General features: G+C 59.5%; 87 protein-coding genes and 5 pseudogenes. 33 read left to right on the forward strand and 59 right to left on the reverse strand.

Annotation, left to right across the window (positions count from 1 at the left end):
• Window positions 1–269: 269 nt before the first annotated feature.
• Window positions 270–725 carry a GNAT family N-acetyltransferase gene (locus SOP85_RS17705; RefSeq protein WP_323609257.1) on the forward strand — a complete coding sequence of 152 codons (456 nt, stop codon included), beginning with the start codon at window positions 270–272 and terminating at the stop codon, window positions 723–725.
• A 15-nt stretch (window positions 726–740) separates the two neighbouring features.
• Here the strand turns inward: SOP85_RS17705 and SOP85_RS17710 are convergent, their stop codons facing one another.
• The 4 genes from SOP85_RS17710 to SOP85_RS17725 all read right to left on the reverse strand — a co-directional run bounded on the left by SOP85_RS17710 (window position 741) and on the right by SOP85_RS17725 (window position 3,259).
• Complete coding sequence (locus SOP85_RS17710; protein ID WP_274076584.1) at window positions 741–932, reverse strand: hypothetical protein; 192 nt, start codon at window positions 930–932, stop codon at window positions 741–743.
• On the reverse strand, window positions 929–1,714 hold the full coding sequence (locus tag SOP85_RS17715; RefSeq protein ID WP_323627692.1) for a DUF2092 domain-containing protein: 786 nt from the start codon (window positions 1,712–1,714) through the stop codon (window positions 929–931). The genes SOP85_RS17710 and SOP85_RS17715 overlap by 4 nt, the downstream gene beginning before the upstream one ends.
• Window positions 1,715–1,901: 187 nt before the next feature.
• Complete coding sequence (locus SOP85_RS17720; protein WP_274076586.1) at window positions 1,902–2,219, reverse strand: NIPSNAP family protein; 318 nt, start codon at window positions 2,217–2,219, stop codon at window positions 1,902–1,904.
• 134 nt (window positions 2,220–2,353) lie between these two features.
• Window positions 2,354–3,259: a LysR family transcriptional regulator gene (locus tag SOP85_RS17725; protein ID WP_323627693.1), complete on the reverse strand. Its 906-nt coding sequence runs from the start codon at window positions 3,257–3,259 to the stop codon at window positions 2,354–2,356.
• A gap of 130 nt (window positions 3,260–3,389) precedes the next feature.
• On the opposite strand from SOP85_RS17725, the gene SOP85_RS17730 reads away from it, so the two are divergent.
• Complete coding sequence (locus tag SOP85_RS17730) at window positions 3,390–4,220, forward strand: oxidoreductase (protein WP_323609260.1); 831 nt, start codon at window positions 3,390–3,392, stop codon at window positions 4,218–4,220.
• Window positions 4,221–4,271: 51 nt separating this feature from the next.
• Here the strand turns inward: SOP85_RS17730 and SOP85_RS17735 are convergent, their stop codons facing one another.
• From SOP85_RS17735 to SOP85_RS17745, 3 genes are read right to left on the reverse strand one after another with little or no spacing between them, the layout of a single operon-like run.
• Window positions 4,272–4,628: a hypothetical protein gene (locus SOP85_RS17735; RefSeq protein WP_323627694.1), complete on the reverse strand. Its 357-nt coding sequence runs from the start codon at window positions 4,626–4,628 to the stop codon at window positions 4,272–4,274.
• A gap of 16 nt (window positions 4,629–4,644) precedes the next feature.
• Window positions 4,645–5,046, reverse strand: coding sequence for a cupin domain-containing protein (locus tag SOP85_RS17740; protein ID WP_323627695.1), 402 nt, complete (start codon window positions 5,044–5,046; stop codon window positions 4,645–4,647).
• Window positions 5,047–5,079: 33 nt separating this feature from the next.
• On the reverse strand, window positions 5,080–5,829 hold the full coding sequence (locus tag SOP85_RS17745) for an SDR family oxidoreductase (protein ID WP_274076591.1): 750 nt from the start codon (window positions 5,827–5,829) through the stop codon (window positions 5,080–5,082).
• Window positions 5,830–6,001: 172 nt separating this feature from the next.
• Here SOP85_RS17745 and SOP85_RS17750 point away from each other — a divergent pair, with 172 nt between their 5' ends.
• Complete coding sequence (locus tag SOP85_RS17750; protein ID WP_323627696.1) at window positions 6,002–6,385, forward strand: c-type cytochrome; 384 nt, start codon at window positions 6,002–6,004, stop codon at window positions 6,383–6,385.
• 116 nt (window positions 6,386–6,501) lie between these two features.
• Here SOP85_RS17750 and SOP85_RS17755 read toward each other — a convergent pair whose 3' ends face one another.
• The 10 genes from SOP85_RS17755 to SOP85_RS17800 all read right to left on the reverse strand — a co-directional run bounded on the left by SOP85_RS17755 (window position 6,502) and on the right by SOP85_RS17800 (window position 15,350).
• Window positions 6,502–7,386, reverse strand: a complete 885-nt coding sequence (locus SOP85_RS17755; RefSeq protein ID WP_323627698.1) for a ChaN family lipoprotein — start codon at window positions 7,384–7,386, stop codon at window positions 6,502–6,504.
• 30 nt (window positions 7,387–7,416) lie between these two features.
• Window positions 7,417–8,184, reverse strand: a complete 768-nt coding sequence (locus SOP85_RS17760) for a heme ABC transporter ATP-binding protein (protein ID WP_323627700.1) — start codon at window positions 8,182–8,184, stop codon at window positions 7,417–7,419.
• Window positions 8,184–9,167, reverse strand: coding sequence for a FecCD family ABC transporter permease (locus tag SOP85_RS17765; RefSeq protein ID WP_323627760.1), 984 nt, complete (start codon window positions 9,165–9,167; stop codon window positions 8,184–8,186). The genes SOP85_RS17760 and SOP85_RS17765 overlap by 1 nt, the downstream gene beginning before the upstream one ends.
• A 50-nt stretch (window positions 9,168–9,217) precedes the next feature.
• On the reverse strand, window positions 9,218–10,102 hold the full coding sequence (locus SOP85_RS17770) for a heme/hemin ABC transporter substrate-binding protein (RefSeq protein ID WP_323627701.1): 885 nt from the start codon (window positions 10,100–10,102) through the stop codon (window positions 9,218–9,220).
• Window positions 10,103–10,122: 20 nt separating this feature from the next.
• Window positions 10,123–10,272, reverse strand: coding sequence for a hypothetical protein (locus tag SOP85_RS17775; RefSeq protein WP_274076596.1), 150 nt, complete (start codon window positions 10,270–10,272; stop codon window positions 10,123–10,125).
• 207 nt (window positions 10,273–10,479) lie between these two features.
• Window positions 10,480–11,922 carry a catalase gene (locus tag SOP85_RS17780; RefSeq protein WP_323627702.1) on the reverse strand — a complete coding sequence of 481 codons (1,443 nt, stop codon included), beginning with the start codon at window positions 11,920–11,922 and terminating at the stop codon, window positions 10,480–10,482.
• Window positions 11,923–12,029: 107 nt separating this feature from the next.
• Window positions 12,030–12,410: a response regulator transcription factor gene (locus SOP85_RS17785; RefSeq protein ID WP_323627703.1), complete on the reverse strand. Its 381-nt coding sequence runs from the start codon at window positions 12,408–12,410 to the stop codon at window positions 12,030–12,032.
• A 153-nt stretch (window positions 12,411–12,563) separates the two neighbouring features.
• Window positions 12,564–13,094 carry a hypothetical protein gene (locus SOP85_RS17790; protein ID WP_323627704.1) on the reverse strand — a complete coding sequence of 177 codons (531 nt, stop codon included), beginning with the start codon at window positions 13,092–13,094 and terminating at the stop codon, window positions 12,564–12,566.
• 128 nt (window positions 13,095–13,222) lie between these two features.
• Window positions 13,223–13,927 carry an AraC family transcriptional regulator gene (locus SOP85_RS17795; protein ID WP_323627705.1) on the reverse strand — a complete coding sequence of 235 codons (705 nt, stop codon included), beginning with the start codon at window positions 13,925–13,927 and terminating at the stop codon, window positions 13,223–13,225.
• 46 nt (window positions 13,928–13,973) lie between these two features.
• On the reverse strand, window positions 13,974–15,350 hold the full coding sequence (locus tag SOP85_RS17800; protein ID WP_323627706.1) for a sensor histidine kinase: 1,377 nt from the start codon (window positions 15,348–15,350) through the stop codon (window positions 13,974–13,976).
• On the opposite strand from SOP85_RS17800, the gene SOP85_RS17805 reads away from it, so the two are divergent.
• Complete coding sequence (locus tag SOP85_RS17805) at window positions 15,340–15,498, forward strand: hypothetical protein (protein ID WP_274076602.1); 159 nt, start codon at window positions 15,340–15,342, stop codon at window positions 15,496–15,498. The two genes, SOP85_RS17800 and SOP85_RS17805, sit on opposite strands and share 11 nt — an antisense overlap.
• Before the next feature lie 180 nt (window positions 15,499–15,678).
• On the opposite strand, the gene SOP85_RS17810 is transcribed toward SOP85_RS17805, so the two are convergent.
• The 4 genes from SOP85_RS17810 to SOP85_RS17825 form a co-directional block, all read right to left on the reverse strand.
• The gene (locus SOP85_RS17810; protein WP_323627708.1) at window positions 15,679–16,881 is read right to left on the reverse strand and encodes an NAD(P)/FAD-dependent oxidoreductase; all 1,203 of its coding nucleotides are present in this window, start codon (window positions 16,879–16,881) and stop codon (window positions 15,679–15,681) included.
• 230 nt (window positions 16,882–17,111) lie between these two features.
• Window positions 17,112–17,486 carry a response regulator transcription factor gene (locus tag SOP85_RS17815; RefSeq protein ID WP_274076604.1) on the reverse strand — a complete coding sequence of 125 codons (375 nt, stop codon included), beginning with the start codon at window positions 17,484–17,486 and terminating at the stop codon, window positions 17,112–17,114.
• 98 nt (window positions 17,487–17,584) lie between these two features.
• Window positions 17,585–18,238 (reverse strand): response regulator transcription factor, encoded by a 654-nt coding sequence (locus tag SOP85_RS17820; RefSeq protein ID WP_274076605.1) that lies wholly within the window; start codon window positions 18,236–18,238, stop codon window positions 17,585–17,587.
• Window positions 18,239–18,341: 103 nt separating this feature from the next.
• Window positions 18,342–19,796 carry a sensor histidine kinase gene (locus SOP85_RS17825; RefSeq protein WP_323627709.1) on the reverse strand — a complete coding sequence of 485 codons (1,455 nt, stop codon included), beginning with the start codon at window positions 19,794–19,796 and terminating at the stop codon, window positions 18,342–18,344.
• Window positions 19,797–20,173: 377 nt separating this feature from the next.
• On the opposite strand from SOP85_RS17825, the gene SOP85_RS17830 reads away from it, so the two are divergent.
• The gene (locus tag SOP85_RS17830) at window positions 20,174–21,148 is read left to right on the forward strand and encodes a LysR family transcriptional regulator (RefSeq protein WP_274076607.1); all 975 of its coding nucleotides are present in this window, start codon (window positions 20,174–20,176) and stop codon (window positions 21,146–21,148) included.
• Here the strand turns inward: SOP85_RS17830 and SOP85_RS17835 are convergent.
• From SOP85_RS17835 to SOP85_RS17855, 5 genes and pseudogenes are all read right to left on the reverse strand, one after another.
• Window positions 21,124–21,552, reverse strand: a complete 429-nt coding sequence (locus SOP85_RS17835; protein ID WP_274076608.1) for a nuclear transport factor 2 family protein — start codon at window positions 21,550–21,552, stop codon at window positions 21,124–21,126. The two genes, SOP85_RS17830 and SOP85_RS17835, sit on opposite strands and share 25 nt — an antisense overlap.
• 54 nt (window positions 21,553–21,606) lie before the next feature.
• A pseudogene (locus SOP85_RS31410) lies at window positions 21,607–21,726 on the reverse strand (helix-turn-helix transcriptional regulator); the annotation flags it as partial.
• Between the two features lie 163 nt (window positions 21,727–21,889).
• A complete protein-coding gene (locus tag SOP85_RS17845) occupies window positions 21,890–22,459 on the reverse strand; it encodes a chorismate mutase (protein ID WP_274076609.1) in 570 nt (189 codons plus the stop codon).
• Between the two features lie 103 nt (window positions 22,460–22,562).
• The gene (locus SOP85_RS17850) at window positions 22,563–22,847 is read right to left on the reverse strand and encodes a DUF7693 family protein (protein WP_274076610.1); all 285 of its coding nucleotides are present in this window, start codon (window positions 22,845–22,847) and stop codon (window positions 22,563–22,565) included.
• Window positions 22,848–23,000: 153 nt separating this feature from the next.
• Window positions 23,001–23,363: a hypothetical protein gene (locus SOP85_RS17855; protein ID WP_323627711.1), complete on the reverse strand. Its 363-nt coding sequence runs from the start codon at window positions 23,361–23,363 to the stop codon at window positions 23,001–23,003.
• Between the two features lie 236 nt (window positions 23,364–23,599).
• Between SOP85_RS17855 and SOP85_RS17860 the strand changes: the two genes are divergently transcribed.
• Both SOP85_RS17860 and SOP85_RS17865 read left to right on the forward strand, forming a co-directional pair.
• Window positions 23,600–25,273 carry a hypothetical protein gene (locus SOP85_RS17860; RefSeq protein WP_323627713.1) on the forward strand — a complete coding sequence of 558 codons (1,674 nt, stop codon included), beginning with the start codon at window positions 23,600–23,602 and terminating at the stop codon, window positions 25,271–25,273.
• A 181-nt stretch (window positions 25,274–25,454) separates the two neighbouring features.
• Window positions 25,455–26,390 carry a Ppx/GppA phosphatase family protein gene (locus SOP85_RS17865; RefSeq protein ID WP_323627714.1) on the forward strand — a complete coding sequence of 312 codons (936 nt, stop codon included), beginning with the start codon at window positions 25,455–25,457 and terminating at the stop codon, window positions 26,388–26,390.
• Between the two features lie 35 nt (window positions 26,391–26,425).
• Here SOP85_RS17865 and SOP85_RS17870 read toward each other — a convergent pair whose 3' ends face one another.
• Together SOP85_RS17870 and SOP85_RS17875 are read right to left on the reverse strand one after the other, a co-directional pair.
• Window positions 26,426–27,118, reverse strand: coding sequence for an RES family NAD+ phosphorylase (locus SOP85_RS17870; protein ID WP_323627715.1), 693 nt, complete (start codon window positions 27,116–27,118; stop codon window positions 26,426–26,428).
• Entirely contained in the window at window positions 27,112–27,516 is a 405-nt protein-coding gene (locus SOP85_RS17875) for an antitoxin Xre-like helix-turn-helix domain-containing protein (RefSeq protein ID WP_274076683.1), read from the reverse strand. Before SOP85_RS17875 ends, SOP85_RS17870 begins: the two co-directional genes overlap by 7 nt.
• Before the next feature lie 234 nt (window positions 27,517–27,750).
• Here SOP85_RS17875 and SOP85_RS17880 point away from each other — a divergent pair, with 234 nt between their 5' ends.
• Window positions 27,751–28,194, forward strand: coding sequence for a hypothetical protein (locus SOP85_RS17880; protein WP_274076614.1), 444 nt, complete (start codon window positions 27,751–27,753; stop codon window positions 28,192–28,194).
• 182 nt (window positions 28,195–28,376) lie between these two features.
• Window positions 28,377–29,240: a sensor domain-containing diguanylate cyclase gene (locus SOP85_RS17885; RefSeq protein WP_323627717.1), complete on the forward strand. Its 864-nt coding sequence runs from the start codon at window positions 28,377–28,379 to the stop codon at window positions 29,238–29,240.
• 17 nt (window positions 29,241–29,257) lie between these two features.
• Here SOP85_RS17885 and SOP85_RS17890 read toward each other — a convergent pair whose 3' ends face one another.
• Window positions 29,258–29,683, reverse strand: a complete 426-nt coding sequence (locus SOP85_RS17890) for a hypothetical protein (protein ID WP_323627718.1) — start codon at window positions 29,681–29,683, stop codon at window positions 29,258–29,260.
• Window positions 29,684–29,828: 145 nt separating this feature from the next.
• On the opposite strand from SOP85_RS17890, the gene SOP85_RS17895 reads away from it, so the two are divergent.
• Window positions 29,829–30,494 (forward strand): TetR/AcrR family transcriptional regulator, encoded by a 666-nt coding sequence (locus tag SOP85_RS17895; RefSeq protein ID WP_323627719.1) that lies wholly within the window; start codon window positions 29,829–29,831, stop codon window positions 30,492–30,494.
• Between the two features lie 354 nt (window positions 30,495–30,848).
• Here the strand turns inward: SOP85_RS17895 and SOP85_RS17900 are convergent, their stop codons facing one another.
• The 3 genes from SOP85_RS17900 to SOP85_RS17910 are packed head-to-tail and all read right to left on the reverse strand — an operon-like array spanning window position 30,849 to window position 33,582.
• Complete coding sequence (locus SOP85_RS17900) at window positions 30,849–31,739, reverse strand: DUF2950 domain-containing protein (protein WP_323627721.1); 891 nt, start codon at window positions 31,737–31,739, stop codon at window positions 30,849–30,851.
• A gap of 29 nt (window positions 31,740–31,768) precedes the next feature.
• Complete coding sequence (locus tag SOP85_RS17905) at window positions 31,769–33,286, reverse strand: DUF3300 domain-containing protein (RefSeq protein WP_323627722.1); 1,518 nt, start codon at window positions 33,284–33,286, stop codon at window positions 31,769–31,771.
• Window positions 33,286–33,582, reverse strand: a complete 297-nt coding sequence (locus tag SOP85_RS17910) for a hypothetical protein (protein WP_323627724.1) — start codon at window positions 33,580–33,582, stop codon at window positions 33,286–33,288. Before SOP85_RS17910 ends, SOP85_RS17905 begins: the two co-directional genes overlap by 1 nt.
• A gap of 27 nt (window positions 33,583–33,609) precedes the next feature.
• Between SOP85_RS17910 and SOP85_RS17915 the strand changes: the two genes are divergently transcribed.
• The gene (locus tag SOP85_RS17915) at window positions 33,610–34,245 is read left to right on the forward strand and encodes a DUF502 domain-containing protein (protein WP_323627726.1); all 636 of its coding nucleotides are present in this window, start codon (window positions 33,610–33,612) and stop codon (window positions 34,243–34,245) included.
• Window positions 34,246–34,329: 84 nt separating this feature from the next.
• Here the strand turns inward: SOP85_RS17915 and SOP85_RS17920 are convergent, their stop codons facing one another.
• The 4 genes from SOP85_RS17920 to SOP85_RS17935 all read right to left on the reverse strand — a co-directional run bounded on the left by SOP85_RS17920 (window position 34,330) and on the right by SOP85_RS17935 (window position 36,847).
• Window positions 34,330–34,614 carry a hypothetical protein gene (locus SOP85_RS17920; protein ID WP_442967921.1) on the reverse strand — a complete coding sequence of 95 codons (285 nt, stop codon included), beginning with the start codon at window positions 34,612–34,614 and terminating at the stop codon, window positions 34,330–34,332.
• Window positions 34,615–34,978: 364 nt separating this feature from the next.
• The gene (locus tag SOP85_RS17925; protein WP_323627728.1) at window positions 34,979–35,299 is read right to left on the reverse strand and encodes an isochorismate lyase; all 321 of its coding nucleotides are present in this window, start codon (window positions 35,297–35,299) and stop codon (window positions 34,979–34,981) included.
• Between the two features lie 116 nt (window positions 35,300–35,415).
• On the reverse strand, window positions 35,416–35,850 hold the full coding sequence (locus tag SOP85_RS17930) for a GFA family protein (protein WP_323627730.1): 435 nt from the start codon (window positions 35,848–35,850) through the stop codon (window positions 35,416–35,418).
• Window positions 35,851–35,905: 55 nt separating this feature from the next.
• Window positions 35,906–36,847: a carbon-nitrogen hydrolase family protein gene (locus tag SOP85_RS17935; protein WP_323627732.1), complete on the reverse strand. Its 942-nt coding sequence runs from the start codon at window positions 36,845–36,847 to the stop codon at window positions 35,906–35,908.
• 106 nt (window positions 36,848–36,953) lie between these two features.
• On the opposite strand from SOP85_RS17935, the gene SOP85_RS17940 reads away from it, so the two are divergent.
• A complete protein-coding gene (locus SOP85_RS17940) occupies window positions 36,954–37,637 on the forward strand; it encodes a winged helix-turn-helix transcriptional regulator (RefSeq protein WP_274076625.1) in 684 nt (227 codons plus the stop codon).
• Window positions 37,638–37,678: 41 nt separating this feature from the next.
• Here the strand turns inward: SOP85_RS17940 and SOP85_RS17945 are convergent, their stop codons facing one another.
• Window positions 37,679–38,872 carry a Fic family protein gene (locus tag SOP85_RS17945; protein WP_323627733.1) on the reverse strand — a complete coding sequence of 398 codons (1,194 nt, stop codon included), beginning with the start codon at window positions 38,870–38,872 and terminating at the stop codon, window positions 37,679–37,681.
• 201 nt (window positions 38,873–39,073) lie between these two features.
• On the reverse strand, window positions 39,074–40,288 hold the full coding sequence (gene gltS, locus SOP85_RS17950; RefSeq protein WP_323608215.1) for a sodium/glutamate symporter: 1,215 nt from the start codon (window positions 40,286–40,288) through the stop codon (window positions 39,074–39,076).
• Window positions 40,289–40,511: 223 nt separating this feature from the next.
• On the opposite strand from gltS, the gene SOP85_RS17955 reads away from it, so the two are divergent.
• Together SOP85_RS17955 and SOP85_RS17960 are read left to right on the forward strand one after the other, a co-directional pair.
• A complete protein-coding gene (locus tag SOP85_RS17955) occupies window positions 40,512–40,970 on the forward strand; it encodes a metallophosphoesterase family protein (protein ID WP_323627734.1) in 459 nt (152 codons plus the stop codon).
• A 153-nt stretch (window positions 40,971–41,123) separates the two neighbouring features.
• A complete protein-coding gene (locus tag SOP85_RS17960; RefSeq protein ID WP_323627735.1) occupies window positions 41,124–42,332 on the forward strand; it encodes a patatin-like phospholipase family protein in 1,209 nt (402 codons plus the stop codon).
• 19 nt (window positions 42,333–42,351) lie between these two features.
• Here the strand turns inward: SOP85_RS17960 and SOP85_RS17965 are convergent, their stop codons facing one another.
• The 4 genes from SOP85_RS17965 to SOP85_RS17980 form a co-directional block, all read right to left on the reverse strand.
• Window positions 42,352–42,624, reverse strand: coding sequence for a hypothetical protein (locus tag SOP85_RS17965; RefSeq protein ID WP_323627736.1), 273 nt, complete (start codon window positions 42,622–42,624; stop codon window positions 42,352–42,354).
• A gap of 129 nt (window positions 42,625–42,753) precedes the next feature.
• Window positions 42,754–44,412 (reverse strand): arylsulfatase, encoded by a 1,659-nt coding sequence (locus SOP85_RS17970; protein WP_323627737.1) that lies wholly within the window; start codon window positions 44,410–44,412, stop codon window positions 42,754–42,756.
• Between the two features lie 314 nt (window positions 44,413–44,726).
• A complete protein-coding gene (locus tag SOP85_RS17975; protein ID WP_323608220.1) occupies window positions 44,727–45,179 on the reverse strand; it encodes a hypothetical protein in 453 nt (150 codons plus the stop codon).
• A 92-nt stretch (window positions 45,180–45,271) separates the two neighbouring features.
• Window positions 45,272–46,231 (reverse strand): LysR family transcriptional regulator, encoded by a 960-nt coding sequence (locus SOP85_RS17980; RefSeq protein ID WP_323627738.1) that lies wholly within the window; start codon window positions 46,229–46,231, stop codon window positions 45,272–45,274.
• Between the two features lie 163 nt (window positions 46,232–46,394).
• Between SOP85_RS17980 and SOP85_RS17985 the strand changes: the two genes are divergently transcribed.
• Window positions 46,395–48,431, forward strand: a complete 2,037-nt coding sequence (locus SOP85_RS17985; protein WP_323627739.1) for an alkyl/aryl-sulfatase — start codon at window positions 46,395–46,397, stop codon at window positions 48,429–48,431.
• Window positions 48,432–48,634: 203 nt separating this feature from the next.
• Here the strand turns inward: SOP85_RS17985 and SOP85_RS17990 are convergent, their stop codons facing one another.
• Together SOP85_RS17990 and SOP85_RS17995 are read right to left on the reverse strand one after the other, a co-directional pair.
• On the reverse strand, window positions 48,635–49,594 hold the full coding sequence (locus SOP85_RS17990; RefSeq protein WP_323627740.1) for an EamA family transporter: 960 nt from the start codon (window positions 49,592–49,594) through the stop codon (window positions 48,635–48,637).
• A 283-nt stretch (window positions 49,595–49,877) separates the two neighbouring features.
• Window positions 49,878–50,150: a hypothetical protein gene (locus SOP85_RS17995; protein WP_129442062.1), complete on the reverse strand. Its 273-nt coding sequence runs from the start codon at window positions 50,148–50,150 to the stop codon at window positions 49,878–49,880.
• A gap of 444 nt (window positions 50,151–50,594) precedes the next feature.
• On the opposite strand from SOP85_RS17995, the gene SOP85_RS18000 reads away from it, so the two are divergent.
• Complete coding sequence (locus SOP85_RS18000) at window positions 50,595–51,956, forward strand: MATE family efflux transporter (protein ID WP_323608223.1); 1,362 nt, start codon at window positions 50,595–50,597, stop codon at window positions 51,954–51,956.
• 214 nt (window positions 51,957–52,170) lie between these two features.
• Here the strand turns inward: SOP85_RS18000 and SOP85_RS18005 are convergent, their stop codons facing one another.
• From SOP85_RS18005 to SOP85_RS18020, 4 genes are all read right to left on the reverse strand, one after another.
• Window positions 52,171–52,599 carry a hypothetical protein gene (locus SOP85_RS18005; protein ID WP_323627741.1) on the reverse strand — a complete coding sequence of 143 codons (429 nt, stop codon included), beginning with the start codon at window positions 52,597–52,599 and terminating at the stop codon, window positions 52,171–52,173.
• Between the two features lie 93 nt (window positions 52,600–52,692).
• Window positions 52,693–53,106, reverse strand: coding sequence for a VOC family protein (locus SOP85_RS18010; RefSeq protein WP_274076639.1), 414 nt, complete (start codon window positions 53,104–53,106; stop codon window positions 52,693–52,695).
• Window positions 53,107–53,196: 90 nt separating this feature from the next.
• Window positions 53,197–53,856 carry a TetR/AcrR family transcriptional regulator gene (locus SOP85_RS18015; RefSeq protein ID WP_274076640.1) on the reverse strand — a complete coding sequence of 220 codons (660 nt, stop codon included), beginning with the start codon at window positions 53,854–53,856 and terminating at the stop codon, window positions 53,197–53,199.
• On the reverse strand, window positions 53,843–54,694 hold the full coding sequence (locus SOP85_RS18020) for a 3-hydroxybutyryl-CoA dehydrogenase (RefSeq protein WP_323608224.1): 852 nt from the start codon (window positions 54,692–54,694) through the stop codon (window positions 53,843–53,845). Before SOP85_RS18020 ends, SOP85_RS18015 begins: the two co-directional genes overlap by 14 nt.
• Before the next feature lie 165 nt (window positions 54,695–54,859).
• On the opposite strand from SOP85_RS18020, the gene SOP85_RS18025 reads away from it, so the two are divergent.
• From SOP85_RS18025 to SOP85_RS18050, 6 genes are all read left to right on the forward strand, one after another.
• Window positions 54,860–55,876: an AraC family transcriptional regulator gene (locus SOP85_RS18025; protein ID WP_323627742.1), complete on the forward strand. Its 1,017-nt coding sequence runs from the start codon at window positions 54,860–54,862 to the stop codon at window positions 55,874–55,876.
• 182 nt (window positions 55,877–56,058) lie between these two features.
• Window positions 56,059–57,285 carry an N-6 DNA methylase gene (locus SOP85_RS18030; protein WP_323627743.1) on the forward strand — a complete coding sequence of 409 codons (1,227 nt, stop codon included), beginning with the start codon at window positions 56,059–56,061 and terminating at the stop codon, window positions 57,283–57,285.
• Between the two features lie 89 nt (window positions 57,286–57,374).
• Window positions 57,375–58,289: a phosphoribosyltransferase-like protein gene (locus SOP85_RS18035; protein ID WP_323627744.1), complete on the forward strand. Its 915-nt coding sequence runs from the start codon at window positions 57,375–57,377 to the stop codon at window positions 58,287–58,289.
• Window positions 58,290–58,292: 3 nt separating this feature from the next.
• On the forward strand, window positions 58,293–60,299 hold the full coding sequence (locus SOP85_RS18040) for an ORC-CDC6 family AAA ATPase (protein ID WP_323627745.1): 2,007 nt from the start codon (window positions 58,293–58,295) through the stop codon (window positions 60,297–60,299).
• 2 nt (window positions 60,300–60,301) lie between these two features.
• A complete protein-coding gene (locus tag SOP85_RS18045) occupies window positions 60,302–61,213 on the forward strand; it encodes a hypothetical protein (RefSeq protein WP_323627746.1) in 912 nt (303 codons plus the stop codon).
• 92 nt (window positions 61,214–61,305) lie between these two features.
• Entirely contained in the window at window positions 61,306–63,120 is a 1,815-nt protein-coding gene (locus SOP85_RS18050; RefSeq protein WP_323627747.1) for an ABC transporter ATP-binding protein, read from the forward strand.
• Window positions 63,121–63,123: 3 nt separating this feature from the next.
• Here SOP85_RS18050 and SOP85_RS18055 read toward each other — a convergent pair.
• From SOP85_RS18055 to SOP85_RS18065, 3 genes and pseudogenes are all read right to left on the reverse strand, one after another.
• Window positions 63,124–64,075, reverse strand: a pseudogene (locus tag SOP85_RS18055) (alpha/beta hydrolase).
• Window positions 64,076–64,208: 133 nt separating this feature from the next.
• Window positions 64,209–65,207, reverse strand: a complete 999-nt coding sequence (locus SOP85_RS18060) for an NAD(P)H-quinone oxidoreductase (protein WP_274076645.1) — start codon at window positions 65,205–65,207, stop codon at window positions 64,209–64,211.
• Window positions 65,208–65,348: 141 nt separating this feature from the next.
• Window positions 65,349–66,563, reverse strand: a complete 1,215-nt coding sequence (locus SOP85_RS18065) for a YbfB/YjiJ family MFS transporter (RefSeq protein ID WP_323627748.1) — start codon at window positions 66,561–66,563, stop codon at window positions 65,349–65,351.
• A gap of 113 nt (window positions 66,564–66,676) precedes the next feature.
• Here SOP85_RS18065 and SOP85_RS18070 point away from each other — a divergent pair, with 113 nt between their 5' ends.
• Window positions 66,677–67,567, forward strand: a complete 891-nt coding sequence (locus tag SOP85_RS18070; RefSeq protein ID WP_323627749.1) for a LysR family transcriptional regulator — start codon at window positions 66,677–66,679, stop codon at window positions 67,565–67,567.
• A gap of 68 nt (window positions 67,568–67,635) precedes the next feature.
• Here the strand turns inward: SOP85_RS18070 and SOP85_RS18075 are convergent, their stop codons facing one another.
• A complete protein-coding gene (locus SOP85_RS18075; protein WP_323627750.1) occupies window positions 67,636–68,358 on the reverse strand; it encodes a pirin family protein in 723 nt (240 codons plus the stop codon).
• 278 nt (window positions 68,359–68,636) lie between these two features.
• Here SOP85_RS18075 and SOP85_RS18080 point away from each other — a divergent pair, with 278 nt between their 5' ends.
• Window positions 68,637–69,587, forward strand: a complete 951-nt coding sequence (locus SOP85_RS18080; RefSeq protein ID WP_323627751.1) for a GlxA family transcriptional regulator — start codon at window positions 68,637–68,639, stop codon at window positions 69,585–69,587.
• Between the two features lie 336 nt (window positions 69,588–69,923).
• Window positions 69,924–71,420, forward strand: coding sequence for an MFS transporter (locus SOP85_RS18085; RefSeq protein WP_323627752.1), 1,497 nt, complete (start codon window positions 69,924–69,926; stop codon window positions 71,418–71,420).
• A gap of 8 nt (window positions 71,421–71,428) precedes the next feature.
• Here the strand turns inward: SOP85_RS18085 and SOP85_RS18090 are convergent, their stop codons facing one another.
• Window positions 71,429–72,037: a DUF1062 domain-containing protein gene (locus SOP85_RS18090; RefSeq protein WP_323608231.1), complete on the reverse strand. Its 609-nt coding sequence runs from the start codon at window positions 72,035–72,037 to the stop codon at window positions 71,429–71,431.
• A 589-nt stretch (window positions 72,038–72,626) separates the two neighbouring features.
• Between SOP85_RS18090 and SOP85_RS18095 the strand changes: the two genes are divergently transcribed.
• Window positions 72,627–74,111: an ATP-binding protein gene (locus SOP85_RS18095; protein WP_323627753.1), complete on the forward strand. Its 1,485-nt coding sequence runs from the start codon at window positions 72,627–72,629 to the stop codon at window positions 74,109–74,111.
• Here SOP85_RS18095 and SOP85_RS18100 read toward each other — a convergent pair.
• Together SOP85_RS18100 and SOP85_RS18105 are read right to left on the reverse strand one after the other, a co-directional pair.
• Window positions 74,076–76,880, reverse strand: coding sequence for an ATP-binding protein (locus SOP85_RS18100; RefSeq protein ID WP_323627754.1), 2,805 nt, complete (start codon window positions 76,878–76,880; stop codon window positions 74,076–74,078). The two genes, SOP85_RS18095 and SOP85_RS18100, sit on opposite strands and share 36 nt — an antisense overlap.
• Before the next feature lie 130 nt (window positions 76,881–77,010).
• Window positions 77,011–77,424 (reverse strand): annotated as a pseudogene (locus tag SOP85_RS18105) (helix-turn-helix domain-containing protein); the annotation flags it as partial.
• Window positions 77,425–77,581: 157 nt separating this feature from the next.
• On the opposite strand from SOP85_RS18105, the gene SOP85_RS18110 reads away from it, so the two are divergent.
• The 5 genes from SOP85_RS18110 to SOP85_RS18130 all read left to right on the forward strand — a co-directional run bounded on the left by SOP85_RS18110 (window position 77,582) and on the right by SOP85_RS18130 (window position 82,948).
• Window positions 77,582–78,502 (forward strand): LysR family transcriptional regulator, encoded by a 921-nt coding sequence (locus tag SOP85_RS18110; protein WP_323627755.1) that lies wholly within the window; start codon window positions 77,582–77,584, stop codon window positions 78,500–78,502.
• A gap of 312 nt (window positions 78,503–78,814) precedes the next feature.
• Window positions 78,815–79,417, forward strand: a complete 603-nt coding sequence (locus tag SOP85_RS18115; protein WP_323627756.1) for an antibiotic biosynthesis monooxygenase — start codon at window positions 78,815–78,817, stop codon at window positions 79,415–79,417.
• The gene (locus SOP85_RS18120; RefSeq protein ID WP_274076655.1) at window positions 79,414–81,252 is read left to right on the forward strand and encodes an amidohydrolase; all 1,839 of its coding nucleotides are present in this window, start codon (window positions 79,414–79,416) and stop codon (window positions 81,250–81,252) included. Before SOP85_RS18115 ends, SOP85_RS18120 begins: the two co-directional genes overlap by 4 nt.
• A gap of 37 nt (window positions 81,253–81,289) precedes the next feature.
• On the forward strand, window positions 81,290–81,916 hold the full coding sequence (gene ycaC, locus SOP85_RS18125) for an isochorismate family cysteine hydrolase YcaC (RefSeq protein WP_323608234.1): 627 nt from the start codon (window positions 81,290–81,292) through the stop codon (window positions 81,914–81,916).
• 135 nt (window positions 81,917–82,051) lie between these two features.
• On the forward strand, window positions 82,052–82,948 hold the full coding sequence (locus SOP85_RS18130; protein WP_323608235.1) for a LysR family transcriptional regulator: 897 nt from the start codon (window positions 82,052–82,054) through the stop codon (window positions 82,946–82,948).
• A 126-nt stretch (window positions 82,949–83,074) separates the two neighbouring features.
• Here the strand turns inward: SOP85_RS18130 and SOP85_RS18140 are convergent, their stop codons facing one another.
• From SOP85_RS18140 to gspG, 3 genes are all read right to left on the reverse strand, one after another.
• Complete coding sequence (locus SOP85_RS18140; RefSeq protein WP_323627757.1) at window positions 83,075–83,611, reverse strand: hypothetical protein; 537 nt, start codon at window positions 83,609–83,611, stop codon at window positions 83,075–83,077.
• 150 nt (window positions 83,612–83,761) lie between these two features.
• Window positions 83,762–84,949, reverse strand: coding sequence for a type II secretion system F family protein (locus SOP85_RS18145; RefSeq protein WP_323627758.1), 1,188 nt, complete (start codon window positions 84,947–84,949; stop codon window positions 83,762–83,764).
• Window positions 84,950–84,963: 14 nt separating this feature from the next.
• Window positions 84,964–85,413 (reverse strand): type II secretion system major pseudopilin GspG, encoded by a 450-nt coding sequence (gene gspG, locus SOP85_RS18150; protein WP_046815462.1) that lies wholly within the window; start codon window positions 85,411–85,413, stop codon window positions 84,964–84,966.
• A 206-nt stretch (window positions 85,414–85,619) separates the two neighbouring features.
• On the opposite strand from gspG, the gene SOP85_RS18155 reads away from it, so the two are divergent.
• Together SOP85_RS18155 and SOP85_RS18160 are read left to right on the forward strand one after the other, a co-directional pair.
• Complete coding sequence (locus SOP85_RS18155; RefSeq protein ID WP_274076661.1) at window positions 85,620–86,228, forward strand: lytic transglycosylase domain-containing protein; 609 nt, start codon at window positions 85,620–85,622, stop codon at window positions 86,226–86,228.
• A gap of 205 nt (window positions 86,229–86,433) precedes the next feature.
• A pseudogene (locus tag SOP85_RS18160) lies at window positions 86,434–87,828 on the forward strand (hypothetical protein); the annotation flags it as partial.
• Between the two features lie 68 nt (window positions 87,829–87,896).
• Here the strand turns inward: SOP85_RS18160 and SOP85_RS18165 are convergent.
• Window positions 87,897–88,020 (reverse strand): annotated as a pseudogene (locus tag SOP85_RS18165) (hypothetical protein); the annotation flags it as partial.

The following is an 88,020-nucleotide window of genomic DNA, read 5'->3' on the forward strand; positions in this document are numbered from 1 at the left end:
CGGCGGATGTGCCGGTGGGGCTGGTGGAGAACTGGGAAAACAGCCAGCGCACGACATTGCCAGGGCGTAACGTGCGGGTCTAACTGCAACCCGCGATCCATTGTGGGAGCCAGCCTGCTGGCGATGAGGCCTTCAGGTTCAACAGTGATGTTGACTGACAGTCCGCTATCGCCAGCAGGCTGGCTCCCACAGGAGGCGCGGTGCTTTCAGGAATTTTTTCGTTGTGGTTGCTAGGCTGTAGATCCTTGAGACCGCAATGGAGCACCTTCATGCCTATCCTGGCCCTGCGCGCAGACGCCTCGCACATCGAAAAAATCGCCCCCTTGTTCGACGCCTATCGCGGCTTCTACGGCCAGCCGTCGAACCTGCCACAGTCGCGCAACTTCATCGCCGAACGCATCGCCCGCGACGAGTCGGTGATCTTTCTCGCCGAGGATACCGACGGCGAAACCCTGGGTTTCGTGCAGATGTTCCCGACCTTTTCCTCCATCGACGCACACCGCACCTGGCTGCTCGGCGACCTGTTCACCACGCCCGCCGCCCGGGGCAAAGGGGTTGGCACCCTGCTGATGAACACCGCCCGCGACTTTGCCCGGTTGATGGGCGCCAAGGGCATGACCCTGGAAACCGCCACCGACAACTTCAGTGCCCAGCGTCTGTATGAGTCCCTGGGTTACGTGCGCGATCCGGGCTACTACACCTACTGCCTGGACTTGCAGCGTTGATCGTTTTTCAAGCTGTCAATCGCGCCGCGCCGATCGCCTCGCGACGCCGGCAACACTGACCGGCGTCAGTGGACGCCCGACCACCGCCTCGGCTTGAGGAATAACACTGTGCACGCCGGGGATCGACAAGGTTTCTCCAAGCTCCAGCGCGCACACCGCTACCAATCCCATCAGCAGGAAGCCGCAGGATTTGATCAAGAGGTTCATTTGGTTTTTCCTCGCACAAAGTTGCTGGGCAGGTCCTCGGCGTTGGGCAGGTCTTTCAGTTCGATTTTCTGGGCATTGGTCGAATTGTTGAAAGCGAAATCATCAGCCGGTGCGGCATCGCCACTTTTGAAGTCGCTGAGCTGAATGCTGTACTGCGGACTGCCGGCAATGGTTTTTGAAGTGGGGGAATAACGGCAAGGGTAGGGATTGTCGCCCTGGGCGATCCAGATCTGCCAATCAACTTCTTTCTTCCTGAAAGCCAGGTGATCGCATTCGGTACCGCCGATAACGCCACTGCCCAGGTCCTTGATGTCGGTCACGCCGGCCATCAATTGATCCTGGGGATTGGACATGAACAGGTCTGCGCCGGGAAGCGGCCGGTTGTATTTATCCCGTAGCGTATCGAGCAGATGATCCAGCGTGCCCGGGACTTCGACCTGGGTGTAGATGTTCTTGCCTTTGCCCAATAGGGTCAGGGTCTTGCCATCAAACACCATCTCCAGGTCGGCAAAACCACTGGCGCGGGTACTGCGCAATTTGTCAGGCCGGGTGAGAGCGACTGTGCCGGAACCTGCCAGTGCCAGTCGTTGCTTATCTTTGGTGACCACTTCAAGGATGGTGTCGTAGTTGAACGATATATTTTTTTGCGCTGACATATAGTCGGACATCTTCTTGATCAACGTCTTGGCATAGGCCTCATCGGCCTGTGCTGTTGGTGTACTCAATCCGATGGTCAGGGCAAGAGCTGCTCCAGTGATGCGGGTGACAGAGATGTTTTCCATGGGAGGTCACCGCGGTAAGTATGCCGGGTTGGCAATGCGGACTTATAAAGTTAGTCCTACCAATGGCAACTCGCCCTGTATTGGCTGACCATTCATCTGACGTTTTATTGCGCAGTGACAGCCCATGTTCGAGAAATAAAAAATGCCGCCCGACAGGCGACATTTTCGTTGACTACGATCAAGCGGTTTACTGTTTCGGCTCACCGAACACGGGCCGGAAGAAGGAGCGTTCATAACTGAGGATGCAGCGGGTTTCTTCTGCGTACTTGAAGGCGGCGATACATTCAGCGTCGTTCATCGACTCTTGGCGATAGGTTTCGTAGGCCGCCAGGCTTGGGAAAGTGAACATCGCCAGAGCAATGTTATTGGCACCCTCGGACGGCAGGAAGTAGCCGTGATGCTGGCCACCAAATTTCTCCACCAGTGGAATCCACAGTTTGCCGTAGTGTTCGAATGCGTCGAGCTTGTACGGGTCCAGCACATATTTCAGGTAGCAGGTGACCATCTTTTTTCTCGCTGACTAGGTTTATGAAGTGCTCGCCGCCGATGGTAGACAACAGGCCTGGTGGACGCCATGGCGCAGAGCGATTTTGTGGGAGCTGGCCTGCCGGCGATGGCGGCCTGACAGACGACCTGATCTCAAGAGAACACATTCCCCCGTGCGGTACGGGCAAACTCGATGAAAGCCTTGAGCGCTGCGGGCACATGTCGTCGGCTTGGGTAGTACAGATGCAGGCCGGGGTAGTAGGGGCACCAGTCACCCAGCACCTGAACCAGGCTGCCGTCGGCGATCTGCGTCTTGACCATGTCCTCGAAGACGTAAGCCGTGCCGACACCCTGCAACGCCGGGCCGACCATCAGGCTCACGTCGCCCAGGGTCAGCGGGCCATCCACCTCGATTTCCTGGGTGATCCCGCCACGTTCGAACTCCCAGCGATACAAGGTGCCACTGGGGAAGCGATGGCGGATGCACGGCAGGCCATGCAGGTCTTCGGGTTTCTGTGGAACGGGATGCTTGCGGAAAAATTCCGCGGAGCCCACGACCACGGAGCGCAGGGTGCTGCCAATCGGCAGGGAGACCATGTCCGCCTCCAACCGAATACCGAAGCGCACTCCGGCGTCAAAGCCCTGAGCCACCACATCGACCAGCGCGTCGTCTGTCACGATCTCCAGTTTCACGTCCGGATAGGCTTCCAGGAACCGGCCGGCCATTGGCAGCAGCACCAATTCGGCGGCCTGGCGACCCGCGGTGATTCTCAGGTTGCCCGAGGGTTTTTCGCGAAAATGGTTCAGGTCTTCCAGGGCATCGTCGATATCGCGAAAGGCCGGTTTCAATCGTGCAAAGAGACGCTCGCCGGCCTCGGTCAGGCCGACGCTGCGGGTGGTGCGGTTGAATAGCCGCACGCCAAGCCGGTTCTCCAGGGTGCGCACCGCATGGCTCAGCGCAGAAGGGGTCAGCCCCAGTTCCACCGCCGCACGGCTGAAGTTCAGGTGGTTGGCCACGCACAGGAAAGTCGAGAGATCTGCTGCCGAAGGGGCCTTCATATGTGAATACCGTTCACAAAGTCATGCAAAATTACTGGGATTATCACATCAGTAATGCAGATTTAAAGTTGCGTCAACTCATCAAGAAGGCCCGGCAATAACGTTCGGGTCGATGCCAGGAGGAGTTGAAATGCGTACTTGGTTCATTACTGGGGCTTCCCGTGGTTTTGGTACTCTCATCGCAGAACGTGCTCTGCGTGCCGGCGACGCGGTCATTGCCACCGCCCGTAAACCCGAAGAAATCATCGCCAGACTCGGCGATCATCCAAACCTGCTGGCCGTGCGTCTGGACGTGACCCGCGAAGCAGAAGCGCATCAGGCCGTGGCAGAAGGCATCAAGCGTTTCGGCCGAATCGACGTGCTGATCAACAATGCCGGATTCGGTGTGCTGGGCGCGGTGGAGGAAACCAGTGCGAGCGAGACCGAGCGCCTGTTCGCCACCAACGTCTTCGGCGTACTCAACGTGACCCGCGCGGTGCTGCCGCACATGCGTCGCCAACGCGGCGGGCATGTCATCAACATTTCCTCCATCGGCGGCTACCAGGCCTACATGGGCTGGGGCGTCTACGGTTCCACCAAGTTCGCGGTGGAAGGCATCAGCGAGGCGCTGCACCAGGAACTGGCGCCGCTGGGCATCCACGCCACGGTGGTGGAACCGGGCTTCTTCCGCACCGACTTCCTCGACGAGCAGTCGTTGGTGAAGACCGCGCTGGAACTGTCGGACTACGACGACACCGTGGGCGCCATGCGCAAGCATGCCGAGGCCGCCAACCACGCCCAGCCGGGTGACCCGGTGAAATTCGCCGAGGCCATGCTCGCTCTGGTCAATGCGCCGAAACCGCCGCAACGGCTGGCGCTGGGCAGCGATACCATCGCGCGCATAGAGGCGAAAAACCGCTTTGTCGCCCAGGAACTGGCCGAGTGGAACGAGCTGGCGCTGTCCACCGATTTCAAGGACTGACTCAGGTGAAACCCTGTAGGAGCCAGCAAGCCGGCTCCTACAGGTTTTTGATCAGCGGCATTCCATACAGAAATAGGGCATGACGTCGGAGCTGGCATCGTAGCCATTGCTGCCATCTGCGTAATGGTTCTGCCGTAACCGGTCAGAGCCGCCTTCTGCAACCCGAGTACCGCGCATCGAGTTGTAACCGCCCGCGGCAACGCTGTTTTGCTTCAGCCGGTCGGAACCGTCCGATGCCAGTTGCCGCTCTCTCAAACGATCAGCACCACCCTCGGCCAGTTGCCGTTCCTTCAGACGATCAGCGCCACCTTCAGCGACCTGATCCTGCTTGAGGCGCTCCGCCCCGTCGGCGGCCAGTTGTCTTTCCTTGATGCGGTCGGTGGCGCCTTCTTGGCCCCTTATACGCAAGTATGACCAGCGACCGTCAATCGACCGGGAGGACGGGCGGCTTGCCCTGGTCCTTCAACAGAAAGACGACGAATTTCGCCGGCTTGTCCTTGCTCGCATTACGGCCCACGGTGTGGATGTCATTGGGGCCTTCGTGGAAGCTTTGCCCGGGCATCAGCGTGACTTCCTTGCCACCCTTGACCCCCATGACGATCGAGCCTTCGAGCACATAGATGAAACCGTGGGCGTCGTGCCGATGAACCGGGTCGGCACCGCCCGGCGGGTATTCGACGGTGAGCATCAGCACTTCCTTGCCGGGGTAATCGGCAAGCGCGGTGACCGACACCTCCTTGACGTCCGGGGGCGGTGCGTCGGCGGCCAGGACCTGGGGCGGCAGGGTGGACAGTGCAAGCAGGGCGAGGAGAACGTGGGTTCGCATGGGACGCTCCTGATGAAGTGGGCGGGCTGACTGTCAGGCGCCGGCGCTCTTGAGCCATTGATCGAAGTGAGTCTTGCCGACGATGGGATTGGCGCCCGGGGTCAGTGACTGGTCGTTGATGATCGCGCCGAAGTAGCCGGCGTTGTCGTCGGTAATCACTTCCCGCTGATCCTTGTTGTGTTGCAGCCAGGTCTTGGCGAACGAGACCAGCGGCTGCTTGTCTGGACCTGCCACTTCCGAGGTCTTGTTGGTGGGCGCCGCCACGGCAATCGTGGCCAGTGCCGAGGCCACGTCGGCCGAGGCGATCGGTTGCAGGGCGGCGGAAGTCAGGCGGATGCTGTCGCCTTGTGCACCGGATTGTGCAATGGCGCCGATGAACTCGAAAAACTGCGTGGCACGCAGGATCGAATAGGGCACGCCGGCTTTCTTGATCAATTCCTCCTGGGCCATCTTGGCGCGGAAGTAACCGCTTTCGAGCATCCGCTCGGTGCCCACCACCGAGAGTGCGACGTGGTGCTTGACCCCGGCGGCCTTCTCGGCAGCGGCGAGGTTGCGCGCGGATTTTTCGAAGAAATCGAGCACGGCGGCATCTTCGAACGAGGGCGAGTTGGCAACGTCGACCACCACGTCGGCGCCTTGCAGGGCAGCCTGCAAGCCTTCCCCGGTCACCGCGTTGACCCCCGATTTCGGCGAGGCGGGCAGGACATCATGCCCATCCTCGCGCAGCCGTTCGCAGAGCTGGGTGCCGATCAACCCGGTTCCGCCGATCACGACAATTTTCATGATGTTTGCCTCCGTCTGTTGGGTGTGCGTGAGCTTGGTGGAGATGGACTGACCTTCAAGTCTAGGCGGGGATAACAACGCGATGCATTGGCGGGATGGACGGCAGGCATTTATTTCGCAGGAAGCCGGATCATGATCAAATGGCGGCCATTTTTGCGTGGGTACTGGCTTGATGAACAAAACAGCGATGATGACCCTTGCCCTGAGCCTGAGTCTGTTCGGCATGCAGGCGCACGCACAAGGGGACGCAGAAGCGGGCGGGAAACTGTTCAAGCGGGTGTGCGGTGGCTGCCATCAGGTCGGTGAGGGCGCACGGGCGTTTTTTGGTCCGCAGCTCAACGGTATTGTCGGGCGCACCGCCGGGAGCACAACGGACTATCAATACTCCGATGCCATGAAGTCCTCCGGGATCGTCTGGACCCGGGATAAACTCGCCGCGTACATCGAGGATCCGAAGGCGGTGGTGTCGGGTACGCGGATGATTTTCTGGGGGATCAGCGATCGGGAAAAAATCGATGATCTGCTGGCCTACTTACAGACCTTCCAGACACCCTGATCCTGGCGGATGTACCTCGATCCCGTAGGAGCTGCCGCAGGCTGCGATCTTTTGATTTGCTTTCAAGGGCAAGATCAAAAGATCGCAGCCTTCGGCAGCTCCTACAGGGGGGCGTGTTAACGACGAAATTGCGCGCAGTGGTCCTGCTCCGGTTGCGCTGCGGTGTACCACACGTAATCCGCACTGTCGGCGTTGACCGTCTTGCCCACCTCGGCCAGCACCAACACCGCGTTACCTTCACCCGCGCCGAGGTCTTTCAGGTGCAACGGCACGCCCAGGTCCTTGCGCACATGAAACGCCCCGGCCAGCAACAGGGCCGGTGTCGGTGCCGCCAACAGGCGCTCGGCCATGCGTCGGTCACGCTGCTGTTGCACGGCGAGCATCGCCGGCATCTGCGCTTCGGGCAGCATGCCGCAATGGGATTCGCGGATGTCGTCCAGTAATGTCGCTTGCACCTGTCGGGTGGTGGACGCTTCGCCACTGAGCGTCGGCCGCTGTTTATAAATCTGCATTATCTGCGCCCGGTCCAGGTTGGCCGACAGCAGCGGGTAGGGTTGGCGCAGGGCGTAGGTCACCAGTGCGCCGTATACGCTCCAGTCCCAATTGGCTTGCCAGGACAGCGCCTGGTACGGGTCGGCCGGCGCTTGACCGGCACGGCTGTCGGCCTGTGCGGCATCGACTTTCGCCTGTTGGTCGGGGTTGAGCATTTCCAGCAACAGGCTGCCTTGCGGACGTTGCGCCTCCAGTTGGCGCAGCAGCCACAGTTGCAAGGCATGGTGGTCGGGATTGTCGTGTTGTTCACCGACCAGCACCCGCGGCGCAGCGGCCAGGCGCTCGACCAGCTCTTGCGGGGTGAGGGTGCGCCCGCTGGCGAGTTCGCGGATCACCCCGAGATCGGCGTGATCTCGCCCTTGCGAGGCGATCGCCGGCGGTGGCGGTGTGACGTCATGGGATTGGCAGGCAGCCAGCAGGCTGACCAGGCATAACAGCAGGATGCGCATCGGATCTCCTTGTTGGACGGTAGACGTCTATCAGCGCGCAATAATCAACGGGTGACCGCGCTCCGGGTGCCGCTGAATCAGTACTTGCAACCCGTACACCGTCTGCAGTGCTTCGGCGTTCAGTACTTCATCCGGTGGACCGTAGGCGTGCGCACGTCCCTCATGCAACAGCAGCAACTGATCGCAATACCGTGCCGCCAGATTCAAGTCGTGCAGGATTACCAGCACCGCCGCACCGCGCCCGGCAAAATCACGCACCGCCTGCAGAATAGTGTGCTGGTGCAACGGATCAAGCATCGAGGTCGGCTCGTCGAGCAGCAGGGTCTGCCCCTCGGCACCCGGCCACAATTGCGCGAGCACCCGCGCCAGGTGCACGCGTTGGCGTTCGCCACCGGACAAGGCCAGATAACTGCGCCCCGCCAGGTGCAAGGCGTCGGCGGCACTCAGGGCTTGGGCGACGATTTCGGCATCGCGCACACGCCCGCTGGCATGGGGCAAACGACCCATGCCCACCACTTCATTGACCGAGAAGGCGAAGTTCAGGCTCGAACTTTGCGGCAATACCGCCAGGCGCCTGGCCCGTTCCTGCCCCGGCCAGTCGGCGAGTGCACGCTCGTCGAGGCTGACCGTGCCTTCATTGGCCGGCAGCTCATCGCACAAGGCGGCGAGCAGGGTGCTTTTACCGGCGCCGTTGGGCCCCAGCACGCCAAGGACTTCACCCGGACGCAACTCGATATCGATGTCCGCCAGCACAGTGCGACTACCGCGCCGCACCAGCAAATTGTTGGCCCGCAGCATCAGGAACGCCCCCGTACCAGCAGATAAAGGAAGAAGGGTGCACCGATGAGTGCGGTGACGATGCCGATCGGTAACTCGGCCGGTGCCAGCAACAGGCGGGCGACCAGGTCGGCCAGCAACAGCAGGCTGGCACCGGCGAGCAACGACGCCGGCAACAACACCCGATGATCCGGGCCAACCAGCAGGCGCATCAGGTGCGGCACCACCAGACCGATAAAGCCGATCAGGCCTGCCGCCGCCACCGCGGCACCGACGCCCAGCGCCGTGCACAACACCAGTTCAAGCTTGATCCGCTCGACATTGAAACCCAGGTGACGGGCTTCGGATTCGCCCAGCAGCATCGCATTGAGCGCCGCCGCGCGCCGCGGCAACCACAACGCCACGCCCACTGCCACGATCAGCAACGGCCACAGGCGCGGGTAGCTGGCGCCGTTGAGGCTGCCCAGGTTCCAGAAGGTCAGGGTGCGCAACGTGGCGTCATCGGCCAGGTAGGTGAACAGACCGACGCCGGCCCCGGCCATGGCCGTCATCGCCACGCCGGCCAGGAGCATGGTGGCGACGTTGGTCTGGCCATCGCTGCGGCCGAAGCGATACACCACCGCCGTGACGATCAGGCCACCGACGAAGGCACTCACTGACAACAGGTAGGGTTCGATGGCCGGCGGCAGTCCGCCGAGCATGCTGCCGCCGACGATTGCGACGGCTGCACCCAGTGCCGCACCGCCGGATACACCGACCAGACCCGGATCCGCCAACGGGTTGCGGAACAACCCCTGCATCGCCACACCCGACAGTGCCAGTACCGAACCCACCGCGATGCCGAGCAGACTGCGCGGCAGGCGGATCTGGCCGAGGATCAGCTCCGCCTGTTGCGTGTCACCACCGTCAACCGGCATCCCGAGCAAGCGCAGCCCGGCCAGCAGAGTATCGCCCAGCGGCAGGCTGACCGGCCCGAGGGCCAGGGACAGCCAGAACACCAGCACCAACAACAGACCCAAAGTAATCAGCATCGACCGCGGCCGAACGATGGCCGTCATCGGTTGCGCTCGGCAGTCTGCACCTGTGCCGACGGATAGAATGCTTTCGACAGTGTGTTCAACGCGTCCGGCACACGCGGCCCCAGGCCACCGACCAGCAGCGTGGGGTCGATCACCAGCACCCGGCCTTCGCGACCGGCCGAGGTTTGCGCCAGGACCGGATTCTGCTCCAGCAGCGCTGCCCCCGCGGCATCGCCTTCAAGCTTGGCGCCGGCGAAAATGATCACCTGAGGGTCCAGGGCCAGCATGGCTTCGTTGGATACCGGCTTGTAGCCGTTGTGCTCGGTGAGGTTTTTCCCACCGGCCTGATCGATCATCCAGGCGGCCAGGGTGTCCTTGCCCGCGGCCTGGAGATTGGCGTCGGCATGGCTGAGCAGCAGCAACACCCGAGGGCTGGGGTTATGCTGTTGTACCTGTTTAACCCACGCCGCCTGCTGCTCCAGACGCTGTTGATAATTGGCCATCAGCGCCTGCGCTTCAGCCGGTTTGCCGAGCAGTTGCCCGAGCTTGGTCAGGTTGTGTTGCAACGAGGGGACGTCGGCCTTGGCCGAGAGCAGCTCAATGCGCACGCCGGCAGCCTTGAGTTGCGCCAGTACGGGTGGCGGGCCCATTTCGGTGCTGCCAACCAGGATGTCCGGTTTCAACGCCAGAATGCCCTCGGCCGCCAGCGCCCGCTGGTAACCGACGCTCGGCAGGCTGTGCAATGAGCGCGGTTGCTGGCTGGTGCTGTCGACACCCACCAGCTTGCCCTCGCCACCCAGGGCGACCACCCATTCGCTGAACGCGCCACCGGCGCTGACCCAGCGTTGGGGCAGGGCGTCGGCCATGGCCATTTGGCTCACGAGCACGCTGGCGCAGACCAGCAGTGATTTGATACGCATCAGGACGCTTCCTTAGTCGTTCAGGACGGTGGCGGTTTCGGCCAGGGCACGCCGAACAACGGAATGACCCGTTCACCGTCGGCATCGAAACCTTCGAAGCGGGTGATGATGCCATCGACGCTCGGCTTGCGCATCCGTGATCCCGATGCCACCTGTGGGAGCAGGCTCATTCCCACAGGTCATTTTGTTCACCAGCCGATGCTCGCCAGTGCTTCAAGCCTCCCAGTTTCGTGGCGCACTGAGGATTTGAATCCACTGATCATCCTGTGGGAGCGAGCCTGCTCGCGAAGAACCTGAGCACGCCTCGGGGTGTCAGGTTTCCAGCGTTATCGTTAGCGACCATCGCGAGCAAGCTTGCTCCTACAGGGTGTGTGTGTTTACCGGTCGAGTTCTGCCAACGCCCTGGACACCCCGGCCCCATAGAACGGATCTGCCTTGGTGCAGTGCGCAATATGCCGTTGCTGCACCTCCTGTGAAACGCCACTGAGCGAACGCGCAGTGTTTTCAAACAGTGCCTGTTTCTGCGCGTCGGACATCAGGCGGAACAGATTGCCCGGCTGCTCGAAGTGGTCTTCGTCCAGGCGATGATCCCAATGCCCGGCAGCGCCGGAAATCTTCAGCGGCGGTTCACGAAAGTCCGGTTGGTCGGCCCAGGCGCCCTCGCTGTTGGGCACGTACGCCAGTTGTTCGGCGTAGTTGCCGTCCACGCGCATGGCGCCGTCGCGGTGGAAGCTGTGCACCGGGCAACGGGCGGCGTTGACCGGGATCTGGTGGTGATTGACCCCCAGGCGATAGCGCGCGGCATCGCCGTAGGCAAACAGGCGCGCCTGCAGCATGCGGTCCGGTGAGAAGCCGATACCGGGCACCACATTCGATGGCGAGAACGCGGCTTGCTCGACTTCGGCGAAGACGTTTTGCGGGTTACGGTTCAGTTCGAAGTAACCCACTTCGATCAACGGGTAATCCTCGTGCGGCCAGACCTTGGTCAGGTCGAACGGATTCACCGGGTGGTCATGGGCCTGGTCTTCGGTCATGACCTGGATGTAAAAGGTCCAGCGTGGAAAGTCGCCCGCTTCGATGCTGTCGAACAGATCCCGATGGTGACTTTCCCGGTCGCGGCCAATGAGGTGTTGTGCTTGTTCATCACTGAGGTTCTCAACGCCTTGCTGGCTCTTGAAGGTGAACTTGACCCAGTGCCGCTCATTGTTGGCGTTGATCAGGCTGAAGGTGTGGCTGCCGAAACCGTGCATGTGCCGGTAGCTGCGCGGAATGCCGCGCTGGCTCATGACGATGGTCACCTGATGCAAGGCCTCGGGCAATGACGTCCAGAAATCCCAGTTGCTTTGCGCATTGCGCATGCCGGTGCGCGGGTCGCGTTTGACAGCGTGGTTGAGGTCGGGGAAGCGCAATGGATCGCGGAAAAAAAATACCGGGGTGTTGTTGCCCACCAGGTCCCAGTTGCCTTGTTCGGTATAAAACTTCAAGGCGAAACCACGGATGTCGCGCTCGGCATCGGCAGCGCCGCGTTCACCGGCAACGGTGGAGAAACGGGTGAAGATCGGCGTTTGCTTGCCCACCTGCGAAAACAGCCGGGCCTTGGTGTAGCGCGTCACATCGTGGGTGATGGTAAAAGTGCCGTAGGCGCCGGAGCCTTTGGCATGCATGCGCCGCTCAGGAATCACCTCGCGATCGAAGTGGGCGAGTTTTTCCAGCAGCCAGACATCCTGTAACAACGCGGGGCCACGGGGGCCGGCAGTCTGGATGTTGAAGTTGTCGACGACCGGTGCGCCGTTGATCGAAGTCAGTTTATTCCTGGGCATGGCACGGTTCTCCAAGTTGGGATTTTAGTTGAGTGGCAAGAGTGAACGGCTTAACTAACCGAAAGCTGAAAAAGAAAACGTTATTTGTTATGGCGGCGTCTTGCAGTTCACTCGGGAACCCGGCGCTTCAAGGCCCGTTCAATACACGCCAGCAGCGCATGGGTGCAGAAGGGCTTGGGGAAATAGCCTTCGGGTTTATGCACACTGGCACTGAATTGCGGCGGCAGGCCGGGCTTTCCTGTAATGAACAGCGTAGGGATGTGGATGTTTCTGCGCGCCAGCGTTTCGTACATTTCCACCCCGCACATGCCGGGCATCTGAATATCCGAAATCAGGCAGTCTGTCTGCGCAGGTCCGCTGGATTCAAGAAAGGCACACGCACTGTTGTAGGTGATTACCCTGTAACCGTAAGAACGCAACAAACTGTCCAGTGAGACAAGAATAAGTTCGTCATCATCAACAACCGAAATAATAGCTGAGTTGAACATGTAGAAACCTTGCGTTGTTGCGGGTGGCGCTAAGTGGCGCCCGCCATACTTGCAAGATACGCGCTGCAGAAAAGTGCAATAGTATACTTGGGTATGTTGGGTTGTTATTTCGCGTTAGTTGCGATGGGTATCAATATCATTGAGCGGTTTGCCTCACCCTGGTTGTTCATGGGGCAGGTTGTCCCCGATCACCGACAGAAAACGCGTGTTGTGCCGTGCGCATGCTTCGAAAAAGCGTTTGCTGGCGTTGTCCCTGTTGGCGATGGCGCGTTCAAGGCAATCACGGAGCAAGGCATCGACGGCCCGCAGTCGCAGCTTGCCCTGGCAAATACCAGTCAGGCAGTCGGCAAAACACTGCGGCTCGCGGGTGTCGTTCAGGCTGTAGAGCGCCGCGGTTTCGATGTGGCCGCCCAGGTCGGTGATGGCGCTGGCGAGGAAATCGGCATAGTCGGCATTGGCGCGCACCAGGCGGCGGAACAGCTGTTGCACTGGCAGGAAGCTGACATTGCGCAGTTGCTGCTGGCCCCGCTTGAGTTGCGCGAGCATGCCCAGGGTGGTGCCCAGCGTCTGCGTCAATGCATCGATGACCTCCACGCGCTCGGCGGTGGACAGGGAGGTATGCGCACCATAACGACTGATGCGCAGCGGATGACTGACGATGTACAGCTTTTGCAATGCGTTCATGGCAATCGTCCCCAGGTCAGCGCATCGGCGCGATGAGTTGATTCATTCGAGGTGACCAGCCTAAATCGACGGGTGCGCGATAACACTCCTACCTCAAGACAGCGCGCTAGCACATCGGGTCAGGCCCGTCATACCTGGGTATGAGCGGTGGGGTACTGCGAGCGCAACAGCGGGCTCCATTGTTCCTGGTTGTCCGGGCGTCGGTAGTACACCACCATGCGCCGGGCGACCTGCATCGCCACATCACGACCGTGATCGGCCTCGACCAGCGCCAGGGCCAGATCAATGCCTGCGCTGACACCGGCAGAGGTCCATATCGTCCCGTGCTGGACGAAAATCGCTTCGCGGTCGAGCTCGACCTGCGGGAACACGCGCTCGAACAGGTCGGCCATCACCCAATGAGTCGCCACACGCAAGCCATCGAGCAAGCCGGCCCGGGCCAGAAAAAACGAGCCGCTGCACACCGACGTGGTGCGCCTGGCCGAGCTGGAAGCGGCGCGCAACCAGTCCACCAGCGGGGCGCTCTCGACCATGGCCTGGCGGATGTGCGGGGAGCCTGGAACGATCAGCGTATCCATCGGGCTACCGGCGAACTCACTCAGGCGCCGGGTCTGTACCTCAAGCCCTTCGCCCGTGCGGATGGACCCGCCCTCCAGACTGGCCGTGTGCAAGGCATAACCTTGCAAACCGCGTTCGGCCAGGCTGCGGGTCGCCGCCCAGAACACGGTCTGGGCACCGGTCAGGTCCAGCAAGCCCATTTGCGGATAGGCCACGAAGATGATGCTGCGAGGTTGTGCCGTTCCAAGGTTGTCGCTCATTTCATTGATGGACACTGCTTGTCTCCAGGTCGCCGAATCGTGGCGTCAGGTGTGGATGAGGTTATTCATCGTGTACGGGGGGTGTCAGCGCAATCGCAAACAGCATCTGCGTGCCGACCCCTTCGGTGCTGCTGACCCAGATTCGGCCGCCATGAAATTCAATGATCGAGCGGCAGATCGAGAGGCCCATTCCCAGGCCGGTGGGTTTGGTCGTAAAGAACGGATCGAACAACGAGGGCAGAACGTCTTCGGCAATGCCGGTGCCGGAGTCGGCGATTTCGAGCACGGCCTCGTTGTCCTGTACCGAGGTGTGAATCCGTAGCGTTCGCGCGCGGTCATGCACGTTGGCCATGGCCTGGCAGGCATTGATGATCAGGTTGATGATGACTTGCTGCAGCTGGATCCGGTCGCCTTTTATGTGCGCGCCAGGTGCGCCCAGTTGCAGGTGTGGGCGAACCTGATGGTTGCCGATGTCATGTTGCATGAGCGTCAGTGAGTCGCGGACGATCTCGTCGAATGCTTCGGCCTTGCGTTGCACCTCGCTCTGGCGCGACAGCGCCCTGATACAGGCGATCACATCGGCAACCCTGGACGAGTTTTGTATGATCCGGTCCAGCGAGCGGCGGGCTTCTTCGAGGTTCGGCTCAGGGCGATTGATCCAGCGTTTGCACGATTCCCCGCTGGTGATCACCGCCGCCAGGGGTTGATTGATTTCATGGGCAATGGAGGCGGCCAGTTCCCCCATGGAGGTCACCCGGGTGACATGCGCGAGTTTGGCCTGGGAGTGAAACAGTGCTTCTTCGGCTTGCCTGGACGCGGTCACGTCCATCAATGCGCCGACGTACTCAATGCGTCCACCGTGGTTGAACAGCGGGTTGGCGAGCATCTGCACGTGCTTGATCCGCCCATCGGGCATGACCAGTCGATGTTCCACTTCGATCAGGTTTTCCCGGCGTGCGGCCTGCTCCAGGACACTGTCGATAATCGACAGGTCATCGGGATGAGTGCGCGCCCGAACCATGCCAAGCGTCGGCGTAACGTCCAGCGGGTATTCGAAAATGCGTGAAGACTCGTCCGACCACGACACGATCACCTGGTCATCGATGATCAAGCCGACACTGCCGGTATGGCTGAGTTTTTGCGCACCCAGGAAGAACGCTTCCTTGCGGCGCAACGTGTCGGTGGCGCGCTTGCTGCGCAGCGCCAGCAGGGTGATGGTGGTCAGCGCGATCAGGCAGCGCACGAAGCCGGCGATGAGCCGGTGATCACGATAGCCTTCATCGATAATGAAACTGGCGGTCAGGATGGCCACGCAACTGAAGGCGACGGCGAGGAAGACCGGCACGGAAAAGATGTTCGCCGACATGAACACCAGCGTGATGTACAGCAGCGTCGGTGCGACATCCAGGTCGAGCAACGAGTTGGTAATGAAGATCATGCTGCCGACCGCAATGGCGGCCAGCCAGGCGACCGGGTCTGAAAAAAAAAGTCTCTTGCAACGTTTGATGATAGACATTTGTTCTTCCGGATTTTTGCTATCGAACGGCAACTCGCAAGGCATCGCTGATGCCGGGCAAACTCTTTGAGGGATTGGTGCTTGATCGGACTGAAGAAAAAACGCCCGCCAGAAAAACCAGTGGCGGGCGCTTGGGAAAGGCCCCGGTCCAGCAAGGAGTGGGCTGGTCGGGATACAGGCGAAACTTCATATCACCCGGGCGGTGCCAGGGGAGTGACGGCCGTGGTTGCCACGGCCGCATCGATCGTCTTCAGGCCACCGGGATCAACGGGTCGGCTGCCGCCAGCGCCGCGGCGCGATCAGCCGCCGGTGGATAGATCCACATCGTGTTGATCTGTGTCTTGAGCTCCTTGGCTTCCTGCTTGACCAGTTTTACCTGGCGATCCCAGCCCTCGGTGAACACCGCGCCCCAGGCACCCAGGTCCAGGCAGGTGACGTACTTGGGTTGGCTGTAGGCCATTGGCTCGACCCCCAGGAGTTCGGCGGCGACGTTGTTGCCGGCATAACGCCCCAGGGCGATGGCGTGCTGGCAGGACATGGCCGCGAAGTTGCCCAGGTCATCGGTGGCGGCATAGGCCACGTCGCCGCTGGCGTACACATCGGCGTGACCGCGCACCTTGAGGTGCTGATCGACATGCAGGCGGCCCTGATGATCGCGGGTGCCTTGTACTTGCTCGGTCAGCGAGTTGGCACGAAAACCCACGGTCCAGATCACCGTGTTGGACTCGATGCGCTGGCCATCGGCGAGGGTGACGCCATTGGCATCGACGGCGGCAACGGTGGCGTTGAGCACCCACTGGATGCCCAGGTGCTCCGAGGCTTCGACGATCGAGGGGCGAATGCCATCGCCCAGGGCGGCGGCGACTTGCGGGGCACGGTCAACCACGATTACGCGGATGTCGGCGTTTTCACCGAGTACGGCACGCAGGCGCGCCGGCATTTCGGTGGCGGTTTCGATCCCGGTGAAACCACCGCCGGCCACCACCACGGTATTGCGGGCGGCACTGACCGGCTTGTCCTTCAGCGACTTGATGTGAGCTTCCAGACGTGTGGCGGACTCGATTTCATCGACATCGAAGGCGTGCTCGAGCATGCCGTCGACCGGCGGGCGCATCAGCTTGCTGCCGGCGGCCAGTACCAGGCGGTCGTAGCCCAGCGTGCCCTGGATGCCCGCGGCGTTGGTGTAGCTCACCTGTTTGCTGTGCTCGTCGATGATCTCGGCCGCACCCTTGACGAATTTCACCCCCACGGCGTCGAACAGTTCGTTCAGCGGTGCCTTCATGGTGTGCACGTTCGGCTCGTAGAAGCGCGGGCGGATGCGCAGCTCGGCCTGGGGAGCCAACACGGTGATCTCGACGTCGTTTCGATCGTGCTTGTCCAGCAGACGGGCAGCGCTCAACGCGCTCCAGACCCCACCGAACCCTGCACCAATAATCAAGATTTGCTGTTTCATTGTTTAGCTCCTGAAGAACAATCGAGGGCATGAAAAAGTTGTTGCCGCATAACCGCTGTGGCTGATCGTCTGCGATGTCGTTAAACAATGCGAAACAGTCGGCATCGGCTGGATCTGGAACAGATGTTATTCGAGGGGTTTGAAACTGGCACTGCTACATAGGGTCAGCGCGAGTATGACTAGGTATTAACCGGCTATACCAAAGTGTTAGTTGCTTGAATAAACAGATTTCAGTGGCTTCGATCGAGCACCGTTTCGATGCAGGCGAGCAACTTTTCGCTGGAGAAGGGTTTGGGAAAAAAGGCGATGGGTTTCATGGCGTGGCTGCCCGGCTGGCGCTGTGCACAGGGGTTGCCGGTAATGAAGATCACCGGGATATGCATGCCCCTGGTTGCCAGTTCCTCATACATGCTGATCCCGTCCATTTCCGGCATTTGTATATCGGAAATCAGGCAGGTGGTAATAAGCGGACCCTCTGAAATGAGAAACTCATGGGCCCCCGAATAAGTTCGCACGGTATATCCACTGGATCGCAATAAACTGTCCAGGGCCATTCGAACCGATTCATCGTTATCGACTACGGCAATCATTGCCTCTTTGTGCATAGCGGTGTCCTGCCTGGTAGCGCAGAGCACTTAGAGGCACCGCGCCATTATTGCAAGATACGCCGTCCTGAAAGGGTGCACAGTATACGTGGGTATAGTCAGCGGTTAGCGGGCTGGCACGAGATCGCCTCGGCCATGCGCACCAGATCGGCGAAGGAGCGCGCGCCCATCTTGCGCATGGCCTGGCCGCGGTGGATCTTCACGGTGATTTCGCTCAGGCCGATTTCCCCGGCTATCTGCTTGTTCATCAAGCCCGAGGCCGCCAGCGCCATCACCGTCTGTTCCCGGGCGGTCAACGTCTGGTGGCGCGCAAGCAGTTGTTCGGCATGTCGCGAGGACTCGCGACGCTGTTTGTCGCGGCCATGGGCGGCACACACCGCATCGATCAGGTCCTGTTCGCGAAAGGGCTTGGTGAGGAAGTCCACCGCGCCGGCTTTCATTGCCCGTACTGTCATGGCGATGTCTCCGTACCCGGTGATGAACACGATGGGTACGTTGATGCCGGCGGCGGCCAGTTCGTTCTGAAAGTCCAGGCCACTGCTGCCTTGCAACCGCACATCCAGCACCAGGCAACTGACCGTGTCCGGGCGCGGGTACTTCATGAAGTCGGCGACCGAGCCGAACAACTCGACCCGCAGGCCGATGGAGCGCAGCAGGCTGCCGAGGGATTCGCGCAGCGGCGCATCGTCGTCGACGATGAACACCAGGGACTCGTTGTGGTTGATCTTGTTGAGCGGGTGTTGTTCGTTCATGGCGGGTTCCCAAGGGTTGGACGTGCAGCCGCCCGGCGCTGTGCTCCTGGCGCGGGGCGCAACTTTTAATGCAGGTCGGGCTGGCGGCACTCATACCTGTGTATCAAATGGCCGCGGCGTACCCCGCATCGTTGGCGACCCGTATCGGCAGGGCAAACAGAAACGAACTGCCCTGGCCTGGTGTGCTGGTGGCCCAGATCCGGCCCTCGTGGAAATCGATGATCGAGCGGCAGATGGCAAGCCCCATGCCCAGGCCGTTTTCCCGGGTGGTGAAGAACGGCGTGAACAGTTGCGGCAGGACCTCGTCGGCAATGCCCGGCCCCTGGTCGGCCACTTCCAGCACGGCCTCGTTGTCCTTGACCCAGGTGCGAATCGACAAGGCCCGTTGCGCGCTGTTGATCGCGTCCATGGCCTGGCAGGCGTTGAGGATCAGGTTGATGATGACTTGCTGCAGTTGCACGCGATCGGCACTGACCTGGCCGCCGAACGCACTCAGCTCGATGTTCGGATTGATCTTGTGATGCGCCAGTTCATGGCGGACCAGGCTCAAGGTCTCGCTGACAATGTCGTTGAGCGATTCGTTCTGGCGCAGCGGCTCGCTCTTGCGCGACAGGGCCCGAACGCGGCGGGTGATCTCACTGGCTCGATGGGCGCTGGCGATGATCCGCTGCAGTGCCTGGCGAGCTTCGAGCAGATCGGGCTGCGGGCGGCTCAGCCAGTTGCGGCAGGCTTCGCCGCTGCTGGTGATCGCCGCCAGCGGTTGATTGACTTCATGGGCGATGGACGCGGCCAGTTCACCCAGGGAGGTCACGCGGGTGACATGGGCCAACTGGGTCTGGGCGCGGCACAGCGCTTCTTCGGCCTGTTTGCTGGCGGTCACGTCCATCAGCGCGCCCAGGTATTCAAAACATCCGTGTCGGGTGAAGAGCGGGGTGGCGAACAGGTGCAAATGCTTGATGCGCCCGTCGGGCATCAGCAGGCGGTGCCTGACCTCGATCAGGGTCGCATGGCGCGCCGCCTTTTCGAAACCGGCCAGCACCAGGGGCAGGTCATCGGGGTGGGTGCGCTCCAGGTACAAGGACGCAGAGGAGGGCATGCCCGCCGGGTATTCGAGCATGCGTGCCACCTGCTCCGACCAGCCCATGCGTGCGAGGTCTGCGCGAAAGCCGAAGCAACCGGTCTGGGTCAGGCGCTGGGCACCGGTCATGTAGACTTCCTTGTGGCGCAGGCTGTCGCAGACCCGCTTGCTGCGCAACGCCAGAAAGATGATCGCCGCCAGCACCGTCAGGCTGCGCAGCAAATCCATGGTCGACTCCCAGCGGTGAAAGCCACCCTGATACAGGCACATCGACGTCAGCACCAGCATGCAGAACAGCGCGACCACGATCACCGCGCTGATCGACAACAGGTTGATCGCCATCAGCAGCAACGCGATGTACAGCGTGGTCGTGGCGAAGTCGGTCCGGGTTTCGCAATTGAGCAGGATTCCGCAGGCCACGATCAGGCCCATCAACCACACCAGCGCGTTTTCCACTGGCTTGAGGCTGAAACCGAACAAGAGGCGAGAGATCCTTTGACCTGAGTTGAACAGCATTTTGCTGCAGGTTCCTTTTTGGTTGTCGATCATGCGCGCCTCGTTTTTGTTCGGGCTGGGGCGGAAAATCGGTTCAGTAATCCTAGAAGCACGGGGTCGCCTCCCGTTAGGACAAAAAACCCGAAAAAGCTGCCATGGCATCGAATCGCCGACTGCTCGAATGTGCGCATAAGTCATTAATCAAATTAAGGTTTTCCAGTGGGGGCTATACCGAAGTATCAAGTCGGTTATCTAACGCATGATCGCGCTGTCCCCTGGTACGACAGACGTTTTTCATTCGCTGCCATACCCTGTTCATACCCTTCCCGAACTCAATGGCCGCGTGCCGGGTAGTGAACCTCATGAACAGAAATGACCTGCGTCGTGCCGACATCAACCTGCTGGTGGTTTTCGAGACGATGATGCATGAGCGAAATGTCAGCCGCGTCGGCGAAAAGCTGTTCCTCGGGCAACCCACCATCAGCGGTGCCCTGGGCCGCTTGCGGGCACTGTTCGATGACCCGCTGTTCATTCGTTGCGGGCGGATGATGGAACCGACCGCACGTGCCGAGGAAATTTTCGCCAACCTGGCGCCGGCGCTGGACGGCATCGCCGCTGCATTGAGCCGTTGCCAGTCGTTTGACCCACGCACCAGCGAGACGACGTTTCATGTCGGCCTGTCGGACGATGTCGAATACGCGCTGCTGCCGCGGCTGCTGCGACAACTGCGAATCGAGGCGCCGAACATCGCCTTGATCGTGCGCCGTGTCGATCAACAGCAGATGGCGCAAAGGTTGGGCAATGGCGACATCTGCGTGGGCATCAGTCACACCCTCGACCTGCCGGCCAATGCCCGGCGCAAAGGCTTGCGGCCGATTCGCCCGATGCTGCTGCGGTCTGACACCCGGCCCGGGCCGTTGGGGCTGGACGCGTTTTGCCGGCGCCCTCATGTGCTGGTGTCGTCGATGGGCAATGCGTCGGATGACACCGACCATGCCCTGAGCCTGCTGGGCCGGCAGCGCAAAGTGGTGCTGACCGTGCCGCAGTTCAGTGCGTTGCCGGGATTGCTGGCGCAAACCGACATGCTGGCCATCGTGCCGGATTACGTGGCCAAGGCGATGGCCTCGGTGGCAGGCATGCGAGTCGAACCGGTACCGCTGCAATTGCCCGTGCCGGAACTGTCCATGGTTTGGCGCGCAGCGGTGCACAATGACCCCGGCCAGCGCTGGTTACGCTCGCGCTGCTGTGCGTTTCTCGGTGAGCCGGTCGAGTTGCAGGTGGTATCCAAGGTTCGACCGGCGCTGCACGACGATCAGGCTTTGCTGGCGGCCAGGTAGGCGCCCAGGCGCCGGCCCATTTCCTCGCCCAGCGCCTGCAGGCCACTGAGGGGGCGGACCATCACTTCGAAATCGACGATTTTTCCCTGTTCATTGAAGCGGATCATATCGATGCCCTTGAGCTGTTTCTCGCCGACCCTGGCGCTGAATTCGAGGACCACATTCAAGCCGTCGGCGCTCGCCAGTTCGCGGTGGTAGGTGAAGTCTTCGAATACGTTGAACACCGTGTTGAGAATCATCGAAACCACTGGCGCGCCTGGATACGGCGTATGTGCCATCGGCGAGCGAAACACCGCGTCCGGGTCCAGCAGCGCAGGCAAGGCCTGCAAATCGCCGGTACGAATCATCGCGTGCCACAGGCTCAAGGATTCTGCGGCTTTGGGGTGCAGTTGCAGCTCAGACATAGTCAACTCCTGTTTTTTGTTGTTGTGTGAAGCTTGCCTGGCGGGTGTGGTGAATCAGCCAGTGAATTCATCGTCGAAAATGCTTTCGATGGGCAATACAAACGTCCCGGCAATCTGAAATGCCAGTGGCAGACTTGAATCATAGCGGCCATTTTCGATGGCGTTGATGGTCTGTCACGAGACTCTGTAGGAGCGAGCTTGCTCGCGAAAAACCTGAGAGCACCGCGGGGTGTCAGGCTCCCGTGTCATCGTTGACCTCCATCGTCGGAACGCCGCCCGGAGCCGGCTCGCTCTCACAGTAGATAGAGTATGGCTGCGAGAAATGAGTTGGTTTCGATCATAGATCCGTGACGCACAATTCCCCGGTGGCGCGGATCAGCGCCTGGCCATGCAGGGCATCCTTGATCAGGCTGGCGCGCTGCTCAGCCAGCCACTGCGGGCATTCCGGGTCGACGCGATAGGGCACGAAATCAGCGTATTGCTGCAACAGGCGGGCTTGCAATTCATCCTGCTTTGCCCGCAGTTGGGTGAGGTCCGGGCGTGGCATGTCGGGCGCCTTGTGCGCCGCTTGCCATTGCGCGATCAGGCCGTACTGCACCAGTTTGTTGGCTTCGATCTGGGCGGCAATCAAGTCGGCGGCTTCGTCCGGGTCCACGTTGCTACCGGTTGCCTGCTTCCTGGCGTTATTGATCAGCAGGGTTTCCCGGGCGGTATCCTGGATCGGTTTGCCCGTGTCCCACTTGGTCAGCGCCACCAGATCGGAAACGTTCAGGCGCTCGTTGATGGTGTTCAGCAGTGGCTGCAGCGTTTCGGGTGCCGGGGAGGGCGCAGCGGCGTTGGCGACGCTGGCGAGTAAGCCGAACAGCGAGCAAGTCAGCGCTTGCGGCAAGCGTGGGCAGTGGAACATAAGCAACCTCTTGGTGACGGGATGCGCATCAAGTCTTATGTAACACAGCTGAGACAGATGAACGATAGTTGAACGAACACTTTCGCGATGCCTCGGTCCGAATTCAGTCGCCGGCCAACAGCCGCTCGATCTGCGCCAGCTCCCAGGTGCTGAGCAAACTCACCGGGTCGGTACCGAAACGCGGCCCGCCGTCGAACGCTCGGCCGTCCGGGCTCTGGCAATGCAGGCAGTGGTGCAGGCGGCTGTCGTCGACATCGAGGCTCAAACGCCAGCCCTCGATGTCCACCTGTACCGGACCGGGTCGTTCGTCAAGGCGCTTGAGCGGGCGCAGGCCCAGGGCGGCATCGCGCAGTTGCTGGTAAACCTCTCGGGCTGTCAGGGGTGGCACAGGTGTCTCCGGCGGCACGGGTAGAATCGGGCCCACAGGATAGACGATCACGAACCAGGGGAAGAACCCTGCAACGCCGTGGCTTGATTGCACCGACGAAAAAGCCCGGCTGATCAGGCCGGGCTTTTTCGTCGGTGCGGTGAAGCGATGGGGTCAGGCGACGGTGTTGCCTTGCAGGCGGTCGGAGCCGTCGGCGGCGACAGTGTTGCCTTGCAGGCGGTCGGAGCCATCGGCAGCGACGGTGTTGCCTTGCAGACGATCCGAGCCATCAGCGGCAACAGTGTTGCCTTGCAAGCGGTCGGAGCCATCGGCGGCAACAGTGTTGCCTTGCAGACGATCGGAACCATCGGCGGCGACGCGATTTTCGATCAGGCGGTCAGAACCACCCTCAGCCACTCGGCTTTCAATCAGACGATCCGAGCCACCTTCAGCGACAACCGGCTGAATAGAGGTAGCGGCAAAAGCGTTAACTGCAAAAACCGAGAAAGCGATGCTGAGGAGGGTTTGGCGTTTCATGATCGTGTGCTCCGGGGTGTTGTTGGTTGGTATGGAGCTGATGTTACGCCGCAGATTTTTTAAGAGAACTTCATTGACGTGATGGTGAACATCGACGGTATTGATGTAGCAAGCGCCACACCTGTGGCGAGCGTGATGACAGGGCGTAGCCTGTCGTCAGTTGCGGCGCCGGGCCAGGTGCGCAGGGGTATGCTGGTTTTTCGCAGGTTCCGCACTCTGATCGAGAGGATAAACCGATGCACGACTATTACGATCTGGGCACCTACAGCCGCCCCGTGACGACCAGTTCACCCCAGGCCCAGCTGTGGTTCGACCGCGGCCTGATGTGGTGCTACGGCTACAACCACGACGAAGCCATCCGCTGTTTCCAGAAGGCCCTGGAACACGACCGCAACTGCGCGATGGCCTACTGGGGCATCGCCTATGCCTCGGGGCCCAACTACAACAAGCGCTGGGACGCCTTCGTCGAACAAGAGCTCAAGGAGGCCGTGGCCCAGGCGCGCCTGGCGACGCAAATCGCCCTGGTGCACCTCGACGGCGCGACGCCGGTGGAAGAGGCCCTGATCCGCGCGCTGCAGCAACGCTACCAGGCCGAACAGGCGAGCAGCGTTGATGAACTCTTCACCTGGAACGATGCCTATGCGGCGTTCATGCGCGATGTCTACCACGGCTTTCCCGACGATCCCGACGTGGTGGCGCTGTTCGCCGAAGCGCTGATCGACCGCACACCCTGGCAGTTGTGGGACCTGAAAACCGGCGAGCCAGCAGCCGGTGCCGACACCCTCGAAACGGTGGCCGTGCTCGAACGGGCCCTGCACCGCATGGAGCAACACGGCGACGCAGCGCACCCCGGCGTGCTGCACATGTACGTCCACACTCTGGAAATGTCGCCGTACCCGGAACGGGCCTTGCGCGCCGGCGATGTCCTGCGCGACCTGGTGCCGGACGCCGGACACCTGCGCCATATGCCGTCGCACATCGACCTGCTCTGCGGCGATTATCGCGGGGCCATGATCACCAATCACCGGGCCATCCAGGCCGATAGCCTGTATCTGGCCGAGGAAGGGCCGATCAATTTCTACACCCTGTACCGCAGCCACAACTACCACTTCAAACTCTACTCGGCGATGTTCCTCGGCCAGTACCAGCCGGCCCTGGAAGCCGCCGAACAACTGGCCGATACCATCAAGGAAGACCTGCTGCGGGTGGAAAAACCGCCCATGGCCGACTGGCTGGAAAGCTTCGTGTCGATGAAGCTCCACGTGCAGATCCGCTTCGGCAGATGGCAAGACATCCTCGCCACGCCGCTGCCCGCCGACCAGGCGCTGTACTGCGTGACCACGGCCATGCTGCACTACGCCAAAGGCGTGGCCCATGCGGCCTGCGGGCAGGTCGCCGAGGCCGAAACCGAGCATCACCTGTTCCTCGAGGCCTGGGCCCGTGTGCCGGACACACGCTACCTCTTCAACAACCGATGCAACGATATCCTGGCCGTGGCCGCGGGCATGCTGCGCGGCGAAATCGAGTACCGCAAAGGCAACTTCGACGAAGCCTTCGCGCATCTGCGTGAAGCGCAGTCGTTGGACGATCACCTGCCTTACGACGAGCCCTGGGGCTGGATGCAACCGGTGCGCCACGCCCTGGGCGCACTGCTGCTGGAGCAGGGCAGGGTGGAAGAAGCCCTGCAGGCCTACCGTGCCGACCTGGGCCTGGACAACACCCTCAGTCGCGCGTCCTGGCACCTGGACAATGTGTGGAGCCTGCACGGCTACGTGGAATGTTTGAAGCGACTGGGTCGCGATGCCGAAGCGGCCGCTGGGCAGGTTCGCCTCAACCTGGCCATGGCCCGGGCGGATGTGGAGATTTCGGCATCGTGTTTTTGCCGGATCGGCAAACGCTGTTGCCTGTAGGCGCTTGAATGTCCGCCCCAGCCAGCGCTCTTCCTGGAAATCGATAACCCGTACTTGATCGACGGGCTACCCGAGCGTGCACCCTGTCATCAGGGTGTCACTGAACCCATGGCAACATCCGCGCAACCGCCATGGGCGACAGACCCGTCACGGGCCGATGAATTTGCCAGGAACCCCCACCATGAAAGGCGACGCCTCGCTATTTGCGGCCATTGACCTGGGCTCCAACGCGTTTCGCATGATGATTGGCCAGCAAGTCCGGCGCAGCCAGCAGATCGTGATCCAGGAAGTGAAGACCCTGCGTGAACCCGTGCGTCTGGCGGAAGGCTTGCAGGGCGGCGCGCTCGACGAGCTGGCGTTGGACCGTGGCTGGCAAGCGTTGGCGCGCTTCGGCAAGAAACTGCGCGGGTTCGAAGCCGGTCGCGTGCGGGCGGTGGCCACCAGTGCCGTGCGCGAAGCCGAAAATGCGCAACTGTTCCTCGCCAGCGCCGAGCGCCACCTGGGGTTTCGCATCGATGTCATCTCCGGGCATGAAGAGGCCCGGCTGGTGTACGCCGGGGTTGCGCATACGAATCCCGATCTGGAGCGCATGCGGCTGGTGGTGGACATTGGCGGCGGCTCCACCGAGTTGATCCTGGGCAAGGGCGCACAACCTCTCGTCACCGAAAGCATCGCCATCGGCAGCGGCACCCTGGGGGCGCGTTATTTTGCCGGCGGTGTGATCACGGCCAAGGCGCTGCTCGAAGCCGAGCGGGTCGCCACCCTGCAGTTCGAAAAGGTCGCACGGCGTTATCGTGCGCTGGGTTGGCAGCAGGCCATTGGCTCTTCCGGTACCGCGCGGATGCTGGCCAAGGTGCTCAAGGCCAACGGGCTGAACGACGACGGCCAAAACGGTATCACCTACAGCGGCCTGCTGCGCCTGTCATTGCGCCTGCTGGAAGTCGGGCATGTCAGGCAACTCAAGCTGGCGGGCCTGCAAGCCCATCGCCTGAGCATCCTGCCCGGTGGCCTGGTGGCGATGCTGTCGGCGTTCAAGGTGTTTGGCGTGTTGCACATGACGCCCTCCGAACCGGGGTTGAGGCTGGGCGTGCTGCATGGGCTGATGGCCAGGCATTGATATCGAGCTGCGGACGCAGGTCGTGGCTGCTGGCCTCAGGCCTCGTTGATCTGGCTGACGCTGGTGATCTGGCCGTTCCAGACCATCTCGTAATGGGCGGTCTGGATAATCGAAGTGACAGGCCGGGGCGTCATCAGCGCCCAGCAGACACTGCCCGGCAGGCGCACCGAACGATAACGCAGGCCAGGGCAACCGGCCTTCCTGATCGCCCGGCCCAGCACGCGGGAGTGGCTGTAATCGTCAGGCGCATACACCGGATCGTTGATCGGCAGGGCGGTGGCGTCTTTCATTCCCGTATCCATGAATGAACAGGTCAGGCCGCGGAACACAAACCGCTCATAGTTCAGGGCCGGCACCTTCGACCAGTACAGGCTCTGGTGATGCCGCACCTCGGCCAGGGCCGTTTCCATGGAGTCGGCCAGGTACAACACGCCAAAACTGCCATCGCTGAACCGCGAGCCCGCCGGGTTGATGTGAGTGAAGGGCGCGGTGGCGTACGAGCAGCCGGCAATCCCGAACGGGATCTCGCCCCGCGGGATCAACTCAAGCTGACCGACTTCATTCTTCAGTCGTGGATTGGTCAGCGCCTGAATCTCGAACAGCACCTCGAATTCATCCGCGCTCGCCACGTCATCGAACAACGCAATCGGTGGAAACTTCGAATTGACCAGCCGATAAGCCTGCAACGCCTGCCCGGCAAAATCCGCCAGCGCGCTCAACTTCACCATAACGCGCCCCGCAGCATATCGATGCGCCGAAAGGTCTCGTACAGCGAAACCATGTCGCCCTGGGCCATGATCGCCAGCGGCGAACGCCCATTGAAAAACTCATTGTCGTTGGCCATGGACACGAAGCCATAGACGTTGTCCGGGTTATCGAACACCAGGCGCAGCGTGGCGTGGATGTTCAGGACAAAACTGATGCGCTGCATCTGATCGGCATCCAGCGCCACCGACCAGTCGGGGTCAGGCTGCCGCGCGCGGGTGTAGGTGCTGCGTGAAATGCGCAGGATCTGGCAGGCCTGCTCGCTGCTCGCGCGCCACTTTTCCAGAATGCCCACGGCGGCGCGCAGGCCGGTGACGCACTGGTTTTTGCTGAAAGATCGGGGCTGGGCGGCGACGGCCATCTGCAATACCTGTCCTTGAATCTGTAGATTCAAAGATAGTTATCTTGCATCTACAGAACAATGTCGTTTCGACCAACGGCAGCTTTGCACCTGGCCTGTTAAACCACGTTAACGCTTTTCCCGGCCAATTCTCTCCAGCAATAACCACCCATCAGCCAGCGCCCGCGCCCGGAGCAGGCCACTAGACTTCACAGGGGGGATGACATCAACGCACCTCAAATCAGGAAACCTGTGATGAACAGAACATCTTGGCTGGCGTTGGTAGTGGCGGTTGGGACGATTTCAGCCTGCGCGAGCAGAAATGATGTTGTCGATGTCCCCCTCGATGCTACCCCGCAAAACGCAGAGCATATCGCTCGAGCCACCCTCAGCCCGGTGGGCAACCAAACCAGCATCTGGCTCACTGTCGGCGGGGTCCCCCACGACATGGCCGTATCCAGCCGCCTCGACACGGCTATCTACGCAGGCTCGTGCCAGCAATTGGGAGCACAACCGGCGTACCGGACCCGTCAGGCCAACAGTGTCGACTACCCATCGCTGGCCCCGCGTACCCAGCATTGGGCCCAGGCACCGGTGGCGCTGAGCGAACTGACCAAGGGCGGCTATGCCTTGCTGGTTCGCACCAGCCCGGCAGACGGCAGTCGCGAGCTGTTCTGCGGCAACATCAGCGCTGGCTAGGGACGCATCTGGCGAGCTGTTCGGTATTGTGGCCTGCGCAATTTGCGCAGGCCATCGCTGCTGGCCGCTTGCTGTCCCTGAACCGACTTTGCACACGCCAGCCAAAAGTCTGCCGGACGCCTAGCCGCCTCCCTTCGCGATCAGGCATGATCGGGCTATATGAACCGGGACTCCCCTGACCTATGCCCGTCGACCTGCAAGCGCTCTACCCCAAACTGATCCATCTGATGCTGGACACGGTCTTCGTGGTCGACAGGCATAACCAGATCGTATTCGTGAGCGATGCCTGCGAGGCACTGCTCGGTTACCGTGCCGACGAGCTGACCGGTACCGCGATCACCGACTACATGCACCCTGACGACCTGGCGATTACACGGGCCTCCATTGTCCGGGTCATGAACGGCCAGCCTCACGTCGACTTCCGCAACCGTTATGTCCGCAAGGATGGCGGCATCGTCCACATCCTGTGGGCGGCCTTCTGGTCCGAGGAAGTGGGGGCGCGCATCGGTGTCGCGCGCAATGTGACGGCCCTCTGGCAGGCCGAGGAGGAACTGCGTTTCCTCGCCCATCATGATCCGCTGACAGGCCTGGCCAACCGGGCGCTGTTCAATGATCGCCTGGACACGGCCCTGCGCACGGCGCGCCGGCACAACAGCACGCTGGCCTTGCTGTTCCTCGATATCGATGACTTCAAGGGCATCAATGACGTCCATGGCCATGCTGCGGGCGATCGTGTGCTGAGCACGATTGCACGACGGCTGGAGGGCTGCGTGCGTGAGACGGACACGGTGGCCCGAATGGGCGGCGATGAATTCACGGTACTGCTGACGGACATCCAGTCCGAGGGCGCCGTCAGCGAGACCGTGGCGCGGATTCTCGCGGTCATGGCCGAGCCGCTGGACGCTGAATCCGGTGCAGTCAAGATGCCGTCCTGCAGTATCGGCATCGCCTGTTATCCCGCGGACGGGGAGGACGCCGATACGCTGCTCAGCCAGGCGGATGACGATATGTACCGGATAAAACGGCAGCGTTCCGGGGCTGGGTGACGAGCCGGTCACCCGCGTCAGGACAGGCGCGATTCGCCTGTCCCGCGGCTCAAGTACCCGGCAGCCACGCCGATGCGCGAGAACACCAGCCACAGAAAAAGCAGCACGCTCAAGCCAATCAGGATCGATGCGACGCCAATCAGCGGTTCGACTGCCGGGAAGCCCTTCATGCGCAGGGTCAATGCGCTGAGCATCACCGGCACGCCCAGGTTGTAGGTCCAGAACTGCACGGTGGCAACGCGACCTTCGGTCATGCACGGGTGCAGTGTGGCGATGACGCCGAACAAAGCCATCGACACCCATCCCAACAGGTTGATATGGGCATGGACCGCGAACAGCGAGTGGTCGCCGGAGGCGCCCATGGCCACCCCCAGCAGCACGCCCATGGCAAAGTAAAGGGCCGCGAGTCGAAACCAGGTTCGCGAACGGGGAGTGTGATTCATGGCATTCACCTCAAGCGCCCTGAGGCGCGCTCAGTTGCTGGAAAATCCCTGAAATCGTGATGACCGCAAGTGCGGTGGCAGGTCCGGTGCCGTGGGTCTATCATGAGACAATAGTCTCATTACAAGACAAGGTATCATTTATTCCATGTCCAGCCCCAAGTCAAGATCCGAGCCAGGCCCGTCGGTCGGCGACGGCGATTCGCAAGGCCGCGTCAACCAGAAGCTGCGCACCCGCCAGGCGCTGATCGAGGCCGCCGTCGCCTTGCGCGACGAGGGCCATCAGCCCACGGTGGCGCAAGCAGCCGAGCGCGCCAAGGTCTCGCGCGCCACGGCGTATCGCTACTTTCCCACGGTTGAAGCGTTGATCAGCGAGACGGCGGCCGATCGCGACATGCCGCCGCTGGAGCGCGTCTGGCGCCCGGGCGACGATCCGGTCAAGGGCATCGGCCTGGCGGCGAATGCGCTGAACAAACTCTTGCTCGGCGACGAGGTCGGCCTGCACGTGATGGAGCGTTCGTTCATGACCGTGTGGCTCGAAAACGAGTCCCACGAGCCCCTGCGACCGGGCCGTCGCCTGAGCTACATCGAGCCGATTGTTGACTCGATGAAGGACGTGCTTGCTCCCAGGGTGCGCAAACGCCTGAAGCAGGCGCTGTCGATTGTGATGGGCACCGAAGCGTTGATTGCCGTGCGCGATATCAGTGGCGCGAGCTTCGAAGAGTCACTCGACGCCAGCGCCTGGGCGGCGCGGGCGCTGGTTCGCCAGGCACTGGCGGAGGCTGAAAAAAACCGACGAAAGCTTACTTCATGACATGGAGCCGGGACGAAGCAGGGGGGGCTGCCAATCAGGTACTCATGACGATGACCCTGTGGAGAGGGAGCTTGCTCCGGCTGCACACGAGCACGGGACGTTTGAACGGGAGCAAGCTCCCTCGCCACAGGGTCATCGTTTTGGGTTGGTTGAGGTGTGCATGCGAAATCGGGAAGAGAGTAGCTGTTTGCCATCACTCTGGAAGTGAGCGATGGCGTGGACAGCGAACAATGTCAGTTTTAGAGGCAACTAATGCGCATTTGGCGGGTAAGGGGCTTGAGGACAGGACACCGAGTACAAAAACGGGCGCCTGGCGCGCCCGATTTCATTGACTTCGCCCGCCCAAAACTGGAGTCAATCCGGCTTCTCCTGGTCGTCCGGCACTTCCTTCCAGCTGTCATCCGGATCAAAGCGTTTCATCGCCTGCGCCAACTTTTCACTATCCGGTCCCAGGTCCTTTTCGAAGACCTGCCCGTCATGACTGATCATGAAACTCATCACCCCGGTTTCACCGTATTTTGCCGGCCAGGCGATCAGGGCAAAGCCCCGGCTCATCTTGTCGCCGATCAGGTAACTGTAGGCCCCGCCCGGTGCCGAAGGACCCTGGCCCAGCAGGATACGGAAGTGGTAGCCATGCCAGGGCTCGCCGGCAATGGTCTTGCCGAACTCGGGGCCCAACGGGCTGATCTGGCCGCTATCGTCGTCGGCCCAATAGAGTCCGTCGTGCTGGCCGGGGGTGCTGTAGATGTTCTGCGCATACTCGAGTGCGCCGTCACCGTCACGATCCACCGAGGCGTAATCCATCTGGGCATCGTGATAGGCCAGTGCCGATTGCACCGCGGCCAGCTCGTTGCGGCCAATTTGCCGGGCACGGATTTCAGCACTGCCGCCCTTGGGGTCGAAGCGCCAACCGTTCGCGCTTTTGACGATGGGAATAGGCAGCGTCCAGTGGTCAGTTCCCACCGATAGAAGCGCCTTGTTGTCCGCGATTTTTTCGATCTCGTGTTGCTGGTGGTATTGCTTGAGGAACGCCTCCACGTCTTCGCGTTCCGCGCCGTCGCGAGGGATGTAGCTGCGCCAGTTTTCACCCAGCAGCTCGGTCAGGCGTTTCTGATCGGCGTTTTTCGTACCCAGCGCTTCGACGAACGCTTGAGCGGCCTTTTCCGGCGTCGCAAACTCCTGCTGCGCCGCTGCCAGGCACGACCAGGCCAGGCCGACAGTGATCGCCAGGGCCTGTACAAGCACGCCCCTTGCCTTTACTCGAGGATGATTATTCAACGGCGGCCCCCCCTTGAACGCGCTGGTGGACTGGATGGCCGACTGATCTGGTGGCCGGCGGCTCGTGAGGCGCTGGGGCGCTGATAGGATGCCTGGCTGGCCCGACCACGATTGGCTTGCATGTTGGCCTGGGACGGTGAACGCGCGCCGGCGAAGGCATTGTTACGGGCGCTGCCTCTATTGACGGCAGGTGCGGCCTGGCGTTTTTGCGTTGTCTGGCGCGCCTGTGTGCTGCCCTGTATGCGTTGATTCGCCTGATTCCTGGTTTGCTGAGTCCTCGGCTGCTGATTCTCCCGGGTGTTTCTGGCAGTGCCCTGGCTTCTGTCGGTAGTCCTCGGTCTGTCTGCACCGGCCTGCATCCGATTGCTGGCCGAAGCCCGGGACTGGGCTTCGCGCGCCCGATCACGGGCCTCCAGATTGCTGGTGGCGGGCCGTTCGATACCGGCCCTGTCCATTGAACTGCGGGCATTTTCACGCGCCTGGGCGCGCTGGGCGTTGTTGTCGCCGCGATAGGCCTGACGCTGATTGGCACCGTCCAGCTGCCGGCCGTACTGTTCACGGCTCCTGTTGTCCCGATAGGGCACGCCATTGCGATGCGCAGCGTTATGCTGCCACTTGTTCTGATTGTTGCCGATCCGGTTGTTGGCGTTGATGTTGTTGTAGCGATTGACGTCGATGTCGACGTCGTTATTGCCCCAGTCACAGTCGCCCCACAGCGCCCCGACGATCGCCACCCCGGTGCCAAACGCCAGCCCGGCCATCAGCGCCTGGCCGGGGTAATAGGCGGGCGGCGGTGGATAGTAGGCAGGAGGCGAGGCGGGGTAGGCCCAGGTGCCGTAGGTGGTTGTCGGGTTATAGGTGGGGACGTATACCACCTGCGGATCGGCGGGCTGGATGATGATGGTTGAGCTGCTGCTGGATGGGGCCTCAGCAGGGGCCGGCGCCGCAGTCGTGGTCGCCGGTGCTGGAGCCGCTGGCGCAGCATTCTGGATCGTCACGTTCTGATACTGGTTGCTCTGCAGGTTGCCGGCTGCCTGGGCCTGATGACGCAAGCGTTGCACCCCGTTCATGAGATCGTCGGGCTGCGCGAGGAAAGCATCACCCAAGCGCTGGACCCAGACCGGATCCTGCCCCAGCGTCGCCAACACCTGCGGGAAGGCAACCAGCGCCTGCACACTCGGGTCCCAGGGCTGGTTCGCCACTTGCTTGACCGCATCATCGCCCTTGGCGTCCGGGTGCGCCTTGGACCAGGTGACCGCCTCGGCGACTTCCCCGGGGTAGGTGGACGCCATCAGTATCTGTGCCAGCAGCGGGTCCGGGTAGAGCGCAATGGGCGCCAGCATCTGGTCCAGTTGTTCCTGGGTGAATACGGGGTCTTTGGTTGGTGCCGCGACGGGTGTCGTACTGGGAGGGTTGGGCGGCGGGGTAGCGGTTGTATCCGCTGACTGCGCCATGAAGGGGGAGCCGCTCAGTAAAAGGACCGCTGACAACGCGTAGAAAAATGGAATGCGCATCACAGCTCCCTGTGGTCAGGCAGATTTGCAATAAGTGCATCATTGCCGGGAAATGCAGGCCGCCTTAGCAGACCCCGGACCTCGGCGTCGACGCCGTGCATTGATAGTAGCAAACAAAAAAAATCTGCTCGCAATACCTTCGACTCCGAGCCCGATAGTCCCACCAAGCCAACTTTACCGGCCTGTGCTTGTGGGACCGCCGGGTGGGTACTATCGTCAAATATCACATTTGCAGTGCTGTTTTTCAGGGCGCCGGCAGCCAATTCAGCCCCCAGGCGCGAGAAGTCCTGAGCCATTCTGCCCATCCAGAAAAGGTAGCGCATATGAACCAGGCACTGGGGTATTTCACTAAACGGGTCATTGCCGGCTTGCTGGTGATCATCCCCATCTACCTCGCCATCCTGGTCTTGCTCAAGGGCATGAAATCCCTCGGACAACTGGTCCGACCGTTTACGAAGTTGCTTCCGGAATGGCTGCCGGCCGAGCAACTCCTGTCATTGATACTGGTGTTGGTGATCTGCTTCCTGATCGGGGTGGCGCTGCGCACCCGATTGGGCGAGATAGCCCGAAAACGGGTAGAGACGGGCGTGTTCGAACGCATTCCCGGCTATGGCTTGTTCCGCAGCCTGACCCAGCAGATAGCGGGGGATAGCCGCCAGACCGTGTGGAAACCCGCCCTGGTCGAGATCGAAGACGCCCTGGTCCCGGCGTTCATCATCGAAGTGTTCGACGACGGCCGCTACACCATCTTCGTCCCCTCGGTACCCACACCCCTGGCCGGCGCAATCTACATCCTCGAGCCGAGCCGCGTGCATCCCCTCGACGTGTCCTTCACCGATACGTTCAAAGTCATCTCCAAATGGGGCGCGGGCGCCAAGGACCTGGTGGCGGCCATGGAAAAAGCTGAAAACCGGGGTAGGCCTGGAGTGGCGGTGAACAAGATGGATGCAGTGCCTTGATAGACAGGTGAAACGCAGTGAACACGAAAAAGCCCGGCTGATCAGGCCGGGCTTTTTGTTGGGTACTGCGGTGTAGCGATGGGGTCAGGCGACGGTGTTGCCTTGCAGGCGGTCAGAGCCATCGGCGGCGACGGTGTTGCCTTGCAGACGGTCGGAGCCATCGGCAGCGACGGTGTTGCCTTGCAGGCGGTCAGAGCCATCGGCAGCGATGCGATTTTCGATCAGGCGGTCAGAACCACCCTCAGCCACACGGCTTTCAATCAGACGATCCGAGCCACCTTCAGCGACAACAGGCTGAACGGAGGTGGCGGCAAAAGCGTTAACTGCAAAAACCGAGAAAGCGATGCTGAGGAGGGTTTGGCGTTTCATGATCGTGTACTCCGGGGTGTTGTTGGTTGGTATGGGGCTGATGTTACGCCGCGGAGTTTTTAAGAGAACTTCATTGAGGTGATTGTGAACATCGATGGTATTGATAGGGCCAGCGGCCCACCTCTGGTGGGCGTGATGATCCATGTAATGCGTCGAAGTGAAAAAGATCTGTCCTCGGCACAAATGTCAGTGAAGACCCAATCCTGTAGGAGCCGGCTTGCTGGCGATTGCGGATTGTCAGGCGAAGACTTGGTCGACTGTACCTGCGCTATCGCCAGCAAGCCGGCTCCTACAGATCTGCTTAAGTCCCCAGCGTCCGTTTTTATTCACGCCGCTGATTAAAGGGGCATCCAATCCCTGAGAATCAGGTCTCGGGCAATTGCGACGACCAGTGTTTCATCTCCTCGGCAATAAAATGCTTCACCAGATCGCTATACATCTTTTCGATCGCATCCGGGCTCAGCCCTTCGGCCACAGCCCAATCCCGACGTGTCGCCAGCATCGAATCGAAACGCTCCCGGGCACGCACCGAAGCCGCAGAGGTCTTGAATTTCGAAGCCGCCAGCACGTACTGAAAACGCCGGCCCAGCAGCTTGATAACGGCCTGGTCGAGGGCATCGATCTCGCGTCTGATGTGCTCCATTCCTGTGCATTCTGCAGGTTGCAATGGGTTGGAAACTTCCATGTAGGTAACTCCGTCATGCCTATGTAGGAGCGAGCTCGCTCGCGAAAAATCCAAAGATGTCGCAAGTATCCGGTCACGTAATATCGTTCACGATCTTTTCGCGAGCAAGCTTGCTCCTACTCATCCACGCTAATACCCGGTCCCCCCAGTTCTTTCGGCACGTCCTTGAACTTGGGCAATCCATCTTTGATGCGCAGCACCGACTCCTGATAATGGACATGAACCCCGGGCGAATACTCAAGATCCGGGATGACCGCGGCATACACATCGATCAGCCCCATCCCCGGATGCTCGGTGAAGAGGTGCCCGCCGCACGTCCTGCACCACTTGCGATAACTCTGTGGTGTCTTGTTGTAGGTGCCAATGTTGTCAGCCCCCTGAGTCACGTGCACCGCCTCGGGCTTCCACAAGGTGAAGGCATTGACCGGCCCGGCTGACCAATGCCGGCACGACTCGCAATGGCAATAGCCCATCCCGGCGGGCTCTCCGCTGACGGTGAACTGGACTGCGCCGCAAAAACAACTGCCTTTGTACGTCCGTTCATTGTTCATGGCATGACTCCTTGATCAGTGGTCAGGCGAGCGCTCGCCTGAATGTTGCCTGTCTTTACCTGTCGATGTAGTGAACCGAGGTCGCCGGCGTGCGCCGCACCTGCAGTTCGAAAATATCCGGGCGCGCATAGTGCCCGGTGACGTCGAGCGCCCGCCGTGCTGGCGCCACGAGTGCGACGTCGATGTCCGCATACAGGATGCCTGCCTCGCGGTGCAGTGGACCGGCCACGATCCGGCCTTGCGGGTTGACCACCACCGAGTCACCGTCGTTGATCCACTCGTCCGGATCGGCAAACAGTTGCGCACGCGCCGGAAAGTCATCGGGAATGTCGCTGCCACGCAACGCGCTGCCACTGCCGAGCACCCAGCAACGGCCTTCGAGGGCAATGTGACGCATCGTGCTGATCCAGCCCTCGCCGGTGTCGTAGGTGGGGGCGACGTAGATTTCCACCCCTTGGGCATACAGCGCATAGCGCGCCAGCGGCATGTAGTTTTCCCAGCAGATGAGCGCACCCACGCGACCGACCGGTGTATCGACCGCACGCAAGCCGGACGCATCGCCGAAGCCATGCACCATGCGCTCGGGATTGGTCGGCATCAGCTTGCGGTGGCGGTTGAGCACGGCGCCGCTCGCGCCGATAACGACTACGCTGTTATAGAGCGTGCCGCCGCCATTGCACTGGTCGCATTCATTGATGCCGCACACGATCGTCACGGCGTGGACCCTGGCAGCCTCGCACAATTGGCACAGATCACCGTGGGTGATATCGACGGCGTTGGCCAGCAGCCGCGTGTGCAACTGACCCACTACAGCACCGTCCTTTCCCGCCGCCAGCCGCCAGATCCATGACGGGTAACCTGGAATGTACGATTCGGGCAAAACGATCAGCGAGGCGCCCGCTGCCGCAGCCTCGGTGACCGATTGCACGGCCCGGGCGATCGTCGCGCTGCGATCGAGCAGCACGGGCGGGCGCTGAATGATGGCGATCCTGGTCATGGCGTTCTCCTGGGACGGTTGGCTGTTAGGAGACTTGAGCGTGCGCGTGGCGAAGTCGCGCGGCTAGTTCAGAATCTGAAGCGTTGCAGCAGCGGGAGGGCAGGCGATGGACGAAAGCTACGGTCAGTTCTGCACGGTCGCCCGCGGTGCCGAAGCACTGTGCGAGCGCTGGACACCCTTGGTCGTACGCGAACTGCTGTGCGGCAGCAAACGCTTCAATGAACTGCACCGCGGCGTACCCCGGATGTCCACCAACCTGCTGGCGCAGCGGCTGCGCCATCTGGAAGAGATCGGCGTGGTGCATCGCACGGCGGTTGGCAAAGTCTGGGAGTACAGCCTGACCGAAGCGGGTGAGGAACTGCGCCCCATCATCATGGCGCTGGGGCATTGGGGCGCGCGCTGGATCGGCAGTCGCCTGCGCGACGACCAACTCGACGCGGGCCTGCTCATGTGGGACGTGCGCCGGTTCGTGCACATCGAGACGTTCCCGTCCCGGCCGGTGATCATCCAGTTCAAGTTTCGCGACGCGCGACCCGGCGAGCAGCAATGGTGGCTGGTGGTCGAGGAGGGCGTGGCAGACCTGTGCCGCGACGACCCCGGGCGCGAATTGACGCTCGTCGTCGATTCCAGCGTGCGCGCGTTGACCGAAGTGTGGGCGGGTGACCGTACACCTAAGGAAGTGCTCCAGTCGCAAGAGCTGCGGGTAGACGGCGCGGCGCAGGATGCGCAAAGCCTATGGCGCTGGCTGGGTACGAGTGCGTTTGCTGGTACCCGGAGTGCTGCGCGCTAGCCCTGGAGCTGCCATCGTGAAGCGTAAGCGGTCGATGAATTCTACTGAAACCGTCGATGCAAATCCGGAAAAATATCCTGGGCAAACCACGCAGGCAGTCCGGGTGTGACGATTCGCGATTTGGGCGTTCGGCTTTCCACCAGGCCGACTTTGATCAGTCGCGACAGCTCATCGATTGCCGGGCGTGGTGTCAGGCCGGTGAATGTCTTTATTTCGTTGCGCGGCAGGCTACCTTGGGTGATCAGCGCAATAATCGCTGGCGCACTTTCCGGGCGAATGCCTTGCTGTAGAAGTTTCTCGTTGAAGCGAAACGCACGTATCACGCGCTCTCGCAGCTTGGACGGGTCTACCGCTGCGGTCATGTAATCCACCTGATCGTGACAAACCTGCACCATGAACTCGATAAATTCGAAGTAGCGTCGCTGAGATAACTGGCCTCGTCCGTCCAAATCGCCTTCTCGTGGTCGGTCGGCCATGGTCAAGGCACTGTAGTAATCCTGATGCTGTCGTGCGAGTCCGCGAGACAGCGACCAGAGTGTCGGCTCCAGCCCCAGTTGCACCAACTGCAAATGAGTGATCAACCGGGCAACCCGACCATTTCCGTCAGCAAAGGGGTGAACCCATGCGAGACGATGATGGTAGGCAAGCGAAGAAACAAGCTGACGACGCGGGTCGGTCTGCCGGCCGAAGCCTGCCTGGAGATGTCGCAGCATCCCGTCAACTGTAGAAGCGTGCGGTGCATCATGATTGCCCACGACAACGTTCTGGCCTGTGATCGACCGGAGTGCGCCGGGCTGCATTACTGAGCCATCGGACAGCGTGCGTTCTGCATCACTGGCACCGCGAAAAAGCCGATCATGTGCAGTGCTTATCAGCTCAGGGGCAAACATGGCGCTCCAGGGAAACGGTCCACGCTGGCTTAACGTCCGTTCGAACAAAGCCTGGACCGCCATCTGATCAACCGCCAGGCTTTTAAGCCGCTTGCGATCCTTGACCGGGGCTGCCTGCGCTTTCTGCATATCGGCAGGCTCGGTGTACTGCCCTTCGATCAGGTTCGAATAGTACGTATTGGTGATTTGCAGGAGACGGCGAAGGCGTGCGGCGGTTTCAGGCGGTAAGCGTCCAGCAAGGAATTGCGTCTTTCTGGGCAGCGCATCCGCAAGGGCGATGATCGATGGGGGCAACGCATCGGGAAGTATCGGATCGAGCCAGGATTTTGATGTGATCAGGGACATAGCGGTTTGCACTGCGTGAAAAGACTTCACATTTTATTTCACATAGTTGACCGCTTAACAAGCGCTAAATTATTGGGTTTTTGGCTGTTTTCATCCGCTTTGAGAGAAATAATCTTCACATTTTATTTCGCATTATTTTTGTGTGGCTTCTACAAAACGGGCGCCCTTGCGAGGCGCCTGCCATTTGTGGAGCTTCACCCGCTACAGACCACTGAACATCCCAATAATCACGGCATTCACCAGATCAATGAAAAACCCACACACCAGCGGCACGATAAGAAACGCCTGGTGCGCCGCACCATACTTCTGGGTCACGGTGGTCATATTGACGATGGCGGTCGCGGTAGAACCGAGCGCAATCCCGCCAAAGCCTGAAGCGATCACGCTGGCTTCATAGTTGCGACCCATGAAACGAAACACCACAAAATACGTATAGAGCACCGTCAACAGAATCTGCAGGGTCAACGCACAAGCAATGAACAGCAACGCGCCGCTGAGCTGCCACAACTGCAAGCCCATCAGCGCCATGGTCAAAAACATGCCCAGGCAGACGTCGGAAATCAGCGCGAGGCCCTGGCTGGCACCGCTCCAGGACTTCAGGCGCTGCTCGCCAATCAGTGCCCGAACAAGGTGGTGAATGACGATACCGGCGAACAGGCAACTGACGAACTTGGGCAGGGTGATCCCGCTGTCGACCAGCACCAGGTTGAGCCCATAACCAAGCATCAAGGTCAGGTTGAGCCACATCCACGCCCAGAGCACGTCGTAGTAGTCCAGCGGCTTGCTCTGCTGTTGCTCGAGAATGCCGACTTCCAGCCCCTCATCCCGGGAGGGCGTGAGTTGATGGCGGCGGATCAACCGGTTGGCGATAGGGCCGCCGATCACACAAGCGGCAATCAGGCCGACGGTGTTGCTGGCGATCCCCAATTCGTGCGCGTTCTGAATGCCCAGCTTTTCGACGAACAGCGGTGCCCAGGCCAGGCTAGTGCCAATCCCACCGGTGAGGGAGATGGAACCCACCATCAGGCCTGCCTTGGGATCAAGCCCGAAGACCTCGGCCATGCCCATGCCCAGCGCGTTTTGCAGGAAGATGAACACTGTGGCGAGCACCAGCAGGATCATCAGCGGCCACCCACCCTTGATCAACTGGCGCATGTCCGACTTCAACCCGATGCCGGCAAAGAAGTACAGCAGCATGGTGTCGCGAACTTGCAGGTCAAATTCGACCTGGATGTTGAGACCGAAGTACAAAACACTGGTGACCGCCGCACAGACAAAACCGCCGACCACCGATTCGGGAATGCAGTATTGGCGCAGCAAGGTGCTGTGCTGGACCAGCGTCTTGCCCAGGAAGAGCAGCAGGATAGCGAGCGTGAAGCTCACCAGGCCATGAACAGCAAAGAGTTGGGCGGTCATCTATAGCCTATTGAAAAACCTGAAAAAAATATTATCCAGCGCTAATCGCACTGGTTTCAGACCTGAGTCAATGAAAGTGCAGATCGTGGATCAGGCCGGACTCGGCTAAGGTAGTGCTGGCGAACATCCCTGTCGTTGACCGTGTGCCGGAGTGAGTCAAGCAGCTGATCCCGGAACACGCAAACAACGCAATGGGGACCTGTATTCATTCCTGGAGCCTTGCATGAAAGTTGGCGTGATCTCCGATACCCACGGCTTGCTCCGCGCCGAAGCCCTCGCGGCGTTGCAGGGCTGTGAACGGATCATTCACGCCGGCGACATCGGCAAAGCGCAAATCCTCGAGCAACTGGCGGCGATTGCGCCGCTGCATGTCGTGCGCGGGAACAATGACCAGGCGGCCCCGTGGGCGGAGCACATCGCCGATCACCTGAGTTTCGACCTCAATGGGTGGTTGACCTTGCTGGTTCACGACATGGCTGACGTACCGGCGGTACTGGATGAAGGTACAAGGCTGGTGATTACCGGGCATTCTCATAAGCCGCGGATAGAGTGGCGTGGGGAGCGGCTATTCCTTAATCCAGGCAGCGCGGGGCCGCGGCGTTTCAAGCTGCCGGTGACGTTGGCATTGCTTGAAATTGAAGACAGTCTGATTGAGTCGCGGTTGGTTTCGTTGTTGGAATGAGTGTTGGATGGGTTCACAGACAACTTTGCAGCGCGGCCAGGTGCTTTCAAGTTTTTTTATCCTGTAAAGGAGCGCAAACTGAGCGACCTGGCGTTCGAATGAGCTGTCGCGCTCGGCTGGCGTGCAGCCGGCTCACGCACCGGAGGAAGCGTTGTGAAACCATTCCCGCTCAAACCCGGCGATTTGACCCTGGACATGTTTCTTCAAGCCTGTCTGCCACGCCGTGACGCCGTTCCGCAAACCTTGACGGACAAAGCGGTCATCCCGGGTATACCCAATGCCCGCTACCGGTTGGACCACGACCTGACTCCGTTCATCCAGGATGCGGTTCAGGCCAACAGACGTGAAAGCGAGGAGCTGGCCAAGGCCGGGAAGCCGAACGATATCCTGCCGCTGGCAAGCATGCTGGCCGTTTCCGGCGGCGGTGATGCCGGCGCATTCGCCGCGGGGCTGATTGCTGGATGGACTACCCATGGAACCCGGCCCGTGTTCAAGGTGGTCACGGGTATCAGCGCGGGTGCCCTGATCGCCCCGTTCGCTTACCTGGGGCCTGAGTACGACGGTGTGATTCGCTACGTCTCCAACGCAGTCGGGCCCAAAGACATCTTTCATTCGCGAAACGTGCTCACCCGTTTTGCCAGCGACGGTATCGCGGACAGCAAGCCACTGTCGCGGCTCATTTCCAGATACATCACTACGCGGATTCTTGCGGCGATAGCTTCGGAATACGCCAAAGGAAGAATCCTGCTGATCGGCACAACCGACCTTGATTCAGGGCGACCCGTCACCTGGAACATGGGCGCCATTGCCTCAAGCCAGGCACCGGGCGCGCTCGACCTGTTCCGCAGCATCATGCTCGCGTCGATGAGCATTCCCGGCGCGGTCTCACCCGTCATGATCGATGTGGAAGTAGACGGCCAGCAGTTCCATGAAATGCACGTGGACGGCGGGGTGATCACCCAAGTGTTTCTTTACCCGCCTGGCACTTTGGTGGGACTGAACCGTGCTGCCGGAGTCCCTTTGCGACGGGAACGGCATTTCTATGTCATTCGTAACGGGACATTGGAGCCGCAGTGGTCCGGGACGAAGCGCCGTACGTTGAGCATCGGCGGGCGGGCCATCAGTGCGTTGATCCAGACCCAGGGGATCAGCGACCTGGAGCGCATCTACCGTATGGCGCAGCAGGATGGAGCCGACTTCAACCTTGCCTACATTGGCGCCGATTTTGACTTTACGCGCACCCGCAAATTCGATGGCGAGTACATGAAGCGTTTGTTCGATTACGCCTTTCAACTCAGTTCGAAGGGCTATCCGTGGCATAAATCGTCGCCGAACGAAAGCCGGCCAATGCCCGAACTATGAGGCTGCCGACACAAGACCCTTACTTGATTTGAGTTTTGATTTCAGTTCCGGGCACGAAAAATTTACCGGGATCATCGACCTTCTTCAGGTCAACCAAGGCTCGGCAAACGCAATGCGAGAAATTTTCCTGCAAGGTGTCAGGGTCTATAGATGCCACTTGCGACAGTTGTATGTGTTGTCCATCGGGCGTTTTATAGCAGACACAATTATCAAGTTTGGTGATGCCGTAATCATCCGACTGACAAGCAGTGGTCAGCAAAGTGATGGTGATAAGCATGACGAAGTGTTTCATTGGCTCCCCTCCGAGGTTGTAGTGAAGAGCTCACTCCAGAGGAAGCTTAGCTGTCATTTGCCATCGCTCCATTCTCCGCTGCTTGCGAAGTGGCGACCCCCTGATGAAGCCGCCACGTATCGCGTCTGATCAGTTACCCGCTGGCATCGGCAGGTTGATACCTTCTTTTTTCAGGACGTCGCGCACGTACTGGAATTTCTGGTACTGCGACAGCTCGATCGGCCCGTCATAACCCATGCTTTGCAGTTTGCGGGGAGGGTAATCGACGTAGGTTTTCATCAACTTGATGATCGCGGCCGAGATCGGGACCATTGTCCAGGTGCGTTCGGTAAAGTTGTTCATGAACAGGTCATAACGCTCTTGCGGGTCTTGCCACAAGTCATAGACCTGCGGCACGACGGCCACATATTTTTCGGCGCCTTTCCATCCCAGGTTAGTGTCCACCGACAAACCACCGGTTTGCGCGCCATTGTCGCCGCGCAGGTTGAACACGGCCTTGTAGTTGCCGACACGGGCCGCCCCCGGTGACAGTTCGTTCTCGGTGAAGAAGAACCACTCCTTGCGTGGAGAAGGGCCGTTGCCGGTGAGTACCGGGGTCATGTCGTAGCTGTCGAAGATGATGGGCTGACCTTCGCGATCTTTCTCCGGCAACTTCACGCCAGCCACAGAAGCGAACGTCGCCATCAAGTCCAGGCCACCGAGTATTTCGTGGTTTTTGCTGTCCGGCTTGATCTTGTCTGGCCAGACGGCAATGGCCGGTACCCGGTTGCCGCCTTCACGCACCGTGCCCTTGGTGCCGCGGAACGGGGTGTAGCCGGCGTCCGGATAGACATCCTGCCAGGCCCCGTTGTCAGTGGTGTAGACCACCAGGGTGTTCTTATCCAGGCCAAGCGCCCTGAGCTTGTCCATGATGCGGCCGATGTGGGTATCGAGTTCGACGACGGAGTCGGCGTACTTGGACTTGGACATGGACTTGTGAACGAACTCCGGCGCCGGCATGTTGGGCTGGTGCACTTTCATGAAGTTGACGTTGATGAAAAACGGCTTGTCCGATTTGGCCGCCGTGTCGAGAAACTCCAGGGCGGCTTTTTCGACGTAGTTATCAAAGAACGGAATGCCGACCACGCCGGGTTTGCCGTCTACGACCGGCGTGTCCACGTACTGGCCATTGACCTTGAATTCCTCGACCGGTTTTTCCCCCGCCTTGCCGGACAATGCGCCCTTGGTGACCCTCTGGAACATCTCGCGGGTTTCCGGATCCATGTCCGGGAACCAGGTCGGGTCTGCGTAGGTGTAGGCGTTGAGGTGGTACAGGCCGACGTACTTCATCACGTCATAACCCTGGGCATTGGGCAACGCATAGTCGGCTTCGCCCAAGTGCCATTTGCCGGTGAAGTAGGTGTCGTAGCCGCCGGTTTTCAACACCGACGCCAAGGTCCACTCGGCTGCCGGCAAGCCACCGCCCTGGCCCTGGAAGGCCACGGTGGTCATGCCGCTACGATTGGGGATACGCCCGGTTTGCATGGCCGCCCGACCCGGTGTGCAGCTGGGCTGGGCATAAAACGAGTAGAAGGTGACCCCTTCTGCCGCCAGTTGATCGATGCTGGGCGTGGGCATGCCTCGACCGACCCCACCGCCGTAGGGGCCCAGGTCGCCATAGCCGGTATCGTCGGAGACGATAAACAGGATATTGGTCTTTTCCGTCTGGGCTGCGTGGGCAAGCCCGGTCAATGACAAAAGCGCGGCAAACACTATTGAGCGTCTGAAACGATCCGATAGCTGTTCCATACCAGGATTCCTCGTTGTTTCAAAGTGTTGGCAACCGGGTGATGAGTGCATATTTACATTGTCCCCTGATGCATTGACCACCGAGTAATTAGCCTAGGTACTGCGTACAGAATCATTTCCCCATTACTGCATGACCGTGCACGGATTAAGGCGCAGGAAGGAGTCTAGTGCGGTTTTTTCAAATGAACGGGCGATTGCAGTGCTTCAGTGGCTGATGTAACGCCAGTATTACAAACTGGATCAACACCAACCTGGAAACGGTAAACACAATCGCCACATACAACGCGACTCAACTACTCACGGCGATGGGTGTTTCATCGAGTCGCATGTACAACATCGCCGCAGAAAATATCGGCGCTGCCATCCTCGGGTGAAGTGCGCACGACAACGGCGTACTTGCCGGAAAGCAGGTCTGGCATGGCGATCGGCGCGCTCCTGTAAAACGTCCATCCACCGGTGCCTGCATTGGGTTCAGTGTTGACCTTGTCGTTCATTGCGAACGCGACTGCCCCGGGTTGCTGGCAACTGCCTTTGTTGATGAAGGTGTAGATGCGGGGCGGCAGGATGGTGCCGTTGGGAACGCCGGTCAGGTAGAAGTCAAAGTTGGTCTGATTGCCTTCGCCGGTCAATGTAGTCGTGGCGGTGTGACCGGGGTTTCGCTGGGTCGCTGCCAAAGGAAGATTCATTGACTGGTGGTGTGAAGAGCTGGAGCAGCCCAAGAGCGTTGCGGTCATCAATAGTGCTGAAAGGGAGAGACAGGGTTTCATTGCCAACCTCCAATAATGGAAGAAGTGCGTTGGGGGGACTATTGGGTATAGCTCAATAATGTCGCATTGCGTTCCTGGATATATAACTCAGTTCACTCGCTGCCCATCCGGGCCAGGATGCGCTCACGCTGACAAATTTCTGCTTCCACAACTCGCACCTCCCGCATGTAAATCTCTACCGCGGGTGGCAGTGAGCGCTCTTTCAGGTAAATGAAGCCATAACGGGTACGCAGGGCAGGGTCATGGGCGGGCAACGGCACGATTGCGCCTGCGCTGATTTCCTGCTCGAAAGTCGATAGATTGCCTAACGCAAGGGCATTGCTGTTCTCGACGAATTTGACAATTTGCATGGGCACGTCTATTTCGATCGCCGGTACGAAATCACCCGTCAAGGGATCGTAGGCGCCGGCACAGCCCAACGTTGCCGGAAGCAAATGGGTCGCCAACCGCAGCGGAATGCGCGAGGCCACCCAAGGGTAGTCGAGTGTTTGCGCCAGCGTTGGTGAACGTTTTTGCGATAGCAGGGGATGGCCGGGGCGACAAAACAGACGGCCCACATGCTCACCCAGCAACTCACAGGTGAACTCTTCCCGGCCTTGCAAGGTACTGATTTCGGCGATCCCCAGGTCCACTGCACCCGTGGCGACCTGATGAGCGACTTCGCGCCAGCCGGCGACATGGGCAGTGACCTTGATCTGCGGATGTCGGGCATGCAAACGCGCGATGCTGGCGTATCCGCTGGTGACACTCGGATAGGGACCCAAGGCCACTTTCAGCGCGCCGATATCGCCACCCGCCAACAGGGTGATGTCGCGGCGCAAATCCTCCTCGGCCACTAACAGGCGCTGGCTTTTTTCCCGTAGCAACTGACCGAACGCCGTCAATACGACGCCGTCTGAGCGTCGATCAAACAGCGTGACCCCCAGTTCGCTCTCCAGCAACTGGATGCTTTTGCTCAGCGCCGGCTGGGAAACCCCCAACGCTTTGGCCGCTCGACCAAAGTGTGCCTGCTCAATCAATGCCAGAAACTGACGTAATCGACGCGGTGTCATCTCATAACCTTTATGTTATCGAAAATGGCTAAAACGGAATTTTTCGTAATGAAATGAATATGCTATTCATGGCCAGGCGGGTCAAGGTGACGCGTACCCAATAAATACAATCGAGCGCAAATTTCCCCATTGACGCTCATGGCCCTCTGGCGCAGGAACCCCCATGCACAACAAGACCCTTCATCTGGCATTGGCAATCACCCTTGGGAGCGGCATCAGCCCCATGCTCTTTGCTGCCGTGGCAAACGACGCAAATCCTGAACCGGCAGCGACACAAAATTCGCACTTCGACAGCAAGGGTAAAGCGCCTTCGTCCTACACGATCGAAGCGCAAAATGCTGTACGCAAGACCCTTCCGTTCGCGGACAACCGTGATTTTGAAGAAGCCAGGAAAGGCTTCATCGCGGCACCGTCCTACAACAAGATCATGGCCGAAGCCGGAAATGTCGCCTGGAACATGGGCAGCTATGACTTCCTGCTCGGGGGCAAGGACTACGACAGTATCAATCCGTCCTTGCAGCGCCAGGCGGTACTCAACATGGCCTTCGGTCTGTATGAGGTCGTTCCGGAAAAGATTTACCAAGTGCGTGGGTTTGACCTGGCCAATATCACATTCATCAAGGGCGATACGGGCTGGATTGTGTTCGACACCCTGATGTCGAAGGAAACCGCCAAGGCTGCGCTGGATTTCATCAATGAAAAACTCGGCAAGCGCCCGGTCGTGGCGATAGTGATCTCTCACTCCCATGCCGACCATTTCGGTGGTGTCCGCGGTCTGGTCGATGAAGCCGATGTGCGCAGCGGCAAGATCCCGCTCATAGCCCCCACCGGTTTCATGGAGCATGCCGTGGCTGAAAACGTCTACGCCGGCAACGCCATGACCCGGCGCGCCTTTTTCCAGTATGGCGTGATGCTGCCGCACAGCCCTTATGGCCATGTCGACATGGCTATCGGAAAAAATGCCTCGCTAGGCAACATGGGCCTGATTGAACCCAATCGCTACATCGAGAAAGATTTCGAGTCCCTGACCATCGACGGTGTGGAAATGGAGTTTCAAAGCACTCCCGGCACCGAGGCGCCGGCAGAGATGAACACCTGGTTCCCGCAGTTCAAGGCATTCTGGGCAGCTGAAAACATCGTCGGCACCATCCATAACATCTACACCCTGCGCGGTGCTCTGGTCCGTGATCCACTGGTCTGGTCGAAAAACATCAACAACGCCCTGTATCGCTACGGGCAACAGGCCGATGTCATGTTCGCCTCCCACAGTTGGCCACGCTGGGGCAATGAGCGTATTCAGGACGTCATGCGCGCGCAACGCGATGCCTATGCCAACCTGAACAATGCCGTGCTGCACGCCGCCAACCAGGGCGTCACCATCAACGAGATCCAAAACGTCTACAAGTTGCCCGAAAGCCTGAAAAACAACTGGGCGACCCATAGCTACCACGGCTCCGAAGAGCACAACAGCCGTGCCGTGATAAACCGCTACCTGGGTTACTGGGACGCCAACCCGGCGACACTGATGCCGTTGTCTCCGAAAGATTCGGCACCGCTGTACGTGGAAATGATGGGGGGCGCGGACAAAATCATGGTCAAGGGCAAATCCCTGTTCGACCAGGGCAAATACCGCGAAGCCTATGAAATTCTCAATAAGCTGGTGTACGCCGAACCCCAGAACACCCAGGCCAAGGACTTGCTCGCGGACGTCTATGAGCAGGTTGGTTATCAGAAGGAAAGTGCGGGCGTGCGCAACAGCTTCCTGGCGGCGGCGTATGAACTACGCCATGGCATGCCCAAGGGAGTGCCGCCGAAACCCACCGGGCCGGACATGATCCGCGCGATGAGCACCGAGTTGTGGCTGGAATACCTCGGCATTGCCCTGGACGGCAGCAAGGTTGCGGATCAACACCTGGTTCTGAATCTCAGGACACCCGACAACGGTGAACAGTTTGTGGTTGAGTTGAGCAATTCAACGCTGACCACCATCAAGGGGCAGCAAGCGAAAAAGGCTGACCTGACCATCACCCTTGACCGCTCGGATCTTGAAGGCGTGATGGCAAGGAAAACCAGCTTTGCTCAACTCGTCGCGGCGGGAAAAGCTACCTTCGAAGGCGACCACAAACCCTTCGAACGGTTGATGGCCGCCATTACGCCTTTTACCCCTACCTTTGAACTGCTGCCCGGCACCCAGCAGTAATTCATCAGGGCCGGATGCGGCCCTGTTGCAGGCTGAGACGACCTTGCGCACCCAATGACATATCGTGCGCAAGGTGTCAGAAGCTTTCGCAGCGGGCCTGTTGCCAGCTGCATTTCACTCGAATGCGAGATGGCAGCACCGATATTCTTCTGTGGGAATATCGCGCAAGCGGTGCAGTGAAGCGAACGGTTCATCGAGGCATTTCACACCACAGCTTCGGCGTCAGCCTTGATAACTGATTTGCGATACGTCAGCAAAACGATGCCGGTGACCACAATCACCCCACCCAGGATCTGCCCCGCGCTGAGCATTTGATCCAGCACAATCCAGCCCATCAGCAACGTCGCCAACGGCTCGATGTTCATTACCGGTGCATTGCGTGGCATGTCCAGCCGAGGCACTGAAATGAACAGCACGATAAAACCGGTGCCGTACAGCACAACCAAGGTGGCCAGAGCCAGCCATCCGGTCGAGGTTGCGGGCAGGTTTAGTCCGCCAGGCAGGGCACCCGTCAGTCCCGCCAGATTGACGCTGCTGAAGACGATGAAAATGGTTAGCAGACTGCGCACCGAACCACGCACCTGAGACAACTTGTGGTCGGTGATCCACAGCGCGCAGGCGAACACGCTGGCGGCGCAGAACGCGAGCGCGACGCCCAGCAGCCATTGCGGGCCGACGCTGGTCGTGGTCGAAAGGCGCCCGGGGACATCCAGCACAAACACCAACCCCACCAGAATCAAACCCATCAACGTAGCGGTGCGTGCGGTCGGTCTCGGGCCACCCAGCGCCCAGGTGAGCAACGCCAGCAGGATGGGAAACACGTTCGCCACCAGCAGCGCCAGCGCCACCGGGACCCGTGCGACGGCAGAATACAGACACAGGCTCTGCGCGGTAATCAGAAGGCCCAACAGCAATTGCCAGCGCCATGCAACTGCCGACAGACGCAAACTTTGTCTTTGCCACAGCACCAGGCTTGCCAGCACCAGCAAGGTCCCGCCAGAACGCATCAAAATCGCCAGCAACACACCCGCGCCATCATCAAAAGCGACCCGCGCCGCCACATGGTTGCCGGCGAATGCGCAGCCCATGCACAAAAGAATGATCAAGGCGAGATGGCGGGGGAAGGGTGGCGGTACGGTTTGCGCAAATGTAGGGCGGGGCATGGCAGATCTCGAAGGGTGATAGGACAACTCGGGTGTGGAGTGGGAGTTTTTTATTATGTTGTCGTACAACTTGAGCGATTTGTACCCTGTTCGGGTAGGTTGGGCAAGAGAGACTGCAAGGGCGACAAGATTCAGTGCCAGGCTTCAGGGTAGTTATCAGGGGTTTCGCTGGGTCGTTGCCAATGGAAGATTCATTGACTGTTGCTGGTTGCCATTCAGAAAAATGGGCCAGGATCATTTGTCGACGGATCAAGGAAGCGGGCGCCTTGGGCGCCCTTTTCATTTACTCCGCCGCTTGGGCACGCAAGCGTCGGCCAATCACGTCCATCAAATCGCAACCATCGCGTAATGGGATCGCCAGCAGTTTTGAGAAGTCGGACAACACCACCGTGTCGCAGCCAATTTCGGCACGAAAGGCGATGTTTTCCAGCACTTGCGTCACGGTGCGGATACGGTAATCCGCCATGGCTTGCAGGACGTCGAGGGGGGCTTGGGTGTCAATGAGCAGAGAAGCCGGAATCAGGTCAATCCCGGTAAGAGGCATGTATCGATTCATAGTGAAGTTCTCTATTTGATTGGCTTAGAGCCGTCACTCAGTCGTCGCCAAACGATCAGGTGGCAGCTGTGCGCAGGTTGGCGAACCGGCAACAGAGAAAACCGGCAGACCCGAAGGTCTCCCGCGCACAGCCGCCATAACAGCGGCTTTGCGGGTGCGATGATACCTGCAATGAAGCGGATAGCCTTCGCATTCTCTGTGATCAGGTCGCCAAACCTGAATCGCCATTTGGGCGACGGGACTGACTATAAGCCGCATGGCATCCGCAGGGTAGGTGAGGGTTTCCGAGCTTTATGTAGGACCTTTGCTGATCAAATCTCAGACCTTTCACATCTCTTCACTGGAAATCCAAACACAGACCTGAGATGGTCATCGCCCTTTGGTTTCAGCCACCGAAGCTATCCTCAATCAACACGCCCGCCGTCGAGATGGACCTCTACCCCCATGCAAACCCCAGCCCAACCGCAACGCGCCCTCTGGAAAACCTACCTGCTGTTCCTCGCGCCCATGGTCCTGTCCAATTTCCTCCAGTCGATGTCCGGCACGGTCAACAGCATCTACATCGGCCAGATGCTCGGCACCCAGGCCCTGGCGGCGGTGTCGGGCATGTTCCCCATCGTGTTCTTCTTCATCGCCCTGGTCATCGGCCTGGGTGCGGGGGCGGGTGTGTTGATTGGCCAGGCCTGGGGCGCGCGGGAGACGCATCTGGTGAAGGCCATTGCCGGCTCGACCTTGTTGTTGGGATTGCTGATCGGGCTGGTGGCGGCGGTGGTCGGGAGTGTGTTTGCGCGGTCTTCATTGGTGGGGTTGGGGACGCCGGGGGATGTGCTGGACGATGCGGTGGCGTATGCCCATGTGATGTTGTGGTTCATGCCGACGCTGTTGGTGTTCGTGTTGTTCACGCAGTTGCTGCGCGGGGTGAGCGATACGTTGTCGCCGTTGCTGGCGCTGGTGGTGTCGACCTGTATCGGCCTGGCGTTGACGCCGGCGTTGATACGCGGGTGGCTGGGGTTGCCGCCGATGGGGATCCAGAGTGCGGCGTTTGCCGGGTTGGCGGGCAACCTGGCGGCGATGGGGTGGCTGGCGTGGCGCCTGATTCGCAAGGGCCATCCGCTAGCGCCGGACCGGGAATTTTTCGCGGCGATGAAGCTGGACAGGGCGATCCTCGGCAAGGTGCTGCGCATCGGCTTGCCCACCGGCTTGCAGATGGTGGTGTTGTCGCTGTCGGAGCTGGTGATCCTGGCGCTGGTGAACCAGCACGGTTCCCAGGCGACGGCGGCGTACGGCGCGGTGACGCAGATCGTCAATTACGTGCAGTTCCCGGCGCTGTCGATCGCGATCACGGCGTCGATCCTTGGGGCGCAGGCGATCGGGGCAGGGCGCATCGAACGCATCGGGCCGATCTTGAAGACCGGGTTGATGATCAACGTGTGCCTGACCGGCGGCCTGGTGGTGTTGGGGTATTTGCTGTCGCACTGGCTGCTGGGCTCGTTCCTCACCGAGGATGCGACCCGCAGCATGGCCGAGCACTTGCTGCACATCATGCTCTGGAGCCTGTTGGTGTTCGGCTTCCAGGCGATCATCGGCGGCATCATGCGCGCCAGCGGCACGGTGATGGTGCCGGTGGCGATCTCGATCGTGTGCGTGGTGGGCGTGCAGTTGCCGGTGGCGTATCTGCTGGACGCGCGGTTCGGGCTGCAAGGGGTGTGGATGGCGTTTCCGGTGGCGTATCTGGGGATGCTGGCGTTGCAGACGCTGTATTACAAACTGGTGTGGCAGCATCAGAAGATTGAGCGGTTGGTGTAGGCTCAAGACGGTGTCTACGGGGCTCCCATCAATTGGGGGTAGCGGTGGACTGTAGGAGCCCGGCTTGCCGGCGAAGGCGTCTTTGAGTATTGCGTTGGTCGTTCGGGTGCCTTCGCTGGCAAGCCAGCTCCTACAAGGTTCATTCAGTGTCCTGTCAGGCGAGGCCCGATGAAGGCTACTCGACCGGCATTTTTCGACGAAAAATCCCCGCGCCTCACTTGTACTTGATCACGATCCCTTTGAGTTTGCGCCCCTCGATGGTCTGCACGTCGCGCGCCCATAGCGGCCCGTTGACATAGGCACCGACCGCCTGGATATGGTCATACACCACGACCACGGCATCGCCGCCAAGCTTGGCGGATTCGTCCCTCAGTTTTTCTTCAACCTCGGTAATCGGCGGGGCGGGGTCGACACTGGCGTCGATCAGTATTTCGCCCAGTCGAACGTGCGGGCGAAGGGGCTCGGTGCGCAGCACCACGACTTCGCTGGGCAGCGTCGGTGCGGGATGTTCCACGCCGACGTAGGCGGTGGTCTGGGCATCGACTGTCGCGCAACCGCTGAGTGCCAGCAGCGCGGCGGTGAGCCCGCCCGCCAGCAAGGACAGTTTGAAACGGGTGGACCATGACGCGTCATGGGCTTGCATGGTGGGTTTTCTCCGAAGGGCCGCTGCTACAGGGGTTAGAAGTTGACGGTAGCAGACGGCCCGGGAGTTGCCAGACAGCCGGTCTTCACAGTGTCACTGATCCTTTTCGCAATTGACCATCCACGACACACCAAAGCGGTCGACCAGCATGCCAAAGCGTGCGGCCCAGAACGTGGCTTCCAGTGGCATGTCGACTTTGCCGCCTTCTGCCAGTGCGTTGAACACCCGCTCGGCTTCGGCAATGCTGTCGACGTTCAGGGAAATCGAGCAACCGCTCATGCCCTGGGTCGGACGGTCGGGGGTGGTGTCCGAGGCCATGAGCATCTGGTCACCGACCTTCAGGCAGGTGTGGATGATCAGGTGGTGATGTTCCTTGGGGACGTGCTCGGCGGCGGGTGTTTCGCCGAACGTCATCATCGCCTCGAGCTGGGCTTGCAGGCATTGCTGGTAAAACGTGAAGGCGGCGCGGCAATCGCCATTGAAGATAAGGTAGGGACTGATTTTCATGGTGCTGCTCCCGGTCATTGAAGATACACATCGGATTGGACGCCGGGTACCAGCGCGAATTCCGATGAGATTGACTGGGCAAGCAAAGCGCTAAATCGCGGTGGGAGCCTGGGTTTTTTTAGATGGATTCTCGATAGGCCGGGCCAGGCTTATAGCCTCGCTTGGGCGCTTCGGCGCCAGCAAGCGCTCGATGGCGCCACCGACCATGTTCTCCAGCAGTTCATTGTGCTCGCCTTCTTCCAGCGCATGGGACGCCAGCCAGCTGGGCGCGCTGTTGAGCAAGGCGGCGATGGCATGACCGGCCGCCAGCAGGCCCGATTCGCTGAACCGCGAACGGGCGCCGAGTATCACCATCAATTGGCGTTGGTACTGCTCGCTCAAATGTCGAACCCGTGCCTGTTGCTCGTCGTTCAGGCAGCCGCTGTCGCGTTCCACCAGGCGAAAATGCCAGGGCATGTCGCGATGCAGGTTCAGGTGCGCGCGGATCAGGCTGTTGAGGCGGTCGCGTTTACCCGGCGCCTTTTGCTTGATACGCCCCAGCGTGGCCAGCAGCTCTTCGTAGAACTCTTCGATCAAGTCCAGCAGCAGGTGCTGTTTGCTTGGGTAATGGTGATACAACGAGCCCGGGGAAAGCCCCAGGCACGTCGCGAGCTCGCGCATGCCGACCTGACCGAAACCCTTGCTGGCGAACAGCTCCAGCACCTTGTCCCGGTATTCGGCGAAACGCGAACAACGCTCAGGCATAGGCATGGAAGCCGCGCCCCGTCTTGCGTCCCAGGTAACCGGCGGCGACCATTTCCTTGAGCAATGGCGCCGGGCGGTATTTGCTGTCGTTGAAGCCGTCGTGGAAGGCCTCCATGATCGCCAGCAGCGTATCCAGGCCGATCAGGTCCGCGAGGGCCAGGGGGCCGATAGGCTGGTTGCAGCCCAGACGCATGCCGGCGTCGATGTCTTCGGCACTGGCCAGGCCTTCCTGGAACACCAGGATCGCTTCGTTGATCATCGGCACCAGGATCCGGTTGACCACGAACCCCGGGCGGTTGCCGGCGGTGATCGCGGTCTTGCCCAGTCGGGTCGCCATGTCCAGCGCCAGGGCATGGGTGGCATCGCTGGTTTGCAGGCCGCGAATGACTTCGATCAGGCCCATCACCGGCACCGGGTTGAAGAAGTGCAGGCCGATGAAGCGTTCAGGCTGGCTGACACTGGCCGCGAGCTGGGTGATCGACAGCGACGACGTGTTGGAGGCGATCACGCACTCGGCGCCGACCTGTGCGGCAACCTGTTGCAGCAACCGCAGTTTCAGTTCGAGGTTCTCGGTGGCGGCTTCGATCACCAGTTGCGCGTCGCGCAGGTTGCTGTAATCGGTGCTGGTGCGGATTTTGTCGAGGGCGGCGTTTTTCTGCTCGGCGCTCAGGGTTTCCTTGGCGACCTGGCGGTCAAGGTTCTTGCCGACGGTGGCGAGGGCTTTTTGCAAGGCACCCTCGCTGATGTCCACCAGGGTCACGTTGAAACCGGCCAGGGCGCAGACCTGCGCGATGCCGTTGCCCATAGTGCCGGCGCCGATCACGCCAATGTTTTGCAGATTCATGTTGCCGTCCTTTCGATAAACCCTGCGATACCTTGGCCGCCTGTATGGCCGAAAGCGTACTATTGCCGCGAGTCTAGAGCCGGCAGGGTGGTTGTCCTATGCCGAAACTGTTCAACGGCACTGATGTTTTTTGCCATTTCGGGTGATGGGGAGCGAAGCGTTCGCATGCGGGAAAAGGACTCGGTGGCCGCCTACTTCGTGCAGGCAATGATCCAGGGGCTGGGGGACGATCCGCAGCGTGTTCGGGCTGTGCTCGAACAGGCCGGCATCGACCCGGCGGTGATTGCGCAACCCACGTCGCGGGTACCAGCCAGCGCGTTTGCAGCGCTGTGGCTGATCCAGATCCGCGAGCTCGACGACGAATTCTTCGGCCTCGACTCCCACGGCATGCCGCCGGGCAGCTTCGCCCTGATTTGCCGGGCATTGATCCAGGAGCCCGATCTGCACAAGGCCATGCGCCAGTGCCTGGTCAACTTCGGCCTGTTCCTGCGTGATTTTCGCGGCACCCTGACCGTGCGCGGCAAACGAGCGGTCATCAGCCTGCAAAGCCAGGGCGCCAACGAAGACGTCAGCCGTTTCGGCGAAGAGACCTTCCTGGTGTTGATGATCAGCCTTATGTGCTGGCTGGGTGGACGACGCATCCCGATCGACCGCGCGGACTTTCGCCACGGGCGCCTGTCGCTCAGCGATGACCGTTTGCTCTGGGGGCCGAACCTGACCTTCGGCGCCGAGCGCACCGAAATCGAGTTCGCCAGTCACTACCTGCGCCTGCCGGTGGTCCAGGACCTGGCGTCGCTCAAAGTGTTCCTGCGCACCGCGCCACAATGGCTGGTGATCCGCTTTCGCAACCAGCACGGCCTGGCGTCACAGGTGCACCAGCGCTTGCGCAACAGCCATTACAGCGAGTGGCCGACCCTGCAGGCCTTTGCCCTCGAGCAACACCTGAGCCCCAGTACCTTCCGCCGCAAACTCGAGCGCGAGGGCTGCTCCTATCAGGAGATCAAGGACGAAGTACGCCGTGGGGTGGCGTTCGAACAGTTGCGTGAGAGCCAGGCGAGTATCGGCGACATCGCCGAACAACTGGGTTTCCAGGAGCCGAGCGCATTTCACCGGGCGTTCAAGAAGTGGACGGGGGAGAGTCCGGGGAGGTATCGGGCGCGGTTTCAGGGGGAAAAAAACTAAAGATTATGGGAGAGATATGGGATGATTCGTCAGCGATGGCATTCGCAGTTCTTGTGAAAAAACTGCTTGCCGCGATCTTGGCAGAATAGTCTTTAATGTGTTACGCAGATGGTGGAAAAGGACAGGGATTTGGATGTCTATAGTTTTTGGATGTTTCCTATATACAGAGATATGTAACTAGAATGACAATTGCACCATTTACATCTAGAGATAACTTAGGGCGTTATTATACCGATAATGGTATAAGTGAATTTCTTATCTCTCAAATGGATACTACTGAAGCACAAAACATCTTGGATCTCGGGTGTGGCCTCGGAAGTCTTTCGTTCGCAGCGTCACGGCGCTGGAATGATGCAAAAATATTCTCGCTAGATATTGAACATAGATCTCCAGACGCTTTTCATAGGCACGAAAATCAGCATCACGTAGTAGGGGATGCTTTACAGTTTGATTTGCCAAGAGCGTTAGGTGTGCAAGAGGGCTCCATAGATTTGGCTGTGTGTAATCCACCATATCTTAAACCGAATTGGAGAGATGAGTTTCAGGAAGTCGCAGATCAAATTGGTCTCTGTAAATATTCATCAATCTCTAAAATTTGCTCCGCTGAAGTTATTTTTTTAGCGCAAATGTTGCGGATGTTGAAGACAGGAGGCGAAGCAGGCGTGATCCTGCCTGATGGCATATTTACCGCCGAAAAATTCTCTGGTTTCAGAGAGTTTCTTGTTAAAGAACATTTTGTTAAAAAAATAATTCAGCTGCCAAGAAATATATTTAAGCGAACAGAAGCAAAGACTCATATTTTAATACTAAATAAGTCGGTGAGTAAGTGCGGTCGTGATTATGTGGAATTAAGTTGTGTGCAAGGTGATGGATCGCTTTCACCTACTATAAAAATTTCACCCTGTTTAGGTGTTGAACGTCTTGATTATTCGTATCATTGGCGTCGATTGAACAGTCAGGCTGACACAAAACTGTCCGCTAAAATGATAGATGTAGCGGAGATTAAAAGAGGTAAGCACTCTTCTGTTGATATTTCGAGGTTGGAATGTGCGACTGTCCATACGACGAATATCAAAGGCTTTAACGATGCATTGATGTTGCCTGGGAAAAAGGATCTGTTAGACTTGGAGCTGCCAAAGTTTCTTATCGCTGGTCCCGGTGATATATTGATGGCGAGAGTTGGACGGGGTTTTTTCAATAAAGTGGCATATGTTCAATCTGGATATGCAGTTGTAAGTGACTGTTTGTTTAGGGTTCGAGCTAAAGGCTATCAAGGTGATAAGCTATTCAGATATCTTGTGTCTGACTCGGCGCAATCAAGCCTGGCTGATTTAAGTTACGGTGTTGCTGCGTCACAAATATCTATGAAGCAATTATCCGAATTCAATGTGCCTCTTGGTAAGATTTGAGTTATTCAGCAAGTACGGTGTTGTTATCATTATTGGGGAGGGTTGCTAGCCTCAAGCATTAAAAGTGGTGGAAAGCAGGGAGCATAATTATGTCATTCGAAATACCTCCTGGTAAAGAACGGTTTTTTGTTGATACTAGACAAAAAATTGAGCTTTTGATTAGGCGGGGAGTGTTAAATGGAATTAAGAAATATGAGTTGCAGGGATGGCTAAATAACTTCGAAGGAGATCGAGGGTGCTATTTGGCTGCTCATTTGTTGGATGCTCTGATTTATAGATCGCCGGATATGTTGAGAAGTATGCGGCGTCATATGCTGGAGATGCAGTTGGCGGCTAAGCTTCAATGTTCGGGATATATTCCGCAAAGTTGTATGGTTGATTTTCTGAAAGGTATTAAAGAAGGTGGCGAAGATTTACCGCTACGCTTTGTTGCGGTAGATGGAGATTTCGAAGCTACCCCAGGTAAAAGTGGCGCTGTCTTGGTTCGGGATTTTAGACAGGATGGACTGATAAATAAAAACATAACAATTCGACCGCAAGATGTTTTGAACATGCCCGCTCATGTGAAGTGGCTAGTGTTAGTAGACGATTTTGTAGGAACTGGCAGGCAAGCTGAAAAATTCTTTAATTATTATAATGTAGAGTCATGGTCGAAAGACCGAAATGTAATTTTGCTTTCTTTTATGGCTCATGAAGATGGTGTTCGAAAAATAGCAGAAGATTTCCCATATGTTTTGTTTGATTGTGCTGAGGTATTAAGCTCGTCGCATGGGTTTTTTTATTCTTCTGCTAGCACTGGCTTGTGGTCTAGAGACGGTTATAATGTAGCTGAGGATGTAATAGATTTTTATAGGGATATACTAAGAAATAAAGGTGTAAGTTACAAGCGCAAAAAGTTTGATTTGGATCTTACAATTTCGTTCTCTCGAACTATTCCAAATAACACTCTTAAGGCATATTGGTCTTCTCAGGGAACGTGGTGCCCACTTATTAATAGGGGTTGAATTATGGAAAAGAATATAGCTGATGCGTTTCTTAAAAATCGCGCAGAGTTGCTGCCAGATGATGTCTGGGGGCAATTTATCGTCCCTCATTTCTTTTCATCATTAAGTATATTTAAAGAAAAAAAAGCCGTCAAAATTGAAGGGGGGAGGGGGTGTGGTAAAACAATGCTCATGCGTTACCTATGCCATTCAAGTGTTTTTAGTCCCAATAGAAAATGCATCCTTGATCAATCATTAAAGTTTATAGGTCTTTACTGGAAGCCTGATATTCGATTTTGTAAGTTGATTACTGGTTCGTGGTTGGCTGATGACGCAGATATCGCTTTCTCATATTATTTTTCTTTGTCGGTTTTAGGGGAGTTTGTCAGGAGCTTAGATAGTATTTCCAAGGCTCCTTTAGCGTCCGGCTCTTTAGATGTTCGATCAATCGAGATACCCGTTTCAGCGAAACGTTATCTGGGGAGCAATATTGAAACTTTTTTAGATGTAGAGTCGTTTGTAGATGAGAAGCTGGCTGAATTTGAATTGTGGGTACAGAACCCAAGTTTAGATCGTCCTGTAATGTTTAATTTCAAACCAATTCTTAAGAGTTTTGTGAAGGCTGTGTCTTCTGCAGATGCGCGGCTAAACGATTCGTTCTTTAGAGTTTTTGTGGATGAATTCGAAAATTTACAGCTCAGTCAGCAGCTCATAATAAATGACTATGTAAAGCAGCCAGATAGTCAGTATTGCATAAATTTCTCTGTCCGCTCTCACGCGATTTCTGAATTTCTTACTAGCACTAATGAGCAGTTAATTGAACCACATGACTACAGAACAATAAACATAGAGGTTGAGCTCGCCTCAAATGATAGTAACTTTGATTTGCTTGCTGCCGAGCTCATGTTGCTGCGTTTGAAAAATGAAGGTTATGAACTTGAGCTGGAGCATTTTAATAAAGAGTTTTTGTTTGATCCGGATTACATTGGAGAGCGGAGTACGCGGGGTTATAGAACTGCAGTGCTGGAAAAGGCACGTAGGATACTGCCGCAGCTAACTGTAAAAGAAATTGCAACGCTTGCGGTTGCTGATGAAGCATTGCGTAGAAGATTAAGTTCTACTATAAAAAAAGCTTTGGTTAAAAGAGGTGCGCTCGATGTGCCGGTTTCATTGTTTTTTGACGGGGTTGATCCGGAAGTTTCGGTGGTTGCAGCTAGCATATTAAGTCGAGACTCTACTTCGACCGATGTTGTAATTGCTGAGCTTAATGAGTCTAAGTTGAAGGGTGTTAAAGGAAGAGATTCTTTTACCAAATCCGGCGGCTGGGTCGAAAATACGCTTTTTGGATCTTTGCTCTTCCTTTATAAAGGTCTTCCGCAAAAAGATTGTTTGTTATATGCCGGATTTGGTAGGTTTTGTGGGTTGTCTAATCCAAACTTGAGATATTTTCAAGAGCTCTGTCATAAAGCTCTACTTGAGGCGAGTGCGAATGGAGAAATATCGGATTCTACCGATTTAGTTGTGAGTCCAAAAACTCAAGCTTCTGCTGCATTCTCCGTAAGTACTAAGCTCTTAGACGAAGTCGAGCGAGCTGGAACTAATGGCAAGAAGCTGCATAGTATGATTATGAGGTTGGGCGCGATATTTGAATCGTCTCAACGCCGTCCTGGGCAAAGTGAACCAGAAGTAAATCATTTTTCAATTAATGATAGTCAGCGCGTCGCGTTAGATCCAAAGGTCGAGTCATTAATCAAGGATGGCTTAATGTGGTCAGTCTTGTACGAAACATCTGATACAAAAAATAAGAGTGATTACGATATCATGCAAAATGACTATGTCCCTAATCCCATATTTGCTCCTTATTTTGGTATAAGTTATAGAAAGAAGCGTAAGCTTTCTCTTTCGGCTAGTGAAGTAAATACATTGTATGTTGGGTCGGGGGAGCAATTCAAAGCTTTGCTTAAAAGCTATGTTGATAAGTGGGAAGATCCAGCTGATACAGATGCTGGTATGAACCTAAAGTTGTTTTAACTATGATGAGCTTTAGTTGGGTTTCAGCAGGTTACGATGGCACTTATTCAAAGCCCATATATGACGTCGCTTTTGTTGGCGAGGTTGTTGATGATAGGGGGGCGCATTGTCTTTTAGCTGCAAAAGCTTCTAGTAAGCTAGTTCTGGATGTGAAGTATGTTCCGGATGAATATAAAATAATCATTGGGGAAGAGGAGTGGCGGGCCAATCAGATTGAACGAATTGCGCTAACTTTTCCCGCTGAAAATATACTTTTTGATGCGACGACTTTGGATTTTCCAGATTTGCTTTTAATTATTAAAAGTTATCTTGGTTGCGGCGTTGGCGATATAAAATTCAATTTTCTTTATGCGGAGCCGTTAACATATAATTCAATCTCAAAGTCGGAAAGTCGGCATGATTTTAAGTTGAGCGATGGCTATGCTGCTGATTGTTTTCCGATTCCTGGTTTCATTCATCTTCATACAAATCCGAACAATATAGGTAGTGTTACTGCTTTTGTTGGTTTTGAAGGCGCCAGGCTTCAAAATTTAATTGCGGATACGGAGCCGGAAATTTCAAAAAAAATAAATGTCGTATTTGGTATTCCTCCATTTAATACGGAGTGGGAGACACATGCATTAATGCAAAACGCTACGGTTCTGCAAGATGAGCAAATAGATGAAGTTCTATATGCTGGGGCCAATAACCCATTCTCATGTTATGAGATTATTTCAATGTTGTACCATAACAGGCCTAGCAATACATCGTTCGAAATAGCTCCCCTTGGAACGAAACCTGCTGCAATTGCGACGGCGCTGTTCGCTGCAGAGACCCCTGGAGTATCGGTGAGATATGATTATCCGAAGCGATCAAAGGGGAGGTCTACTGGTGTTGGAAAGGTGCATATTTTTACCGCTTGGAGGAAGTCGTAATCACACTATGTGTATTCGAGGCTGAGCTATATTTTTCTCCACCTTAAACAATTCTGAATGTTCAATATTAGGCGATTTCTAACCTTTCCATTATGTCAGTTTTCCTTTCCCGATTCACCTCGCTGCTCGACCAGTCCCGTCGTGCCTTGCTGCTGGTCTGGGGCACCTCGCGCGCATTGTTTCTGGGGCTGGTGGTGGCGACCCTCATTGCCGGTGTGCTTCCGGCTTTAGCGGCATGGCTGGGCCAGCGCATTGTCGATGCCGTTGTCTTTGCCATGCAATTGCATGCGCAGCAAGGCAGTGCGCCTTTGTGGCCGGTGGTGCGTTATGTGCTGATGGAGGCGGGAGTGCTGGCCTTGCTGTCGGGTGCCCAGCGTGCGCTGTCGGTGCAGCAGTCGCTGTTGCGGGTGCAGCTGGGGCAGAAGGTCAACACGATGATTCTGGAAAAGGCCCAGACGTTATCGCTGGTGCAGTTCGAGAATTCCGAGTTCTACGACAAGCTGGTGCGGGTTCGGCGCGAAGCCTCGACCCGGCCGTTGGCGTTGGTGATGAAGTCGCTGGGGCTGATCCAGAACCTGATCGTGCTGATCAGCTTCGGGGTGTTGCTGGTGCATTTTTCGCCCTGGGCGCTGGTGTTGCTGGTGGTCGGCGCGTTGCCAGTGTTTTTTGCCGAGGCGCATTTTTCCGGCGATGCCTTTCGCCTGTTTACCCGCCGTGCGCCGGAGAGCCGGCAGCAGACCTACATCGAGACGTTGCTGTCCCATGAGGGCTACATCAAGGAGGTCAAGCTGTTCGGTTTCGCGCCGCTGCTGTTACAGCGTTACCGCGACACCTTTGCCAGGCTCTATGCCGAGGACCGGCGGCTGACCCTGCGTCGCGATGGCTGGGGATTTGTCCTCGGCCTGCTGGGCACCGCGGCGTTCTACCTGGCCTACGCCTGGGTGGTGGTCGATGCCGTGCACGGCAACATCAGCCTCGGCCAGATGACCATGTACCTGGTGTTGTTCAAGCAGGGACAGTCGGCAGTGAGCAGCAGCCTGAGCGCCATCAGCGGCCTGTACGAGGATGGCCTCTACCTGTCGAGCCTCTATGAATACCTGGCCGAGCCCGTGGTCGCGGCCACGGGCCATCTCACGGTGGGCGCGGTGCCTGGCGATGGCCTGCGGTTCGAGAACGTCGGCTTTCGTTACCCGGGTGCCAGTCGCGACGCGCTGGCGGGTATCGACCTGCACCTGGTACCGGGGCACAGTGTGGCGCTGGTGGGCGAGAACGGTTCGGGCAAGACCACGCTGATCAAACTCTTGACCCGGCTCTACCGTCCCGATCAAGGACGCATCCTGCTGGACGGCAGCGACTTGCAGGCTTGGGAGGAAAATGCGCTACGCCGGCGCATCGGGGTGATCTTCCAGGACTACATTCGCTACCAGTTTTCCGTCGGCGAGAACATCGGTGTGGGCGACACCCTGGCGTTCCAGGACGAGCAGCGCTGGCAGCAAGCCGCCGCCGAAGGCATGGCCGCGCCGTTCATCGAGCGGCTCGATCGCGGTTACGCCACGCAACTGGGGCGCTGGTTTGCCGGTGGGCTGGAGCTGTCGGGCGGGCAGTGGCAGAAAATCGCGCTGTCGCGCGCCTACATGCGCCGCGATGCCGATATCCTGATCCTCGACGAGCCGACCTCGGCACTCGACCCGGCGGCGGAAGCGGCGGTGTTCGAGCATTTCAGCCAGCACACCCAGGGCCGCATGACCCTGCTGATCTCCCACCGTTTTTCCAGCGTGCGCAACGCCGATCACATCATCGTGCTGGATCAGGGCTCGATTCTGGAACGTGGCGATCACGACACGCTGGTCACGGCGGGCGGGCGTTATGCGCAGCTGTTCGACCTGCAGGCACGGGGCTATCGATAACCCTCAGGAGTCCTGGGCGTTACGCGAGACCATCGGCCCGGCGATCTGCGGTTTGGCCTTCATCAAGCCTTCCAGCGCCTGACGATACTGGCTGCCGCCCAGGCTCATGCTGTTGTTGTGGGTGCCGCCGGGGATCAGCAACAGACGCTTGGGTTCGTTGGCGGCATTGAACAGTTGCTCACTGAACCTCGAAGGCATGAACCGGTCGGCCAGGCCATGGACCACCAGCAACGGCATGTGAATGTCGACGATCTTGTCGATGGAGTCGAACTTCTGCGACAGCAACCAGCGCACCGGCAGCCAGTTCACCGGCAGGTTGTTGTCGGCCACTTCCGCCACGGCATCGCCCAGGGAAGTGAAGGTAGATTCGATCACCAGGCCGCGCACCGGAACGGCGCCATGCTGCTTTTTCGCTTGCGCGGCCAAGTCTGCGGCCAGGTCGATGGCCACCGCGCCACCCAGGGAGTGGCCGTAGATCAGGCGCTTGCCGGGGTCCGGTTGCATCGTGCTGAAACGATCCCAGGCAGCGCGGGCATCTTCGTAAACGCTGGCCTCCGACGGCAAGTCACCCTTGCTCTGGCCAAAGCCGCGGTAGTCGATCGCCAGCACCGAATAGCCCATGGCGCGCAACTGCTCGATGCGAAAGGCCTGGCCGGTCAGGTTCCAGCGTACGCCATGCAGGTAGAGGATCGACGGCGCGTCACGGCGCGCGGCCGGCCACCACCAGGCATGCAGGTTTTGCCCGGCCTTGAAACTGGCAGGCTTGATGTCGAATTCCTGCACATCCTGCGGCAGGCCGCGATACCAGCCGGCCGTGCCCGGCTCGATGCGGAACAGCAACTCGCTCTTTGTACTTGAGTGCGCCGCAACCCACGGGCAAGCCGACGACCAGCGCGGCCATGCACAGCAGCGGCAGCCAGCGCAGGCGTAGACGGGTGAGCAGGGCTGAGGGCATTGGGTGGTTCACCGGTAGGGACATGAAGACCGCGTTTTAACAGATGCGCGCGAGGGGTGGGGAAAAATGCGACGGTCGTTCACCCTTGTGGGAGGGGGCTTGCTCCCACAGGGATTTAGGGTGTTGCACAAATTCAGTCGACGCGCAGCACGATTTTGCCGATGTGATCGCCAGCTTCCATTCGCGCATGGGCCTGGGAGGCCTCGGTGAGCGCATACACCTTGTCGATCATCGGCAGGCAACGCCCGGCCGCCAGCACCGGCCATACGTATTCGCGCAATTGTTCGGCAATCGAGGCTTTTTCTTCCCGGGTACGCGGGCGCAGCAGCGAGCCGGTGACTGTCGCGCGCTTGCTCATGATCGCCAGCAGGTCGACATCCTTGCCGACGGCACCGCCGAGGAAACCCAGCATCACCAGTCGACCTTCCATTCCCAATGCCGCGATATTCTGGTTCAGGTACGAAGCGCCCATGATGTCGAGGATGACATTGACGCCCTTGCCGGCGGTTTTTTCCTGGATGACCTGGACGAAGTCCTGATCGCGATAGTTGATCGCTTCGGCGCCCAATTGGCGGATCGCCACACATTTCTCCTCACTGCCCGCCGTGGCAAATGCCTTGACGCCGAACTCGCGGCATAACATCAAGGCGGTGGTGCCGATGCCACTGGTGCCACCGTGAATCAGCGCGCGCTGGCCTTTGCTGGCGCCGCCCATGTCGAACAGATTGGCCCACACCGTGAAGAAGGTTTCCGGGACCGCCGCCGCTTGCACCCAGTCCATGCCTTCGGGGATCGGCAGCGCCTGGCTGGCCGGGACCGCGCAATACTGCGCATAACCGCCGCCATTGGTCAGCGCACAGACCTTGTCGCCGACGATAAACTCGCTGACATCTGCGCCAACGGCGACCACTTCGCCGGCCACTTCCAAACCTGGGTTTGGGTTCATGCCGGGTTTCATCGGGTACTTGCCGGCACGTTGAAGAACGTCGGGGCGATTGACCCCGGCAGCATGCACGCGGATCAGCACTTCACCGACGCCTGCAGTGGGCAAGGGCACCTGGCGCGGTTGCAGGACTTCAGGGCCACCGGGTTGGGTGATTTCGATCAGGGTCATGTCTTTGGGCAAATTCATTTCATATACCTGTGGGCAAAGTGTCCGTTAAATGAGACCGCGCTTTCGCGCGGAGAATCAAAAGATCGCAGCCTTTGGCAGCTCCTACATGGGAATGCAGGCCCCTTGTAAGAGCTGCCGCAGGCTGCGATCTTTTGATCTTCATGGGCAACTGACCTGAACAAGAGAGTCAGGCCGACTCGATAAACGCACCGCCAACTCCAGCAACAACGCCAAAACAATCGCCCCGGCAGCAATCACGAACATCAGCCCATGATGGCCGCCGCTGGCATTGAACAGGGCGGAATAAGCGAACCCGGAAATGGCCTGGAAGGTGGCAAACGATACGGTGGCGCGACTCCACACCACCTGTTGCTGATGATGCCCGGGGACCAATTCGTGAACCCGCGCCAGTGCCAGCGGCACGATGCCCGGAGGGAACGAACCGAGGATCACTGCCAGCAGCGCCAATGCCGCGAAAGAGCTGGAGATCGACAGCAGCGCCACGGCAATCGCCTGCACCACCAGCACCAGACGAATACTCGGCTTCGCCCCCAGTTGATCCGCGAGAAAACCATAGCTCACCGGCCCGACAATCGCGCCGAGGCCGTACATCACCCAGATAAGCGCCCCGACCTGTGGCCCGGCACCGAGGCCGCGGGCCACGTAGTCCACCAGGAATACCATGGCTGGCACCAGCCCCGCCGCCATGAGTGCGTATTGGGCAAACAGCAGGTAGACGGCCGGCTGGGTGCGGGTCGACACGGCATCGGCCGTCGCTGTCATCGTTGCCTGGGGCGCAGCCGACGGCCAGCCAAACCAGCTGATAGCAGTCAATATCAGTGCCAGCAAGCCGAGTCCCAACCAGGTTTGCTGCAGGCCCAAGCTCAGCAGCGGCGGGACGATCGTCCCCGACCCGGCAATGCCCAGCCCGATGCCGAGAAAGATCGCGCCACTGGCCAGCCCTTTGCGCGAGGCCGGCACATGCGGCAACACCGTCGACGCCACCAGCACCATGATCGCGCCACCGGCGACGCCCGAGAGCAAACGCCAGCCGAAAAACCAGCTCACCGACAAGGGAAAGGCACAGGCGAAGAACGACAGGGTGACCGCCAGCATCATCAGCCGCAGCGCAGTTTTGTTGGATGTGTGACGCGCCAACGGGTGGCCGATCAGTGCACCGATCAGGTAGCCCACCAGGTTGGCGGCGCCGAGGTACACCACGTCGCTGGCGGAAAACCAATGGGCCTGGATCAGCGAGGGAATCAACGGCGTATAGGCAAAGCGCGCCAGGCCAATGCTGACCAGGCTGGCGCACAGGCCGGCAAAAATCGGTAGCCAGAATGCGTTGCGTGGGGTGTTCAGGGGGCTGAGCATGGGTGCTCTCCTGCAAGTTTTTCACTGGTGATCAGCTTAACCAGGTTTAGTGATGCACCAGCGCAGCGATTTCGCGTTATCGTGATGCGCAAATGCATCAGATGGAGAGCTCCATGAACTGGGATGACGCACGGGTATTTCTCGCGGTCTGCCGCGAATCCACGCTGCGTGGCGCCGCGCGAGTATTGGGTGTCGACCAGGCTACGGTGGGCCGGCGCATCACGTCGCTGGAAAAGTCATTGGGAGCGACGCTGTTCCTGCGTACCTCCGAAGGTTATGCGTTGACCGCGGTCGGCGAAGCGGCGATGCGCGCCATCGAGAAAATGGAGCACTCGGCGCTGGAACTGGAGCGCCGCATCCAGGGCCTCGACGACCGGCTGACGGGCACCGTGCGGGTCACTACCACCGACTCCATGGCCATCGACTTCCTGATCCCGGCCGTCGCTCGACTGCATCAACGTCACCCCGACGTGCGGGTGCAACTGGACGCCTCGACGCAAATCCTCAGCCTGGCCAAACGCGAAGCCGACATCGCCGTGCGTAATACCCGGCCGGACAACCCGGACCTCATCGCGCGGCGAATCGCCCGTTGGCCGGTGGGCCTATTCGCCTCGCAAGCCTATGTCAATGCCCACGGTGTGCCCGAGCCGGGATCGGCGTTCGAGGGGCATGATCTGGTGGTGTATCAGCCGTATCTGCAGAGCGGCAAGGACATGACCCTGGTCAGTGAACCTGTGGGGCGCGGGCGGATTGTTGCAAGCCTGAGTTCCAGCCTGCTGGTGCGGCGATCCATTGCCGAGGGGATCGGGATCGGGGAAATTCCGGTGTACGTGGGGGAGAGGGATGGACTGGTCCGGCTGTGGCCGGAGCGTACTCGGCCGTTGCCCTATGACGTGTGGCTGGTGACCCACGCGGACCTTCGGCATACGGCGAGGGTCCGGGTGGTGATTGAGGAAATTGTCGAAGCCTTTTGTGGGAGCGAGCCTGCTCGCGATGGACGTTAACGATAACGCGTGCTCCCTGGAAAACCGCGTTGTCCTTCCGTTCTTCGCGAGCAGGCTCGCACACAGGGTTATGGCATTTCTGGCAACTCATTCGCACGCAGATCGAACACCAGCACCTCGGCATCCACCCCATTGCTCAAGCTCAGCAACTGTTCCTCGCGAACCCGCACGCCGTCGCCTTCCTGCAGTGCTACACCGTTCAGCTCAACGCGACCACGAGCCACATGGACATAGGCATAACGATTGGCAGTCAGTTCCACAGTGGCACTTTCCTTGCCATCGATCAGGCCGGCATACACCCGCGCATCCTGGCGCACCGTCAGTGAACCCTGGGCGCCGTCGGGGGAGATGATCAATTGCAGGCGACCGCGTTTCTTCTGGGTGCTGAAATGCTCCTGCTGATAGCGTGGCTTGGCACCGCTAACGTCCGGCACGATCCAGATTTGCAGAAAGTGCACGGGCCGCGAATCCGAGTGGTTGTACTCGCTGTGCGCCACGCCACTGCCGGCGCTCATCAACTGCACATCGCCGGGACGGATCACCGAGCCGGTGCCCAGGGTGTCCTTGTGTTCCAGCGCGCCTTCGAGCACATAGGAGAAAATCTCCATGTCGCGGTGCGGGTGCTGGCCGAAGCCTTTGCCGGCAGCCACGCGGTCATCGTTGATCACCAGCAGATCGGAAAAACCCTGTTCTTTCGGGTTGCGATAGCTGGCGAAGGAAAAGGTATGGAACGACTTCAGCCAGCCGTGATTGGCCAGGCCACGATCCGATGCTTTGCGTAGGGTCAGCATGATGAAATCTCCTTTTGGGACGTTGATTCGTCCGAGTGAGGAGAAGGTTAATGTTAATCCATTGGTGCAATAAGTAGATGAAAACTGAAATACTGTCTCTTTCAGGTTGACAGCTGTGTACCTACGGACGCAGTACCCCTGTGGGAGCGGGCTTGCTCGCGAATGCGGTGTTACATTCAACAAATTTGGTGACTGACACACCGCCTTCGCGAGCAAGCCCGCTCCCACAGGTTCGGTGTTCGGCACAAAGACCTTCCTTGATTTCAGTGATTGAACCCATGAAAACCGTGGCAATGGTGCTGTTCCCCGACTTTCTCCTGCTCGACATGGCCGGGCCGATGGAGGTGTTTTCCATCGCCAATCGTTATCTCAAGCCCGACGACCACTATGTGCTGACGACCCTTGGCACCGAGCCCGGCGCACTGCGGGCGTCCAATGGCGTGAGGGTGCAGGCGGACATGCCGGTCGAGCAGGCCTGCGACGGCTTTGATCTGCTGCTGGTGCCAGGCGGCCCCGGTGCCTACAACGAAAAACATCCGCCCTTGCTCGAGTGGCTCAAGCGCAATGTCAGTCGATCGCAGACCTTTGGCTCGATCTGCACCGGGGCGTTCGTGCTGGGGCACGCCGGTTTGCTCGACGGCTATCGCGTGACCACCCACTGGCACTACACCGAACGGATGATCAAGGCTTTCCCCAAGGCGACGGTCGAAACCGACCAGATCTACGTCCAGGACCGCAACCTCATCACCTCCGGCGGCGTCACTGCCGGCATTGACCTGGCGCTGGCCGTGGTCGCCGCCGACCATGGCAAGAAAGTCGCCCAGGACGTGGCCAAGGTGTTGTTGGTGGTCATGAAACGCCAGGGCGGCCAGGCGCAGTTCAGCCCGTTGATGGCGGCGGTGGCCCCCCATGAAACGCCGATCACCCGGGTGCAGAACCATGTGCTCGAACACTTGGACGAAGCCTTCAGCATCGAACGCATGGCGAGCCTGGCCAACATGAGCCCGCGCCACTTCGCCAGGGTCTTCGCCCGGGAAGTGAACATGACCCCCATGGAGTTCCTGCAAAGCGCCCGCATCGACCGCGCCAGGAACCTGCTGGAAACCGCTGACCTGCCGCTCAAGACCGTGGCGTTCAAAAGTGGCTTCGGCAGCGTGCGGCACATGCGTTTCCTGTTCAGTGAAAAGCTCGGCCTGACCCCGATCCAGTACCGTGAGCAGTTCAGCTAGTGTCCTCTGGCCGTTACAATTTTCGAACACTAATAGACGGATTTCCTGATCCGTAATATCTACTGATCTTCTCCTTTTTCGATGGGTCTTATCCTGAGGGGCAGGCGCATGTTCTGAAAGAAGTTGTGTGTAAAGTCGAAAGGAAATGTGTTTCATGTGAGGTGTTTGTGGAAGTGCAGAGATAATTCCTACAGCGTGTTCTTCTTTTGACTTTCTTGCTCGAGTTTTGCGTTGTGCCTGTTGATTGTGTATCGGGCTTGTGGTTAGGTTGTTGGGGTTGTGAGGCCGCTGTTATTACCGCAAGCACTAAAAGTAGCAAGTTAGGTGGGGGCGAAGATGCATGTAGATAAATATAGATGGCTTGTATTGGCTGTTGTTTCGATTGCACTTCTTCTGGTGGCGATTGATATGACGGTTTTATATATCGCGCTGCCCACTTTAACCCATGAGCTGCGGGCTTCTACCTCAGAAAAGCTTTGGATCGTAAATATGTATCCATTGGTGGTTGCAGGCCTTTTGTTAGGGGCTGGCACGCTTGGGGATCGGATCGGGCACAAACGAATCTTTATCATTGGCCTGCTCATTTTCGGCGCGGCGTCACTACTGGCGGCATTCTCACCAACTTCCGCTGTTTTGATTCTTGCTCGTGGACTTTTGGGTGTCGGGGCGGCAGCCATGATGCCGGCGACACTTGCAATCATCAGTTTGTCTTTTGAAGATGAAGATGAACGCTCTATTGCCATTGGCATTTGGGCAGCAGTTGCCTCCGGAGGTGCTGCTGCTGGTCCTTTGATGGGCGGGGCACTGCTTGAGTACTTCTGGTGGGGCTCGGTGTTTCTGATCAACGTTCCGATTGTGTTGGTAGCATGTTTGTTGTCGGGATTGCTGATCAAAAATATCAAGAACGATTCTGCTCAACCTTGGGACTTGGTTGCTTCATTACAAATCACGGTGGTGTTGATAAGTCTCGCGTATGCGATCAAGGAATTTGCCAAGCAGATGCCTTCCTATGCGGATGTCATTCTGGCATTGCTGATCTGCATTTCCTTTGCCCTGCTGTTCGCCCGTCGCCAACGCAACAGCGAATTTCCATTGGTTGATATGCAGGTTTTTCGTAACCCTGCGTTTTCCTCTGCGGTTCTGGCCGGGTTGGTGGTAGCCGGGTGTCTGATGGGTATCAACCTGGTCCTTAGTCAACGATTGCAACTGGTTCTGGAGCTTTCTCCGTTGCAGACCGGGCTTTACTTCTTGCCTTTGTCTTTAGGCGCCATTGTTGGCAGTCCGTTGTGTGGTTGGCTTCTGCCGCGCTTCAGGAGCGACCGTTTTCTGTCGTGTGTGCTGACTGTGTACGCTGCGGGCATTGCCCTGTTCATGTTCAGCTTCTCCTACTCCATGTACCTGCAAGTATCTTGTTTATTTCTGCTAGGGGCTTGTGTTGGAGCCAGTATGACGGCTGCATCAAATACGATTATGTCCGCCGCACCGCCCGAGCGTGCCGGAATGGCAGCCTCAATCGAAGAAATATCATATGAATTGGGAGGGGGGTTGGGTATTGCAATCATGGGCAGCTTGATGTCGGTTGTTTACAGTCGAACATTATTTATTCCTGAAAGCTCCATTGATGCAGAACTGGCCCGAGATGGTATCGATAGCGCGATACTGATGGCCGAACAGTTGCCGGGTGCGGTTGGTGATTCGCTGGTCATGAATGCACGACTGGCTTTCGATAATGCCGTGTTTTCGGTAATGGGAACGACTATTGTCTTGCTATTGATAGTTGCGGTGCTGGTTCGCTTCAACTTTACTCGTTCTGTTAAATCTTTGCCTGTTTAAAGAGTGTGTCAGGAATCTGAAGCTGGCGGGTGAAGATCAATCAGTCGCTTAAAATCTAGAAGAAATGAGAACGGTCGTTTGATTTTTTTATTCAATTCGTCCAAGGTAATATCCAACAGCACTTTGTGCTCTAGAAGCTTTAACACCTCACTACGGGAAAGCGAAAGCTTACGTGTCAGCAAATTGATCAGACGTACCGGTATAGGGTGCTCGAAAAGGACTTCAATGCGGACGGTAGCTCCATTATTAAGTGCATAGGGATCCGGGCCCTCAAGATAAAATTCCGGAGTGGGACCGAGTTTGGCGTTGTTTTTCTTCAAGGTAGAGTAGTCATAAGCGCAACGTCGAACTTGATCGAGGTTGTTATGCAGGAAGTGCTCGTGCAGTTCTGAATTGAGTTTGTTGGTGTTGATGCGGGAGAATATATCGATGTTCCACGTATAGTCACATTTTTCGCACTTGTAGATATTCCATACGTCAAGCGTCTTTTTCTGTGCGTTGACGCGAAAGCAACCTGAAGGATAAAATAATTTTCTAATTTCGCAGTTAGGGCAGCGCTTTGTTATCGATTGGTAGCCCACGGGCTTAACTAACCAATTTAGATGTCCGATTTTCATTGTTTAATCCTTGTTGGTATTTTCCTTAAGGTTTCATTTTTTTATTGTTTTGAACTGGCGCTCAAAGTTTATTTTGAGGTGAGCACTGGGCTGATTCGCCGGATCGGGAATGACTGGGTTTCGATAAGGTGTATGGTTGTTTGGTATGCGATAACACACAGTTGAATTGTAAAAAAAGTTGGCGTCTGCACGATTTTTATTAGGTGAGAATACCCTCGGTGAAGCTCTCGGTGCCTCAGCTATTTGGACTGCTTAATTGCTTTTGGGAAAAGTCCTACGTCCAAGTGGTAAATGTCTGAAAGTCTTTGGCGTTAAAAGCAAAAGCAGACGGCTATCCACATGGCATTACGGCTTCGGCAGCGTGCGGCACATGCGTTTCCTGTTCAGTGAAAAGCTCGGCCTGACCCCAATCCAGTACCGCGACCAGTTCAACTAATAGTTTTGTCCGTTGTGCGCACCCTATTGGCCGTGACGCTCCCCCCATGGCGGTTGTACCGTCACCGGGGCCTGCCAAGATACCGCTGAACTCATTGCAAGGAAGGTACGGAGCCTGTCATGTGCCGAGCAGGTTTCCAGCGGGTGAAAGCGTATGAACAGCCTCAGAAATGTAATCAGCGACACGGTGCTGCACTTTGGCCCCTACGCCTTCCACGTCAATCAGCGACTGGTTCGCCAGGGTGATCAGCCGCTGCGCCTGGGCGGGCGGGCGCTGGATATCCTGCAGGTGCTGGTTGAGCATGCCGGCTCGGTGGTCAGCAAGGACCATCTGATTGCCCGGGTCTGGCCGAGAACGGTGGTCGAGGACATCAACCTGCGCGTGCACATTGCCGCCCTGCGCCGGGCCTTTCGTGACGGGCAGGACGGGCACGGCTACATCGTCAACATCCCCGAGCGTGGCTACAGCTTTGTCGCGCCGGTGCGCCAGGCGCTGGAACTCACGCCTTTGGCCAGCGACGCCTTTGCACCATCCCCCCACAACCTGCCGGCACGACTCACACCCGTCATCGGTCGCGATGCCGTGGTGGGCAGTCTGGTGCGCAAGTTGCCAGCGCGCCGTTGCATGACCCTGGTCGGGCCCTGTGGCATCGGCAAGACAACCGTTGCCCTGCGTGTCGCCGAATTGCTGTTGCAGCACTTTCGCGATGGCGTGTGGCGGGTGGATCTGGCGATGATCGACGACCCGGCACAGGTGGTCGACTATGTGACGCGCACCTTGCAACTGGACGTTGGTACGACCCTGGACGCACTGGAACAGAGGCATGCGTTGCTGGTCCTCGACAATTGCGAGCATCTGCTTGAAAGCTGCCGTGCACTGGTCGAGCAGCTGTTGATTTCGGCACCGCGCCTGTCGATTCTCGTCACCAGCCGTGAGCCGCTGCTGGCCACCGGCGAAGAACTCTTGCCATTGCCGCCGCTACTGGTGCCACCGACGTCGGCGTTACGTTGTGTCGATGAGGTCATGGGCTATTCGGCCGTGCAGTTGTTCGTCAGCCGTGCCCGCGCCCGCCAGCAAGGCTTTGCCCTGCGCGAGCAGGACCTCAAGGTCGTGCGCGAAATCTGTCGTCGACTCGATGGGCTGCCATTGGCTATCGAGTTGGCGGCGGCGCAGATCGATGCGCTGGCGCTGGTGGGGCTGCAAGCGCAACTGGACAACTGTTTTCAGCTGCTGACCCAGGGGCGGCGCACGGCGGTCCCGCGACACCAGACGCTGAAGGCGGCCCTGGACTGGAGCTATGAGCGGCTAAGCCCGATGGAGCAAACCGTGTTGCAGCGTCTGGCGGTGTTCAAAGCGGCGTTCACCCTCGACGCGGCGATCGCCGTGATCAGTTGCGCGACGCTGCCGCCGTCCAGCCTGAGCAGCGTGATGCAAAGCCTGGCGCTCAAATCGCTGCTGGCACTGGAGCAACTGCGCGGCGTGACGCGCTACCGTTTCCTCAATACCACCCGTTGTTATGCCCTGGAAAAACTCGAACAGAGCGGGGCCTTGCGTACCTTCGAAATGCGCTACGCCGGCTACGTCAGTCACACCCACCGGCCATCAAGCCGACTCGTGGCTGTGGAGCTCGCCGAGTAGGCGTTGCGCGGTGGCCAGGTCCGGTGTGGCATGGCCTTCGGTAAACCGCTGGTGGATCGGCGACAGCAGCTCCCGGGCCTGCCGGTCGCGGCCCTGACGCTGCCAAAGCCGCGCCAACGAGGTGGCGCTGCGCAGCTCCCAGGCCAGAGCGCCCTGGGTTTTTGCCACGTTGAGCGCCTTGATCAATATGATCTCGGCGGCACAGTCTTGCACCGGACAATCAGCGGCCAGCAGCACATCGGCCCTGGCACGTAGAATCTCCGCGGTGCTCCAGCCCGCCGCACCGGTTTGCGCGCGTTGCAGCAAGTCGTCATCAATCAGGCGGCTGTCGAGGGTGATCATGAGTTCCTTGATCAGGCCCACAGCGGGACGCGGCGACGCATCGGCCTGGGCAGTGTCGATAACCTGCGCATAATGTCGAGCCCAGGTATGGAACAGCAGCACCGAGTGTTTCTGCGCCTGTTCCAGCAGCAGGTGCAAGAGTTCGCGAGCGGTTCGGGCGTCGCCGTTGTAATGGGCGATCAGGCAGCCCGCCAGGGCCAGGGTGTAACAGATGGACGTGCCGTGGTTGATCTGCAGCGCGATGTCCAGTGCCTGCCGAGCCGTACGCCAGGCTTGCTCCGGTTGGCCCTGGATCCAGAGGATACGGGCGAGGATGGTCAGCGCGGCGACGCTCTGGTCGTATTGCACGCCAAATCCATGGGTGAAGCGATTGAGATGGCCACTGTGGGCCATGCGCTGGATCACCTCTTCGGCGTTCATCCGGGCCCGCTGCTGATCGCCGGCAAAGTGCAGGGCCAGGACCCGCAGGCGGTGGGTGCTCAGGGACAGCATCGGGTCACCATGCAACCCCAGGCGATCGAATTGCTCGCTCTGTTCCAGGGCCATTTGATAGTGGCCGCAACTGAGGTTGACCGCCAGGTGCCCGGAGATGGCGCGCAGTTGTCCGGCTACGTCCTTGCAGTGTTCGGCCAAAGCCCGGGCGCTGACGAAGGCCTCGACGGTTTCGGCGGTGCCGCCCTGGGCGTGGTAACAGGTGCTGCCCAAGGCCAGTTTCAGCAGCATTTGCAGCCGTGGGCAGACTTCGGGCGCGGCATCGAGCAGGGCCAGGGCCTTGCGCACATAACCGCCGTACTCGTTGAGCAGCGACAGTTCCTGCCACAGCGGCGTGGACGTCGCGGTCAGGCGGATCGCCAGCGCCTGCGGCCCTGATGCAGACAGGCCCCAGTCGAGCGCTGCGCGGATGTCCTCCAGGCTGCGGGCATAACGCTCGATCCACAGACCGGTGGGGATCTGTTCCCAGTCCTCCTGCGCCTGCTGCATCAGGGCCAGGCATCGTTCGGCGTGGCGCTTGCGGGTGTCGGGCAGTTCAGTGCTCTGTTCGAGTTTTTCCAGGGCATAACGGCGGGTGGTGTCGAGCAGGCGGTAGAACACCTCTTCGTCACCGACGTCCACGATCAGCAGCGACTTGGCCACCAGTTGCATGATCGAGCCAAACACCTCGCGCGGTTCGATGTGTTCGCCCACGATCACCGCCGCGGCCGATTCCAGGGTAAAGCCACCGCGCAAGATGCCCAGGCGCCGCAGGCAGGTCTGTTCGCAGGCAGTGAGCAGGTTGAAGCTCCAGTCCAGCGTCGTGCGCAGGGTTTGATGCCGGCCCAGGGTCGTCTGGCCGCTGTGGGCGAGCAGGCGAAAACTTTCCTGCAACTGCGTCAGCAAACCGCGCAGGCCAAGGTTGGCGACTTGCGCGGCCGCCAGTTCCAGGGCCAGCGGAATGCCGTCCAGGCGCCGGCAGATCTCGATGACCAGCGGCAATTCGGCTTCGCTCAGCTCAAAGCTGTCCTGGTTGGCCATGGCCCGCTCGATAAACAGCTGTAGTGCGGAAAAACCCAGGGCCTGGGAGCGGTCCTGTACGGCAAAGGGCGGGGGGCAATCCAGCGGCTCCAGGCGCTGGACGAATTCGCCTTCGGCGCGCAGGCTCTCGCGGCTGGTGGCGAGGATGTGCACCTGCGGCGCGCCACCCAGCAGGCTTTCACAGAGCAGTGCCACGCTGTCGATCAGGTGTTCGCAGTTGTCGATGACCAGCAGCATATGCCGCTCGCGCAGGAACGTGGCAAGTGTGCTCAGCGGTTCGCTGTCGTGCAGGGACAACCCCAGCAATGTCGCCAGATGGCCGGTGATCAACGAGGGGTCGTTGATCGGCGTCAGGTCCAGCAGGCGGATGCCGTCGCGGTAGTGGCCGATCAGTTGCTCGGCGACGCGCAGGGCGACGCTGGTCTTGCCGATGCCGCCGGGGCCGACCAGGGTGATGAAGCGCTGGCGCGGCAGTTGCGCCACCAGCCTGTCGACCAGCACCTGGCGGCCGATCAGGCGGGCGCGGCGCAGGGGCAGGTTATGGCCGCTGGATTCAACCAGGTCATTTTGCGGACGGTGTTCGATGGGCGCAAGCGACCATGGCGCGACAAAGCTGTAGCCGCGCTGGGCCACGGTGACGATGTAGCGCTGGCCAGCCTGGCCGTCGCCGAGGGCTTTGCGCAGGGCGGCCATGTGCACCCGCAGGTTGATCTCTTCCACCACGCTGTCGGGCCAGACTTCAGCGATCAGCTGTTGCTTGCTGACCACCTTGCCGGCGTGTTCCAGCAGGATCAACAGGATGTCCATGGCGCGTCGGCCCAGGCGCAGGGGCCGGTCGGATTCCAGCACCAGACGTTGTCCGGGGTAGATCCGGTAGGGGCCGAAATGCACAGCCTGTTCGAGGGCGAGGGTCAACGGGTTGCTCCTGTGTGAATGCGTCTGGAACGCACTTCTGGAGCATATTCCTCATATTTTTGCCGGCGCGCAATGCGTCGTTTATCACAGCGGTTGAACTCGGCGCTCGATGATCCGGGTGCTGCCCGCAGGCAGGTGATGTGGGGAGGGCGCGTACGGCCCGGCAACGCCACGCAAACGGATTGATGCCCTCGCTGCGGGTGAACATGTGGCAGAAGTGAGCCTGGTCGCAGAAGCCGCATTCGAGGCTGATTTGCGTGAGACTCAGGTCGGTGTGCTGGATCAGTTGCTTGGCCCGGGCGATGCGTTGCTGGCGAATCCATTCCTGTGGCGAACAGCCGGTGCTGCACTTGAACGCGCGGGAGAAATGACTGCGCGACAGCGAACAAGCCTGGGCCAGTTCGGTCACTTGCAGGGATTCGCCGAGGCGATCGAGGATCAGTTGTTTCACCAACTGTTCGCGCTGCGGACCGAGGCCGCTGGCGCTTTTTTCCTGGGGCTGCGCGACTGTCGCGCGAGCGGCGCCTTGCTGGAACTGAGCCATGGCGAATGTCCGAATGGGTAGGATTCATTCTTGAACCCCAAGGCTCTGGCGCGCGAGTTAAACGTTGTTAATTCCTCATGCAGGGTGGGCAGTCCAGGGTAAAGTCAGACACAATCGCCACCTTGCGCCTGGCTCAACACACAAGGGAACCGTGCCTATGAACCGTAACGATCTGCGTCGCGTCGACATGAACCTGCTGGTGATTTTCGAAGCGCTGATGTTCGAGAAGAACCTGACCCGCGTGGCGGAAAAACTGTTCATGGGCCAACCGGCCGTGAGTGCGGCGCTGGGGCGGTTACGCGATCTGTTCGACGACCCTTTGCTGTTGCGCAACGGTAGAAGCATGGAGCCGACGGCACGGGCGCTGGCGATTCTCAAGGAACTGCAACCGGCCATGGACACCATTTCCGGCGCGGTCAGTCGCGCCAAGGAATTTGATCCGGCGACCAGTTGCGACGTCTTTCGCATTGGCCTGTCGGACGATGCCGAGTTCGGTCTGTTTCCGCCTCTGCTGAGCAAGCTGCAGGAAGAGGCACCGGGCATCGTCGTGGTGGTGCGCCGGGCCAATTACCTGCTGATGCCGGCGTTGCTGGCGTCGGGGGAAATCTCCGTGGGCGTCAGCTACACCACCGACCTGCCGGCCAATGCCAAGCGCAAGAAGCTGCGGGATATTCCCTGCAAGGTGCTGCGCGGTGACACGCGACCGGGGACGCTGACCCTGGATGAGTATTGCGCGCGTCCCCATGCGATGGTGTCGTTTTCCGGGGACCTGAGCGGCAATATCGACCTGGATCTGGCGAAGGTTGGCCGCACCCGTCGGGTGGTGCTGGGCGTTCCGCAGTTCAGCGGCTTGCGCGCGTTGCTCGCCGGCACCGAGATGATTGCGACGGTGCCGGATTATGCGGCGTGTGCGCTGGTGGAGGGGTGTGGCTTGCGTGCCGAGGATCCGCCGTTCGAGATTGCGGCGGCGCAATTGTCGATGGCCTGGAGCGGGGTGCATGACAATGATCCGGCGGAGCGCTGGTTGCGGTCGCGGATCAATCAGTTCATGTCGGAGTCGCTGTCGATCCCGGCGTGACCGCGGCGGCCTGCCCGCCAACCTGTATTTTCGCGGATGTACCCAACCCCTGTAGGAGCTGGCTTGCCAGCGAAGGCGGCTACCAGGCCAACCTATCTCCTACAGATGTACTCGGACCACTGTGGGAGAGAGCTTGCTCGCGATTGCGGTGGGTCAGTCAGCAACATTGTTGAATGTAAAACCGCCTTCGCTGGCAAGCCAGCTCCTACAGGGGGCTCGGGGTCCCTCGCAATAAGAGCACGTACATTCAATTTTTTCCTTCTTCGCCCCGGCATTATTCAATTCAATATTGTCTCGCCGGAGCCCTCCGCCATGCCTGATTCCAACGTGCTCGACTCGCCTTTCGAGGAGGTCGTGACCCTGGTCATCAAACACCGGGTCAGGGCCGGTTATGAAGTGCCCTACGAGGCCTGGCTGCGCAACATTGTCAGTGTCGCAGGACAGCAGGAGGGGCACCTGGGCGTGGATGTGATGCGCGGCAAGAACGCGGGCCTGGATATGTACACCTGCGTCCTGCGGTTCCGTTCCACCGACGCGATGCAGCGCTGGCTCGATTCGCCGCAACGCCAGGCGCTGGTCAACGAAGCCACGCCGATGCTGGCCGACGGCGACCAGACCGAGGTCAACCCGGTCAACGAATTCTGGTTCGCCCCCCAGGTCGAGTCGGGCTCGCCACCGCCGCGCTGGAAGCAGGCCGTGGTGACGCTGCTGGTGATCCTGCCGCACACCTTGCTGGTGCCGCTGCTGTGGGGGCCGTTGTTGCGGCTCAACGCCGTGCTCTCCAACTACGTGGTCGCGACCTTCCTGATCACCCTGACCATCGTGCTGTCGGTGGTGTACCTGTTCATGCCGATGGCGACGCGCCTGTTCGCGCCCTGGCTGTCTTCTTCCACTGCGCCCAAGGAAACGCGATGAACGCCGATCTGATTCTGTTCAATGGCCAATTTCATACCGTCGACCGTGAAAACCCACGCGCCACTGCGGTCGCCATCAGCGAGGGCCGCTTCGTCGCGGTCGGCAGCGATGCCGAGGCCATGGCCTTGCGCGGTTCTGGCACGCAGGTGATCGACCTCAAGGGCCGTTGCGTGATCCCTGGCCTCAACGACTCGCACTTGCACCTGATCCGTGGCGGTCTGAACTACAACCTCGAACTGCGCTGGGAAGGCGTGCCGTCACTGGCCGATGCGCTGCGCATGCTCAAGGATCAGGCCGACCGCACACCCACGCCGCAATGGGTGCGGGTGGTCGGTGGCTGGAACGAATTCCAGTTCGCCGAAAAACGCATGCCGACCCTCGAAGAGTTGAACCAGGCCGCGCCCGATACCCCGGTGTTCGTCCTGCATCTGTATGACCGCGCCTTGCTCAACCGCGCCGCGCTGCGGGTCGCCGGCTACACCCGCAACACGCCGAACCCGCCGGGTGGCGAGATCGTGCGGGACTCGAACGGTGAACCCACCGGCATGCTGGTGGCGCGGCCCAACGCGATGATTCTGTACTCGACGCTGGCCAAGGGGCCGAAGTTGCCGCTGGAGTACCAGGTCAACTCGACGCGCCAGTTCATGCGCGAACTCAATCGCCTCGGCCTGACCAGTGCCATCGACGCTGGCGGCGGTTTCCAGAATTACCCGGACGACTATCAGGTGATCGAGCAGTTGGCCAGGGACCAGCAACTGACCGTGCGCATCGCCTACAACCTGTTCACCCAGAAACCCAAGGAAGAACTGACCGATTTCAAGAACTGGACCAGCAGCGTGACCCTGCACCAGGGCGACGACTACCTGCGGCACAACGGCGCCGGGGAGATGCTGGTGTTCTCCGCGGCGGATTTCGAGGACTTCCTCGAACCGCGCCCGGACCTGCCGCAAACCATGGAAGACGAACTGGAGCCGGTGGTGCGCCATCTGGTCGAGCAGCGCTGGCCGTTCCGTTTGCACGCCACCTACGACGAATCCATCAGCCGCATGCTCGACGTGTTCGAGAAGGTCAATCGCGACATCCCGTTCAATGGCTTGCCGTGGTTTTTCGACCACGCCGAAACCATCACCCCCCGCAACATCGAGCGGGTGAGGGCGCTGGGGGGCGGCATCGCCATCCAGGACCGCATGGCGTTCCAGGGCGAATACTTCGTCGAGCGCTACGGCGCCAAGGCAGCGGAGGCGACGCCACCGATCAAGCGCATGCTGGCCGAAGGTGTACCGGTTGGCGCTGGCACCGATGCCACGCGGGTGTCCAGCTACAACCCATGGACCTCGTTGTACTGGATGGTCAGCGGCCGCACCGTCGGTGGCCTGGCATTGCACGCCGAGGGCCTGTCGCGCCAGACCGCCCTGGAACTGTTCACCCACGGCAGCGCCTGGTTCTCCTCCGAGCAGGGCAAGAAAGGCCAGATCAAGGTCGGGCAACTGGCGGACGTGGCAGCCTTGAGCGCGGACTATTTCAGCGTCGAGGACGAAGCGATCAAATGGATCGAGTCGGTGCTGACCGTGGTCGGCGGCAAGGTGGTGTATGCCGCCGATGATTTCGAAAAACTTGGGCCCGCCAGCGTGCCGGTGCTGCCGGACTGGTCGCCGGTGGTGAAGGTACCGGGCCACTGGCGGCCGAATTCGCCGTTGCAGGCGCAGGTTCACCAGTGCAGCGGACCCTGCGCGGTGCACTCCCACAGCCATGAGCGGGCGCGACTTTCGAATGCGCCGGTGAGTGATTTCGCCGGGTTCTGGGGTGCCTTCGGCTGCTCGTGTTTTGCTTTCTAATCAACTTAAGCGACAACCATCCACCAAGGAGTTTTTCATGAGCAACGTTCCGTACAAACGCCTGAACAAAGACGATGCAGTGGTGCTGCTGGTCGATCACCAGACTGGCCTGATCTCGCTGGTCCAGGACTTCTCGCCCAATGAGTTCAAGAACAACGTGCTGGCCCTGGGCGACATCGCCAAGTTCTTCGAACTGCCGACCATCCTCACCACCAGTTTCGACAGCGGCCCCAACGGTCCGATCGTGCCGGAGCTCAAGGCGCAGTTCCCGGACGCGCCGTTTATTGCACGCCCTGGCCAGATCAACGCCTGGGACAACGAAGACTTCGTCAAGGCGGTGAAGGCCACCGGTCGCAAGCAACTGATCATCGCCGGCGTGGTCACCGACGTCTGCGTGGCGTTCCCGACCCTGTCGGCCCTGGCCGAAGGTTTCGAAGTGTTCGTGGTGACGGACGCTTCCGGCACCTTCAACACCACCGTCCAACAAGCCGCCTGGGCCCGCATGTCGGCCGCCGGTGCACAGCTGTTGAACTGGTTCTCGGTTGCCTGCGAGCTGCAAGGCGACTGGCGCAACGACATGGAAGGCCTGGCCAACCTGCTGTCGGAACGCATTCCGAACTACCGAAACCTGATCAACAGCTACACGACCTTTACTTCGAAGTAAGTCGACAGGCTGAAAAGATCGCAGCCTTCGGCAGCTCCTACAGGGGAACGCGTACAACTGTAGGAGCTGCCGGAGGCTGCGATCTTTTGCTTTGTAAACGTTGTAAAGTGTCGGACTGTCAATCAAGGCGCGACAATGAACCCGTTCGAAGATATGCGTATTTTTTGCCAGGTGATGGACTCCGGCAGCTTCACGGCCGCCGCCGATCAACTGGGATTATCCAAACAGTTCGTCAGCCGGCGCCTGATGCAGCTCGAAGCGCGTCTGGGTGTGCGGCTGCTCAATCGCTCGACAAGGCGGTTGGATGTCACGCCCCTGGGGCAAAGTTACTACGAATCGGCCTTGCGCCTGCTGGGTGAAGTCGAGCAGGTGGAGCAGGGCATCGCCGGGCAGACCACCGAGCCGCGCGGCACCATTCGCGTGAGTGCGCCGCTGTCGTTTGCGCTGGCGCATCTGGGGTGCCTGCTGCCGCAGTTTCTGCAGCGTTATCGTGACGTCACGGTGGAGGTGGACCTGAGCGATCGCCCGGTGGATTTGCTCGGCGAGGGCTACGACCTGGCACTGCGCATCGGCACGCTGGAAGACTCGACGTTGATCGCGCGGCGCATCGCTTCCATCCAGCGCGTCTACTGCGCCAGCCCGGCTTACCTGGCTGAGCGCGGTACGCCGGTCAAACCCGAAGACCTGCACCAGCATGACTGCCTGCCTTACGGTCATGGGCGTCAGGTGCAATGGCGCTTCGAAGGGCAGGGCAAGCCGCTGATGGTCAACGTCACCGGGCGGATGCGGGTCAACAATGGCGAGTTGCTCAAGGACGCGGCGATTGCCGGGATGGGGATTACTTATTTGCCGACGTTTATCGTCGGGGCGGCGTTGAAGGATGGGCGATTGGTGGCGGTGCTGGATGAATTTTGTCCCGAGCCGCTGACGCTGTCGGCGGTGTATCCGCAGCATCGCCAGGCGTCGCGACCGGTGCAGGTGCTGATCGAGTTTTTGCGCGAGCGGCTGGATCAGACGGAAGTTGTGTTGTAGGTCGGCGGTTCACACAATCCACCGTGGGAGCCAGCCTGCTGGCGAAGGCGATGGCACAGTCGACATTGATGTTGTCTGACACTCCGCCTTCGCGAGCAAGCCCGCTCCCACAGGGATTACTGCAAGTCAGTTGACGCGTTTGTCGTCGCCGGGTTCGCCAGCAGCATGCAGGCCGCGATCGTCACCGACCTCGCCGGAGCGGTGAACCCCATTGTCGTCATGCCCGGCCTGATGAACGCCATGATCGTCACCCGGTTCAGAGTGGGTGCTGCTACGTCCGGAGTTCGAGGCGGTATTGCCGGCGTGTCCCGAAGCATGGTCGCTGCCGCCATGACCGCTGCCGGCGCTATTGCCGCCGTGACCACCGCCATTGCCACCGCCGCTGCCACCACTGCCTCCGCCGTGGCCACCACCATTACCGCCGCCACCGCTGCCACCACCGTGACCGCCGCCGCCGCCACCATTGCCGCCGCCACCACCGTGACCGCCGCCACTGCCGCCACCACCACCGTGGCCACCGCCACCGCCACCCCCACCCCCCCCACTTCCGCCTTTTTTCGCCTGGGCACTCGATACCCCGGACAGGCTGTCCGGAATCAGGACGGTAGACGCCGATAAGACCGCGCCAATCGCTACCGCCAGTAATAGCTTGTTGATGTGCATGTCGTTCTCCGTCTTTTAATTCAAGTTGGAACGTTGATGAACAATGCAACGTGCTGCCATATTCAGTGGGTAAACACGCCTGGGTCCGGCTTTATTCGTTGTCACGGGGAAAAAGACTGAGATTTTTCGGGCAGGCCCGTCCCAGAGGCGTCAGTGAATGCTTGAGGCCAGCTCGAAAATCGGGATGTACATCAAAATCACGATCACCCCGATCAGCAGGCCGATGAAAGTCATGAGCAAGGGTTCGAACAAACGCACGAACCATTCGATCCAGCGGCTGATTTCTTCGTCGTAGAAGTCCGCACTACGCTCCATCATCTGCCCGAGGTTGCCGGACTGTTCGCCAGCGCGCAGCAGGCGTAGGGACACCGGGGTCACCAGGTGATTGAGTTCCAGCGCCGTCGACAGCGATTGCCCCTCGCGCACCCTTTCGCAGGCCTGGTCCAGGCGCAGGCGGGAGGCCGGGGTGAGCAGGTTGCGGACCATGCCCATGGCGGTGACGAGGGGGATGCCGCCTTGCAGCAGGATGCCCAGGGAGCGGTAGAAGCGCGCCAGTTCGTACATGAAGATGCGTTGATGCACCGCCGGCAGTTTCTCGATCAAGCGGTCCAGGCCCCGACGAAATGAAGGCTGGCGCTGGAGGAAGGCGAGGGCGATGACGATCGTCGCCAGTGCGCCAAAGAATTCGCCCTGGTGGGCGTGCAGGAACATGCCGCTGCTCATGAGGATCTGCGACAGCCACGGCAGGTTCGAGCCCAGCCCTTCGAACACCAGGCTGAAGCGCGGCACCACATAACCCATCAGGAACAACACCACGCCACCGCCCACCACCAGCAACAGCATGGGGTAGATCGAGGCGCTGACGATCTTCTGGCGAACCTCGTCCATGCGCTGGCGATAGCTGACGTAGCGGCCCAGGGCTTCACCCACGGCGCCGGTCTTCTCGCTGGACTGGACCAGGGCGACGTAGAGCGGGGGGAACACCGCCGACAGTTGGCCCAACGCCTGGGAAAACGATTTGCCTTCGTAAAGCAGGCGCACCAGTTCGCTCAAGGTCTTGCGGGCCTGTGGCGCATTCTCTTTTTCCGCCAGGCTTTCCAGCGCATCGATCAACGGCAGGCCGGCATTGAGCAGGGTGGTCAGTTCCTGGCTGAACAACACCAGGTTGAAGGTCTCACGCTGCCTGGGGCGCAGCGCCCGCCAGTGCCGCTCGGCGTGCAGGCTGACCACCCGCAGGCCCTGGTCCTCGGCGATGCGCCGGGCTTCGCTGTCACCCGGTGCCTCGACAGTCATTGAAACCACACCGGCCTTGCCTACCGCTTTGAGGTGAAAACGCATGGTCGCCATTCCCGTCATTGCCAACTGGTGACTTCGGCGTTTTCGCCTTCGCCGCCGGGTTGGCCGTCCTTGCCCATGGACAGCAGGTCGTATTCGCCGTTTTCGCCAGGGTAGCGGTAGTTGTAGTTACGGCCCCAGGGGTCCTGCGGCAGTTTTTTCTGCAGGTACGGACCGGTCCAGCGGGTTTCGTCACTGGGGGCGGTGACCAGTGCCTGCAGCCCCTGTTCGGTCGACGGGTAATGGCCGACCTCCAGGCGGTACAGGTCCAGGGCCTTGCCCAGGCCTTCTATCTGCGCCTTGGCCACCTTCACTTCGGAACGGCCCAGTTGCGCGAAATATTTCGGCGCGACGATGCCGGCCAACAGCCCCAGCACCACCAGCACCACCAACAGTTCAAGCAATGTGAACCCGCGCTCGGCTCGAGGGGGAAAAGCACGCGGGGCGAAACGCAGACGCTGTTTCATGTTGACCTCACACAGTCGGCAGAAGGGGCGCGATATACGCCTATGCAATTGCCATGCAAAGCCCCGCTCAAGCCCACGACATCCTCGTGCAGCCCCCGTATTCCGGCCACTCGCGCTTTCGGCACAGTGCTTGCGTATGGCTGATACGCGACTGGCCATTGGGGCATTACCCCCATTTTTCGGGGCCGGTCAGGGGAGGTAGAACCATGAAAACTCTCACCACAGGATTGCTTGGCATGATGCTGCTGGCCGGTGCTGTCCAGGCCGATGTGTTTGTTTCCAGGGACGCCAAGGGCGACTTCGTTTTGTCCAACGTCCATCGCCCCGGCCGCCACTACGAACGGGTGGTGCAAGAGGTCGAAGTGGCGGCGGTCAGCCTCGATCAGCAGCCGCAAATGATCGCTTCGCGCCCCTATGCCGAGCTGGTCTCCAAGGCCGCCACGGACAACGAGTTGCCGGCCGCGCTGCTGCACGCGGTGATCCAGACCGAATCGAGCTACAACGCCCGCGCCGTATCGCCCAGGGGCGCGGGCGGGTTGATGCAGTTGATGCCCGACACCGCCCGCGAGCTGGGGGTGAAAAACGTCTACGACCCCAAGGCCAACATCCAGGGCGGAGCCCGATATCTCAAGCGCCTGATGACGATGTTCGACAACGACATCGCCCTCGCCGTGGCCGCCTACAACGCCGGGCCGCAAGCGGTGCTCAGCCGTGGCGGGGTGATCCCGCCGTTCGCCGAAACCCAGCGTTATGTGCCCAGTGTGCTGCGCCAATACCGGCGCCTGCAGGGGCTGGCGGCGGATGCCCCGCTATGACGAACAGCTTGGGGCGAGTTTCCCCAACATTGGGGCATGGTGGCCCCGACGCAAAAGTGGGGAATGGGTGGGGAATATCCCCCGATGAATTAAATGGCGACTGTAACTGTTTGAAATAACGATAAATTTTTTATGGCATACAGATTGCTCAAAGGGTTTTGTCGAGAATTATTCCCTGTGAGCACCCACAGCGAGGCCCGTGATCATGACCGGCACATTCCACGCTCCATCCGTCCTTCCCTGGCTGCTGTTGGCCGCATCGATGCTCGGCATCGAAGTCGCCGAAGCGGCAGCGCGATGTGAGCGCAACCTGGTGGCCAACGTCGTGGCGCTGGACCAGCCGCTGATGTTCAACCGCCTCGGTGCGCAGAACGTCAACGGCATGATGTTCGCCCTGCGTCGCGATGTGGTCGATGACCATGACGTCTCACTGGCCCAGGGTGGTGCGGCGGTGCCGGGCAAGGTTTCGCTGCGTCCCGACAAGCGTCCACGTCCGCTGGTGCTGCGGGTGGCCGCCGGTGACTGCCTGACCATCAACCTGCAGAACCTGCTGGCCTATCAGGCCAACCCCGGTTCCCACGACGGTGGCGAGGAAGAGGAGGGCGAGGAAGAAGAAGGCATCGAAGTGGGCGGTAACGAAAACTTCAAGGTCGACGAGCAAGTGGCCGACCGGCATGTCGGTTTCCAGGTCAACGGCATGCAAGCGGTCAACAGCATCGACGACATCGCTTCGTTCACCGGGCGCAATGCCAATAGCCTGATCGCTCCGGGCGCCAGCCGCTCATACACCCTGTATGCCGAGCGCGAAGGGGTGTTCGCCGCCAGCAGCCGTGGCGCAACTTTCGGTGGTGAAGGTGCGGCCGGCAACGTCGCCAACGGTCTGTTCGGCCAGGTCGTGGTGGTGCCCAAGGGCGGTCGCACCTACCGCAACACGGTGACCGAAGAAGAAATGCGCCTGGCGACCACAGGGCGCACCCCGGCCGGTCAGCCGATCGTCGACTACCAGGCCCGCTACCCGCAACGCGAGCCGTGGGTCCGTGAAGGCAAGGCCGGCACGCCGATCATCAATATGGTCGACGGCAATGAGATCATTTCCAGCGAGAGCGACGCGATCGTCATGGGCAGCAATGCCGACGGCAGTTTCCCGCCCTCCACCTATCCATTGGAATCGGTGGGCAAACGCAACCCGGCGCTTCCCAATCGGCTGGAACCGTTCCGCGACTTCGCCTCGCAGTTCCAGGATGAAACCGCAGCGACCCAGGCGTTTCCGGCCTACTGGGCCGACCCGGTGATGGCCCACGTGCTGGAGCCGACCCGCGATTCCTTCATGATCAACTATGGCTCCGGCGGCATGGGCGCCGAAGTGGTCGCCAACCGTCTCGGCGTCGGTCCGATGCACGACTGCCTGTCCTGCGCCTACGAAGAATTCTTCCTTAGCTCCCACACCGTCGGCGACGTGGCGATGCTGGTGGACGTTCCGGCCAACGCCGGCCTGGAAGGCATCACCCCGGGCCAGACTCCGAACGCCGACCAGGTGGGCGTCAAGGCGACCATGGCGCTGTACCCGTCCGAGCCGTCCAACGTCAACCACAGCTACATAGACCATTCGTGACAACCTCAAGCGCATGCTCGCGCCCCGCCATGTGGCCTTTGTCGGCGGCCGCAGCATGGCCCGCACGGCAGGTCGGCAACGCTGCGCACGCACGGCACGCCTTCGAGGCTGTCGTGCTGCGGGTTGACCAGCCACATCTGTCCTGGGTAGCCGCCCTCGGCGCAGCGTTTGAGCGCGCGG

The sequence above is a fragment of the Pseudomonas sp. YuFO20 genome, assembly GCF_035064975.1.
In the GTDB taxonomy this organism is placed as follows: Bacteria; Pseudomonadota; Gammaproteobacteria; order Pseudomonadales; family Pseudomonadaceae; genus Aquipseudomonas; species Aquipseudomonas putida_AE.

Excerpts from the sequence above, each read along its gene's own strand:
- SOP85_RS17705 (WP_323609257.1), top strand. The coding sequence starts at position 270 with ATGCCTATCCTGGCCCTGCGCGCAGACGCCTCGCACATCGAAAAAATC.
- SOP85_RS17710 (WP_274076584.1), bottom strand. The coding sequence starts at position 932 with ATGAACCTCTTGATCAAATCCTGCGGCTTCCTGCTGATGGGATTGGTA.
- SOP85_RS17715 (WP_323627692.1), bottom strand. The coding sequence starts at position 1,714 with ATGGAAAACATCTCTGTCACCCGCATCACTGGAGCAGCTCTTGCCCTG.
- SOP85_RS17720 (WP_274076586.1), bottom strand. The coding sequence starts at position 2,219 with ATGGTCACCTGCTACCTGAAATATGTGCTGGACCCGTACAAGCTCGAC.
- SOP85_RS17725 (WP_323627693.1), bottom strand. The coding sequence starts at position 3,259 with ATGAAGGCCCCTTCGGCAGCAGATCTCTCGACTTTCCTGTGCGTGGCC.
- SOP85_RS17730 (WP_323609260.1), top strand. The coding sequence starts at position 3,390 with ATGCGTACTTGGTTCATTACTGGGGCTTCCCGTGGTTTTGGTACTCTC.
- SOP85_RS17740 (WP_323627695.1), bottom strand. The coding sequence starts at position 5,046 with ATGCGAACCCACGTTCTCCTCGCCCTGCTTGCACTGTCCACCCTGCCG.
- SOP85_RS17745 (WP_274076591.1), bottom strand. The coding sequence starts at position 5,829 with ATGAAAATTGTCGTGATCGGCGGAACCGGGTTGATCGGCACCCAGCTC.
- SOP85_RS17750 (WP_323627696.1), top strand. The coding sequence starts at position 6,002 with ATGAACAAAACAGCGATGATGACCCTTGCCCTGAGCCTGAGTCTGTTC.
- SOP85_RS17755 (WP_323627698.1), bottom strand. The coding sequence starts at position 7,386 with ATGCGCATCCTGCTGTTATGCCTGGTCAGCCTGCTGGCTGCCTGCCAA.
- SOP85_RS17760 (WP_323627700.1), bottom strand. The coding sequence starts at position 8,184 with ATGCTGCGGGCCAACAATTTGCTGGTGCGGCGCGGTAGTCGCACTGTG.
- SOP85_RS17770 (WP_323627701.1), bottom strand. The coding sequence starts at position 10,102 with ATGCGTATCAAATCACTGCTGGTCTGCGCCAGCGTGCTCGTGAGCCAA.
- SOP85_RS17775 (WP_274076596.1), bottom strand. The coding sequence starts at position 10,272 with ATGAGCCTGCTCCCACAGGTGGCATCGGGATCACGGATGCGCAAGCCG.
- SOP85_RS17780 (WP_323627702.1), bottom strand. The coding sequence starts at position 11,922 with ATGCCCAGGAATAAACTGACTTCGATCAACGGCGCACCGGTCGTCGAC.
- SOP85_RS17785 (WP_323627703.1), bottom strand. The coding sequence starts at position 12,410 with ATGTTCAACTCAGCTATTATTTCGGTTGTTGATGATGACGAACTTATT.
- SOP85_RS17790 (WP_323627704.1), bottom strand. The coding sequence starts at position 13,094 with ATGAACGCATTGCAAAAGCTGTACATCGTCAGTCATCCGCTGCGCATC.
- SOP85_RS17805 (WP_274076602.1), top strand. The coding sequence starts at position 15,340 with ATGAAGATCATGCTGCCGACCGCAATGGCGGCCAGCCAGGCGACCGGG.
- SOP85_RS17800 (WP_323627706.1), bottom strand. The coding sequence starts at position 15,350 with ATGATCTTCATTACCAACTCGTTGCTCGACCTGGATGTCGCACCGACG.
- SOP85_RS17810 (WP_323627708.1), bottom strand. The coding sequence starts at position 16,881 with ATGAAACAGCAAATCTTGATTATTGGTGCAGGGTTCGGTGGGGTCTGG.
- SOP85_RS17815 (WP_274076604.1), bottom strand. The coding sequence starts at position 17,486 with ATGCACAAAGAGGCAATGATTGCCGTAGTCGATAACGATGAATCGGTT.
- SOP85_RS17820 (WP_274076605.1), bottom strand. The coding sequence starts at position 18,238 with ATGAACGAACAACACCCGCTCAACAAGATCAACCACAACGAGTCCCTG.
- SOP85_RS17830 (WP_274076607.1), top strand. The coding sequence starts at position 20,174 with ATGAACAGAAATGACCTGCGTCGTGCCGACATCAACCTGCTGGTGGTT.
- SOP85_RS17835 (WP_274076608.1), bottom strand. The coding sequence starts at position 21,552 with ATGTCTGAGCTGCAACTGCACCCCAAAGCCGCAGAATCCTTGAGCCTG.
- SOP85_RS17845 (WP_274076609.1), bottom strand. The coding sequence starts at position 22,459 with ATGTTCCACTGCCCACGCTTGCCGCAAGCGCTGACTTGCTCGCTGTTC.
- SOP85_RS17855 (WP_323627711.1), bottom strand. The coding sequence starts at position 23,363 with ATGAAACGCCAAACCCTCCTCAGCATCGCTTTCTCGGTTTTTGCAGTT.
- SOP85_RS17860 (WP_323627713.1), top strand. The coding sequence starts at position 23,600 with ATGCACGACTATTACGATCTGGGCACCTACAGCCGCCCCGTGACGACC.
- SOP85_RS17865 (WP_323627714.1), top strand. The coding sequence starts at position 25,455 with ATGAAAGGCGACGCCTCGCTATTTGCGGCCATTGACCTGGGCTCCAAC.
- SOP85_RS17870 (WP_323627715.1), bottom strand. The coding sequence starts at position 27,118 with ATGGTGAAGTTGAGCGCGCTGGCGGATTTTGCCGGGCAGGCGTTGCAG.
- SOP85_RS17875 (WP_274076683.1), bottom strand. The coding sequence starts at position 27,516 with ATGGCCGTCGCCGCCCAGCCCCGATCTTTCAGCAAAAACCAGTGCGTC.
- SOP85_RS17880 (WP_274076614.1), top strand. The coding sequence starts at position 27,751 with ATGAACAGAACATCTTGGCTGGCGTTGGTAGTGGCGGTTGGGACGATT.
- SOP85_RS17885 (WP_323627717.1), top strand. The coding sequence starts at position 28,377 with ATGCCCGTCGACCTGCAAGCGCTCTACCCCAAACTGATCCATCTGATG.
- SOP85_RS17890 (WP_323627718.1), bottom strand. The coding sequence starts at position 29,683 with ATGAATCACACTCCCCGTTCGCGAACCTGGTTTCGACTCGCGGCCCTT.
- SOP85_RS17895 (WP_323627719.1), top strand. The coding sequence starts at position 29,829 with ATGTCCAGCCCCAAGTCAAGATCCGAGCCAGGCCCGTCGGTCGGCGAC.
- SOP85_RS17905 (WP_323627722.1), bottom strand. The coding sequence starts at position 33,286 with ATGCGCATTCCATTTTTCTACGCGTTGTCAGCGGTCCTTTTACTGAGC.
- SOP85_RS17910 (WP_323627724.1), bottom strand. The coding sequence starts at position 33,582 with ATGGCTCAGGACTTCTCGCGCCTGGGGGCTGAATTGGCTGCCGGCGCC.
- SOP85_RS17915 (WP_323627726.1), top strand. The coding sequence starts at position 33,610 with ATGAACCAGGCACTGGGGTATTTCACTAAACGGGTCATTGCCGGCTTG.
- SOP85_RS17920 (WP_442967921.1), bottom strand. The coding sequence starts at position 34,614 with ATGAAACGCCAAACCCTCCTCAGCATCGCTTTCTCGGTTTTTGCAGTT.
- SOP85_RS17925 (WP_323627728.1), bottom strand. The coding sequence starts at position 35,299 with ATGGAAGTTTCCAACCCATTGCAACCTGCAGAATGCACAGGAATGGAG.
- SOP85_RS17930 (WP_323627730.1), bottom strand. The coding sequence starts at position 35,850 with ATGAACAATGAACGGACGTACAAAGGCAGTTGTTTTTGCGGCGCAGTC.
- SOP85_RS17935 (WP_323627732.1), bottom strand. The coding sequence starts at position 36,847 with ATGACCAGGATCGCCATCATTCAGCGCCCGCCCGTGCTGCTCGATCGC.
- SOP85_RS17940 (WP_274076625.1), top strand. The coding sequence starts at position 36,954 with ATGGACGAAAGCTACGGTCAGTTCTGCACGGTCGCCCGCGGTGCCGAA.
- SOP85_RS17945 (WP_323627733.1), bottom strand. The coding sequence starts at position 38,872 with ATGTCCCTGATCACATCAAAATCCTGGCTCGATCCGATACTTCCCGAT.
- gltS (WP_323608215.1), bottom strand. The coding sequence starts at position 40,288 with ATGACCGCCCAACTCTTTGCTGTTCATGGCCTGGTGAGCTTCACGCTC.
- SOP85_RS17955 (WP_323627734.1), top strand. The coding sequence starts at position 40,512 with ATGAAAGTTGGCGTGATCTCCGATACCCACGGCTTGCTCCGCGCCGAA.
- SOP85_RS17965 (WP_323627736.1), bottom strand. The coding sequence starts at position 42,624 with ATGAAACACTTCGTCATGCTTATCACCATCACTTTGCTGACCACTGCT.
- SOP85_RS17970 (WP_323627737.1), bottom strand. The coding sequence starts at position 44,412 with ATGGAACAGCTATCGGATCGTTTCAGACGCTCAATAGTGTTTGCCGCG.
- SOP85_RS17975 (WP_323608220.1), bottom strand. The coding sequence starts at position 45,179 with ATGAAACCCTGTCTCTCCCTTTCAGCACTATTGATGACCGCAACGCTC.
- SOP85_RS17980 (WP_323627738.1), bottom strand. The coding sequence starts at position 46,231 with ATGACACCGCGTCGATTACGTCAGTTTCTGGCATTGATTGAGCAGGCA.
- SOP85_RS17985 (WP_323627739.1), top strand. The coding sequence starts at position 46,395 with ATGCACAACAAGACCCTTCATCTGGCATTGGCAATCACCCTTGGGAGC.
- SOP85_RS17990 (WP_323627740.1), bottom strand. The coding sequence starts at position 49,594 with ATGCCCCGCCCTACATTTGCGCAAACCGTACCGCCACCCTTCCCCCGC.
- SOP85_RS17995 (WP_129442062.1), bottom strand. The coding sequence starts at position 50,150 with ATGAATCGATACATGCCTCTTACCGGGATTGACCTGATTCCGGCTTCT.
- SOP85_RS18000 (WP_323608223.1), top strand. The coding sequence starts at position 50,595 with ATGCAAACCCCAGCCCAACCGCAACGCGCCCTCTGGAAAACCTACCTG.
- SOP85_RS18005 (WP_323627741.1), bottom strand. The coding sequence starts at position 52,599 with ATGCAAGCCCATGACGCGTCATGGTCCACCCGTTTCAAACTGTCCTTG.
- SOP85_RS18010 (WP_274076639.1), bottom strand. The coding sequence starts at position 53,106 with ATGAAAATCAGTCCCTACCTTATCTTCAATGGCGATTGCCGCGCCGCC.
- SOP85_RS18015 (WP_274076640.1), bottom strand. The coding sequence starts at position 53,856 with ATGCCTATGCCTGAGCGTTGTTCGCGTTTCGCCGAATACCGGGACAAG.
- SOP85_RS18020 (WP_323608224.1), bottom strand. The coding sequence starts at position 54,694 with ATGAATCTGCAAAACATTGGCGTGATCGGCGCCGGCACTATGGGCAAC.
- SOP85_RS18025 (WP_323627742.1), top strand. The coding sequence starts at position 54,860 with ATGCGGGAAAAGGACTCGGTGGCCGCCTACTTCGTGCAGGCAATGATC.
- SOP85_RS18030 (WP_323627743.1), top strand. The coding sequence starts at position 56,059 with ATGACAATTGCACCATTTACATCTAGAGATAACTTAGGGCGTTATTAT.
- SOP85_RS18035 (WP_323627744.1), top strand. The coding sequence starts at position 57,375 with ATGTCATTCGAAATACCTCCTGGTAAAGAACGGTTTTTTGTTGATACT.
- SOP85_RS18040 (WP_323627745.1), top strand. The coding sequence starts at position 58,293 with ATGGAAAAGAATATAGCTGATGCGTTTCTTAAAAATCGCGCAGAGTTG.
- SOP85_RS18045 (WP_323627746.1), top strand. The coding sequence starts at position 60,302 with ATGATGAGCTTTAGTTGGGTTTCAGCAGGTTACGATGGCACTTATTCA.
- SOP85_RS18050 (WP_323627747.1), top strand. The coding sequence starts at position 61,306 with ATGTCAGTTTTCCTTTCCCGATTCACCTCGCTGCTCGACCAGTCCCGT.
- SOP85_RS18060 (WP_274076645.1), bottom strand. The coding sequence starts at position 65,207 with ATGAATTTGCCCAAAGACATGACCCTGATCGAAATCACCCAACCCGGT.
- SOP85_RS18065 (WP_323627748.1), bottom strand. The coding sequence starts at position 66,563 with ATGCTCAGCCCCCTGAACACCCCACGCAACGCATTCTGGCTACCGATT.
- SOP85_RS18070 (WP_323627749.1), top strand. The coding sequence starts at position 66,677 with ATGAACTGGGATGACGCACGGGTATTTCTCGCGGTCTGCCGCGAATCC.
- SOP85_RS18075 (WP_323627750.1), bottom strand. The coding sequence starts at position 68,358 with ATGCTGACCCTACGCAAAGCATCGGATCGTGGCCTGGCCAATCACGGC.
- SOP85_RS18080 (WP_323627751.1), top strand. The coding sequence starts at position 68,637 with ATGAAAACCGTGGCAATGGTGCTGTTCCCCGACTTTCTCCTGCTCGAC.
- SOP85_RS18085 (WP_323627752.1), top strand. The coding sequence starts at position 69,924 with ATGCATGTAGATAAATATAGATGGCTTGTATTGGCTGTTGTTTCGATT.
- SOP85_RS18090 (WP_323608231.1), bottom strand. The coding sequence starts at position 72,037 with ATGAAAATCGGACATCTAAATTGGTTAGTTAAGCCCGTGGGCTACCAA.
- SOP85_RS18095 (WP_323627753.1), top strand. The coding sequence starts at position 72,627 with ATGAACAGCCTCAGAAATGTAATCAGCGACACGGTGCTGCACTTTGGC.
- SOP85_RS18110 (WP_323627755.1), top strand. The coding sequence starts at position 77,582 with ATGAACCGTAACGATCTGCGTCGCGTCGACATGAACCTGCTGGTGATT.
- SOP85_RS18115 (WP_323627756.1), top strand. The coding sequence starts at position 78,815 with ATGCCTGATTCCAACGTGCTCGACTCGCCTTTCGAGGAGGTCGTGACC.
- SOP85_RS18120 (WP_274076655.1), top strand. The coding sequence starts at position 79,414 with ATGAACGCCGATCTGATTCTGTTCAATGGCCAATTTCATACCGTCGAC.
- ycaC (WP_323608234.1), top strand. The coding sequence starts at position 81,290 with ATGAGCAACGTTCCGTACAAACGCCTGAACAAAGACGATGCAGTGGTG.
- SOP85_RS18130 (WP_323608235.1), top strand. The coding sequence starts at position 82,052 with ATGAACCCGTTCGAAGATATGCGTATTTTTTGCCAGGTGATGGACTCC.
- SOP85_RS18140 (WP_323627757.1), bottom strand. The coding sequence starts at position 83,611 with ATGCACATCAACAAGCTATTACTGGCGGTAGCGATTGGCGCGGTCTTA.
- SOP85_RS18145 (WP_323627758.1), bottom strand. The coding sequence starts at position 84,949 with ATGCGTTTTCACCTCAAAGCGGTAGGCAAGGCCGGTGTGGTTTCAATG.
- gspG (WP_046815462.1), bottom strand. The coding sequence starts at position 85,413 with ATGAAACAGCGTCTGCGTTTCGCCCCGCGTGCTTTTCCCCCTCGAGCC.
- SOP85_RS18155 (WP_274076661.1), top strand. The coding sequence starts at position 85,620 with ATGAAAACTCTCACCACAGGATTGCTTGGCATGATGCTGCTGGCCGGT.